Source organism: Streptomyces coerulescens (assembly GCF_042657965.1).
Lineage (GTDB): Bacteria > Actinomycetota > Actinomycetes > Streptomycetales > Streptomycetaceae > Streptomyces > Streptomyces coerulescens.
This window is the reverse complement of record NZ_JBHSKM010000002.1, coordinates 57,672-171,720: the sequence shown is the minus strand read 5'-3', so window position 1 is coordinate 171,720 and position 114,049 is coordinate 57,672. Positions and strand designations below refer to the sequence as shown.

General features: G+C 71.1%; 98 protein-coding genes, 2 pseudogenes and 1 riboswitch (2 of these 101 only partly in view). Of the genes and pseudogenes, 70 read left to right on the top strand and 30 right to left on the bottom strand.

Going from position 1 to position 114,049, the window contains the following annotated elements; all coding sequences use genetic code 11:
* Positions 1-938, bottom strand: partial view of a glutamine synthetase family protein gene (locus ACFPQ9_RS02280; protein WP_380845617.1) — the 5' portion only. The gene continues 409 nt to the left of window position 1, outside the view; only the first 938 of its 1,347 coding nucleotides appear in the window; its start codon is at positions 936-938; its stop codon lies beyond the left edge, outside the window.
* Between the two features lie 323 nt (positions 939-1,261).
* Between ACFPQ9_RS02280 and ACFPQ9_RS02275 the strand changes: the two genes are divergently transcribed.
* From ACFPQ9_RS02275 to ACFPQ9_RS02230, 10 genes are all read left to right on the top strand, one after another.
* Positions 1,262-1,450, top strand: coding sequence for a ferredoxin (locus ACFPQ9_RS02275; RefSeq protein WP_190075639.1), 189 nt, complete (start codon positions 1,262-1,264; stop codon positions 1,448-1,450).
* Positions 1,451-1,455: 5 nt separating this feature from the next.
* A complete protein-coding gene (locus ACFPQ9_RS02270) occupies positions 1,456-2,664 on the top strand; it encodes an NAD(P)/FAD-dependent oxidoreductase (RefSeq protein ID WP_380845613.1) in 1,209 nt (402 codons plus the stop codon).
* A gap of 11 nt (positions 2,665-2,675) precedes the next feature.
* Complete coding sequence (locus ACFPQ9_RS02265; RefSeq protein WP_380845610.1) at positions 2,676-3,488, top strand: acetoacetate decarboxylase family protein; 813 nt, start codon at positions 2,676-2,678, stop codon at positions 3,486-3,488.
* A gap of 96 nt (positions 3,489-3,584) precedes the next feature.
* On the top strand, positions 3,585-5,048 hold the full coding sequence (locus tag ACFPQ9_RS02260; RefSeq protein ID WP_380845607.1) for an aldehyde dehydrogenase: 1,464 nt from the start codon (positions 3,585-3,587) through the stop codon (positions 5,046-5,048).
* Positions 5,041-5,949 carry a 3,4-dihydroxyphenylacetate 2,3-dioxygenase gene (locus ACFPQ9_RS02255; protein ID WP_380845604.1) on the top strand — a complete coding sequence of 303 codons (909 nt, stop codon included), beginning with the start codon at positions 5,041-5,043 and terminating at the stop codon, positions 5,947-5,949. The genes ACFPQ9_RS02260 and ACFPQ9_RS02255 overlap by 8 nt, the downstream gene beginning before the upstream one ends.
* 11 nt (positions 5,950-5,960) lie before the next feature.
* Positions 5,961-6,806 (top strand): fumarylacetoacetate hydrolase family protein, encoded by an 846-nt coding sequence (locus ACFPQ9_RS02250; RefSeq protein ID WP_380845601.1) that lies wholly within the window; start codon positions 5,961-5,963, stop codon positions 6,804-6,806.
* 44 nt (positions 6,807-6,850) lie between these two features.
* Positions 6,851-7,495, top strand: coding sequence for a TetR/AcrR family transcriptional regulator (locus tag ACFPQ9_RS02245; protein WP_380845598.1), 645 nt, complete (start codon positions 6,851-6,853; stop codon positions 7,493-7,495).
* Between the two features lie 161 nt (positions 7,496-7,656).
* The gene (locus ACFPQ9_RS02240) at positions 7,657-9,105 is read left to right on the top strand and encodes an APC family permease (protein ID WP_380845595.1); all 1,449 of its coding nucleotides are present in this window, start codon (positions 7,657-7,659) and stop codon (positions 9,103-9,105) included.
* 119 nt (positions 9,106-9,224) lie between these two features.
* Positions 9,225-10,715 carry an aldehyde dehydrogenase gene (locus ACFPQ9_RS02235; RefSeq protein WP_380845592.1) on the top strand — a complete coding sequence of 497 codons (1,491 nt, stop codon included), beginning with the start codon at positions 9,225-9,227 and terminating at the stop codon, positions 10,713-10,715.
* Positions 10,712-11,413 (top strand): gamma-glutamyl-gamma-aminobutyrate hydrolase family protein, encoded by a 702-nt coding sequence (locus ACFPQ9_RS02230; protein WP_380845589.1) that lies wholly within the window; start codon positions 10,712-10,714, stop codon positions 11,411-11,413. Before ACFPQ9_RS02235 ends, ACFPQ9_RS02230 begins: the two co-directional genes overlap by 4 nt.
* Before the next feature lie 69 nt (positions 11,414-11,482).
* Here the strand turns inward: ACFPQ9_RS02230 and ACFPQ9_RS02225 are convergent, their stop codons facing one another.
* Positions 11,483-12,061: a MarR family winged helix-turn-helix transcriptional regulator gene (locus ACFPQ9_RS02225; RefSeq protein WP_380845586.1), complete on the bottom strand. Its 579-nt coding sequence runs from the start codon at positions 12,059-12,061 to the stop codon at positions 11,483-11,485.
* A gap of 179 nt (positions 12,062-12,240) precedes the next feature.
* Here ACFPQ9_RS02225 and ACFPQ9_RS02220 point away from each other — a divergent pair, with 179 nt between their 5' ends.
* From ACFPQ9_RS02220 to ACFPQ9_RS02190, 7 genes and pseudogenes are all read left to right on the top strand, one after another.
* Positions 12,241-12,351, top strand: a complete 111-nt coding sequence (locus ACFPQ9_RS02220) for a putative leader peptide (protein ID WP_380845583.1) — start codon at positions 12,241-12,243, stop codon at positions 12,349-12,351.
* Positions 12,352-12,407: 56 nt separating this feature from the next.
* Complete coding sequence (locus tag ACFPQ9_RS02215; protein ID WP_380845580.1) at positions 12,408-13,304, top strand: glutathione S-transferase C-terminal domain-containing protein; 897 nt, start codon at positions 12,408-12,410, stop codon at positions 13,302-13,304.
* Between the two features lie 67 nt (positions 13,305-13,371).
* Positions 13,372-13,479, top strand: a riboswitch (SAM riboswitch).
* A gap of 29 nt (positions 13,480-13,508) precedes the next feature.
* Positions 13,509-13,658, top strand: a complete 150-nt coding sequence (locus ACFPQ9_RS02210; RefSeq protein ID WP_380845577.1) for a hypothetical protein — start codon at positions 13,509-13,511, stop codon at positions 13,656-13,658.
* 169 nt (positions 13,659-13,827) lie between these two features.
* Positions 13,828-14,226, top strand: a pseudogene (locus ACFPQ9_RS02205) (ABC transporter permease subunit); the annotation flags it as partial.
* A gap of 150 nt (positions 14,227-14,376) precedes the next feature.
* Positions 14,377-15,430: pseudogene (locus tag ACFPQ9_RS02200) on the top strand (NtaA/DmoA family FMN-dependent monooxygenase); the annotation flags it as partial.
* Positions 15,427-16,497, top strand: a complete 1,071-nt coding sequence (locus tag ACFPQ9_RS02195) for an LLM class flavin-dependent oxidoreductase (RefSeq protein WP_380845574.1) — start codon at positions 15,427-15,429, stop codon at positions 16,495-16,497. The pseudogene ACFPQ9_RS02200 and the gene ACFPQ9_RS02195, both read left to right, overlap by 4 nt.
* Entirely contained in the window at positions 16,490-17,614 is a 1,125-nt protein-coding gene (locus ACFPQ9_RS02190; protein WP_380845571.1) for an LLM class flavin-dependent oxidoreductase, read from the top strand. Before ACFPQ9_RS02195 ends, ACFPQ9_RS02190 begins: the two co-directional genes overlap by 8 nt.
* A gap of 132 nt (positions 17,615-17,746) precedes the next feature.
* Here the strand turns inward: ACFPQ9_RS02190 and absR1 are convergent, their stop codons facing one another.
* The gene (gene absR1 / locus ACFPQ9_RS02185) at positions 17,747-18,832 is read right to left on the bottom strand and encodes a beta-glucuronidase AbsR1 (RefSeq protein WP_380845568.1); all 1,086 of its coding nucleotides are present in this window, start codon (positions 18,830-18,832) and stop codon (positions 17,747-17,749) included.
* Between the two features lie 95 nt (positions 18,833-18,927).
* Here absR1 and ACFPQ9_RS02180 point away from each other — a divergent pair, with 95 nt between their 5' ends.
* Positions 18,928-20,853 (top strand): LuxR family transcriptional regulator AbsR2, encoded by a 1,926-nt coding sequence (locus tag ACFPQ9_RS02180; RefSeq protein WP_380845565.1) that lies wholly within the window; start codon positions 18,928-18,930, stop codon positions 20,851-20,853.
* Between the two features lie 32 nt (positions 20,854-20,885).
* Here the strand turns inward: ACFPQ9_RS02180 and ACFPQ9_RS02175 are convergent, their stop codons facing one another.
* The gene (locus tag ACFPQ9_RS02175) at positions 20,886-23,453 is read right to left on the bottom strand and encodes a CHAT domain-containing protein (protein ID WP_380848343.1); all 2,568 of its coding nucleotides are present in this window, start codon (positions 23,451-23,453) and stop codon (positions 20,886-20,888) included.
* A 148-nt stretch (positions 23,454-23,601) separates the two neighbouring features.
* Here ACFPQ9_RS02175 and ACFPQ9_RS02170 point away from each other — a divergent pair, with 148 nt between their 5' ends.
* The 3 genes from ACFPQ9_RS02170 to ACFPQ9_RS02160 are packed head-to-tail and all read left to right on the top strand — an operon-like array spanning position 23,602 to position 26,152.
* Complete coding sequence (locus ACFPQ9_RS02170) at positions 23,602-25,032, top strand: S8/S53 family peptidase (RefSeq protein WP_380845562.1); 1,431 nt, start codon at positions 23,602-23,604, stop codon at positions 25,030-25,032.
* Positions 25,033-25,091: 59 nt separating this feature from the next.
* A complete protein-coding gene (locus ACFPQ9_RS02165) occupies positions 25,092-25,667 on the top strand; it encodes an RNA polymerase sigma factor (protein ID WP_380845559.1) in 576 nt (191 codons plus the stop codon).
* Between the two features lie 20 nt (positions 25,668-25,687).
* The gene (locus ACFPQ9_RS02160) at positions 25,688-26,152 is read left to right on the top strand and encodes a hypothetical protein (RefSeq protein ID WP_380848340.1); all 465 of its coding nucleotides are present in this window, start codon (positions 25,688-25,690) and stop codon (positions 26,150-26,152) included.
* Between the two features lie 9 nt (positions 26,153-26,161).
* Here the strand turns inward: ACFPQ9_RS02160 and ACFPQ9_RS02155 are convergent, their stop codons facing one another.
* Entirely contained in the window at positions 26,162-26,959 is a 798-nt protein-coding gene (locus tag ACFPQ9_RS02155) for an N-formylglutamate amidohydrolase (protein ID WP_380845556.1), read from the bottom strand.
* 59 nt (positions 26,960-27,018) lie between these two features.
* Between ACFPQ9_RS02155 and ACFPQ9_RS02150 the strand changes: the two genes are divergently transcribed.
* Both ACFPQ9_RS02150 and ACFPQ9_RS02145 read left to right on the top strand, forming a co-directional pair.
* Positions 27,019-27,360, top strand: coding sequence for a DUF5713 family protein (locus tag ACFPQ9_RS02150; protein WP_380848337.1), 342 nt, complete (start codon positions 27,019-27,021; stop codon positions 27,358-27,360).
* Positions 27,361-27,365: 5 nt separating this feature from the next.
* On the top strand, positions 27,366-28,472 hold the full coding sequence (locus tag ACFPQ9_RS02145; RefSeq protein WP_380845553.1) for a DNA glycosylase AlkZ-like family protein: 1,107 nt from the start codon (positions 27,366-27,368) through the stop codon (positions 28,470-28,472).
* Positions 28,473-28,643: 171 nt separating this feature from the next.
* On the opposite strand, the gene ACFPQ9_RS02140 is transcribed toward ACFPQ9_RS02145, so the two are convergent.
* Positions 28,644-30,863, bottom strand: coding sequence for an NADP-dependent isocitrate dehydrogenase (locus ACFPQ9_RS02140; protein WP_380845550.1), 2,220 nt, complete (start codon positions 30,861-30,863; stop codon positions 28,644-28,646).
* A 249-nt stretch (positions 30,864-31,112) separates the two neighbouring features.
* Here ACFPQ9_RS02140 and ACFPQ9_RS02135 point away from each other — a divergent pair, with 249 nt between their 5' ends.
* Positions 31,113-32,681, top strand: coding sequence for a M1 family metallopeptidase (locus ACFPQ9_RS02135; RefSeq protein WP_380845547.1), 1,569 nt, complete (start codon positions 31,113-31,115; stop codon positions 32,679-32,681).
* A gap of 15 nt (positions 32,682-32,696) precedes the next feature.
* Here ACFPQ9_RS02135 and ACFPQ9_RS02130 read toward each other — a convergent pair whose 3' ends face one another.
* From ACFPQ9_RS02130 to ACFPQ9_RS02120, 3 genes are all read right to left on the bottom strand, one after another.
* Positions 32,697-33,791 carry a mechanosensitive ion channel family protein gene (locus ACFPQ9_RS02130; RefSeq protein WP_380845544.1) on the bottom strand — a complete coding sequence of 365 codons (1,095 nt, stop codon included), beginning with the start codon at positions 33,789-33,791 and terminating at the stop codon, positions 32,697-32,699.
* A gap of 380 nt (positions 33,792-34,171) precedes the next feature.
* Positions 34,172-34,936, bottom strand: coding sequence for a crotonase/enoyl-CoA hydratase family protein (locus ACFPQ9_RS02125; protein WP_380845541.1), 765 nt, complete (start codon positions 34,934-34,936; stop codon positions 34,172-34,174).
* A gap of 87 nt (positions 34,937-35,023) precedes the next feature.
* Positions 35,024-35,989: a lysylphosphatidylglycerol synthase transmembrane domain-containing protein gene (locus ACFPQ9_RS02120; RefSeq protein ID WP_380845538.1), complete on the bottom strand. Its 966-nt coding sequence runs from the start codon at positions 35,987-35,989 to the stop codon at positions 35,024-35,026.
* A gap of 174 nt (positions 35,990-36,163) precedes the next feature.
* Between ACFPQ9_RS02120 and ACFPQ9_RS02115 the strand changes: the two genes are divergently transcribed.
* Entirely contained in the window at positions 36,164-38,053 is a 1,890-nt protein-coding gene (locus ACFPQ9_RS02115; protein WP_380848334.1) for an ABC transporter ATP-binding protein, read from the top strand.
* A gap of 216 nt (positions 38,054-38,269) precedes the next feature.
* Positions 38,270-42,193, top strand: coding sequence for a glycoside hydrolase family 2 TIM barrel-domain containing protein (locus ACFPQ9_RS02110; RefSeq protein WP_380845535.1), 3,924 nt, complete (start codon positions 38,270-38,272; stop codon positions 42,191-42,193).
* 148 nt (positions 42,194-42,341) lie between these two features.
* On the opposite strand, the gene ACFPQ9_RS02105 is transcribed toward ACFPQ9_RS02110, so the two are convergent.
* On the bottom strand, positions 42,342-43,031 hold the full coding sequence (locus tag ACFPQ9_RS02105) for a GntR family transcriptional regulator (RefSeq protein WP_380845532.1): 690 nt from the start codon (positions 43,029-43,031) through the stop codon (positions 42,342-42,344).
* A 159-nt stretch (positions 43,032-43,190) separates the two neighbouring features.
* Between ACFPQ9_RS02105 and ACFPQ9_RS02100 the strand changes: the two genes are divergently transcribed.
* Positions 43,191-43,724, top strand: a complete 534-nt coding sequence (locus ACFPQ9_RS02100) for a YbhB/YbcL family Raf kinase inhibitor-like protein (RefSeq protein WP_380848331.1) — start codon at positions 43,191-43,193, stop codon at positions 43,722-43,724.
* Between the two features lie 156 nt (positions 43,725-43,880).
* Here ACFPQ9_RS02100 and ACFPQ9_RS02095 read toward each other — a convergent pair whose 3' ends face one another.
* The gene (locus tag ACFPQ9_RS02095) at positions 43,881-44,759 is read right to left on the bottom strand and encodes an NmrA family NAD(P)-binding protein (protein WP_380845529.1); all 879 of its coding nucleotides are present in this window, start codon (positions 44,757-44,759) and stop codon (positions 43,881-43,883) included.
* A 196-nt stretch (positions 44,760-44,955) separates the two neighbouring features.
* On the opposite strand from ACFPQ9_RS02095, the gene ACFPQ9_RS02090 reads away from it, so the two are divergent.
* The 5 genes from ACFPQ9_RS02090 (at position 44,956) to ACFPQ9_RS02070 (ending at position 50,228) form a co-directional block, all read left to right on the top strand.
* The gene (locus ACFPQ9_RS02090; RefSeq protein WP_380845526.1) at positions 44,956-45,639 is read left to right on the top strand and encodes a TetR/AcrR family transcriptional regulator; all 684 of its coding nucleotides are present in this window, start codon (positions 44,956-44,958) and stop codon (positions 45,637-45,639) included.
* Positions 45,640-45,955: 316 nt separating this feature from the next.
* Positions 45,956-46,858, top strand: a complete 903-nt coding sequence (locus ACFPQ9_RS02085) for an NmrA family NAD(P)-binding protein (RefSeq protein ID WP_380845523.1) — start codon at positions 45,956-45,958, stop codon at positions 46,856-46,858.
* 244 nt (positions 46,859-47,102) lie between these two features.
* Complete coding sequence (locus tag ACFPQ9_RS02080) at positions 47,103-48,020, top strand: NADP-dependent oxidoreductase (protein WP_380845520.1); 918 nt, start codon at positions 47,103-47,105, stop codon at positions 48,018-48,020.
* Positions 48,021-48,212: 192 nt separating this feature from the next.
* Positions 48,213-48,686 (top strand): VOC family protein, encoded by a 474-nt coding sequence (locus ACFPQ9_RS02075; RefSeq protein ID WP_380845517.1) that lies wholly within the window; start codon positions 48,213-48,215, stop codon positions 48,684-48,686.
* Positions 48,687-48,758: 72 nt separating this feature from the next.
* On the top strand, positions 48,759-50,228 hold the full coding sequence (locus ACFPQ9_RS02070; protein WP_380845514.1) for a dihydrolipoyl dehydrogenase family protein: 1,470 nt from the start codon (positions 48,759-48,761) through the stop codon (positions 50,226-50,228).
* A gap of 32 nt (positions 50,229-50,260) precedes the next feature.
* Here the strand turns inward: ACFPQ9_RS02070 and ACFPQ9_RS02065 are convergent, their stop codons facing one another.
* The 5 genes from ACFPQ9_RS02065 to ACFPQ9_RS02045 form a co-directional block, all read right to left on the bottom strand.
* Complete coding sequence (locus tag ACFPQ9_RS02065) at positions 50,261-50,920, bottom strand: RraA family protein (RefSeq protein ID WP_380845511.1); 660 nt, start codon at positions 50,918-50,920, stop codon at positions 50,261-50,263.
* Between the two features lie 84 nt (positions 50,921-51,004).
* Positions 51,005-51,277, bottom strand: a complete 273-nt coding sequence (locus tag ACFPQ9_RS02060; RefSeq protein WP_380845508.1) for a DUF6510 family protein — start codon at positions 51,275-51,277, stop codon at positions 51,005-51,007.
* 53 nt (positions 51,278-51,330) lie between these two features.
* Positions 51,331-52,083 (bottom strand): ferredoxin reductase, encoded by a 753-nt coding sequence (locus ACFPQ9_RS02055; RefSeq protein ID WP_380845505.1) that lies wholly within the window; start codon positions 52,081-52,083, stop codon positions 51,331-51,333.
* Complete coding sequence (locus ACFPQ9_RS02050; protein WP_380845502.1) at positions 52,053-52,652, bottom strand: sulfite oxidase-like oxidoreductase; 600 nt, start codon at positions 52,650-52,652, stop codon at positions 52,053-52,055. The genes ACFPQ9_RS02055 and ACFPQ9_RS02050 overlap by 31 nt, the downstream gene beginning before the upstream one ends.
* Positions 52,653-52,754: 102 nt before the next feature.
* Positions 52,755-53,963 (bottom strand): cation:proton antiporter, encoded by a 1,209-nt coding sequence (locus ACFPQ9_RS02045; protein ID WP_380845499.1) that lies wholly within the window; start codon positions 53,961-53,963, stop codon positions 52,755-52,757.
* A gap of 118 nt (positions 53,964-54,081) precedes the next feature.
* Between ACFPQ9_RS02045 and ACFPQ9_RS02040 the strand changes: the two genes are divergently transcribed.
* The 3 genes from ACFPQ9_RS02040 to ACFPQ9_RS02030 all read left to right on the top strand — a co-directional run bounded on the left by ACFPQ9_RS02040 (position 54,082) and on the right by ACFPQ9_RS02030 (position 56,002).
* Positions 54,082-54,522 (top strand): OsmC family protein, encoded by a 441-nt coding sequence (locus ACFPQ9_RS02040; RefSeq protein WP_380845496.1) that lies wholly within the window; start codon positions 54,082-54,084, stop codon positions 54,520-54,522.
* A 661-nt stretch (positions 54,523-55,183) separates the two neighbouring features.
* Complete coding sequence (panD, locus tag ACFPQ9_RS02035) at positions 55,184-55,612, top strand: aspartate 1-decarboxylase (RefSeq protein ID WP_380845493.1); 429 nt, start codon at positions 55,184-55,186, stop codon at positions 55,610-55,612.
* Between the two features lie 45 nt (positions 55,613-55,657).
* On the top strand, positions 55,658-56,002 hold the full coding sequence (locus tag ACFPQ9_RS02030) for a GNAT family N-acetyltransferase (RefSeq protein WP_380845490.1): 345 nt from the start codon (positions 55,658-55,660) through the stop codon (positions 56,000-56,002).
* A gap of 887 nt (positions 56,003-56,889) precedes the next feature.
* Here ACFPQ9_RS02030 and gndA read toward each other — a convergent pair.
* Entirely contained in the window at positions 56,890-58,329 is a 1,440-nt protein-coding gene (gndA, locus tag ACFPQ9_RS02025; protein WP_380845487.1) for an NADP-dependent phosphogluconate dehydrogenase, read from the bottom strand.
* 291 nt (positions 58,330-58,620) lie between these two features.
* On the opposite strand from gndA, the gene ACFPQ9_RS02020 reads away from it, so the two are divergent.
* Positions 58,621-59,805 (top strand): transglycosylase family protein, encoded by a 1,185-nt coding sequence (locus ACFPQ9_RS02020; protein WP_380845484.1) that lies wholly within the window; start codon positions 58,621-58,623, stop codon positions 59,803-59,805.
* Here the strand turns inward: ACFPQ9_RS02020 and ACFPQ9_RS02015 are convergent.
* A complete protein-coding gene (locus tag ACFPQ9_RS02015; protein WP_380845481.1) occupies positions 59,795-60,910 on the bottom strand; it encodes a DMT family transporter in 1,116 nt (371 codons plus the stop codon). The genes ACFPQ9_RS02020 and ACFPQ9_RS02015 overlap by 11 nt on opposite strands.
* 228 nt (positions 60,911-61,138) lie before the next feature.
* Here ACFPQ9_RS02015 and ACFPQ9_RS02010 point away from each other — a divergent pair, with 228 nt between their 5' ends.
* Genes ACFPQ9_RS02010 through glgC form a run of 3 tightly spaced genes read left to right on the top strand, consistent with a single transcriptional unit; the run spans position 61,139 to position 64,341 of the window.
* Positions 61,139-61,876, top strand: coding sequence for a (2Fe-2S)-binding protein (locus tag ACFPQ9_RS02010; protein WP_380845478.1), 738 nt, complete (start codon positions 61,139-61,141; stop codon positions 61,874-61,876).
* A 41-nt stretch (positions 61,877-61,917) separates the two neighbouring features.
* Positions 61,918-63,069, top strand: a complete 1,152-nt coding sequence (gene glgA, locus ACFPQ9_RS02005; protein WP_380845475.1) for a glycogen synthase — start codon at positions 61,918-61,920, stop codon at positions 63,067-63,069.
* Positions 63,070-63,120: 51 nt separating this feature from the next.
* Positions 63,121-64,341 carry a glucose-1-phosphate adenylyltransferase gene (glgC, locus tag ACFPQ9_RS02000; protein ID WP_380845472.1) on the top strand — a complete coding sequence of 407 codons (1,221 nt, stop codon included), beginning with the start codon at positions 63,121-63,123 and terminating at the stop codon, positions 64,339-64,341.
* A gap of 31 nt (positions 64,342-64,372) precedes the next feature.
* On the opposite strand, the gene ACFPQ9_RS01995 is transcribed toward glgC, so the two are convergent.
* Positions 64,373-65,038 (bottom strand): hypothetical protein, encoded by a 666-nt coding sequence (locus ACFPQ9_RS01995; RefSeq protein WP_380845469.1) that lies wholly within the window; start codon positions 65,036-65,038, stop codon positions 64,373-64,375.
* A 475-nt stretch (positions 65,039-65,513) separates the two neighbouring features.
* Between ACFPQ9_RS01995 and ACFPQ9_RS01990 the strand changes: the two genes are divergently transcribed.
* A complete protein-coding gene (locus tag ACFPQ9_RS01990; protein ID WP_380845466.1) occupies positions 65,514-66,851 on the top strand; it encodes a wax ester/triacylglycerol synthase family O-acyltransferase in 1,338 nt (445 codons plus the stop codon).
* 121 nt (positions 66,852-66,972) lie between these two features.
* Positions 66,973-68,493, top strand: a complete 1,521-nt coding sequence (locus ACFPQ9_RS01985) for an SDR family NAD(P)-dependent oxidoreductase (protein WP_380845463.1) — start codon at positions 66,973-66,975, stop codon at positions 68,491-68,493.
* Here the strand turns inward: ACFPQ9_RS01985 and ACFPQ9_RS01980 are convergent.
* Complete coding sequence (locus ACFPQ9_RS01980; protein ID WP_380845460.1) at positions 68,472-69,353, bottom strand: SDR family oxidoreductase; 882 nt, start codon at positions 69,351-69,353, stop codon at positions 68,472-68,474. The two genes, ACFPQ9_RS01985 and ACFPQ9_RS01980, sit on opposite strands and share 22 nt — an antisense overlap.
* Positions 69,354-69,378: 25 nt before the next feature.
* Positions 69,379-69,828, bottom strand: a complete 450-nt coding sequence (locus ACFPQ9_RS01975; RefSeq protein ID WP_380845457.1) for a hypothetical protein — start codon at positions 69,826-69,828, stop codon at positions 69,379-69,381.
* Positions 69,829-70,301: 473 nt separating this feature from the next.
* Here ACFPQ9_RS01975 and ACFPQ9_RS01970 point away from each other — a divergent pair, with 473 nt between their 5' ends.
* The 4 genes from ACFPQ9_RS01970 (at position 70,302) to ACFPQ9_RS01955 (ending at position 72,889) form a co-directional block, all read left to right on the top strand.
* Entirely contained in the window at positions 70,302-70,475 is a 174-nt protein-coding gene (locus ACFPQ9_RS01970) for a hypothetical protein (protein WP_107086874.1), read from the top strand.
* 57 nt (positions 70,476-70,532) lie between these two features.
* Complete coding sequence (locus tag ACFPQ9_RS01965; protein WP_380845453.1) at positions 70,533-71,015, top strand: GNAT family N-acetyltransferase; 483 nt, start codon at positions 70,533-70,535, stop codon at positions 71,013-71,015.
* A gap of 81 nt (positions 71,016-71,096) precedes the next feature.
* Positions 71,097-71,675: a TetR/AcrR family transcriptional regulator gene (locus ACFPQ9_RS01960; protein ID WP_380845450.1), complete on the top strand. Its 579-nt coding sequence runs from the start codon at positions 71,097-71,099 to the stop codon at positions 71,673-71,675.
* A gap of 17 nt (positions 71,676-71,692) precedes the next feature.
* Entirely contained in the window at positions 71,693-72,889 is a 1,197-nt protein-coding gene (locus ACFPQ9_RS01955) for a GDSL-type esterase/lipase family protein (protein ID WP_380845447.1), read from the top strand.
* A gap of 46 nt (positions 72,890-72,935) precedes the next feature.
* Here the strand turns inward: ACFPQ9_RS01955 and ACFPQ9_RS01950 are convergent, their stop codons facing one another.
* Positions 72,936-74,282, bottom strand: coding sequence for an amidase (locus ACFPQ9_RS01950; RefSeq protein WP_380845444.1), 1,347 nt, complete (start codon positions 74,280-74,282; stop codon positions 72,936-72,938).
* Between the two features lie 250 nt (positions 74,283-74,532).
* Between ACFPQ9_RS01950 and ACFPQ9_RS01945 the strand changes: the two genes are divergently transcribed.
* Genes ACFPQ9_RS01945 through ACFPQ9_RS01930 form a run of 4 tightly spaced genes read left to right on the top strand, consistent with a single transcriptional unit; the run spans position 74,533 to position 79,668 of the window.
* On the top strand, positions 74,533-76,380 hold the full coding sequence (locus ACFPQ9_RS01945; protein WP_380845441.1) for a family 20 glycosylhydrolase: 1,848 nt from the start codon (positions 74,533-74,535) through the stop codon (positions 76,378-76,380).
* Positions 76,381-76,418: 38 nt separating this feature from the next.
* Positions 76,419-77,960, top strand: a complete 1,542-nt coding sequence (locus tag ACFPQ9_RS01940) for an alpha-L-fucosidase (protein ID WP_380845438.1) — start codon at positions 76,419-76,421, stop codon at positions 77,958-77,960.
* 44 nt (positions 77,961-78,004) lie between these two features.
* Entirely contained in the window at positions 78,005-79,111 is a 1,107-nt protein-coding gene (locus ACFPQ9_RS01935; RefSeq protein ID WP_380845435.1) for a serine hydrolase domain-containing protein, read from the top strand.
* Positions 79,108-79,668 carry a hypothetical protein gene (locus ACFPQ9_RS01930; RefSeq protein WP_380845432.1) on the top strand — a complete coding sequence of 187 codons (561 nt, stop codon included), beginning with the start codon at positions 79,108-79,110 and terminating at the stop codon, positions 79,666-79,668. The genes ACFPQ9_RS01935 and ACFPQ9_RS01930 overlap by 4 nt, the downstream gene beginning before the upstream one ends.
* 13 nt (positions 79,669-79,681) lie before the next feature.
* Here the strand turns inward: ACFPQ9_RS01930 and ACFPQ9_RS01925 are convergent, their stop codons facing one another.
* A complete protein-coding gene (locus ACFPQ9_RS01925; RefSeq protein WP_380845429.1) occupies positions 79,682-80,728 on the bottom strand; it encodes a LacI family DNA-binding transcriptional regulator in 1,047 nt (348 codons plus the stop codon).
* Positions 80,729-80,949: 221 nt separating this feature from the next.
* On the opposite strand from ACFPQ9_RS01925, the gene ACFPQ9_RS01920 reads away from it, so the two are divergent.
* The 7 genes from ACFPQ9_RS01920 (at position 80,950) to ACFPQ9_RS01890 (ending at position 91,283) form a co-directional block, all read left to right on the top strand.
* The gene (locus ACFPQ9_RS01920) at positions 80,950-82,242 is read left to right on the top strand and encodes an ABC transporter substrate-binding protein (protein ID WP_380845426.1); all 1,293 of its coding nucleotides are present in this window, start codon (positions 80,950-80,952) and stop codon (positions 82,240-82,242) included.
* 6 nt (positions 82,243-82,248) lie between these two features.
* A complete protein-coding gene (locus tag ACFPQ9_RS01915; protein ID WP_380845423.1) occupies positions 82,249-83,142 on the top strand; it encodes a carbohydrate ABC transporter permease in 894 nt (297 codons plus the stop codon).
* Positions 83,139-84,041, top strand: a complete 903-nt coding sequence (locus ACFPQ9_RS01910; protein WP_380845420.1) for a carbohydrate ABC transporter permease — start codon at positions 83,139-83,141, stop codon at positions 84,039-84,041. The genes ACFPQ9_RS01915 and ACFPQ9_RS01910 overlap by 4 nt, the downstream gene beginning before the upstream one ends.
* A 30-nt stretch (positions 84,042-84,071) precedes the next feature.
* A complete protein-coding gene (locus ACFPQ9_RS01905; protein ID WP_380845417.1) occupies positions 84,072-85,328 on the top strand; it encodes a glycoside hydrolase 5 family protein in 1,257 nt (418 codons plus the stop codon).
* Positions 85,325-87,325 carry an endo-beta-N-acetylglucosaminidase gene (locus tag ACFPQ9_RS01900; RefSeq protein WP_380845414.1) on the top strand — a complete coding sequence of 667 codons (2,001 nt, stop codon included), beginning with the start codon at positions 85,325-85,327 and terminating at the stop codon, positions 87,323-87,325. Before ACFPQ9_RS01905 ends, ACFPQ9_RS01900 begins: the two co-directional genes overlap by 4 nt.
* Before the next feature lie 33 nt (positions 87,326-87,358).
* Entirely contained in the window at positions 87,359-90,370 is a 3,012-nt protein-coding gene (locus tag ACFPQ9_RS01895) for an alpha-mannosidase (protein WP_380845411.1), read from the top strand.
* Positions 90,371-90,467: 97 nt separating this feature from the next.
* Positions 90,468-91,283, top strand: a complete 816-nt coding sequence (locus tag ACFPQ9_RS01890; RefSeq protein WP_380845408.1) for an N-acetylmuramoyl-L-alanine amidase — start codon at positions 90,468-90,470, stop codon at positions 91,281-91,283.
* A gap of 24 nt (positions 91,284-91,307) precedes the next feature.
* Here the strand turns inward: ACFPQ9_RS01890 and ACFPQ9_RS01885 are convergent, their stop codons facing one another.
* A complete protein-coding gene (locus ACFPQ9_RS01885; RefSeq protein WP_380848328.1) occupies positions 91,308-92,009 on the bottom strand; it encodes a FadR/GntR family transcriptional regulator in 702 nt (233 codons plus the stop codon).
* A 181-nt stretch (positions 92,010-92,190) separates the two neighbouring features.
* On the opposite strand from ACFPQ9_RS01885, the gene ACFPQ9_RS01880 reads away from it, so the two are divergent.
* Genes ACFPQ9_RS01880 through ACFPQ9_RS01845 form a run of 8 tightly spaced genes read left to right on the top strand, consistent with a single transcriptional unit; the run spans position 92,191 to position 100,042 of the window.
* Positions 92,191-93,261, top strand: a complete 1,071-nt coding sequence (locus tag ACFPQ9_RS01880) for a sugar ABC transporter substrate-binding protein (RefSeq protein WP_380845405.1) — start codon at positions 92,191-92,193, stop codon at positions 93,259-93,261.
* Positions 93,258-94,772 (top strand): sugar ABC transporter ATP-binding protein, encoded by a 1,515-nt coding sequence (locus ACFPQ9_RS01875; protein ID WP_380845402.1) that lies wholly within the window; start codon positions 93,258-93,260, stop codon positions 94,770-94,772. The genes ACFPQ9_RS01880 and ACFPQ9_RS01875 overlap by 4 nt, the downstream gene beginning before the upstream one ends.
* Complete coding sequence (locus tag ACFPQ9_RS01870; protein WP_380845399.1) at positions 94,765-95,790, top strand: ABC transporter permease; 1,026 nt, start codon at positions 94,765-94,767, stop codon at positions 95,788-95,790. Before ACFPQ9_RS01875 ends, ACFPQ9_RS01870 begins: the two co-directional genes overlap by 8 nt.
* A gap of 38 nt (positions 95,791-95,828) precedes the next feature.
* Complete coding sequence (locus ACFPQ9_RS01865; protein ID WP_380845396.1) at positions 95,829-97,178, top strand: L-fuconate dehydratase; 1,350 nt, start codon at positions 95,829-95,831, stop codon at positions 97,176-97,178.
* Positions 97,175-97,930: an SDR family NAD(P)-dependent oxidoreductase gene (locus ACFPQ9_RS01860; RefSeq protein WP_380845393.1), complete on the top strand. Its 756-nt coding sequence runs from the start codon at positions 97,175-97,177 to the stop codon at positions 97,928-97,930. Before ACFPQ9_RS01865 ends, ACFPQ9_RS01860 begins: the two co-directional genes overlap by 4 nt.
* Positions 97,927-98,901 (top strand): aldo/keto reductase, encoded by a 975-nt coding sequence (locus tag ACFPQ9_RS01855; protein ID WP_380845390.1) that lies wholly within the window; start codon positions 97,927-97,929, stop codon positions 98,899-98,901. Before ACFPQ9_RS01860 ends, ACFPQ9_RS01855 begins: the two co-directional genes overlap by 4 nt.
* Positions 98,898-99,212 (top strand): L-rhamnose mutarotase, encoded by a 315-nt coding sequence (locus tag ACFPQ9_RS01850; RefSeq protein ID WP_380845387.1) that lies wholly within the window; start codon positions 98,898-98,900, stop codon positions 99,210-99,212. The genes ACFPQ9_RS01855 and ACFPQ9_RS01850 overlap by 4 nt, the downstream gene beginning before the upstream one ends.
* Entirely contained in the window at positions 99,197-100,042 is an 846-nt protein-coding gene (locus ACFPQ9_RS01845; RefSeq protein ID WP_380845384.1) for an amidohydrolase family protein, read from the top strand. Before ACFPQ9_RS01850 ends, ACFPQ9_RS01845 begins: the two co-directional genes overlap by 16 nt.
* On the opposite strand, the gene ACFPQ9_RS01840 is transcribed toward ACFPQ9_RS01845, so the two are convergent.
* Complete coding sequence (locus tag ACFPQ9_RS01840) at positions 100,030-101,451, bottom strand: lipase maturation factor family protein (RefSeq protein ID WP_380845381.1); 1,422 nt, start codon at positions 101,449-101,451, stop codon at positions 100,030-100,032. The genes ACFPQ9_RS01845 and ACFPQ9_RS01840 overlap by 13 nt on opposite strands.
* Positions 101,452-101,612: 161 nt before the next feature.
* On the opposite strand from ACFPQ9_RS01840, the gene ACFPQ9_RS01835 reads away from it, so the two are divergent.
* On the top strand, positions 101,613-103,688 hold the full coding sequence (locus ACFPQ9_RS01835; RefSeq protein WP_380845378.1) for a SpoIIE family protein phosphatase: 2,076 nt from the start codon (positions 101,613-101,615) through the stop codon (positions 103,686-103,688).
* 54 nt (positions 103,689-103,742) lie between these two features.
* Complete coding sequence (locus tag ACFPQ9_RS01830) at positions 103,743-104,606, top strand: Fpg/Nei family DNA glycosylase (RefSeq protein WP_380845375.1); 864 nt, start codon at positions 103,743-103,745, stop codon at positions 104,604-104,606.
* A gap of 163 nt (positions 104,607-104,769) precedes the next feature.
* On the opposite strand, the gene ACFPQ9_RS01825 is transcribed toward ACFPQ9_RS01830, so the two are convergent.
* The 3 genes from ACFPQ9_RS01825 to ACFPQ9_RS01815 form a co-directional block, all read right to left on the bottom strand.
* On the bottom strand, positions 104,770-105,423 hold the full coding sequence (locus tag ACFPQ9_RS01825; RefSeq protein ID WP_380845372.1) for a zf-HC2 domain-containing protein: 654 nt from the start codon (positions 105,421-105,423) through the stop codon (positions 104,770-104,772).
* Positions 105,424-105,574: 151 nt separating this feature from the next.
* A complete protein-coding gene (locus ACFPQ9_RS01820) occupies positions 105,575-106,090 on the bottom strand; it encodes a hypothetical protein (RefSeq protein ID WP_030952313.1) in 516 nt (171 codons plus the stop codon).
* 146 nt (positions 106,091-106,236) lie between these two features.
* Positions 106,237-106,782, bottom strand: coding sequence for a sigma-70 family RNA polymerase sigma factor (locus tag ACFPQ9_RS01815; protein ID WP_380845369.1), 546 nt, complete (start codon positions 106,780-106,782; stop codon positions 106,237-106,239).
* 213 nt (positions 106,783-106,995) lie between these two features.
* On the opposite strand from ACFPQ9_RS01815, the gene ACFPQ9_RS01810 reads away from it, so the two are divergent.
* Positions 106,996-108,138 carry a CapA family protein gene (locus tag ACFPQ9_RS01810; protein ID WP_380845366.1) on the top strand — a complete coding sequence of 381 codons (1,143 nt, stop codon included), beginning with the start codon at positions 106,996-106,998 and terminating at the stop codon, positions 108,136-108,138.
* 1 nt (position 108,139) lies between these two features.
* Here the strand turns inward: ACFPQ9_RS01810 and ACFPQ9_RS01805 are convergent, their stop codons facing one another.
* The gene (locus ACFPQ9_RS01805) at positions 108,140-108,613 is read right to left on the bottom strand and encodes a MarR family winged helix-turn-helix transcriptional regulator (RefSeq protein WP_380845363.1); all 474 of its coding nucleotides are present in this window, start codon (positions 108,611-108,613) and stop codon (positions 108,140-108,142) included.
* A 57-nt stretch (positions 108,614-108,670) separates the two neighbouring features.
* Between ACFPQ9_RS01805 and ACFPQ9_RS01800 the strand changes: the two genes are divergently transcribed.
* Complete coding sequence (locus tag ACFPQ9_RS01800; protein WP_380845360.1) at positions 108,671-109,498, top strand: alpha/beta fold hydrolase; 828 nt, start codon at positions 108,671-108,673, stop codon at positions 109,496-109,498.
* Between the two features lie 9 nt (positions 109,499-109,507).
* Here the strand turns inward: ACFPQ9_RS01800 and ACFPQ9_RS01795 are convergent, their stop codons facing one another.
* Positions 109,508-109,969, bottom strand: coding sequence for a universal stress protein (locus ACFPQ9_RS01795; RefSeq protein WP_380845357.1), 462 nt, complete (start codon positions 109,967-109,969; stop codon positions 109,508-109,510).
* Between the two features lie 88 nt (positions 109,970-110,057).
* Between ACFPQ9_RS01795 and lysX the strand changes: the two genes are divergently transcribed.
* Together lysX and ACFPQ9_RS01785 are read left to right on the top strand one after the other, a co-directional pair.
* Positions 110,058-113,336, top strand: coding sequence for a bifunctional lysylphosphatidylglycerol synthetase/lysine--tRNA ligase LysX (gene lysX / locus ACFPQ9_RS01790; protein WP_380845355.1), 3,279 nt, complete (start codon positions 110,058-110,060; stop codon positions 113,334-113,336).
* A 105-nt stretch (positions 113,337-113,441) separates the two neighbouring features.
* Positions 113,442-114,049, top strand: partial view of a polysaccharide deacetylase family protein gene (locus tag ACFPQ9_RS01785; protein WP_380845352.1) — the 5' portion only. 262 nt of this gene lie beyond the right edge of the window; 608 of the gene's 870 nt are visible here — the first part of the coding sequence; the start codon lies at positions 113,442-113,444; its stop codon lies beyond the right edge, outside the window.

Genomic DNA, 114,049 nt, shown 5'->3' with positions numbered 1-114,049 from the left:
TCCGGGCCGAACCGCTTGTAGGAGTTCACGGTCGGGTTGAGCAGCGCGGCGAGCGCGGGCGCGTGGGCGACGATGCCGGCGATCGCGTGCCGGGCGACGGCCGACAGACCGTGCGCGCCCGCGGGGTCGTCGAAGGCGTTGCGGCCCTCGGCGTCCTCGCAGGACAGATGCAGATGGAAGCCCGAGCCGCCGGCGTCGCCGAACGGCTTGGCCATGAAGGTGGCCAGCAGGCCGTCCCGGCGCGCCAGTTCCTTGACCGCGGCCTTGAAGCGGAAGGAGCGGTCGGCCGCGTCCAGCGCGTCGGAGTGGGTGAGGTTGATCTCGTACTGGCCGCCGTCGAACTCGTGGTTGCCGGTGATCACACCGATGCCCAGGTCACGCAGGTGCCGCAGGGTGCGCAGCAGATGGTTCGAGGGGTCGGCGCGCAGGCCCGCCGTGTAGACGGCGCCGGTCGTCTCGGGGTGCCGTCGCCAGCCGGCGGCGGTCTGCTCCAGCAGGAAGTACTCCAGTTCCGGGCCGACGATCGGACGCAGGCCCTGCTCGGCGCAGCGGGACAGGACCGTGCGCAGCAGGTCGCGCGGTGACTCCGGGGCGGGGGCGCCGGTCGCCGGGTCGGTGACCTCGCCGAGACAGGTGGCGACGCCCGGCTCCCAGGGGAGCGCGATCAGGGTGGACAGGTCGGGGCGCACGGTCACGTCCGGCAGGCCGGCGTCCAGACCGCCCGCGACCGGGACCACGTCGCCCTGCGGGGTGGTGTGGTAGACGGCCCGGCAGAACGCCAGACCGTGCTCGCAGGCCGCCGGCAGATGGTCCACCAGCACATCACGGGCGCGGTCGGTGCCGATGAGGTCGGGATACGTCACCCGGACCACGTCCACACCTTCGGCGGTGAGCCGCTCCATGTGCCGGCGGATGTCTGGTTTGTCGTGAGCGCTCACCGATGTCTCCTCGGGCGGATGGGGAAGGGTGGCGTTGCGGACGACCTGAACGGAGGGTGCGGGAGGGGGAGAGGCGACCCCGGGTCGTCGTTTGAACCCGAACGGTATGGACAGGGTTCGTCGTCCCGCAAGGGGGTGGCCTCAAAAATTTATCCACCTGGACAGGTATTGACCAGGGGGGAGCGGCTTCCTATGTTGTTTGAAGCCAAACGAGTCAGGGGTGCGGCTCTCGCACCCCTTTGGCAAGGGCCCGGCCGCACAGCCGGCCGGGCCCGCATCCCCTTCACTCCGCTCCGACGCCCTCACCTCCAGGAGGACCGGCCATGAAGGTCGTAGTCGACATGAACAAGTGCCAGGACCACGGCCAGTGCGTCTTCGCGGCCCCCGACGTCTTCTCCATGGACGACGACGGACGCCTGGTGTACGTCTCCGACCCCGACGACGCGCTGCGCGACGAGGTCGAGGAAGCCGCCGACGTCTGCCCGCTCCAGGCCATCCGGATCGAGGGCTGAGCTCCATGACCGGACGCGTAGTCGTCGCCGGCGCCTCCATGGGCGGCCTGCGCGCGGCCGAGCAGCTGCGCGCGGCCGGCTGGACCGGCGCGATCACGGTGGTGGGCGACGAGCCACACATGCCCTACAACCGGCCTCCGCTGTCCAAGGAGGTCCTCGCGGGCAAGGCGCCCTTCGAGTCGCTGGCCTTCACTCCGAAGGCGGCCGCCGCCGACGTGGACTGGCGCCTGGGCACCCGGGTCACCGCCGCCCGCCTGGCCGAGCGCACCGTCGCACTCGACGACGGCTCCGAGATCCCGTACGACGGACTGGTCGTCGCCACCGGTATGCGCCCCCGCCGCCTGCGCTGCCCCGGCCCGCTCGCCGGCCGCCACACCGTCCGCACCCTCGGCGACGCCCAAGGACTGCGGGAGGCGTTGAATCGCCCCGATGCCCGCGTGGTCGTGGTCGGCGCCGGGTTCATCGGCTGCGAAGTCGCCGCCACCGCCGTAGGGCTGGGTGTGCGTGACGTGACCGTCGTCGATCCGCTGCCCCTGCCCATGGTCGGGCCGCTCGGCGAGTTGCTCGCGCGGGCTCTGCTGAAGCGGCACGAGGAGCGCGGGGTGAGCTTCGCCCTCGGCACCGGGGTCGCCGGGTTCGCGGGCGAGGAACGTGTCACGGGCGTCGTCCTCTCCGACGGCAGGGTCCTGCCCGCGGACGTGGTCGTCGAGTCGGTGGGCTCGCTCGCCAACACCGAATGGCTGGACGGCAACGGACTCGACCTCACCGACGGTGTCCTCACCGACGAGCAGCTGCGGGTCGGCGGCCGGCCGGAGGTCGTCGCCGTCGGCGACGTGGCCCGCTTCCCCAACGCCCGCTACGACGGCGCCTCCCGGCGCGTCGAGCACTGGTCCATCCCGGCCGACACCGCCAAGCACGCGGCACGAACGCTGGCCGCTCATCTCGCGGGCGGCCGGGCCGACCTGGCTCCCTTCGCCCCCCTGCCCACCTTCTGGAGCGACCAGCACGACTTCCGCCTCCAGTCCTTCGGCGCGCCCGTCCTCGGCCTCGGCGACGTGCGCGTCCTGGACGGCGACCCCGAAGGCGACGTCCTGGTGGGCTACCACGCCGACGACCGGCTGGTCGGCGTCGTCGCGCTCGGCGGCCACAGCGCCGCCATGGGTGCCGCCCGCTACCGCGCCCAGCTGCTGCAACAGCCCGCCCTCACCGCGTAAGGAACCCCGTCATGTCCTCAGTTCGTGGTTACTTCCACCCCAAGACGGCCACCGGCGCCTCCTCGCTGATCCCGTCGCCGCCGTGGCGCTACTCCGGTGATCTGCTGACCGTCGAGTACCGCACGGATCCGGCTCGGGTGCGGGAACTGCTGCCCGAGCCGCTGGAGTTGGCCGACGAGGATCCCGGGGCCGTCGCCCTGATCTGGGCCGACTGGCAGTCGTGCTCGGAATCGGGGGCGGAGCTGCTCGACCCCGTGCTGTCCCAGTACAAGGAGGCCTTCGCGGTCGTCCGGTGCAAGTACCGGGGGACGACCTACTCGCGGTGCGTCCACATCTGGGTCGACAAGGACTTCGCCATCGCGCGCGGGCTGCACCAGGGGTATCCGAAGAAGCTCGGGTCCATCCACCAGACGAGGCCGCATCCGTACGGGCCCGCTCCGCGGATCGAGGCGGGGGCCCGGTTCGGGGCGACGCTGGCCGCCGCGGACCGCCGGCTGGCGCAGGCCGTGGTGACTCTGCGGGAGCCGGCCGAGTCGAACGGGTTCGTGAACGCGCATCCGATGGCTCATCATCGGTGGCTTCCCTCGATCGAGAACGGGAAGGGGCTGGCTCTTGATGAGTTGATCGAGTCGGGGGCGGCGTCCTTCGAAGGAGGCCAACCGTGGGTCGGTGACGCTGAGTTGGAGATTCTTGAAGCGCCTACCGAGGAGCTTGCTCGGCTGGAGGTTCGTGAGCCGATCGCCGCGTATTACCGGCAGGTCGGGGTGGTTTGGGATGGAGGGCGGCTGCTGGAGGCCGGTACGTCCGGAGCGTCTGCCGGGTGAGGTTCGTGCGTGGCCGCGGGTTCGTCGTGGCTTGTCGCGCAGTTCCCCACGCCCCTGAGCGGGTCGAATCCCCTTCGTCTGAATGGAGCCCTTCTCATGCCTGAGAAAATCACTGTCGCCGGCGTCTCCGTCGACACCCGGCACTGGATCGGCGGCAAGCGTGTCGCCTCCGGCGCCACCTTTACCGACAGTTCCCCCATCGACGGCAGTGCCCTCGGTGAGATCGCCCGCGGTGGCCCCGCCGAAGCCGATGCCGCCATCGCCGCCGCCCGCGAGGCGTTCCCCGGTTGGGCCGGCACCCCCCGTGCCGAGCGCGCCCGGATCCTGCACGCCATCGCCGACGGGGTCGAGAAGCGGATCGAAGATCTCGCCGTCGTCGAGACCACCGACAACGGCGCCCTGCTGCGCTCGCACCGCCGCGGCGTGATGCCCCGTGTCGCGCACAACTTCCGCTTCTTCGCCGACTGGTTGCTCACCCTCGACCACGAGGACTTCGAGACGCGCGGGCACACCAACCACGTCTCGTGGGACCCCGCCGGGCCCTGTGTGCTGATCACCCCGTGGAACGCCCCGCTCATGCTGGCCACCTGGAAGGTCGCCCCGGCGCTCGCGGCCGGCGACACCGTCGTGCTCAAGCCCGCCGAGTGGTCCCCGCTCACCGCCTCCCTCCTCGCCGACATCGCCGCCGAAGCGGGCCTTCCCGCAGGCGTCCTCAACGTCGTCCAGGGCTACGGCGCCGAGATCGGCGACGCCCTGACCTCCCACCCGGACGTGCGCCGGATCAGCTTCACCGGCTCGGTCCCCACCGCCAAGCGGATCGCCGCGTCCGCCGCCGCGAACCTCACCCCGCTCAGCCTCGAACTCGGCGGCAAGTCACCGCTGTTGGTGTTCGCCGACGCCGACCTCGACCTTGCCGTCGACCTGGCCGTGGAGCAGTACGACAACGCCGGCCAGGTGTGTCTGGCGGGGACGCGGCTGCTGGTCGAGGAGACGGTCGCCGAGGAGTTCACCCGCCGGTTCGTGGCGAAGGCCGGGCAGCTGACGCAGGGCGACCCGCGCGACGAGACCACCGACATCGGGCCCAACATCCACCCCCGCCAGCTGGAGAAGATCGACGGGTTCGTGCGGCGGGCCGTCGAGGCCGGGGCCCGCGCCGTCATCGGCGGACATCGCAAGGACGGGCAGTACTACGCGCCGACCCTGCTCACCGACGTCGCTCAGGACAGCGAGATCGTCCAGGAAGAGGTCTTCGGCCCCGTCCTGACCCTCCAGACCTTCACCACCGAAGAGGAGGCCGTACGTCTCGCCAACGACACCCGCTTCGGGCTGGCCGCCACCGTCGCCACCGGGGACAAGGGGCGCGCCGGGCGCGTCACCGAGCAGCTCGTCGCGGGCACGGTCTGGGTCAACTGCTTCTTCGTCCGCGACCTCCAGGCGCCCTTCGGCGGCTCCCGCCACTCCGGCGTCGGACGCGAGGGCGGCACCTGGAGCTTCGACTTCTACTGCGACCTGAAGAACACCGTGACCGCCCCGAAGGGATGGAGCCAGAGCCATGGGTGAGATCGTCGGGGCCGGGCTGCTCGCCCACGTCCCCACCATCGTGCTGCCGGAGGCCGACCGGCTGGAGCTCAACGAGGGCAAGGAGATCACGCTCGTCACCGGGCTCCAGCAGCTCCGCGAGGAGGTCTTCGAGCGGGACGACTACGACACCGTCGTCGTTCTCGACTCCCACTGGGCGACGACGGTCGAGTTCGTCGTCACCGCGCAGCAGCGCCGGGCGGGCCTGTTCACGTCCGAGGAGCTGCCGCGCGGCATGTGCCGGATGCCGTACGACTTCCCGGGCGATCCCGAACTCGCCCGGAACATCGAGCGGTTCGCGGACAAGCACGGCACCTGGATCACCGCGATCGAGGACGAGTACCTGCCGATCTACTACGCCACGATCAACCTCTGGAAGTTCCTGGGGGAGGGGCTGCCGGACAAGCGGTGGGTCACCATCGGGGTGTGCCAGACCGGGGACATGGAGGACCATCTGCGGCTCGGGCGTGCCCTCGCCGACGGTATCGCCGCCACGCCGGGGCGGCGGGTGCTGCTCATCGCCTCCGGTGCCCTGTCGCACACCTTCTGGCCGCTGCGTGAGCTGCGCGACCACGAGTCCAGCGACACCGCGCACATCTTCACTCCCGAGGCCCGGGCGGCCGACCACGAGCGGATCGCCTGGTTCAAGGAGGGCCGTCACGACAAGGTCCTCGACACCATGGACGAGTTCTGGACGTACAAGCCCGAGGCGAAGTTCTTCCACTACCTGATGATGGCCGGTGCCCTCGGTGAGCAGTCCTGTGTCGCCAGGGCCCGCCAGTACGGGGAGTACGAGAACTCCATCGGCACCGGTCAGGTCCATTTGTGGTTCGACCGCCCGGCCGACGGCTGGACCGGCACCACCCCGCACCGACTCCCCTAGGAAGGCCCGCCATGCCCGAATACCGCCGTATCCTGCTCGACGGCGCCGCCGTCCAGGTCACCGTCGACGGGGACGAACTCGTCGCCGGGGACGGCCGCCGCGTCAAGATCGAGGACGCACAGCACCTTCCGCCGGTCGTCCCGTCCAAGGTGATCGCCGTTCATCTCAACCACCGCAGCCGAGTGGACGAGTTCGGGATCGAGCTGCCGGAGACCCCGACCTACTTCCACAAGCCGACGTCCTCCCTCAACTCCCACCGGGGCGCGATCGTCCGTCCCGAGGGCTGCAAGTGGCTCAACTACGAGGGCGAGGTCGCCATCGTGATCGGGCGGACCGCGCGGAACATCTCCCCGGAGGAGGCGGGGGAGTACATCGCCGGATACACCGTGGCCAACGACTACGGGCTGCACGACTTCCGTGACACCGACGCCGGGTCGATGCTGCGGGTGAAGGGCTCGGACACGCTCTGCCCGCTCGGACCGGGCCTGGTCACGGACTGGGACTTCCACGGCAAGCGGCTGCGGACGTACGTCAACGGCGAGGTCGTGCAGGACGGTTCGACCGACGAGATGAAGTGGGACATGCACTACCTCGTCGCCGACATCGCCCGCACGATCACCCTCCACCCGGGGGACGTGCTCCTGTCCGGCACACCCGCCAACTCCCGTCCCGTCCGGCCGGGCGACGTCGTCGAGGTCGAGGTCGAGGGCCTCGGCCGGCTCACCAACCACATCGTCACCGGCCCGACCCCGGTCCGCACCGACGTGGGCGCCCAGCCGACCGAGTCCGAGGAGGTGCTCTCCACCGCGCTCGGCGGGGACTGGGAGTTCCGCGGCATCAGGCCGCCCAGGCGTTGACCGTGCGTACGGTGGTGCCGGACCCGGCGGGTAAGGTCGCGAGCATGACCGCATCCGACGAGGGAGCCGAGGACGGCAAGGGGCCCGAGGGCGGCAAGCCGCGCAAGCGCATGAACTACGGCGAGGGCCGTGAGGCCCTGCTCAACGCCGCGGTGCGGGTCGTGGCGCGCGGCGGGCTGCGCAAGCTCACCTACCGGGCGGTCGCCCAGGAGGCCGGCACCACGCACGGCCTGGTCGTCCACCACTTCGGCTCGCGCGACGCGCTGATCGAGGAGGCCCTCGCCCACGCGATCCGCAGCTCGCTCAACGTCAGCGCGCTCGAACCGGGCACCGGCAAGGTCGCCGACTTCTCGGTGGGCGTGTCCGACATGGTCATCGCCGACCCGGACATCCAGGCCTTCCAGTACGAGCTGCTGCTGGAGGCCCGGCGCCGCCCGGAGCTGCTGCCGCAGATCCGTGCCCTGTACGACGACTACTTCGACGCGACCCGGCGCGAGCTGTCCCGGATGCTCCCCGAGGACGCCGGGCGCCCGCTGACCCGGCTGATCTTCGCCGCCCTGGACGGGCTCGTGCTGCACCAGCTCGTCTTCGGTGAGCCCGGGACCACCGACGCCGCGATCGAGGAGCTGCGCGGGCTGCTCCGACTGCTTGCGGCCGACGGCGCCGAGGCACCGGAGAACGACGGCTGACCTGCGTCTTCAGGGACCCCGGGCACCCGTGGCCCGGGGTCCTTTCACGTTCACGCACCCATTCTCGGCGACACCCCTTGCCAAACGGATAGTTCCAGCCCACCATAAGGCAACTCGTTTGGCCTGAAACGAAATCCCCTTTCCCCTGGCAGGTGATCCGAGTGGACAGTCAGACGGCGGTCCCGAACCAGACCGCGCCCGACGCCTCCACCGCAGGCAAGCTCAAGCCCAACTCCCTCGGCGTGCTGGGCATCCTCTTCTTCGTCCTCTCCGCCCAGGCGCCGCTGACCGGCGTCGCGGGCGCCGTCCCCATCGCCGTGGCCATCGGAAACGGCGCCGGGGCCCCGGCCGCCTATCTCGCGGCCGGTCTGATCACCCTGCTGTTCTCGGTCGGCTTCGTCGCCATGGGCCGGCACGTGGTGGACGCCGGGGCCTTCTACCGCTACATCGGCAAAGGGCTCGGCCGGGACCTCGGCCACGGCAGCGCGGGCATCGCTCTCTTCGCGTACTGCGCGATCCAGGCCGCCATGTACGGCCTGTACGGCGCCACCGTGAACGGGCTGCTGGCGCACTACGCCGGCATCGACGTGCCCTGGTGGGTGTGCGCCCTGGTCACGATGGCGATCGTGCAGGTCCTCGGCACCCTGGGCATCGAGATGGGTGCGAAGGTGCTGGCCGTGTTCGTGCTGGCCGAGTTCAGCATCCTCAGCGCCTTCGCCGTCGTCACCTTCGCCAAGGGCGGCGGGCCCGAGGGCCTCGGCTTCGCCGACACCTTCTCGCCGGGCGCGGCCCTGGACGGCGCGCCGGGCGTGGCGCTGATGTTCGCCGTGGCGTCGATGATCGGCTTCGAGGCCACCGCGATCTACGGCGAGGAGGCCCGCGAGCCCCGTAGGACGGTGCCCCGGGCGACATACACGGCCGTCGCCCTCGTCACCGGCTTCTTCGCCTTCGCCTCCTGGATGCTGATCTCGTCCTACGGTGCCTCGAAGGCGGCCGGCGCCGCCGGTCAGGCGCTGGAGGGCGGTGACTCGACGGCGTTCGTCTTCGCGCCGATCGCCGCGCAGTTCGGCACCTGGGTCAACGACGTGCTGCCGATCCTGCTGGCCACCTCGCTCTTCGCCGGCATCCTGGCCTTCCACAACTCGGCCAACCGCTATCTGTTCTCGCTCAGCCGTGAGGGGCTTCTGCCGCGCGGGATCTCGGCGGTCAACCGCCGGCACTCACCCGGCGTCGCGGGCTTCGTGCAGACGTCGATCGCCGTCCTGCTGGTGATCCCGTTCGCGCTGGCCGGCAAGGACCCGGTGCTCACCCTGTTCTCGTGGGGCAGCGGCATCGCCGTACTGGCGATCATGCTCCTGTACTTCCTGACCTCGGTCTCGGTCGTCGCCTTCTTCCGGCGCGAGCGCCTCGACACCCGGCCGTGGAACACGCTGGTCGCCCCGCTGCTGGGGGCCGTGGGAATCGCCGGGGCCATCTGGCTGATCGTCGAGAACTTCACGACCCTCATCGGCGGCGACCGGACCACCGCCCTGTGGCTGCAGGCCGCGGTCCCGGCCGTCCTGGTGCTGGGCGTCGTCACCGGCCGCGCCCGGCGCTCGGCCCACCCGTAGATCACGCCCGCCGTCCGGCCGAGCCGCTCTCGGCCGGACGGCGGGCGATTGCCCGGTCGGCGCTCGGACCGACCCTTTCGTACGAGATACGAGATCAGACGTCATCTGGAGGTCCTCGCATGTCCGCCGTCACCCACGAAGAGTGGCTGCGTCGCGCCAAGTCCCTGCATCCGTCCGGCGCCCATCACATCGACGGCGCCGACGAACCGGGCGCCGGAGGGACCTTCGCGGCCGTCTCGCCCCGGGACGGACAGACGCTGGCGCAGGTCGCCGACGGAGGCGCCGCCGAGGTGGACGCGGCCGTCGCCGCCGCACGGCGCGCCTTCGACACCGGACCCTGGCCGCGCCTGGCACCCGTCGAGCGCGGCCGGGTGCTGCTGCGGATCGCCGACCTGCTGGAGGAACGGCGCGCGGAACTGGCACTCACCGTCAGCCTGGAGATGGGCAAACCCATCACCGACGCCCACGACATCGAGCTGCGCGCCGCCATCACCACCTTCCGCTGGTACGGCCAGCTCGCCGACAAGCTCACCGACGAGTCCCCGCACACCGCCCCCGACGCCCTCGCCCTGGTCACCCGGGAACCGGCCGGTGTCGTCGGCGCGGTCGTGCCCTGGAACTTCCCCCTGACCCTCGCCGGCTGGAAGATCGCCCCGGCGCTCGCCGCCGGCTGCACGGTCGTACTGAAGCCGTCCGAGAACTCCCCGCTGTCCGCCCTGCTCCTCGGCCGGCTGGCCACCGAGGCCGGGCTGCCGCCGGGCGTGCTCAACGTCGTGAACGGCGAGGGCCCCGTCGCCGGGCGGGCCCTCGGACTCCACCCCGACGTCGACGTCCTGGCCTTCACCGGCTCCACCGCCGTCGGCCGGCACTTCCTGCACTACGCGGCCGACTCCAACCTCAAGCGCGTCTGGCTCGAACTCGGCGGCAAGTCACCGAACATCGTCCTGCCCGACGCCCCCGACCTGGACCGGGCCGCCGCCACCGCGGCCTGGGGCATCTTCTTCAACCAGGGTGAGATGTGCACCGCGCCCTCCCGGCTCCTCGTGCACTCCTCCGTCGCCGAACGCGTCACCGAGGCCGTCGTACGCCGGGCCCGTGAGCTGCGAGTCGGCGACCCCCTGGACCCGGCCACCGAGATGGGCGCGCTGGTCGGCGAGGCCCACCTCGGCCGCGTCCTCGGGCACATCGGGACCGGCCGGGAGGAGGGCGCCCGGTTGCGCACCGGCGGTGAGCGCGTCCTCGCCGAGACCGGCGGCACCTACCTGGAGCCGACCGTCTTCGACGGGGTCGAGCCGACGATGCGACTGGCCCGCGAGGAGATCTTCGGCCCCGTCCTGTCCGTCCTCGCCTTCGACGACCTGGACGAGGCGGTACGGCTGGCCAACGCCACCGAGTACGGCCTCGCCGCCGGCCTGTGGACCTCCGACCTGTCCACCGCCCACATGGTCTCCCGCGCCCTGAAGGCCGGCACGGTCTGGGTCAACTGCTACGAGGAGGGCGACCTGACCGTCCCCTTCGGCGGCATGAAGCAGTCCGGGAACGGCCGCGACAAGTCCGCGCACGCCCTGGAGAAGTACACCGAGCTCAAGACGACCTGGATCCAGCTGTGACCCGTCCGCTGATCGCCGTCCCTGCCCGCTTCTCCGCCACCACCTCCGCTCTGCGCTACGCCGCCGAGGCCAACGCCCGCGCCCTGATCGAGGCGGTCTGGCGGGCCGGCGGTGAACCGGCGAGCATCCATCCCGCGGCCGGTGACGTCGCCGGACGTCTCGCCCGCTTCGACGGCGTCCTGCTCCCCGGCGGCGGCGACCTCGCCCCGCACCGCTACGGCGCCGCCGACACTCACGCGAGCGTCTACGACGTGGACGACCTCCAGGACACCTTCGACCTCGAAGCCGCGCGGCGCGCACTGGACCTCGGCATCCCCCTGCTGGCGATCTGCCGCGGTCTGCAGACCGTGAACGTCGCCCTCGGCGGCACGCTGGAGCAGGACATGGGCGGCCCCGAACACGAACACCGGCATCTCGTGCACCCGGTGGCGATCGACCGTGGCACCTTGCTGGAACGTGCCCTCGGGGCGGAGAAGGCGGAGGCCTCCTGCTACCACCACCAACGGGTGGACCGCCTCGGCACCGGCCTCACGGTGACGGCCCGCGCCGCCGACGGAACGGTGGAGGGACTCGAACTCCCCGGCGCGCAGGGGTGGTTCACGGCGGTGCAGTGGCACCCCGAGGACACGGCTCACCGGGACGGTGCTCAGCAGGCGCTCTTCGACGCCCTGGTGAGCGCGGCACACGAGCGGCGCTGAGCGAGGGCCGCGCCCTCAGCCGTCGTTCCTGGCCCGCCGCCCTCAGCCGTCGCTCCTGGCCCGCCGCCTTCAGCCGTCGTTCCTGGCCCGCCGGCCGCTGCGGCGAGGGGCGGGCTCGGCTCCGTCGAGCAGGGCGAGCCGGCGGTCCTCGCCCTGCTCCTCCACCTGGAGCACGACCCGGCGCAGCCCCTCCGCCACGCTCCGGCACTCCTCGTCGCTGAGCTGCCCGGCGACGAAGGCCTCCTCCTCGTTGAACGCGGGGAACAGCCGGCGCATCAGCTCCTCGCCCTCCTCGGTGAGGCTGAGCAGCACGAGCCTGCCGTCACTGGGGTGCCCGGCCCGCTTCACCAGCCCCCGCCCCTCCAGCGTCCGCGCCACACCCGTGAGCGTGCCCTTGGAGATCCCGGCCTCCTCCGCGACATGCCGGGTCTCCGACTCGCCCCACACCCAGACCACCCAGAGCACCACGAACGCCGTCCAGGTCAGATCGGCGCCGCGCAGCACGGAGTTCTCCAGGTGCTGCCGGACCGTGGAGGCCGCGCGGTAGATGTTGGCGACCACGGCCATCTGCTCCCGGTGCAGCGGGATACCGCCGAGCTTGGCCTCGGCCAGCTTCTCGGCGGCGGTGATCGATCGTTGGCCGGGCATGGCACTCTCCTTTGGCCGCGGCGTCGGACAGGCGGTGTCGGACGGGGAGCGGACGATTTTCGTTCGGGTTCAAATTGTACGGAAGGGCCCGCCGATTCCCGGACCCTGGACGCCCTCTTGACGCCGGCCGCGGGCGGACCGACACTCGAGCAGGATTCCTAGTGAATTGGTAGGGAAACATGGGGCGTCTCGAGTCGGCCACCGGCCGAGTGATCCGTACGCCCCTTCTCACGTCCCGCCGCCACATCGACCTGCTCCGCGTATGCAGCGCGATCAGCCCCCGGGGCTGACCTCCACGTCGCTTCCGCCGACCGCGCACGTCCACACGCCTGCCCCGGGGAGAGTCATGTCCGTCACACCGTTGGCCGCACACCCGTCCACCCAGTCCGCCCCCGCCTTCCGGGGCCGTATCGGCAGGGACGCGCGCAGCGGCCACTACGCCGTGCCGCGCCGCTACCGCCTCCATCTGTCGACGGCCTGCCCGGACGGCCTGCGCATCGCCGTCGCCCACGCCCTGCTGGGCCTCGACGACATCTGTCCCGCGACCTTCCTGCCCCCGATCCCCGACGGCTCCGACGGCGGACACGCCGTCCTGCGTCCCCTCTACGACGCAAGCGCCCACCGGTACGCCGGGCCGGCCCTCGCCCCGGTCCTCAGCGACGACTGGTCCGGTCGCATCGTGAGCACGCACGCTCCCGACATCGTCAGGGACCTCGCCCGGCGCTTCGGCCACGGGTGTGCGGAGCTCTACCCGTGCGGCGCGGAGTCGGAGATCGAGGCCGTCGAGCAGATGTGCGCGCAGGGCATCGAGGAGGCCGCGCAGCGTGCGGGGGCAGCGGGTGCCGAGCCGGGGGAGCGCGACGAGGCGCTCGGGACGCTGCTGCGCTCCCTGGGCGCGCTGGACCGCTGGCTCGACGGACGTACCCATATGATCCGTCATCAGATCACCGCCGCCGACATCGAGTTGTGGGTCACCCTGGTCCAGCTCGACACCGTCCACCGCCACCACCTGGACGCGACGGCCGTGCAGCGCATCGCCGACCACCCCGCCCTGTGGGACTACGCGCGCCGGCTCACCGCCGACTCGGCGTTCGGCGCGCATCTCGACCTCGACGCCATCGCCCGCCGCCACCACGCGCGTTGTCAGGGCCTTGAGGCCGCCGGCGCCGCTGTCCAGATCCTGGACTGGACGGCCCACGCGGCAGCCGGATCGGATGCCCGACCGCAGGTCGACGGGCCCTGAGCCGGTCCAGACCGTGGACCGGCGTTGACATTCGTTCGGGCAACTGTCGTAACTTACGGCCCAGAACGGTCATGAGCGTCAGTGACAAGCCCTGGCTCGCTGACCGGCAACCCTCGCGTCGCGGTGGGGTGCCCAGGTGACGACCGGACCGGATGACATTCGGTAAGCGCGAGGCCCCCAGGGGCCGGGAAAGCGAGTGACGACATGGACGCAGCTCCCAGGACGGCCGAACGCCGCTCCCAGAGCTGCTTCCTGCCGTTCGCGAACCTGCTCGTCGCCGACCGCACCGTGGATCTGCTCCGAGTCAACAGCGCACTGTGTACCGCACCGGGCCGTGCCCGCTGTCGAGGCTGACACCTTCTCCCAGCCCGGCACTCCCTGACGAACACCGCCTTTGCGGTGTGCTGTCGCCCGCCCAGCCCCCGGTACCCGCGCCTCCCGTGAGCCGACGCGCCGCCCAGCGGACGTCGTTGCCACACCCTGCGCCGGGCCTGGGGAATTCCGACTCCTGTCGGAGCCCTCCATGAGTGGACCCCCAGGCGCCGCCGTGTCCCTCGCCGAGGCACCGACGACCGCCGACACCCCTTCAAAGCCGCTGAGGGCACAGCGAGTTCTGCCGCTGCGCCGGCCCGGTCGCCGGCTCGCCACCGCGGTGGTCCTCGTCCTGGCGGCCCAGTTCGTCCACGGACTGGTGACCAACCCCTTCTACCAGTGGGACCGCTTCGGCTACTGGTTCCTGCGGCCGACCATCCTCGACGGGCTCCTCGTCACCCTCGAAGTCACCGCCTACAGCGCGGTGCTGGGCCTCCTCGGCGGAATCCTGCTGGCGCTGGCACGGCTCTCGCGGAGCCCGGTCCTACGGGCGGTCAGCTGGATCTACGTCTGGGCGTTCCGCTCCGTCCCGCTGATCGTGGTGCTGCTGTTCCTCTACAACTTCAGCGCCCTGTACAAGACGCTGAGCGTGGGCGTGCCCTTCGGCCCCGCCTTCTTCTCCTTCGACGAGTCCAAGCTCGCCACCGACCTCGTGCTCGCGGTCGTCGGCATCAGCCTCCACGAGTCCGCGTACGCCGCCGAGGTCGTCCGTCAGTTCGCCAGCCTCGACCACCTCTCCGGCGGCCGCTCCGCCTGGAACGTGGTCACGTCCTGGGACGCGTTCACCGGCGAGAACTTCCGCCGCGGCGGCTTCCTGCCGCAGGAGGAGCGCTACTCCCGCGCCAAGGAGTTCCTCGCCACCGCGGGCGAACTCTTCGACTCCTGGCACGTCGACGAGATCCTCGCCGACCAGGAGAGCGGAACCTTCCTGCGGGACGCCGAAGCCGGAGCCTTCGTCCACACCGGGCAGCACTTCGACATCCACGGACAGTTCAACGTCCCGCGCTCCCCGCAGGGCCGCCCGGTCATCCTCCAGGCCGGCGACTCCGACGAAGGCCGCGAGTTCGCCGCCGCGGAAGCGGACGCCGTCTTCAGCCGGCACGGCACTCTGGAGGCGGGCCGGGCCTTCTACAGCGACGTCAAGTCCCGCCTGGCCACATACGGCCGGCGCTCCGACCAACTGCTCATCCTGCCCGCCGCGACCGTCGCACTCGCCGACACCGACGCCGAGGCCGGGGAACTCGCCCGTGAGGTGCGCCGTCAGCAGGTCAGCGGAACCACCGCCCTCAAGCACCTGGAGTTCGTCTGGAACCGGGACCTGTCGGCGTACGACCCGGAAGGCCCCCTCCCCGACATCGACCCGGACATCGGAGACGACCACATCTCCAAGGGCCGCGCCCAAGTCCGCATGTACCGGGACCCGATCGCCACCGCGCGCGAGTGGCGCGAACTGGCCGAGGCCAACAAGTGGTCCATCCGCGACCTGGTCATCAACACCGGAAACCGGCAGAACTTCGTGGGCTCCCCCGCCACCCTCGCCAGGACCCTCAACGACCCCGTGCAGGCCGACGCGAGCGACGGCTTCACTCGTCCCGCACGTCACACCGACGGGTCTCGACGAGTTCGCCGACAAGGTCGTCCCACTGCTCCAGGAACAGGGCGTGTTCCGCACCGAGTACGAGGGCACGACCCTGCGCGACCACCTCGGCCTGGCGCACCCGGACCAGGCACGCGCCGAGCGGGTCGCATCGTGAAGTTCATCGCGATCACCCTGATCGTGCACCGTCCGGATCCGGTCACCGGGGTGCTCAAGCCGACACACGACCGCTTCCGCGAGGTCCTAGACAACGCCCTGCTCGCCGAGGAACTGGGCTTCGACGGCTTCGGCGTGGGGGAGCGGCACGAGCGCCCGTTCATCTCGTCGTCCCCGGCCGTCGTGCTGAGCCACGTCGCCGCGCCGACGAAGCGCATCCGGCTGTTCACGGCCGTGACGACCCTCAGCCTGCTGGACCCGGTGCGGGCCTATGAGGACTACGCGACCCTGGACCACCTGTCCGACGGCCGTCTGGACCTGATCATCGGCAAGGGCAACGGCGCCGCACAGCGCGACCTGTTCCACGTCACGCCGGAGGACCAGTGGGACCGCAACGCCGAGAGCTACGAGGTCTTCCGGCGCATCTGGCGCCAGGACAAGGTCACCGCGGACACCCGGTTCCGCCCGCCGCTCACGGACGCCGAGGTGTGGCCACGGCCGTACCAGCGGCCCGTCCGGGTCTGGCACGGCAGCGCCACCAGCGAGGAGTCCGTCGACCTGGCCGCCCGCTACGGTGACCCGCTGTTCTCGGCCAACGTCACCCACCCCATCGAGCCCTACGCCGAGTTGATCCGGCACTACCGCGAGCGCTGGGAGCACTACGGCCACGACCCGGCCGACATCGCGATCGGCGCCGGCACGGCGGGCATCTGCGTCGCTCCCACCTCCCAGGAGGCACTGGCCGCCTACCGACCGGTCTTCGAGGCCAACCTCGCCTTCTTCACACAGGCGGGCCTGCCCGTCGTCTTCGAAACCCTGGAGGACTTCGTCGAGCGCAGCTCCGCCCTGATCGGCAGTCCGCAGCAGGTCATCGACAAGGTGCACCGCTACCACGAGCAGTTCGGCCACACGGCGATCCACGTCCACGCGGACGCGAGCGGCCTCAGCGACACCCGGCACCGTGACTCGCTGGAGCTGTTCCAGTCGGCGGTGGCGCCGGTGCTGCGCAAGGACCTTCCCGACCCGCCCTTCACCTGGGGCCCCGCACAGCAGCCGACCCATGTCTGACATCCCTCTCGGCGTCCTCGACCTGGTCCCGATCCCCTCCGGATCGACGGCCGCCGACGCCCTGCGCAACTCGATCGACCTGGCGCAGCGGGCGGAACGCCTCGGCTACGCCCGCTACTGGTTCGCCGAACACCACCTCAACCCGGGCGTCGCGGGCACGTCACCGGCGGTCGTCCTGGCCCTCACCGCCGCGGCCACCTCCACCATCCGCCTGGGCTCCGGCGCCGTACAACTCGGCCATCGCACCGCGCTCTCCACGGTCGAGGAGTTCGGCCTGCTCGACGCCCTGCACCCCGGCCGCCTCGACCTGGGCCTGGGCCGCTCGGGCGGCCGCCCGCCCGGAGAGAGGGCGACCGTGCCCACGGCCACCCCGGTCGTCGACGGCCGCGCCCCGAACGGTCTGCCCATCCCGCCCCGCTTCTCCTTCGAGCGTCTCCTGGGCTCACCCCGAGTCGCCCTCCAGCGCCGACTGCTGCTCCTGCCCCACGCCGAACCGCAGGACTACGCCGAGCAGATCGACGACGTCCTCGCCCTGCTCGCCGGCACCTACCGCTCCCCGGAGGGCGTCGAGGCGCACGTCGTGCCCGGTGAGGGTGCCGAGGTCGAGGTGTGGATCCTCGGCAGCAGCGGCGGTCAGAGCGCCGAGGCCGCGGGCGGCCGGGGCCTGCGCTTCGCCGCGAACTACTACGTCAGCCCCGCCACGGTCCTGGAAGCGGTGGAGGCCTACCGCGCCCTCTTCCAACCGTCCGAGGTCCTCGACAAGCCGTACGTCACCGTCTCGGCCGACGTCGTCGTGGCCGAGGACGACGCGAGGGCACGCGAACTCGCCACCGGCTACGGCCTGTGGGTGCGCGGCATCCGCACCGCCGAGGGTGCCATCCCTTTCCCCACACCCGAGGAGGCGCGCGCCCACACCTGGAGCGACGACGACAGGGAACTCGTGCGGGACCGAATCGACACGCAGTTCGTCGGAACGCCGGGCCGGGTCGCCGACCGGCTGGAACAGCTCCGGGAGGCCACGGGCGCAGACGAGTTGCTGATCACCACGATCACCCACGACCACGCGGACCGGGTGCGGTCCTACGAGCTGCTGGCGCGGGAGTGGCGACGCAGGTGACGGACGTGTGCCGCGAGGTGGGAGACGCCGGCGTGGGCGGACGTCACCCTCCCCCGAAGGTGGCGTCCGCCCACTCTCCCCGGCGCCGGACTGTGGACTGTCCCGTCCGCGCGCGTCAGCGGCTCCGTGCCGTCACCAGCACATGACCGCCGTCTCCCCCGAACCCCAGCCGGCATAGAGGCGCACCCGGACGAAATAGCGGCGGCCCTTGACGAGGCGCGCCTTGAGCGTGGCGTTGTGCGGGGTGCCGCCGTCGTCCTGGCCGGAGAGGTAGCGCGGTTCGCCGTCGCGTTCCTCGAAGACCACCACGACCGTGTCGCTGTCGCCGAACGTGCCCACCGTGTACTCGCGTGTCTCCGGCGGCTCGATCACGAAGTCGGCCTGCTCCGCCGGGCCGAGTCGCAGCGGAACCGAGCGGAAGGGCACCAGCTCGCGCGGGCCGGGCGGCTCGGTCGGCGGGTACCAGCGGCGGACGAACTCCTTGTCGGCCCGGGACAGCACACCCGGCGGGTTGAGGCCGCCGCGGAACTGCTCCGGCTCCAGGATCAGCCCACCCGAGAAGGGGTACTCCATGATCGACTGCGGGTCCCAGACGGAGCCGTTGACCTCGTTCGCGTCCAGCTTGCGCAGAATGTTGAAGAACGTCTTGTCCCGGCTCCAGAAGTTCGGCGGGCCGGCCAGATCGGCGTACACGGCCTCGTCGTCCCAGTGAATGCCGGCGAACGGGCTCTGGTGCTCGTGCAGCATGCCGAGCGCGTGCCCGATCTCGTGCAGGGCCGTCCCGCGCTCCCCGGGCACCGTCAGGTCCCAGCCGAAGTTCATGGTGCGCTCGTTCAGACCGACCTGGAGCGCGTCCTTGCCGACGGTCGACCAGGAGCCGTCGCCCACCTGGAACCCGATGCGCAGCTCGGCCTCCGACCGGTCGCCGACCTCCACGAACGACAGCCCGACGCCCAGGCCCTGCCACTCCTGGAAGCACTCGCGCACCACTTCGCGCTGCTCCTTCCCGCCGACCCACGAGACATGCCTGCTCTCGCCGGTCTCCGGATCCGGGATCGAGGATCCGTCGGAGTCCCGGTCGAAGAAGTGGTAGTGCAGCACGGTGCCGTTGACCCACATACGGCGACCGCAGATGAGCGCACTGAGCCGCTCGGCGGCCAGCCCCGGCGCGAAGGCGGGGGCCGACTGCTGCGCGAGGGAGCAGTAGCGAGCGGTCATGCGGACAGGCTGCCGGTGAGCCCGCCGTCCGCGCTTGAGTCGGGGGCTACTCAAGTACCCGTGTATCAGAAGTGAGTCACCGTGCTCCTATTGCCGTGACGACCTACGTACGCGATCCGAAGACCCTGGAACTGCCCTGGCCGTTCACCGGCCGGGAGGACGAACTGGAGCTGGTCCGAGGGGCCCTGGCCGCGGGCCGCAACGGCATCGTGATCACGGGCCCGGCCGGCAGCGGCAAGACCCGGCTGGTGGCCGAGGCCGTCCGTGGCACCGACTGCGCCCGGGTGGCCGGCACCCCCGAGACCCGCCGTATCCGCTTCGCCGCGTTCGCGCACCTCGTCCCCGAGTCGGCCTCCCTGCACGGCGCGCTCCAGCATCTGTCCGGCGTACGGCTGCTGCTGGTCGACGACGCCCATCTGCTCGACGACGCCTCGGCCGCCCTGGTCCACCAACTGGCCGTGCACGGCCGCACCCGGCTCCTGGTCGTCACCACCGACGGAGCCTCCGCTCCCGGCGCGATCTCCCGACTGTGGACCGGCGAACTCCTGCCCCGCCTCACCCTGGAGCCGCTGCCCCGGGAGGACACCGCCCGGCTGCTGGCCGCCGAGGCGGCGGGCGCCGGCCTCGACCCGCTCACCGTCAACCGGCTGCACCGTCTGTGCCGCGGCGACCTGCGCCTCATGCGCGACCTGACGGGCGCGGTACGCGAACACGCCCTGCTCACCCGCGTCGAGGAGACACAGGAGTGGGCGTGGCGTGGCCCGGTGCCGATGACGCCGACGGTCCGTGAGCGCACCGCGCATGTCCTGGAGCGCACCTGCGCCGAACAGCGCGGGATCCTCGAACGCCTCGCCTTCGCCGAGCCGTTGCCCCTGGATCTGGAGACGGACCGGCTAGACCTGCGTGCCCTGGAACCCCTGGAGGCCGACACGCTGGTCCACGTCGACGACCGCGGTGCCGTCCGCCTCGCCCACCCCTTGCACGGCCCGGTGCTGCGGGCCGCGGCCGGCCGGCTGCGCGCGAGGCGGCTCTCCCGCACGCCCGAGCAGTGCGGCCCCGCCCTGGACGCCGAACGGGACGAGCTGAGCCGCCGCATCGAGCGGGCGGACGTACGGCAGGCGCCGGCGCCGGTGGGGGAGTGGCTGGTCGCGGAGGGCGCGCCGGTGCCGGCCGGATACGCGGCCGTACGGGCCCGGTTCGCGCGGCTGCGCGGTGAGCTGCGGGAGGCGGCGGCCTGGGCGCGTCAGGGGCTGCTGGACGGCGCCGAGGACCCGTCCTGCCGCCGCGAACTCGCCCTCGCCACCGCGCAGTCGGGCGATGCCACGACCGCGCACGAGATCCTGGGTGGCCGCCCCCACGGGGGTGGGGCGGTCACCCGGCCGAGGGCGGCCCGCGACGACGCCGGCGGGTCGACCGGGGTGACCGGCGCAGACGCGTACGACGCAGCGGGGTCGACCGGCGTGACCGGCGCCGACCCGTACGACGCAGCCGGGTCGATCGGGGCGATCGGGGCGATCGGGGCGATCGGCGGAGACGCTTACGACGCCGTCCGCCTCGGCGATCCCGAGCGCGCCGCGGGCCGCCTGACGGGTGTCTTCGCCGAGCACGCCGACGCGCTCGCCCGCGCCGACGGTCCCGCGCTGGACCAGGTGGCCCGACAGCTCCAGGAGCGCGGCTTCCTGCTCTTCGCGGCCGAGGCGCACGCCCAGGCCGTACGGGCGCACCGCGACCCGCGCGCCGCCCGCACCTCACGCATGCGTGCCGTCGCGCTGGCCCGCCGCTGCCAGGGCGCCCGTACCCCCGCCCTGTCCGGGTTGGTCCTCGGCGAACTGACCGCCCGGCAACGGCAGATCGTGACGCTGGCGGCCACCGGGCTGAGCAACCGGCAGATCGCCGAGAAGCTCACCCTGTCCGTACGCACCGTCGGCAACCACCTCTACAGCGCCTACGCCCGCCTCGGCGCAGGCGACCGCGGCGCACTGCCGTGGCTGGTGCAACTGCCGGACGCCCAGCCGGCGTGAGCCGGTCGACCGAGGCCGGGTCGATGAACGGCTCAGGCCGCTCCGAACGCGGAGAACGCCCAGCCTGTCGCCCGATGCAGCGCATCACCCGGCAGAGCCGCCCGCGCGTCGCGCAGCGCCTCGGCGAGGGACAGCCCCTGGCTGAGTCCCTTGTGCAGCGCGAGCATCAGCGGCACCACCGCGGCGTCGTTGACGGGCGCCGTGCACGCCACCACACCCGCCGTGCCGAGCGGCAGCAGCGCCGTGACCAGGCCGAGCAGCTCGTCGGCGCCGACGGAGGCGAACCGGGCGGTGTCGCAGCAGGACAGGATGATGCGGTACGGGCTGCGGGCCAGGCGTTCGAAGTCGTGCACGATCAGCGGCCCGTCGGCCATCCGCAGCGACGAGAACAACGGGCCGTCCGCGCGGAACGTGCCATGGGCGGCGATATGGGCCAGCGCCGCGCCGTCGAGCTCCTCCAGCACCTGCGGGACGCGGGCGTCGGCGTGTTCCAGGACGACGGCACCGCCGTACCGGCCCGCCAGATGGGGCACTTCCGCGCCGCCGGTCGCCAGACCGGGCCCACGCACCAGTACCTGGCGGCCGCCCGGCGGTGGCTCGGTGTCCCGGGCGCGCAGCCAGCCGCTCGCCGACGGCGACACGCTGAGCACCCGCTCCCGCAGCGACGGCAGCAGGGCCCACGGCACCCGGTGCAGCCGGGCGGGCGGAACGACCACCACAGGGCCGTCCCCGAGCTGGGCCGCCGCCGGGCCGAGCAGCAGTTCCTCCAGGCGCCGCCCCGCCGCCTCCACCACCGGCATCCGAGCCTCCGCGCCCGGGTGGGCCAACCGGCGCAGCCCCGCCTGCACGTGCTCGGCCTCGGTCTCCGCCTCGGCCAGCAGCCCGGCCTCGTACCGGCGCACCCGGCCCTGACCGCACAGCAGCACCTGCACCCGCCCGTCCAGCACGGCGAGTTCGACCAGCCGTATGTCGTCGCCCAGCCGCTGAAGCAGCCGGCCCGGTTCGAAGCGGTGGCCGTCGCCGGGCGTGTCGCCCCGCAGATGCAGGGTCCGGGACCGGATCTCCCGCTCCAGGCGCCGCTGTTCACGCTCCAGGGCCGGCACCGGACGTGCGTCGCGGCGGGCCTCCTCGGCACGCGCCGCGATCTCCCGGAAGGCGGTCAGGTCGCTCAGCAGCTCCGGGTCGGCCGGCGGCCGGGTCGGCGGTGTCGACAGCGCGGTGGCCCGCCAGCGCTCGCTCCACACCAGCAGCCTGCGCGGGCTGCCGGAGTCGCGGCTGGCCTGCTGGGCCAGGGCGGCCAGTTCGGCGCCCTGCGCGGTGGCGCGGGCCCGGAGCTCCGTGGCGCCCAGCGTCATCCGATGGGCGTCGAGCACGTCGAGGCCGCGCCGGCACGCCTCCAGGACACCGCGCCCGGACCCGGCCGCCTGCGCTCGCAGCGCCTGCGCCGCCCAGCCCGTCATCCGCGCCAGCGGCGGCCCGCTGCGCCTGCTGCGGGCGGCGACGACCAGATGCCGCTCGGCGTCCGCCCGCCAGCCCAGGGTGAGCGCGATCCGGCCGGCGAGCAGCGAGGCCTCCGGCGCGGCCGGCGCGCCGAAGGAGGCCAGCCGGTCGGCGACCGCGGCCGTGTCGGCCACCAGCCGCCCCGAACTGCGCCCGGCGGCCACCCGCGCCTCGATCAGCACCAGCCGGGCGTGCGTCTCCCACCAGGTGCGCCGCTGCCCGGCGAACAGCCGCACCGCCATGTCGGCCCGGGCTATCGCGGTGTGCGCGTCGCCGGCCAGCCGGGCGGCGGACGCCGCCGCCAGGAGCAGCTCCGCCTTGCGGGTGGACTGGCCGCCGATGCGGTCGAGGACGGCGATCGCCGCGTCGGCCTCGGCCAGCGCCTCCGGGGCCAGGCCGGCCGCCATCAGCACCTCGCAGCGGCGGATGTTCAGCATGAACGTCGGGGTGCCGAGCTTGGCGTAGCGCTCCTCCGCCTCGTCCAGCAGCCGCAGCGCCACCGGGATGTCGCCCGACCGGAACGCCGCGAGACCCCGGCTCTCCACCGCGTCGGCCTTGTCGTGCTCCTGGCCCGTGGTGTCCCACAGGGCCTCGGCCGCCGTGAAGTCGGCGTCCGCCCGGTCCACCGCGCCGAGCGCCAGATGCACGGTCGCGCGCAGCGTCAGCGCCCGCGCCGTCCAGATGACGTCGTCCACCTGCCGCAGCACCGGAATCGCCCGGCGCACGTCCTCCAGCGCCTCCCGGTGGTGGCCGAGGACCCAGCGCGCGTAGGCACGGCGGAACAGCACCCGGGCGCGTGTGTGTCCGCTGCCGCGTTCGATCCCGCGCTCCAGCGCGGCCAGCCCCTGCTGTGTGCGCCCCGCATGCACCAACGCGACCCCGAGCGCCGCCAGGACGTCTGCCTCCCGGTCGGCGGAATCCGCGCGTGCCGCGAGATCCCGGGCGCGCCGCAGATGGTGCAGGGCGATGCGCATGTCGCCCCAGTCGCGCTGCCAGATGCCGATCACCTGGTGGGCGACGGAGGCGTGCAGGGGCGAGGGATCGGCGTCGAGCAGCCCCTCCGCCCGCGCCAGCGCGTCGTTCGGGGCGGCGAACACCATCGGCAGCAGTTCGAGAACCGATTCGCTTCCCGCTGTCACTCCACGGATGGTAGTTGCCCCGGAACCGTGCCACACGGGTTTGGCGCTGTATCAATCAGCGACCTCGTGGCTCAATTTGACGACCGTCGCCTCAGCGGGAGGACACGCCATGGCACCACAGCGATTCCACGAGCAGTTCGAGCAGATCCAGCGCTCCATGCCCGACGTCCCCCTCGCGATGGGACCGGACGACTCCGCCGAGTTCATCTACGAGAAGGGTTATGTGCTCGTCCGTGACGGCGAGGACGCCCGTGTCGTCGAGGACACCGTGCGCGCGCACTTCACCGCCGAGCCCGACCTGGTGCAGGACCATGTGCGCCGGGCGAGCCCGCAGACCAACCGCTCGGGCATCACCCGTATCCAGGTCGGCGACCCCGGCGAGGGCGACCGCGCCGGCGACCGCCCCGTGGCGCACGCCCTGCGCGCCCTGCGGGAGTCGGAGGGCCGGGCCGGACGCCGGCTGGTCAGCCGCAACCACCTGGTGTCGATCGCCGTCAACTCCTGTCCCGGCGACGAGCCCGCGCCCGTCGCCCGGACCGAAGGACTCAACCCGTCGCCGGCCGAGGGCAGTTACGACGAGGACAGCGCGATCGGCGTCCTGGTCGTCGACACCGGGCTCATGCGCGACTTCCGGTCCTCCCCGCTGCTGGCCCACACCGACGGCGACGCACAGATCAAGGAGTGCGACGACGACGGTGTCCTCCAGCAGTACGTCGGCCACGGCACGTTCATCGCCGGGCTGGTCGCGGCCGTGGCGCCCAACACGGGCATCACCGTCCGCAACTCGCTGAACGACGCGGGCGCCATCCTGGAGTCCGAGTTCGGCGAGAAGCTCTTCGAGGCCGTCGACGCGGGCGGCTGGCCCGACATCCTCAGCCTCTCCGCGGGCACGTCCAACGGCCGCACCGACGGCCTGCTCGGCATCGACGCCTTCATGCGGGAGCTGCGCGACCAGCGCACCCTGCTCGTCGCGGCGGCCGGCAACAACGGCAGCGCCACGCCCTTCTGGCCCGCCGCCTACGCCGACCAGCCCGACTACCAGGACGTCGTGCTGTCGGTCGGCGCGCTGCGCGGCGACGGCGAGTTCGGCGCCTGCTTCAGCAACCACGGCCCCTGGGTGAAGGTGTACGCGCCCGGCGAGCGCCTCACCAGCGTCCTCACCGGCTTCGACACGCCCGTGCCGTACATCTACCAGCACTCCACCTACGACACCTGCCGGTACGGCTTCGGCTACGCCTGCACCTGTGTCTCCCCGCGCCACACCGGCGTGCTGAGCGAGCAGGGCGGCTCCACCAAGCCCGACCAGGTGATGTTCGAAGGGCTCGCGCACTGGAGCGGCACCTCGTTCGCCACCCCGCTGGTCGCCGGTCTGATCGCGGCCCACATGAGCGCACAGCAGGAGAGCGACCCGAGGGTCGCCCGCTACAAGATGCTCGCCGCGAACTCCGGTTACGCGGAGGTGCGGGGGGCGCACGTACCGGCGCTTCGCCCCGGGACCTGGCGTCCTGTGCCCGTCCTGCCCCCGGCTCCTCGGTCATGAGGGTCGGAACCATCCCCTCCGCGGCGTACGATGACTTGCCGTACACGAGGGGTGGGGCTGTGGACCGTGCAGATGTCGGCGCGTTGGTCCAGTCCGCCGTCGACGGCGACGCGGCGGCCTGGAAGGCGCTCGTTGAAGGGCTGAGCCCGCTGGTGTGGTCGGTCGTGCGCGCACACCGGCTGAGTGACGCCGACGCCCATGAGGTCTACCAGACCGTCTGGTTCCGCTTCGCCCAGCACCTGGGGCGCATCCGGGAACCCGAGAAGGCCGGGTCCTGGCTCGCGAGCACCGCGCGGCACGAGTGTCTGAAGGTGCTCAAGAGCTTAAGGCGACTGACCGTGACGAACGATCCCCAGCTGCTCGACCGGGTCAGCGAGGACCGTACGCCCGAACAGTCGGTGCTGGACTCGGAGGAGGCCGCCGCCGAGTCCGAACGCATCCGCTGGATGTGGCAGGAGTTCGAGGAACTCGGCGAACGCTGCCGCCAGTTGCTGCGTGTGCTGATGGCCTCGCCGCCGCCCAGCTACCAGGAGGTGTCCGCCGCACTGGGCATCGCCGTGGGCAGCATCGGGCCGCTGCGGCAGCGCTGTCTGCGCCGGCTGCGGGCCCGACTCAACGCGCGGGGGGCGCTGTGAACGACGACATGCACGACGACATGACGGGCGAGGAACCCCCCGCCGACGACGGTTTCGACATCGAGCTGCTGGAGGAGGAACTCCGCCAGGCCGCCACCATCCTGGACCCGGTACCGGCCCAGTTGCGCCGGCTCGCCGTCGAGGCGTTCGCGCTGCACGACCTCGACGCCCGGATCGCCGAGCTGACCTTCGACTCGGTCGAGGACGCCATTCCGGTCAGAGGCGCGACGGACGTGCCGCGGATGCTGACCTTCCGCGCGGGCGAGGTGACCGTCGACGTGGAGGTCTCCGCGCAGGGGCTGATGGGGCAGGTGCTGCCGCCGCAGCAGGCGCGTATCGAGGTGCTCGGCGGCCCGCAGACGGCCACCCCGGTCGTCGCCGACGACATGGGCCGCTTCACCAGCGACGCCCCGCCCAGCGGCCCGTTCGCCCTGCGGCTGCGCACCGGCGGGGAGGTCGTCGTCACGGAGTGGCTGCGGGCCTGATCCACGGGGTCAGCGAGCGGCGGCGTCCACCAGAGCCGCCAACGCCCGCGTGAGCCGGGCGAGTCCGGGACCCGCCGGACCGCCCGGCTCCGCCATGTACGTGTCCCGGCGGATCTCGATCATCAGGGCGGAGACCCGGGGCTCGGTGCCGTAGAACCCCAACGGCACGTAGGTGCCGCTGAACGGGCTGTCCAGCCCGGTCTCCCCGCACTCGGCGAACGCCTCGCGCGCCGCGTCGAGCAGCTTCGCGGGCGTGTGGAAGGGATCGCTGCCCAGGCAGACCGGGGGCCGCGGGCCCTCGCCGTGCAGCTCGTAGGGGAGCGGGGCGGTCGGATAGGAGTGCAGGTCGATGATCACCGCCCGCCCTGTGGCGGCGAGCCGGTCGGCCACGGCGTCCGTCATGGCCCGCGCGTACGGCCGGAAGTACCGCTGGATGAGGGGCTCCGGGTCCGAGTCGGCGGGCCGTAGCTCGGCGAGATGCGTGGTCCGGGTGTATACGGCGCCCATGCCCACGGCGAGCATCTCCTCCCGCTCGTCGGGGAACCGCTCCGGGTCGACGACCAGCCGAGCCAGCCGATTCACGAACCGCCACGGCCGACTCTGCGCCACCCCGGCCGCCGCCTCGGCCAGTTCCTCGGTGTGCGCGTCGACGATGTGATCCAGCTCCCGCTCCAACGCCTCGTCGTCCAGCAGAATGCCGGCACGGACCGCCGGAGGGATCTCCCGCGCGGAGTGCGGTACATGCAGGATCACAGGGGAGTCGTCGGCGCCCGGGCGCCACTCGAAGGACGGCGCGGCGAAGGTCATGACGGCTGCTCCCGGGGGTTGTCAGTGGCGTGGTGCACCATCACAGCATGAGCATGAGCATGAGCATCAGCAACGAGCAGGTGATCGCGCACCCGTTCCTCAAGGCGCTGTACAGGGACGACTACTACCCCGACGCGGTGGTGGACCGGGGCAAGGGCATCCTGCTGCGGTTGTGCGAGCGCATCGAGGCGGAGCGGCCCGCAGGGCTGCCCGAGCTGTACGCCCTCACTCATGCCGCCACCGACGAGTTCAACGCCCTCCAGGACGAGTTCTGGGCCGCCGGCAGCGAGATCGAGACCGTGGCCCGCGAGGAGATAGGCGAGGACTTCTGGTTCGTGGCCGGCGCCTACGGGTTCACGGACGCCGACCACGAGGAACTGATCGCCACCCGGGACTGGTGACACCGATGACCGTCCACGAGCTGTCGCGGACCGACGCCCGCCGGATCGCCGTGCGCGCTCAACTGCTGGACGCCATCCGGCCGGACGGGCTGCTGGACGTCGTACGGCGGCTGACGCTGCTCCAGATCGACCCCACCGCCGCCGTCGCGCCCAGCGCCGACCTCGTCGCGTGGAGCCGGCTCGGCGCTTCGGGCTGCACACCGGCCGACCTGACGGCCGCGCTGGCGGACCGGACCCTGCTGGAACTGCGGGCGATGATCCGGCCCGCCGAGGACCTCGCGCTGTACCGCGCCGAGATGGCCGAGTGGCCGGAACGCGGCACGCCCACCTCCTGGCGCGAGTACCACGGCACATGGGTCGCCGCCAACGACGCCTGTCGTCGGGACATCCTCGACCGGCTCGGCGCGGCGGGGCCGCTGCCCTCGCGCGAACTGCCGGACACGTGCGCGCTGCCGTGGCGCTCCAGCGGGTGGAGCAACAACCGCAACGTCACCAAGCTGCTGGAGCTCATGGTGCAGCGCGGCGAGGTCGCCGTGGCGGGACGCGGCGGCGGTGACCGGCTCTGGGACCTCGCCGAGCGGGTCTACCCCGACACGCCCGCGGTCCCCGTGGCGCAGGCGCTGCGCGTCCGGGACGAGCGTCGGCTGCGTGCGCTGGGCATCGCGAGGGCCCGGGGCCCCGAGTGCCAGGTCGAGCCGGTGGACGTGGGGGAGGCGGGGGAGCCTGCCGTCGTCGAGGGCGTGCGCGGCAGGTGGCGGGTCGACCCGGCCCAGCTGGGACAGCCGTTCACCGGGCGGGCCGCCCTGCTCTCGCCGTTCGACCGGCTGATCCACGACCGCAGACGGACCACCGAGCTGTTCGGCTTCGACTACCAACTGGAGATGTACAAGCCGGCCGCCAAACGCCGCTGGGGGTACTTCGCGCTGCCGATCCTGTACGGCGACCGTCTGGTGGGCAAGCTCGACGCCACGGCGGATCGCAAGGCCGGGGTGCTGCGGGTCGACGCGATCCACGAGGACGAGCCGTTCGATGCGGGGGTGACCGCGGAGGTCGGGCATGAGGTTGCGGATCTGGCGGGGTGGCTGGGGCTGGAGCTGGTTCTTCCTCGGTAGGGGGGTTGAGAAGCGCCTTCCGGGGTGCCGCTGTGTGGTGTCTGGCGGGTGCGGCGCCGTTGGGGCCGGTCGCGCAGTTCCTCGCGCCCCTTTTCGGGGCTTCGCCCCGATATGACTCCGCCCCGGCCGGTGTGTAATCGGTCGGGGCGGAGCCGGGGCAGGGCTTGTGCGTCAGCTCAGGGACGCCAAGGCCTCGTTCCACGTGGCCGACGGGCGCATCACCGCTGCCGCCTTGGCCGGGTCGGGCTGGTAGTAGCCGCCGATCTCGGCCGGCTGGCCCTGGACGGCGTTCAGCTCGTCGACGATCTTCTGCTCGTTCGACGTGAGCGTCTCGGCCAGCGGCGCGAAGGCCTTCGCCAGCTCGGCGTCGTCGGTCTGCTTGGCCAGCTCCTGCGCCCAGTACAGGGACAGGTAGAAGTGGCTGCCGCGGTTGTCGATGCCGCCGACGCGACGGGTCGGGGACTTGTCCTCGTTGAGGAAGGTCGCCGTGGCGCGGTCCAGGGTGTCGGCGAGGACCTTGGCGCGGGTGTTGCCGGTCGCGGTCGCGTACTGCTCCAGGGACGGCACCAGCGCGAAGAACTCACCGAGGGAGTCCCAGCGCAGGTAGTTCTCCTTGACCAGCTGCTGGACGTGCTTCGGGGCGGAGCCGCCGGCGCCCGTCTCGAACAGGCCGCCGCCCGCCATCAGCGGGACGACCGACAGCATCTTGGCGCTGGTGCCCAGCTCCAGGATCGGGAAGAGGTCGGTGAGGTAGTCGCGCAGGACGTTGCCCGTGACCGAGATGGTGTTCTCGCCACGGCGGATGCGCTCCACCGACAGCTTGGTGGCGTCGACCGGGGCGAGAATCCGGATGTCCAGGCCCTCGGTGTCGTGCTCCGGCAGGTAGGCGTTGACCTTGGCGATCAGGTTGGCGTCGTGCGCGCGGGTCTCGTCCAGCCAGAACACGGCCGGGTCGCCGGTGGCGCGGGCGCGGGTGACGGCCAGCTTCACCCAGTCCTTGATCGGTGCGTCCTTGGTCTGGCAGGAACGGAAGATGTCGCCCTCGGCTACCGGCTGCTCGAGGACCACGTTGCCCGCCCGGTCGACCAGACGGACCGTGCCGGCTGCCTTGATCTCGAAGGTCTTGTCGTGGGAGCCGTACTCCTCGGCCTTCTGCGCCATGAGGCCGACGTTCGGGACGGAGCCCATGGTCGACGGGTCGTAGGCGCCGTTGGCACGGCAGTCGTCGATCGCGACCTGGTAGACGCCCGCGTAGGAGGAGTCCGGCAGCACCGCGAGGGTGTCGGCCTCCTGGCCGTCGGGGCCCCACATGTGGCCGGAGGTGCGGATCATGGCGGGCATCGAGGCGTCGACGATCACGTCGGACGGCACGTGCAGGTTGGTGATGCCCTTGTCGGAGTCGACCATGGCCAGCTCCGGGCCCTCGGCGATCTCCGCCTCGAAGGACGCCTTGATGTCCGCGCCGTTCGCCAGCGCGTCCAGGCCCTTGAGGATGCCGCCCAGACCGTCGTTCGGGGACAGACCGGCGGCGGCGAGGTCGGCGCCGTACCGCTCGAAGGTCTTCGGGAAGAACGCGCGCACCACGTGACCGAAGATGATCGGGTCGGAGACCTTCATCATCGTGGCCTTCAGGTGCACGGAGAACAGCACGCCCTGGGCCTTGGCCTCGGCGATCTGCGCGGTGAGGAACTCGCGCAGCGCGGCGACGCGCATCACGGAGGCGTCGACGACCTCACCGGCGAGGACCGGTACGGACTCGCGCAGGACGGTGGTGGTGCCGTCCGCGGCGACGTGCTCGATCTTCAGCGCGCCGGCCTCGGAGATCACGGTGGACTTCTCGGTGGAGCGGAAGTCGTTCTCGCCCATGGTCGCCACGTTCGTCTTGGACTCGGAGGTCCAGGCGCCCATGCGGTGCGGGTGGGACTTGGCGTAGTTCTTGACCGAGGCGGGGGCGCGGCGGTCGGAGTTGCCCTCACGCAGGACCGGGTTCACGGCGGAGCCCTTGACCTTGTCGTAGCGGGCCTGGATGTCCCGCTCCTCGTCGGTCTTCGGGTCGTCCGGGTAGTTCGGCAGCGCGTAGCCCTGGCCCTGGAGCTCGGCGATGGCCGCCTTGAGCTGCGGGATCGACGCCGAGATGTTCGGCAGCTTGATGATGTTGGCGGCCGGGGTCTTCGCCAGCTCGCCCAGCTCGGTCAGCGCGTCCGGGATGCGCTGGTCCTCGGTCAGGTACTCCGGGAACACCGCGATGATGCGGCCGGCCAGCGAGATGTCACGCGTCTCCACGGCGACACCCGCCTGCGAGGCGTACGCCTGGACCACCGGCAGGAAGGAATACGTCGCCAGGGCCGGGGCCTCGTCAGTGTGCGTATAGATGATGGTCGAGTCAGTCACCGGGTGCTCCGCTCCACGTCTGCAACATTGCTCGACATCAAGATATCTCGTGATCGACCTCAGCTCGACAGGGGTCCGCACACAGGTGCGGGATGTCTGCCGCTGTCTGCGATCCACGCAAACGGATGGACCTCCTCCATGCAACCGGATCACGTGATCCACGGTCATGTAGAGAGATCACCAGTCACAGGGAGATCACCGATCCGGCGACCGGCGCTGACCACCCGGCCGCCCGAGCGAAAGCGGACCATGAGATATCGCAGCAGAGTGACGGCCCCCGCGGCCGCCCTGATCGGCACGGCGGCGGCCCTCGCCGCCGCCCCTTCCGCCCACGCGGCACCGACGCGCACGGGGACATCGGCCGCCAAGACCTCCGGCACGCCGGGTTCCGAGACCCTCGGCGACACCGTCTACCCGGCCCTCGGCAATGACGGCTACCGCGTCTCGGCCTACCACCTCGACTTCTCCTACGACGCCACGACGCGGCTGGTCGACGCCACCGCGACCCTGAAGATCCGCACCACCCAGGCCCTGTCCCGCTTCTCCCTCGACTCCCTCGGCCTCGACATCCGCTCCGTCCGCGTCGGCGGCCGTACGGCGACGTTCGAGCAGGTGGACGAGAAGCTGCGCATCACGCCCGCACGGACGCTGCCGAACAAGTCCAGGGTGACCGTGTGTGTCGAGTACTCGGCGGACCCGCGCCGTTTTCCGCAGCCGAACACCGGCTGGGTCGACACGCTGGACGGGTTCGCGGTCTGCTGCCAGCCGAACTGGGCCCACACCGTCTTCCCGTGCAACGACCACCCCTCCGACAAGGCCGATTTCACGTTCCGCATAACCGTCCCCGACGGCCTGCGCGGCGTGGCCACCGGCCTGCTCATACGCACCGAGAACCTCACCGGCGGCCGTACGGCATACACCTACCGCTCCCGCGAGCCCATGGCCACCGAACTGGTGCAGATCACCGTCGGCGACTATGTGATCAAGGACCGGCAGGGCCCGCACGGCCTCCCGCTGCGCGACGTCGTCCCGGTCGCGCGCGCCGAGGCACTGGAACCGGCGCTCGCGCTGACGCCGAACCTGGTCGAGTGGCTGGAGGCGCGGCTCGGCGCCTACCCCTTCGAGACGTACGGTCTGCTGCCCTGCAACTCCGACGCCCCGAACGCCTTCGACTTCACCGGCCTGGAGACCCAGACCCTGACAATCTACAAGCCGAACTATCTGCTCCAGCCGGAGCCGAAGATCGGCTCGCACATGATGCACGAGCTGGTCCACTCCTACTTCGGCAACAGCGTCAGCCCCGCCTCCTGGGCCGACCTGTGGATCAACGAGGGCCACGCGGACTTCTACGGGCTGCTCTACCGCTACGAGCGCGGCTGGCCGGACTCCCTGGGCCTGACCACCATGGAAGCCCGGATGAAGAACACCTACGCCCAGGGCGACCAGTGGCGGCGCGACTCAGGGCCGGTCGCCGCACCCAACGCGGCCAACCTGTTCGACGGCCAGCGCTACCTGGGCGGCGTGCTGGTCCTGTACGCGCTGCGCAACCTCGTCGGCGAGAGCGCCTTCAGCGCGCTGGAGCGCGCCTTCCTCGACCGGTACCGCAACGCCTCGGCGTCGACGGCCGACTACATCGCCGTCGCCTCGGAGGTCTCGGGCCAGGATCTGTCCGGATTCCTCCGGGACTGGCTGTACGGCACGAAGACGCCGCGGATGCCGGGGCACCCGGACTGGACGGTCACGCCGGTGAACCCGGCGCTCGCCGCGCCGCACCGCCGTGAGCAAAGCCGCTCCCACGACAACTCGGCCACCCTGTAGGGGCGTTCGGGCAGATCAGTCGAGGCGGGCGGGGGTCACCTCGTCCGCCTCCGAGGGGATGCGCTGCTGCGGGATGGACAGCGTGCCCTGCTGGATCGCGACCGTGCGGGTGGGCGCCGGGATGCTGATGCCCTCCTTGCGGTAGCGCCGGTGCAGGCGCTTGATGAACTCGTGCTTGATCCGGTACTGGTCGCTGAACTCGCCGACGCCCAGGATGACGGTGAACCCGATGCGGGAGTCGCCGAAGGTGTGGAAGCGGATGATCGGCTCGTGGTCCGGGAGGGCGCCCTCGACCTCGGCCATCACCTCGCCGATGACCTCGTTGGTCACGCGCTCGACATGGTCGAGATCGCTGTCGTAGGCGACACCGACCTGGACGAGGATCGTCAACTCCTGCTCGGGACGCATGAAGTTGGTCATGTTCGACTTCGCGAGCTCCCCGTTGGGGATGACGATCAGGTTGTTGGAGAGCGCGCGCACGGTCGTCTGGCGCCAGTTGATGTCCTCGACGTAGCCCTCCTCGCCGCTGCTCAGCCGGATGTAGTCACCGGGCTGGACGGTCTTGGAGGCGAGGATGTGGATGCCCGCGAAGAGGTTGGCGAGCGTGTCCTGAAGGGCGAGCGCGACCGCCAGACCGCCGACGCCCAGGGCGGTGAGCAGCGGCGCTATGGAGATGCCCAGCGTCTGGAGCACCACCAGGAAGCCGATGGCCAGGACCAGGATCCGGGTGATGTTCACGAAGATCGTGGCCGAACCGGCGACGCCGGGACGGGACTGCGTGACCGAACGCATCACCCCGGCGATCCCACGGGCCGCCGCCAGCGTGACGACGAAGATGAGCAGCACGGTCAGCACCTGATTGACGTTGTGCTGGACCGTCCTCGTCAGCGGCAGCGCCGCGCCCGCGGACGCCGCGCCGCCGAGGAAGGCCGCCCACGGCACCACGGTCCGCAGTACGTCCACGATGAGGTCGTCGCCGCTCCAGCGGGTGCGGTCGGCGTGCTTGCCCAGCCAGCGCAGCAGCATCCGCAGCAGGAACGCCGCGAGCAGGCCCGCGGCCAGCGCGATACCGGCGATGACCAGATCGTCCACGGTGAGCGCCCGGTTCACCGGTCACCTCCGGGAAGAAGAGCTGCGGCGAATCCCTTCGCCGACGGCCGGATGTGAAGTCTCGTCACGTTGTCACCTGCTCGATTCCGCGATGTGCCGTCGTGCCGGTCACCCCATCCCCCGAGACCGGCACGAGGGCTCATCCTGCCGTATCGGGTACACATGTTCGTGCCGGGATCGTCGGCCGGACGGTCGCATCGACCGCTTTCGGGCATTCTCCCGCGGACTGTCGCCTCCTCGGAGGGCCGAACGGCCGCACGCCGGGGCTCGCTTGGTGCGTGAGCGCGGCACACGGGTCGCACGCCCAGGTGCGTGCTCGGAGAGCGTGCTCGACGATCACTTGGCGAGACGCGTGGCGAGAAGCGCTCTCTGCGCCCTCGTCACATGTCCGTGAAAGAACCGTGCCGCCCGGCGCCGGAGGCGAAGCGGGCCGCGCCCTCCATGCTCTCGGCCAGCACGCCCATGCCGTGCGCGAGTTCGCCGCGGAGCGCGGCCGGCTCGTCCAGTCCGTCCTGTTCGAGCACGGAGGCGCGGTCGGCGCGCAGGCACGCCTGCGGGAACCTCGCGATCACGGCGGCCAGCTCCTCCGCCTCGGCGCGGGCGCGTCCGCTCGGCACGACCCGGTTGGCGAGCCCCATGGCGTGGGCCTCGCGGGCGGTGACCGGCCGCCCGGTGAGGATCATGTCCAGCGCGCGGCTCGCGCCGATCAGCCGGGGCAGCCGTACCGTGCCGCCGTCGATCAGCGGCACGCCCCAGCGGCGGCAGAACACCCCGAAGACGGCGTCCTCCTCGGCCACCCGCAGATCGCACCACAGGGCGAGTTCCAGGCCGCCCGCCACCGCGTGCCCGGCGACCGCCGCGATGACCGGTTTCGACAGCCGCAGCCGGGTCGGCCCCATCGGGCCGTCGCCCTCCTCGGCCACCCGGTTGCCCCGCTCGCTGCCGAGCGCCTTGAGGTCGGCGCCCGCGCAGAAGGTGCCGCCCTCACCCCACAGCACCGCCACCCGCGCCTCGTCGTCCGCGTCGAACTCCCGGAAGGCGTCCGCGAGCTCGACGGCCGTGGGACCGTCGACCGCGTTGCGGACCTCGGGGCGGGAGAGGACGACGGTGGTGATGTGTCCCTGGCGCTCGATACGGACCGGCATGGCAGGGCCCTTTCGCTGGCTCGGACCCCGTACGTTACTGGCCGGTCACTTGACCTTCCAGTGGAAGCGGGCCGTCGGATGCGGCGCTCAGATGACCTTGAAGCGCACCAGCGCCCCCAGCGTCAGCGCCCCCGGCAGCAGCGGCAGCCACACCGTGATGATCCGGTACGCCAGGACCACCGCGGTCGCCACCGCGACCGGGCCGCCGGCCGCCACCAGCGCCACGATCAGGGCCGCCTCGACCGAGCCGAGGCCGCCGGGCGTCGGTACGAGGGCAACGGCCACGGTCGCCGCGAGATACGCGAGGGCCATGTGCGCCGGCGGCACGTCCAGGCCCAGCGCCAGCCCGACCAGGACCAGTCCGGCCGCCTGAAGCGCGGGGAAGGCGATCGAGCCGCCCCACAGCGCCAGCGCGCGGGACGGACGGGTGTGCACCGAGCGCGCCTCGCCCAGCGCGGTGCGCAGGAACGACAGCACGGCGGTGCGCAGCTTCCGGACGAGGGCGAACAGGGCGACGACCACGACCACCACCGCGCCGATGACCAGCAGCAGTGGGCCCCACGCCCCGTCGGGCAGCAGCGGCCCCAGCTGGAGCGCGTGCGGGAAGGCGATGAACAGCGCGGCCAGCAGGCCGACCCGGGCCACGCTCTCCGCCAGCAGATACAGCGCCAGCGCGGCCGAGGAGCGGGCGAGCGGCAGCCCGCACACCGTCATGAAGCGCAGATTGACCGCGCTCGCGCCCAGCCCGGTGGGCAGCAGATGGTTGGCCGAGCCCGCCGCGAACTGCGTGACGAGCAGCCGCAGCCTGGGCAGCCGGTCGACGACGGCCCCCTGCCGCGTCACCGCCGCCGCCACCCACGTCAGGCAGGTGGCGCCGGCCGCGGCGAGGAGCCACGGCCACTTGGCCGTCGCCAGATGCCCGATGCCCTCGGCGAGCACGGTCCGGTGCCGCACCGCTACCAGGATGACGAGGGCGAGCGGAAGCAGCACCAGTATCTGGCGGATCGGGATGCGCCGGAGCAGGCGTCCCGCGTGGAGTCGTACGGCGGTCACACCGGGAGAGGTTTTCCATGCCCCGACAACGGCGGGTTGCGGAAGCGGAGACGGCGTCTTACGGACCGGCTGCGGACGGACACCGATCTTCGCGAAGCCGACGAAATCGACCTCGGCATCGACCTCGGCATTGACCTCAACATTGCTTGAGGTCCTACGTTCCCTCCCATGAGCATGGAGACCACAGCCTGGACCCAGCTGCACAGCGTCATGAACGCGGAGCGGGAGCGCCGCCCGTTCGCCCGCGCCACGCTGCGCCGCATCGGCGCCTTCGCCCGCCCGCACCGCCGCAGGATCGCGCTCTTCGTCGTGCTGGGGATGGTGACGGCACTGCTCGCCGTCGCGACCCCCGTCCTGGCCGGACACATCGTCGACGCGATCGTGACGCGGGGCGACGAGGGCACCGTCGTCCGCCTCGCCCTGCTGATCGCCCTGATCGCGGTCGCCGAGGCGGCCCTCGGGATCCTCGCGCGGCGCCTGTCGGCGGCCCTCGGCGAGAACCTCATCCTCGATCTGCGGACGGCTGTGTTCGATCATGTGCAGCGCATGCCGGTCGCGTTCTTCACACGTACTCGTACGGGAGCGCTGGTCTCCCGTCTCAACAATGACGTGATCGGCGCCCAACGCGCCTTCAGCAACACCCTCTCCGGTGTGGTCAGCAACCTCGTCACGCTGGTGCTCACGCTCGCCGTGATGCTCACCCTGTCCTGGCAGATCACCCTGCTCGCCCTCGTCCTGCTCCCGGTGTTCGTGATCCCGGCCCGGCGCATGGGGCACCGCATGGCCGGGATGCAGCGGGAGGCGGCCACGCTCAACGCGGCGATGGGCACCCGCATGACCGAACGCTTCTCGGCCCCCGGCGCCACGCTGGTCAAACTCTTCGGGCGCCCGCAGGAGGAGTCGGCGGAGTTCGCCGACCGGGCCAGGCGCGTCGCGGACATCGGCGTGCGGACGGCCACCGCCCAGTCGGTGTTCATCACCGCGCTCACCCTGGTGTCCGCCCTGGCCCTCGCCCTGGTCTACGGCCTCGGCGGCTGGTTCGCCCTGCGCGGCACCCTGGAGCCGGGCGCCGTCGTCGCGCTGGCCCTGCTGCTGACCCGTATGTACGCGCCGCTCACCGCACTCGCCGGCGCCCGCGTCGAAGTCATGAGCGCCCTCGTCAGCTTCGAGCGCGTCTTCGAAGTGCTCGACCTCAAGCCGCTCATCGAGGACAAGCCGGACGCGAGGCAGGTCCCCGAGGGTCCGGTGCCGGTGGAGTTCGAGAACGTCCGCTTCGGTTACCCGTCCGCCGACAGGGTCTCCCTCGCCTCCCTGGAGGAGGTGGCCGCGCTCGACACCCGCGGCGGCGCCGAGGTGCTGCACGGCATCTCCTTCCGCGCCGAACCCGGACAGACCGTCGCCCTGGTCGGCTCGTCCGGCGCCGGCAAGTCGACCGTCGCTCAACTCCTGCCGCGGCTCTACGACGTCGACGCGGGCGCCGTACGCGTCGGCGGCGTCGACGTCCGCGATCTGAGCGCCGAGTCCCTGCGCGGCACGCTCGGCATGGTCACCCAGGACGGCCACCTGTTCCACGACACCGTCCGCGCCAACCTGCTGCTGGCCCGGCCCTCGGCGAGCGACGCCGAACTCTGGGACGCCCTGCGCCGCGCCCGCCTCGACGCACTCGTACGGTCCCTGCCCGACGGCCTCGACACCGTGGTCGGCGAGCGTGGTTACCGGCTCTCCGGCGGCGAGCGCCAGCGGATGACCATCGCCCGGCTGCTGCTGGCCGGGCAGCGTGTCGTCATCCTCGACGAGGCCACCGCCCACCTCGACAACACCTCCGAGGCCGCCGTGCAGGAGGCGCTCGCCGAGGCGTTGGAGGGCAGGACGGCGGTCGTGATCGCGCACCGGCTGTCGACCGTGCGGGCTGCGGACCTGATCCTGGTGGTCGAGGCCGGCCGGATCGTCGAACGCGGCACGCACGAGGAACTGCTGGCGGCGGCGGGACGCTACGCCGAGCTGTACCGCACGCAGTTCGAGGAGAGGACCGCGGACAGGACCGAGGTGGAGGCGGTGGCGTAGCGGGCGGCGCGGTCGGCGCGGTCGGCGACCGAGGGGCCGGAATCGGCCAAGGTCGTCGGCCGTACCCATCAGGAACACACAAACCTCGACAGCCTCATTGCTTCCCCTGGGTTCTCAACCTAATGTGCGTTGGGTTTCCGAACAGCACCGCACATGATCTGACGCTCCCTCAAGCCGTGCAGCGCCGCACTGTCGTCCCGAGGAAGGCCACCGTCGATGCCGCTCTCTCCCGCCTCTCCCACCGGCCCGTCCCGCTCGCCGGGCATGCCGGTCAGCCGCCGCCGTCTGCTGGAGGGAGGAGCCGCCCTGCTCGGCGCGCTGGCCGTCTCCGGGTCGACCGCCACGGTGCACGCGGCCGACGGGACCGCGGCGGCCGGCACTCCCGAGTGGAACGGCCACATCGACGTCTTCCGGATCGGCACACAGCCGCCGCACACCACGCTCATGCCGTACGCCGACGTCGCACAGGCGCTGGAGGCCGACCGCACCCGCTCGCCGTACCGCCTGAGCCTCGACGGCACATGGAAGTTCGCCCACGCCGACCGTCCCGACGACCGGGACGCCGACTTCCACCGCACCGACGTCGACGACAGCGGCTGGGACACCATCCCGGTCCCCTCGGTGTGGCAGATGCACGGCTACGACCGTCCGATCTTCGTCAACATCACCTACCCCTGGTGGGGACCCAACGGCCTCGGTGAGGAGGCCCAGCCTCCGGCCGCGCCCACCCGCTTCAACCCCGTGGGGCAGTACCGGCGCACCTTCACCGTGCCGCGCGCCTGGGCGGGACGCCGGACCTTCCTGCACTTCGAGGGCGTCAAGTCCGCGCACTACGTATGGATCAACGGGGAGTTGGTCGGGTACGCCGAGGACTCCTTCACCCCCGCCGAGTACGACATCACCGAGCACCTGCGGCCCGGCACCAACCAGATCGCCGTCGAGGTGTACCGCTTCTCCGACGGGGACTGGCTGGAGGACCAGGACATGATCCGGCTGAGCGGCATCTTCCGCTCGGTCCACCTCTACTCCACGCCGTCCGTGCATCTGCGCGACTTCAAGCTGGACACCCCGCTCAGCGACGACTGCACGGCGGCCGAACTGGCCGTGACCGCGAGCGTGCGCGCCTACGGCGGACGGGGCGAGGACGGCTACGCCGTCGAGACCCAGTTGTACGACGCCGGCGGCCACGCCGTCTGGCCCAGACCGCTGCGGCAGCCCGTCGACCTCGCCTCCACGCCCGCCGGTGAGGACGTGACCGTCCGGGCGAGCAGGGCCGTGCCCGCGCCCCGGCTGTGGTCCGCCGAGCACCCGAACCTCTACACCGCCGTACTGCGGCTGCGCGACCCGGCGGGCAAGGTGATCGAGACCCTCTCGCACCGCGTCGGGCTGCGCGAGTTCGCGCTCAAGGACGGCCTGATGCGGATCAACGGCAAGCCCGTCTCGTTCCGCGGCGCCAACCGGCACGAGATGCACCCCGACAGCGGCATGGCGCTCACCCGCGACCACATGGTCAAGGACATCGAGATCATCAAGCGGATGAACATGAACTCCGTCCGCACCTCGCACTACCCCAACAACCCGCTGTGGTACGAACTCGCCGACGAGTACGGCCTCTACCTCGTCGACGAGACCAACCTCGAAACCCACGGCATCCGCGGCGAGTTCCCCGGCAACCACGCCGACTGGACCAAAGCCTGCGTCGCCCGCGCCCAGGCCATGGTCCACCGCGACAAGAACCACGCCTCGGTCGTCATCTGGTCGCTGGGCAACGAGGCGGGTGGCGGCAGCACCTTCGTCGCCATGCACGACTGGATCAAGTCCTACGACACGACGCGTGTCGTGCAGTACGAAGGCGACGACCGGCCGACGATCAGCGACATCCGCTCGGAGATGTACGACAGCCCGTCCCGCGTCGAACAGCGCGCCAAGGACACCGCCGACACCCGGCCGTACGTGATGATCGAGTACGCGCACGCCATGGGGAACTCGAACGGCAACTTCAAGGAGTACTGGGACATCGTCCGCCGCTACGACGTCCTCCAGGGCGGCTGGATCTGGGACTTCGTCGACCAGTCGCTGAACTGGCCCGTGCCGGCGCGCACGTTCCTCACCGAGTCCGGGCCCGGCCGCCTGCGCGGCGAGATCCTCACCGCCAGCGGCACGTTCGACCGCGCCAAGGGCGTGTCGGGCGCCACCGTCTTCCCCCGCGACGCACGCCTCGACCTCACCGGCTCACTCACCCTGGAAGCCTGGATCACCCCGCACCACACCGGCTACCACCAGCCGATCCTGGCCAAGGGCGACACCCAGTACGCGCTCAAGCAGACGGACCGGAACCTGGAGTTCTTCATCTACGGCGGCGGCCAGTGGATCACCGCGAGCTGGGCGCTCCCGGACGACTGGACCGGCACCGAGCACCACATCGCCGGAGTCTTCGACGCGAACACCGGCACACTGACCCTCCATGTCGACGGCGCGGAGAAGGCCACCCGGACCACCACACGCAGGCCCGCCCCCACCACCGCGCCCCTCGCGCTCGCCACCGATGTCGACAACCCCACCCGCGAGTTCAGCGGCACGATCCGCCGGGCACGCGTGTACGCGCGTGCGCTGAGCGCCGCCGAACTCGGCTCCGAGCGCCGCGGACCCGGCGACGACGGCGTCCGCTTCTGGTTCGACGCGGCCACCGTCGGCCTCACCGAGAAGCGGCCCCGCCAGAGGACCTTCTTCCCCTACGGCGGCGACTGGGGCGACAACCCCAACGACGGCACCTCCAACGCCGACGGCATCGTCACCGCCGACCGCCGCCACACCGGCAAGGCGGCCGAGATCAAGCGGATCTACCAGGCCGTCCACGCGGCACCCGCCTCGGGCGGGGACACCCTGGCGCCGGGGGCTGCGATCACTCTCACCAACGAGTACCTGTTCACCAACCTCCGCGAGTTCGACGGCTGTTGGGAGCTGGTCGCCGACGGTGAGGTGGTCCGGCGCGGGATGTTGAGCCGCGCCCAATTGGACGTCGCGCCGCTGAGCGGCAAGGACATCACGGTGCCGGTCCTGCTGCCCGCCGACCCGGCCCCGGGCACCGAGTACTTCCTCCACCTGTCCTTCACCACCAAGGAATCCACCCCGTGGGCGAAGGCCGGCTTCGAGGTGGCCAAGCAGCAACTGCCCCTCGACGCCGACGTCCCGGCGGTGACGCCCGCGCCACTGGCGAGCGTGCCGGCGCTGAAGCACGACGACGGGGACAAGGCCGTCACGGTCAAGGGCAAGGACTTCTCGGTCACCGTCGACAAGAGCACGGGGATCATCACCTCGTACGAGTCCCGGGGCACCCGGCTCCTCGTCTCCGGGCCGGTGCCGAACTTCTGGCGGGCCCCCACCGAGAACGACCGCGGCAACGGCCAGCACACCCGCAACCAGACCTGGCGCGACGCGGGCACCGACCGCACGGTGACGCAGGTCCGGACGCGTCCCCTGGGCGACAAGGCCGTCGAGATCAAGGTCACCGGCACCCTGCCGACCAGCGTCGCATCGACGTACACCACCACCTACACCGTGTTCGGCAACGGCGAGATCAAGGTCGACAACACCCTGCACCCGGGCGCCGCGTCCCTGCCCTACATCCCGGAGGTCGGCACGCTGCTGCTCCTGCCCGGGCGTCTCGACCGGCTGCGCTACTACGGCCGCGGGCCCGAGGAGAACTACATCGACCGCCGCGACGGCACCGACGTGGGCGTGTACTCCGGCACGGTCGCCGAGCAGTGGACCCCGTACATCCGGCCCCAGGAGAACGGCAACAAGACCGACGTCCGCTGGATCGCCCTGACCGACGCCTCGGGCAACGGACTCCTCGTCTCCGGGGAGCCCCTGCTGGAGGTCAACGCCTCCCGCTTCACGCCGGAGGACCTGTCGTCCGGCGTACGCCACGAGTACCAGCTGACCCCGCGCGACGAGGTCGTCCTGCGTGTGAACCACCGGCAGATGGGCCTGGGCGGTGACAACAGCTGGGGTGCCCACACCCACGACCAGTACAAGCTGTTCGCGAGCCGCGACTACTCGTACACCTACCGGCTGCGGCCGCTGACCGACGTGAAAGAGGCGATGGCGGCGTCGCGGAGGCCCACCGCGGCGACGTGACCGCCCGGGCCACGGCGGTCACTTGCATCTGTCCCCGGCGCCGGGCTGTCGGGACATGTCGGCGGAAACACCTGCATGTCCTTGCACGCCGGCCCCATGATCCCTGCGACGGTCGCGTTGGAGGGGCGGTACGAGCACCACATGGTCCTCACGGGCTCGAAGCGGTGGGGTCGGCCAGTACGTCCGCGGTCTGGGTGAGGTGTCGGATGAGGACCTCGGCCGCAGTGTCGGGGTCGCGGGCGAGCGCTGCTTCCTCCAGTCGCCGATGCTCTTGGACCCCGTCCCGGCCGGGGTTGCGGTGCGCCGACCAGCGGCGTGTCAGCTCGCTCGCGGTCCACATCCGGTCGAAGGTCTCCAGCAGGACCGGGTTGCCGCACCCCTCCAACAGGGTCCGGTGGAAGACCCTGTGGGCCTCTGACCACGCACTGGTGTAGTACTCGCCTTCCTCCGGCAGGTACGCCGGGGTGCGGGCCAGGCGGTGGTGAGCGGCGCGTACGCGGGCTTCCCAGTCGACGTCCCCGCGCTCGATGGACATCCGCAGTACGACGGGCTCGACGGTCCGGCGGGCCTCCGCGATCTCCTGCCACCGGCGGTCGGAGACGGCCGGGACGGCGAAGCCGCGGTTGGGCAGCCGGTCGGCGAGGCCCTCACCGACCACCCGGACGAGCGCCTCACGCACGACGGCCAGACTCACGCCCTGTTCCTTGGCGAGGTCCTGCGGCTTCAGCGGGTCACCAGGGGCGTAGTCACCGCGCAGGATCGCGTCGCGCAGGTATGCGTGGACCTGCTCGGAGAGCATCTGCTTCCCGCCGAGGGCCGAAGTGTGAGCCGTAGTCATGTACGCAGCATAGACGATCGGGCAGATAATCGATTATCCGTGTTACTGTCGATTCGATGGTGGTCGGCAGGGCACTGACGTCGCTGTCGGGTCCCTTCTGAGATCCGATGGCCGGCCGCGCCACCGCCCCCGCGCACAGCAGTGAGAGGAAACGACGTGATACACGGCAACGACCCCTTCGCCCGCCTCCCCCGGGCGGCCTCCTTCACCGTCACCAGCACCACCGTCGCCGACGGTGCCGCCTGGCCTGCGGAGCAGCTCGCCTCCGGCATGCCCGGCGGGAAGGACGTCTCCCCGCAGCTGTCCTGGAGCGGCGCTCCGGACGGCACCGAGAGCTACGCCGTCACCGTCTACGACCCCGACGCTCCCACCGGGTCCGGGTTCTGGCACTGGGCGGTCGCCGACATCCCCGCCACGGTCACCGAACTGACCGAGGGCGCCGGCGACGACACCGGCGCCGGTCTGCCCGAAGGTGCCTTCCAGCTGCCCAACGACGCCCGCCTGGCCCGCTACATCGGCGCCGCCCCGCCGGCCGGGCACGGCCCGCACCGCTACTTCGTCGTGGTGCACGCCCTCGACGTCGCCGCCATCGGTGTCCCCGCCGACGCCACGCCCGCCGTCCTCGGCTTCACCATGGCCGGCCACACCCTCGGCCGTGCGGTCCTGACCGTCACTGCCGAAACCCCCGCCTGACATCGACGCGTCGGGTGCGGCTGCGTTGTGGCTGGTCGCGCCCACGCGGCGGAGCCGCATCCTGAGGGTGTCCACGCCTTTGCCGACCGCAGTTGCTGTACCGGCGGGTCGCGCGCCACCGAGGTGCCGACCCGCCGGCATTCCGGGCTGGTCGGTCTAGCGGGAGCGTACGACGGCCTCCAATTCCTGGTGGACGGTCTTCGTGGGGTGCCCGATGGTGGCTCCAAGCGTGGGGTCGGTGGTGTTGAACTCGCCGTTGCGCGATGCGGCGAACATCGTCAAGGAGAACTCCGCAACCGGTCGCGGCATCCCGCCGGCAACTGCCGCGGATATCCACTCCTCGTCGTCCATGACGACTCGGGTGATGGTCCGGCCGGCGATGCGGCTGAGGATCTCGGCAACGTCGGCGAAGTCCAGCGTGTGGGTGGCTGTCAGCGGCGGTGTGATCCCCTCGAGTGCTCCGCCGACCGGCACGGCGGCTTCGGTCAGAGCGACGGCGGCGGCTTCCGCCAGGTCCTCGTGGGCCGTCCAGGACACCGGGCCGTCCTGCGGCACAGCGAGCGTGCCCGTCTCCAGCGCCGCGCCGACATAGAAGCGCAAGGTGGAGGCGTAGAACCCGTTGCGCAGGGCGGTATAAGGGAGTCCTTGCCGCTTGAGGTGCTCCTCGGTGGCCGCGTGGACCTGCTGCGGGGGGAAGAGTGAGGTGGGGGAGGCGGCCTGGTGGCTCGTGTACAGAATGCGTTGGGCGCCCGCTTCCCGTGCCGCGTCGATGGCGGCGCTGTTGGCGGCCAACGCGCCGGCACCCCGGATGGCCGCGGAGACGACCAGGACACGCTCGGCACCTTCGAAGGCGTGCTTCAGACTGTCGGGTTCGGTGAAGTCTCCCGCCCGGACGCGGACACCGCGCTCGGCGAGCTCGGCTGCCTTTCGCACATCGCGGACGCTGACGCCGATCCCGTCGGCCGGTACTCGCTCCAGCAGGCGGTCGACGATCAGCGTCCCGAGACGGCCGGTGGCTCCCGTGACGATCAGCACTGGTGACTCCCATCTGATGGCGTTTCCAATGGCATGGAAAGGTTGGTACCAATGATACTACCGATGGTTCCAGCTTTTCGTGCCCATCCGAACGCCCACCGGCCGCCCATAGCGAAAACAAGCAGGTCGGACAGTGAAGGGACGTCGATATCGCCGATAACATCGCGTGTGCCGCCTGAGCGATACCATCGAGTCCATGGCATCGAACGCGCAGCGGCGAGACACCCGGGACCGCATTGTGAGAGCTGCGGCCGACCTGCTGCGCGAACAAGGGCCCGCCGCGGTGACCACGCGCCGCGTGGCTCAGGAGGCCGGGCTGCAGCCTCCCGCCCTTTACCGGATCTTCCAGGACAAGGACGACCTGCTCGATGCCGCCGCGGAGCATGTCTTCGCCGAGCATGTGGCGGGCAAGCAGACCACCGGGCCCTCCGGCGACCCCGTGGAAGACCTCCGCGCCGGATGGAACACTCAGATCAGCTTCGGGCTGGCCAATCCGTACGTCTACGGTCTGTTGCTCGACCCGGCCCGCGCACGCGACACCCCGGCACAGACCAAGGGGGTACAGGTCCTTGCCGAGCGAGTACACCGCATCGCCGCCGCCGGACGGCTTCGGGTGAGCGAGGAACGCGCCGTCAACCTCATCCGCTCGGCGGGGGTCGGAACGGTCCACACCCTGCTGACCCTGCCACCGGACCAGAGCGACCCGCACCTGGCCGACGCCGCCTTCGACGCGATCACTCGCGCCATCCTCGTGGACGAGCCCGCTGTCGCCACGCATGATCCGGCGGCCGTCGTCGCGGCCTTCCGCACCCTCGTGCCCGAACTGCCCCATCTCAGCAAAGCCGAAGCCGCGCTGCTCGACGAGTGGCTGCAACGCTGACCGATCACCGCGGGTCTCGTTCGCTGATCGCGCCGGTCAGCAAACGGTCAGCATTGGGCGCGGAGGCGTCCCGGCGTACTGACCGGGTGATCGCCACGGTGGGGACCTGGGCAGAGGTGCCTGGCAGTGATGACGCACGGCACCAACATCTTCTGGATCCCCAAGGCGATCCTGGCCTCCTCTGCCGGGGCGCGGCGGGCGCGGCATGATGGTGGGGACGGAATTCGCCGTGGTGCCATCCGTCTGCCCGGCGCAGTCCGCCGCGTGCGGTCCGTGGCAGCCGCGCTCCAGTACGTTCCGGAAGGGGACCGCCCTGGTGTCCAGCGACCCTGTCCTCATTGCCGGCGCCGGCGGCGTGGGCCGCGCGGTCATGGAGTATTTGCGTGCGGACGACGTGCCGATGCGTGTCATGGTCCGTCGCGACGACGAACGCGCCGCGGAGTTCCGGCGGCTCGGCGTCCAAGTGGCCGTAGGTGATCTCACCCGCTCCGAAACCGTCGCCGACGCGATCAAGGGCGTCAGGCGGATGTACTTCGCGATGCCGGTGTCGCCGGATCACCTGCTGGCCGCGACCGTGGTGGCGAGCGTGGCGCGGGAGTCCGGAGGGTTGGAAGCTCTCGTCGGCATGTCCCAGATGACCGTGTCGCAGATGACGGCGACCAGCACCGAGGAGTCTCACCAGCAGCGGTTGCACTGGCTGGCCGAACAGGTGCTGAACTGGTCGGGGGTGCCGGTGATCCATGTCCGGCCGACGTCCTTCCTGGACAATCCGCTGTTCACCACGATTGCGGCGCGGTCGATCCAGAGGAGTGGCACGCTCGCCCTGCCGTTCGGGACCGGACGAACCTCTCCCATCGCCGTGATCGACGTTGCCCGGGTGGTCGCCACCGTGCTCAGCGACCCACGAGGGCACGTCGGGAACGTCTACGAGCTGACCGGGCCGCGCACGGTCGACATGACGGAGATGGCCGAGGAGTTCTCAAGGGCGTTGGGCCGCACCGTCACCTACGAGGATGTGCCGCTGGACCCGTGGCGCACCGAGGTGCTCGCGCAGGCAGGGCTGCCGCCGCACATTGAGGAGCACATCGTCACCATGTGCCGGCTGCACCAGGCCAACCGTTACGACCGAGCGACCAACGACGTCGAACGTCTGACTGGGGTGCGCGCTCAGACCATCGAGCACTTCGTGACTGCCCGTCAGGACTTCTACCTGGGCTGATACTTCTGCTCTTCGGGGGGCTCGTTCCGGGGAGCGAATGAATGAGCTCTTGCATGCCCCGGAAGCGGCCACCCGCCGGAAATGCCTTCTGCTGGGCATCACTCATGGCCCGTCTTGCTTCTTCCACCCCGGAACTGCGTTTCGCCTCGTTGAAGGGCCGTGCTCCGTCCCGGATCGCCCCAAGGGCGTCGGGCCGTCATCCTGGAACGGCAGGGGACTCGCCTCGCTGTCCGAAGGAGGGGTGATGAAGGCCGTACGAGCCTACGATCGTGACGCGTCGGCGGACAGCCTGGTCGTGGAGGACGCGCCCTATCCGTACGCGGGCGAGGGTGACGTCGTCGTGAAGGTGCGCGCGGCCTGCTTCACCCCGGACGAGCTGACCTGGCCGGCCACCTGGGTCGACCGGGGCGGCCGGGACCGAGCCCCCGTCGTTCCCGGACACGAGGTGTCGGGCGAGGTCGCCGAGGTGGCCGTCGGCACGACCGGGCTGTCCGTCGGTCAGCGTGTCGTGGGGCTGACGGACTGGAACCGGGACGGGACTCTCGCGGAGTACGTGGCGGTGGAGGCGCGCAATCTGGCACCTCTGCCCGCCGGGATCGACCATGTGCAGGCCGCCGCACTGCCGATGCCGGGCCTGACCGCCTGGCAGGGTCTGTTCGTCCACGGAAGGCTCGAGCCCGGTCAGACCGTGCTGGTACACGGCGCGGGAGGGGGCGTGGGCACGGCCGCGACCCAGCTTGCCCGCGATGCCGGGGCGCGCGTGATCGGGACGGGGCGCGCAAGGAGCCGGGACCTGGTGCTCGAACTCGGCGCAGAGGTGTTCCTCGACCTGGGACAGCCCGCCTGGGAGGAGGCCGTAGGCAGGGTCGACCTTGTCTTCGACGCCATCGGCGGGGAAGTACTCGATCGCTCGGCCGCCGTGCTGAGGCCCGGCGGCACCCTGGTGACCATCGCCCAACCCCCGACCGTGCGGCCCGAGGACGGTCGCGCGCTGTATTTCATCGTCGAACCGGACCGTGGTCACGTCCTGGAGATCATCGGCAGGCACCGGGAGGGCAAGCTGCGCCCGTTGGTGGGCGCCGTCCACCCCCTGGACCGGGCATCCGAGGCGTTCCGCGCGAAGAAGGGAACCGTGGGCAAGACCGTCATCCAGGTCGCGTGAACGCCACGCGACCGGATCGGCGGCGGCGACCTGGCCATCACCATGTCTCCTCCGCCGGGACGGGCCCGCCGCTCGGCCGGAGCACACCGGCTGCTGTACCTCCGGCCACCTGTCGCCCGTTGACGTACAGGGCGCGAGAACGACGTACAGGGCGCGAGAACACCGACAACGCGGAGAAGGAAGTTGGCCCCCATGGATCTCAAGCTCGAACTCATCGTGTTGCCCGTTTCCGACGTCGACCGGACCAAAGCCTTCTACGAGGCCGCGGGATTCCGCCTGGACCTGGATGCCGACGTCGACGAGGACTTTCGCGCGGTGCACTTCACGCCGCCCGGATCGGAGTGCTCGATCATCTTCGGCAGGGGCCTCACCTCGGCCGCGCCGGGCTCGCTCCAGGGCCTGTACCTCATCGTCTCCGACATCGAGGAGGCCCACGCGGAGCTCGTCGGCCGTGGCATCGAGGTGAGCGAGGTGTTCCACGATGCCAAGGGCATCTTCTACCACGGTCACCACGCCGGAGCGATCGTCCATGACGGCAAGGGGCAGGAGCGGCTGGCCGGTCCGCACCCCGACCGTGCCTCCTACGGCTCCTACGCCACCTTCAGCGACCCGGACGGCAACGGCTGGGTGCTGCAGGAGATCAGGCAGCGGGCTCCCGGTCGCTGACATGACGTCAGGTATCAGGCGAGCCCACTCCCGCCGAAGTCCGGGACGGGCCACCGAGTCACAGGAACAGTGATGAACCGATCAACGACGAACAAGGACCGGCGCCTCTACGACGTGATCGTCCTCGGCGCGGGCCCGACCGGTGAGAACGTGGCCGAACGCACCCGCGCCGCCGGGCTCAGTACCGTCATCGTGGAGAACGAACTGCTGGGCGGCGAGTGCTCGTACTGGGCCTGCGAGCCCAGCAAGGCGCTGCTGCGGCCAGTGCTGGCCCGTGCCGACGCGCGCCGCGTGCCCGGCCTGCGCCGGGCGGTGGCAGGGCCACTGGACGTCGCCGCGGTCCTTGACCACCGCGACGAGATCGTCTTCCACTGGCAGGACGACAACCAGGTCGGCTGGCTCGATTCGGTGTCCGTCGATCTGATCCGCGGCCACGGACGGCTCGACGGCCCCCGGCAGGTTGCGGTGCGGACCCCGGACGGCGACACGGTGTTGCTGACCGCGCGACACGTGGTCGCCCTCTGCACCGGGACCGGCGCGGCCGTACCCGACATACCCGGGCTCGACGCCGTACGCCCCTGGACCAGCCGCGAGGCCACCAGCGCCGACCGGGTGCCGGGCCGCCTGGCCGTGGTCGGCGGCGGAGTGGTGGCCGTCGAGATGGCCACCGCCTGGCAGGCGCTCGGCTCCCAGGTGACCATGCTGGTCCGTGGCGACGCCGGACTACTCCCCAGAATGGAGCCTTTCGCCGGTCGGCTGGTCGCGGACGCGCTGCGCGAAGCGGGCGTCGACATCCGCTTCGGGGCCTCCGTGGCGTCCGTCGCACGCGAGGACGGCGACGTGCGGGCCACGCTGGCGGACGGCGGCGAACTGGCCGTGGACGAGGTCCTCTTCGCGACCGGTCGTGCCCCGCGGACCGCCGATCTCGGCCTGGAGACCATCGGTCTCACGCCGGGCACCTGGCTGGCCGTGGACGACACATGCCGCGTGACCGCCGTCGCCGACGGCTGGCTCTACGCGGTGGGCGACGTCAACCACCGCGCGTTGCTGACCCACCAGGGCAAGTACCAGGCACGCATGGCCGGCGACGCCATAGGGGCCAGGGCGAAGGGAGAGCAGGCCGACGAGACGACGTGGGGCGCGCATGTCGCGACCGCCGACGTCGCGGCCGTACCGCAGGTCGTCTTCACCGACCCGGAAGTCGCAGCCGTCGGTCTGACCACGCGTGAGGCGGAGCGCGCTGGGCGCCGGGTCGAGGTGGTGGACTACGACCTCGCCCATGTCGCGGGCGCTCACCAGTACGCCGACGGCTACCGCGGCCAGGCCCGCATGCTGGTCGACACGGACCGCGGCACCGTCGTGGGCGTCACCTTCGTAGGACCCGGCGTCGGCGAACTGCTGTACTCGGCCACCGTCGCGGTGGTGAGCGAGGCGCCGCTGCAACGGCTCTGGCACGCCGTGCCGGCCTTCCCGACGATCAGCGAGGTATGGCTGAGGCTACTGGAGACCTACCGGGACCGGCATCCGCCCGGCCGGTCGTAGAGCGCCGCGGCCGCCGATGGCGGCCGTAGGTGCTACCGCACCGAAGTGTGGTCGGCATTGCCTTCGTGACGGACCTTCTCGGCGAAGGCCGCCTCTGTCCGCGCGACGCCGTCGGCTTCTTCCAACACGGCGAGGACCTGCGCGGCGGGGATGACGGCAGCGCCGTCCGCGTCCGCGAACACGTAGTCCCCCGGGCGGACGGTCACGCCGGACACGACGACCGGCCGGTTGGCCTCGAACGGTGTCACGACATCGCCTCCCCACCTGGCCGTCGGGCCCAAGCAGTACGCGGCGAAGTCGTACGTGGCGAGCTCGGTGAAGTCCCTGAGGCGCCCGTCGGCCAGAACCCCCGCGAGACCTCGTGCCGCCACCACCGAGAGCTTCCACCCGCCTCCGAACGACACGTCGGTGTGCCCGGGGGCGGCCAGGACCAGCACCCGCCCCCGTGCGCCGTCTGCGGTGGCGTCGTCGAACAGCCGGAAGAAGTTGTATCGCTCGGCCGGGAACGCTTCCTCGCACGCGGGCAGGAACGAGATGGTCACCGCGGGGCCCAGAAGGAGACGGCCGGGAGTCGGGCTCACCAGGTCGTCGATATGGCACCGGTGGCAGTGCGTCCGTCCCATGGCATCGACTACGTCGGGGGTACGTACGCGCGCGGCGATGTCGCGCAGGCGGTCGTCATTCTCTGCCATGGGGGCTCCTGAGCCGGAGGACGGCCTTGTCGCGGTCGCATCGCGCGCCGCTCGATCCGCTGATGATCCCAGCCCCGTCGTACGTCATGCCGGTGCGGGGATCGCGATGTAGTCCAGTCCGCCCGCGTCGAGCCACATCCGGGTGGGAGAACGGACGAGGCGGAGCAGAACGCTGTCGCAGTCCGGACAGCGCAGCACCATCCCGGGACCACCGAGATATGCGTGCGTCTGGGCGAGCACCATCTGGGCGCCGCAGCCGTGGCATCGTCCGGAGGCCATTGTCATGTCGGTTCCGAACAGCGCCTCGAGGTCCCCGGCGGCAGCGCTGCCGTCGAGGAAGTCAGGCGGCACGGTCATGGAGATTCACCTCCCGTGGAGGGCCAAGTGCGGCCGCGTCGGGTCGCGGACCGCTATCCGGCGGGGCCGAAACGCTCGGTTCTGATACGGCCGGGATGGTGGCCGATGGCCACCAGCAGCCCGGCGGCCGTTTCGACGAAGCCGGTGGATCCGCAGACGTAGCAGGTGGGTTCGAAGTCCGGTGGCCATCCGGCGCTCGACAGGTCGGAAGCGGTGAACCGCCCGGGGGGCCGCGGCCATTGTGGTGGGGTCGAGCGGCTGTAGAGGTACGTCTTGTCGAGGCCCGGCTCGTCCCGCCTCAACTCGGGGACGAAGAGCTGGTACTCGGGGCTGCGGACGGAGTAGATCAACCGGAACGGCGTACGACTGCCGACCGCGCGCCGCGTGCGGATCATCGCCATCAGTGGCGCCATGCCGGAGCCACCGGCCAGGAGCAGAATCGGCTCCTTCTGCTCGGGACGCCACACGAACCAGCCGCCGACCGGTCCGCGCAGTTCGACGACACCCCCTACGGCGAGTACGTCCGTCAGGTACGGGGAGACCTCACCGTCGTCGACACGCTGAACGGTCAGCTCGACGCTGTCGCCGTCGGCTGCCGAGGACAGTGAGTAACTGCGCTGTGTGCTGTAGCCGTCCTCCGCGGTGAGCCGCACATCGACATGCTGCCCCGCCACGTGCCCCGGCCAGCCGGGCACCTCCAGGACGAGGGTGTGCGCGACTTCCGACTCGGCGCGCCGATCGGTCAGACGTGCGGGGCGCCACCGCAGCCGGTCGCCTAGTCGCCTTGGTACCGCTGCTCGCGCCATGGGTCCCCGTAGTCGTGGTAGCCGATGTCCTCCCAGAAACCCCGCTCCTCCTCGTGCAGCAACTGGATGCCGCGCACCCACTTGGCGGACTTCCAGAAGTACAGGTGCGGGATCAGCAGTCTGGCGGGGCCGCCGTGCTCCGGCGGGAGTTCCTCACCGTCGTAGCGGTACGCGATCCACGCCTGCCCGTCGAGGAGGTCCTCCAGAGGCACGTTCGTGGAGTAGTCGCCGTAGGAGTGAACGAGCGTGTACTCGGCACTTGTCCCCACGTCCTCCAAGAGGACGTCCAACGACACTCCCTGCCACTCCGTGTCGAACTTCGACCACTTGGTGACACAGTGCAGGTCGACGGTCGGCGTCTGGCTGGGCAACGCCATGAACTCTTCCCAGTTCCAGCTGTGCCGAGCGCCCGTCTCGGTGCGGATGGTGAACTCCCACTCGGCGAGGTCCACCCTGGGGGTGGGTCCCGCCGACAGAACGGGGAAGTCGGCGGTCTCGTACTGCCCAGGAGGCAGTTTGTGCCGGGTTTCCCGCGCTCGGCCGTGGAATCCAGGTGAAACGATGGGCATGGCGTTACCCCATTCTCCGGACCGGCCTTGCCCATTCTTCAGGACATCTCACGCCACAGCATCTCGGCGGCGCCTGCCGACGGGCGGAGCGCGGGAGACGCCTCAATTCTGTTTTCCCGCCGGCCACGGCCCGGGGGATACCCGCGAACGGTTCAGCAAGGGCAGCGCGATCAGGGGAAACACGACCACGGACAACAGGCCCGATGCCACCAGTGCCGCCGCGTTGGCCGGTCGGATCGCGTCCAGCTCCAGCCCGATCGTCGTCGCCGCCACGATCACGGGCAGGGACGTGGCCTGCAGCAGTCCACTGGCCATGACCTCCGGCCAGGAGAGGCCCGCCCTGCGGTAGACCACAGCGGGCAGTCCCCGAACGAGAAGAAGCGCGGCGAGGAACATCGGCACCCGCAGCACCGCCCCGGTGTCCGCGAACAGCGCCCCGAGGTCGAACTGGACACCGCTGGTCACGAAGAAGACCGGGACGAGGAATCCATAGCCGAGGCCCTCCAGTTTGACGCGGAACTGCGGATGCGCCCGTTCCGCGGCGGGGTCGACCAGCCGCAGCACGGCCCCGGCCATGAAGGCACCCAAAATCGCTTCGAACCCGAAGTGCAGGGCGATCGCGGACAGGCCGACAACCAGAACCATGGTCAAACGGACCCGCACTTGAGCGCTGGTGTCCGCCAGATCCTTCACCGCCTCGGACAGCCACATCGTGCGCCCCGCACGTATCGACGTTGCCACGATGAGAGCCGTCAGGCAGGCGAGGCCGAGCAGCAGAAGCACTCTGGATGCCGTGCCAGAGGCTTGCTCGGAGAAGAGCAACGACAGCAGCAGCACAGCGCCGACCTCACCTGCGGAGGCTCCCCCGATGGTCAGTTGGCCCACCGGCCGGTCGATCGCGTCGGCGTCCTTCAAGATCGGGATGAGCAGCCCCAGGGACGTGGCCACCAACGCGGTGCCGATCAGCAGCGGACTCTCGACCAGCCCGGCGAGATTCAGCACCCAGCCGACGGCCCCGGCCAGTGCGAACGTACCCGCCAGGCCGACAACGACCAGCCGTCCCCGTGGCCCGCGCAGTTGCTGGACATCGATTTCCAGCCCGGCAAGGAACAGCAGGAAGCTCAGTCCAATGATCGACAGCGCCTGAACCATGGCGTCCGGCCGCACCACATCCAGCACCGCCGGACCGAGGACCACACCGGCCAGGATCTCGAGGACCGGGCCGGGAAGACGTACTCGGGGCACCAGAGCGAGGAGGAACGGGACGCAGGCGGCCACCGCGAGAACGATGACCAGGTTGTCGTAGGACATCGCGGCTCCGGTGGCACGGTGTGCGGTGCACTGGCTACGACCCACGTTGCCCTATTTCGCCGCGCAGTGGCCTGTCGTCCGTTCCCTGCTGATCGGTCTGGGCATTACGGTCGACGGTATGAGCGACAACTCCGAGCGTTCCGTGGCCGTCGAGCGCACCAGCAGTGGCCACTTCGTCGCGACCAACGCCCGTGGGGGAACGATCAGTTTCGGTACTGCCTCCGGTGCCGGCGGCGACACCGAGTTCACCCCGGTCGAGTTGCTCCTCGCCGCGATCGGGGGCTGCACGGCAGCGGACGTCGATAGCGCCACCAGCCGCCACGCGGAGCCGAGCGAGTTCTCCGTCGCGGTGACCGGCGACAAGATCAGCGACGAACTCGGCAACCGCATGATCAACCTGGCGGTCACCTTCACCGTCGCCTTCCCGGACGGCGAGGGCGCCGAGCGCGCCCGCGCGATTCTTCCCCGGGCGGTCAAGTCGTCCCATGACCGTATGTGCACGGTCAGCCGCACGGTCGAGACAGGCACGCCGGTGATCGCGATGGTCAAGGACGCCTGAAGTCGGTTCATCCGTGCAGCCGCTGTCGCACGGGTGGCAGCGCCTGCCGACGGGATGCGCGCAGATCTCCGCCGGCGCACGGTGGACTCGACTGTCGCTGGGAATGTGCCTGAGGCCGGGACCAGGCCCGCCTCGAAGCGGTGGCCGTGGCGAGGCTCGCGCACTGAGTCGAGGCCCTTTTCCGTGCTGTGCCGTCGGTGCACGTGACGCCGCGCTCGGTGGGTTGAAGCGCCTTGGCGGTGGGCCAACTCCTGGAGTGACCGGGCAATTGCGGTACGTGACCGCGTACGGGCGGGTAGTCGGCGCGCGGCTTCTTTGGGCGCCGTGTACCTGTTCGATGCAGGGCCGGCACTGCCGCTGGCGCAGAGGATGCCGTCGGCACAGCGGACGCATCGTCTGGCGTTGCTTGCCTTGCGGCCACGCAGTCGTGCCTTGTCCCCCCGTGACGTGACCAGGATCTCGATGCGGGCTTCCCAGCCCCGGTTCATACTCTGGCCGTGGGTCTTCGACTTGACCGGTGGCCTGTCAGAAAACTCGGCGAGCGGTCAGCGTAAGTGCACCGTCAACGGCGGCCATTAGGTGGAGAGCGGGCCGTTGTAAGCTGAGAGAACAGCCCTTGACCTGCAGAAAGCAGGCAGGGAGCGAATTCCGGGAGTGCTGAATGCTTCGTACCCTGTTCAAGTCCAAGATCCATCGCGCCACGGTCACCCAGGCCGACCTGCACTATGTGGGATCGGTGACCATCGACGCGGACCTGCTCGACGCCGCCGACCTGCTGCCCGGCGAGCTCGTCCACATCGTCGACATCACGAACGGCGCCCGTCTGGAGACCTATGTGATCGAGGGCGAGCGCGGGTCGGGAGTCGTCGGGATCAACGGCGCCGCCGCCCATCTCGTGCACCCCGGCGACCTCGTGATCATCATCAGCTACGCTCAGATGACCGACGCCGAGGCGCGGGAGTTCGAACCGCGCGTCGTGCATGTGGACGGCGCCAACCGGATCGTGGCCCTGGGGGCGGACCCGTCCGAGCCGGTGCCGGGCTCCGACCAGGAGCGCAGCCCGCAGTCCGTGCCGGCGCCGGTGGCCTGACGGCCGTACTCGGCGGCAGACGGAAGACGGACCAGGGAGCGTGTCATGAGCGACATCGAGATCCGCGACGACCGTGCGGCGGGCCGCCTGGAGGCCCTCCGGGGCGACGAAGTCACCGGCCACATCGAGTACTTCGTCCTCGAATCCCCGGCACGGGCCCTCGTCCCCGTCCACACCATCGTGGAACCGGCCCACGAGGGGAAGGGCATCGCGGGTTCCCTGGCACGTGAGCTGTACGGCATGGCGGCGCGCGAGGACATCGTCGTGGCGCCGCTGTGCCCGTACGTCGTGAAGTGGGCCGAACGCCACCCGGACGAGGCCCCGGCCGCAGACCCGGCGCTGCTGGACGCCGCGAAGGACTGGCTGCGGGCACACCCCGAGCGGTTCTGACGCGGGCCGATTCCGCGAGGGGCCCGTCAAGGACGACACTGGCCCTGCCTGCCCTGCCTGCCCTGCCTGCCCTGCCTGCCCTGCCTGCCCTGCCTGCCCTGCCGGCCCTCACAGGCGTGACGGGCCCACTCGGGCGCCGTCATTGACGCGGGTGAGTGACTGGTGGCGCGGCCGTCGGGTACGCGGGGGAGTAGTCCAGAGCCGATGTCACGGACTGGCTGGAGGACGCCATGACCAACCCGTATCCGGACCCGGTCCATCCGGGACCGACTCCGGGCCCGGAGCCGCACCCCGAGCCGCACCCGGTTCCACCACCGGAGCCCGCACCGGCTCCCGAACCGCCCCCACCCGAGCCGCCCCCACCCGGGCCGCCGCCGACCCCGGGACCGCCGCCGACGCCGGGTCCCCCGCCCACCCCGGGACCGCCTCAGCCGACACCCCCGAGCCCGCCTCCGCCGCAGCCCCCGGAACCTTCCCCGTCGCCGATCCCGCCGGGACCGGAGCCGGTGCCGAACCCCGAGCCCGGGCCGCCGCTCACCTGAGCCCTTGACGCACGGAGGACGCGAAGGGCGAGAGGGGGCATGATGCCGCCGCTGCGATCGGCCCGCTGGAGCGGCCGCAGCGAACCCGCGCGACGGGCGACCGGCGACGAGATATCGCCACCCACCGCACGCGCCCAGCAGCGCTGGGAGCACCACGATCAGCTCCCGCGCACCCCCGCGCCCCCGGCCGCACACGACCCCGGCGCGAGAACCCGTTCCGCGATCCGGCCGGCGGCCTACGGTGCGACCTCGAACCGCAGCGGCTTGAGCCCCGCCACGCAGAACGCCCTCTGCCCGGGTCAGTAACCCGGGCAGAGGGCGTTCACCTGACGGAACGGGCAGGGACTACGAGGACACCTCGGAGCGGTCGCCGCCCCACAGTGTGTGGAACGAGCCGTCCCGGTCGGTGCGCCGGTAGGTGTGCGCACCGAAGAAGTCCCGCTGCCCCTGCGTGAGCGCCGCCGGCAGCCGCTCGGCGCGCAGCGCGTCGTAGTACGCGAGGGCCGCGGCGAAGCCCGGCGTGGGCACGCCCTGCCGGGTCGCGGCGACCAGGACCTCACGCCAGTCGTCCTGCGCGGCCGCGATCTCCTGCGCGAACGTGTCGTCCGACAGCAGGCTCGGCAGGTCGGCGCGGGCGTCGTAGGCGGCGCGGATGCGGTCCAGGAAGGCCGCGCGGATGATGCAGCCGCCCCGCCAGATCGCCGAGACCGCGCCCAGGTCGATGTCCCAGTCGTACTCGGCGCGCGCCGCGTCGATCTCGTGGAAGCCCTGCGTGTACGACACGATCTTCGACGCGTACAGCGCCTGCTCGACCCGGTCGGCGAACGCAGCCGCCTCCGCCTCGCCCAGCGGCGACGCCTTCGGGCCCGCCAGCCCACGCGAAGCGGCCCGCAGCGCCGCGTGCCCGGACAGGGAACGGGCGAAGACCGCCTCCGCGATGCCGGAGACCGGGACACCGAGGTCGAGCGCGATCTGCACGGTCCAGCGGCCCGTGCCCTTCTGCTCGGCCTGGTCGACGACGACGTCCACGAACGGCTTGCCGGTCGCCTCGTCCACGTGGGACAGCACCTCGGCGGTGATCTCGATCAGGTAGGAGTCCAGCCGGCCCTGGTTCCAGGTCCGGAAGATCTCCGCGATCTGCGCGGGGGAGTATCCGGCCACATCGCGCAGCAGCTGGTACGCCTCGCCGATCAGCTGCATGTCGGCGTACTCGATGCCGTTGTGCACCATCTTCACGAAGTGCCCGGCGCCGTCCGGACCGACGTGCGTCACGCAGGGCGAGCCGTCCTTCGCCTTCGCGGAGATCTTCTCCAGCATGGGACCGAGAGAGTCGTACGACTCCTTCGGGCCACCCGGCATGATGCTGGGCCCGTGCAGCGCGCCCTCCTCGCCGCCGGAGACGCCCATGCCCACGAAGTGGATGCCCTGCTCACGCAGGTCCCGCTCGCGGCGGCGGGTGTCGGCGAAGTGCGCGTTACCACCGTCGATGATCATGTCGCCGGGCTCCAGGAGCGGCGCGAACTCCTGGATCACCGCGTCGGTCGGCTCACCGGCCTTCACCATGATCACCAGCCGCCGCGGCCGCTCCAGCGCCGCCACGAACTCCTTGGCGGTCTCGGCCGCGATGAACTCGCCCTCGCCGCCGAACTCGTCCACCAGCGCACGCGTGCGCGCGGGCGTCCGGTTGTGCACCGCGACCGTGTAGCCGTTGCGGGCGAAGTTCCGGGCGAGGTTGCGGCCCATGACCGCGAGGCCCGTGACGCCGATCTGCGCCGAAGTGCTCATGCCGTTGGCTCCTAGTGATCTCGATATAGCAGCGGTGCCGGTCACGCCCGCCAGTATTGCCCCTCGTCCATCCTGACGTGCCGGTACTCCGAGCGCACATCCGGGTGGCGCGATGTCGCAGGCACATACGCACGAAACGCCCCCGCGCACTCAGCCGCCCCGCGTGTCCGTCAACGTGCGCCCCTTCCGCGCCACTTGGCGTGAACAGGCGGCTGATTTGCCGTCTTGTCATGGCCTGTTCGCGGCGCTTACTTTTGCCCCTCCTGACGCATGTCCTTGGGGGGCTCCTTCATGGCCGTACGCGGCCGGCACCGCCGGTACCAGCCGAACAGGATCAACCGCGCCTCACTCACCGTCACCGCGGGCGGCGCCGGGATGGCGCTCCCGTTCATCGGCACCGGTGCCGCGCAGGCGGCCGACGTGAGCACCTGGAACAAGGTCGCCGCGTGCGAGTCCACCAGCCGGTGGGACGTCAACACCGGCAACGGCTACTACGGCGGCCTGCAGTTCGCCCAGTCGACCTGGGAGGCCTACGGCGGCACGCGGTACGCGGCGCGCGCGGATCTGGCCACCAAGGACCAGCAGATAGCCGTCGCGGAGAAGGTGCTGGACGGGCAGGGGCCCGGCGCCTGGCCGCTCTGCTCGGTGCGGGCCGGACTGACCCGGGGCGGAGACACCCCCGACATCCAGCCCTCCGGCACCGCGAAGAAGACCCGGAAGGAGACCCGGCACAGCCCGAAGAGGACCCAGAAGCAGCGCCCGAAGACCTCCGTCCAGGACGTCCAGCCCCAGACCACGCCCCAGTCACGGGCCGGCAAGGCCGAGATGTACACCGTCGTCCGCGGCGACACCCTCTCCGAGATCGCCGAGTCTCAGGAGGTCAAGGGCGGTTGGCGGGGCCTGTACGCCGCGAACCGCAAGGCCATCGGGGCCGACCCCGACCTGATCCTGCCCGGGCAGCGGCTCGCCGTGCGCGGCAAGGCCGCCACCGTCACGGAGCCGGCGCCCACCACCAGGACCACCCCGAAGAAGACCTCCACCGAGCCGGAGGAGCAGGCCGCCACGAGCACCCGCTCGATGGTCGCCCCGGTGAGCGCGGCCACCGGCACGCCGTACCGCAAGGCCGGTGCCCTGTGGTCGAAGGGCTATCACACCGGCGTCGACTTCGCCGTGCCGACCGGCACCTCCGTGAAGTCCGTCGGGTCCGGGCAGGTCGTGAGCGCCGGATGGGAGGGCTCCTTCGGCTACCAGGTGGTGATCCGGCACGCCGACGGCCGCTACACCCAGTACGCCCATCTCTCGGCGATCTCCGTGCGGGACGGGCAGTCGGTGGGTGCGGGCCAGCGCATCGGCCGGTCCGGCTCCACGGGCAACAGCACGGGCCCGCATCTGCACTTCGAGGTGCGGACGGGGCCCGGTTTCGGCGCCGACATCGACCCGGTGGCCTACCTCCGGGCGGGCGGCGTCAGGATTTGACGCGCATCCGGTGCCGGTCGAGCACCGGATGCGGGATGTACGGGCCGCCATAGAACGGGCCGTAGAGGTTCGGGGAGTCGTGGCTGTCGGGATGCGGCGGTTCCGGCTCCTCGTACGGCTCCTGCGCGACCTGCGCCGGGATGAGGATGCCCTCGATGCCGTCCGGGACGACGATCTCCTCGTGGAGCTCGCCGCGCGGCGCGGCCACGGCCCGCTCCGCAGGCGTGTCGAGCAGCTCGGCCGCGGGGACCGGTACCGACTCGGCCTCCGCCTCGCTGCGGGCGATGCGCTCCGTCGTGAGCAGGATCAGGCCGCCCGCGGCCACCACACCGCAGCCCAGCGCGAGCAGGGTGCCGGTGGTGCCGTACCGGAAGGTCTCGCCGAACATCGTGATGCCGACCGCTGCCGCCACCACCGGGTTCACGACCGTCAGCGTGGCCAGCGGGGCCGCCAGCCCCGCGCCCCGGTAGGCCGCCTGCGACAACAGCAGTCCGGCCGTGGCGAAGACACCGATCGTGGCCAGGGCGGGCACGTCGGCCGCCGAGACCCCGCCGTTCCAGTCCACGGCGACGATCTTCGTGAACACCGAGGACATACCGAAAGCTATGCCGGACGCGGTCGCGAGCAGCATGCTGCGCACCGCCGGGTGCCGGTGGGCCGCACGGCCGGCGACCATCAGCGTCACCACGATGCCGCCGGTCACCAGGGCCACGGCCACCCGCTCCGCGGTGCCCAGCGACTGCGACTCCGAGGCACCGACCAGGGACAGCAGCCCGGCGAGCCCGACGGTCGCCATGATGGCGCCGCGCCAGGCCGTCGACCCGGCCTTGCGGCCCACGAAGAGGGCCGCCATCGGCAGCGCGAACACGATCGTCAGGGCACCGAGCGGCTGCACCAGACTCAGCGGACCGAACGCCAGCGCGACCACGTGCAGCAGCCCACCGAGGCCGTTCAGCGCGACCGCCGCCCACCAGCCCGGCCGGCGCATCGGCGCGAACTGCTGCCCCGGCGAGGACACCGCGACACGCTCCTGCACGATCGCCCCGCCCGCGTACGCGACGGCGGAGACGAGCGACAGCAGCACGGACAACGCGAGGGCGCTCATGAGCTGCTCCTCTGCGTGAAGCGGGGGCGCGAACCCCGGCGCGGCGAACGGTCGGCTCTCATAATGAACACGATGCCTCGCGAAGCTCTTCCCGTCGTCGTACCAGAGCACGCACTGTGTCGTACTGCCGATGGAGTACTACGGCGCCGGACTCATCCCCAAGGGGGGTGACCCGGGGTGGAGACCCCCAGGTGAAGACCCCGACACCCCCTGGTACTACTGCTCTTCGTGGATCTCGCCCCCGATCTCGCAACGCTCCGGCCGCTCGGCGGCTTCTTCGTCCTGCGCGCGGTCGCCGAACCTCTTCGGCCACCCGCGACGCTGGCGCAGGCCTACGCGCGGCCGGCCTTCCCCGAAGACCAGGATCCTCTGACTTTCCGGGTCCGGAAAGTCGGGAACGCCCTGCGCGCCCCCGAGCCGCGCATCGCCGCCTCAGCGGCTCAGCAGGGCCTCGCCGCCCGGCTGTGGTCGGTCACGCTCGGCTGCGCTGCCCTGTACGGAGCCGTCCCCGACCTCGACCCGCGACTGCTGCGCTGGGACCCCGACGCCGGCGCTCCCGACGACCTCTGGCTCACCGAGGTACGCCCACGCCCCGCCGACGCCGCGACCGTCGCCGGCATCGTCCTGCACGGCCATCTCGAGCCGCTGGGCGCCGCGCTGCGCTCCCGGTACCGCGTCGCCGACGGACTGCTGTGGGGCAACGCGGGATCCGCGCTCGCGGGCGCCGCCCGGCAACTGGACCAGTGGGCACGCACCCACGGCCGTACGGACGTCGCCGCATGCTCCCGCGCCCTGACCGCCGAACTCCTCGCCCACCCCCTCCTCGCCGGTACCGGCACGCTCACCGCGGCCGGGTTCCGGCGCCGCAGCTGCTGCCTCTACTACCGGGTGCCGGGCGGCGGCGTCTGCGGTGACTGTTGCTTCACACGAGCCCCGCGCTCTTCCCCACGCGCCCCATCTGGGTGACCATGAAAGGGCAACCAGCCGCTGAGAACAGGGGGTTCCGGGTGCGAGTGGGACTGCTGACCCGGGAGTACCCGCCGGACGTGTACGGCGGCGCGGGTGTCCATGTCGAGTTCCTCGCCCGGGAGTTGCGGGATCTCGTCGACCTGGAGGTGCACTGCTGGGGCGAGGGCCGTGCGGTCGGGGTGCTGCGCCACCGCCCCTGGTCCGCCCTCGACACCAGCAACGACGCGCTGCGCACCTTCTCGGTGGACCTCGCCATGGCCGCCGGCCTCGAAGGCCGCGAACTGGTCCACTCCCACACCTGGTACGCCAACCTCGGCGGCCACCTCGCCAAGCTGCTGCACGGCATCCCGCATGTGATGACCGCCCACTCGCTGGAGCCGCTGCGCCCCTGGAAGGCCGAGCAACTCGGCGGCGGATACGCCCTGTCCAGCTGGGCCGAGCGCACCGCGATCGAGGCCGCCGACGCGGTGATCGCGGTGTCCGGGGCCATGCGTGAGGACATCCTCGGCTGCTATCCGGCGCTCGATCCGGAGCGGGTCCACGTCGTGCACAACGGCATCGACACCACCCTGTACCGGCCCGACCACCGCACGGACGTCCTCACTCGCTTCGGCCTCGACGCCGGGCGCCCGTACGTGCTGTTCGTCGGTCGCATCACCCGCCAGAAGGGCGTGCCCCACCTGCTGCGCGCCATACGGCACATCGACCCGGCCGCGCAGGTCGTGCTCTGCGCCGGCGCGCCGGACACCCCCGAGATCGACCGGGAGTTCCGCGACCTCTACCAGGAGCTGAGCCGGGTCCGCGAGGGCGTGCACTGGATACCGCAGATGCTGCCCCGCCCGGAGGTGATCCAACTCCTCACGCACGCCGCCGTGTTCGTCTGCCCTTCGGTGTACGAGCCGCTCGGCATCGTCAACCTGGAGGCGATGGCCTGCGGGACCCCCGTGGTGGCCTCGCAGGTCGGCGGCATCCCTGAGGTCGTCGACGACGGCAAGACCGGTCTGCTGGTCCCGCTGGACGACGACTTCGAGGCGGGTCTCGCGCACGCGCTGGACTCCGTCATCGGCGACCCGGAGGCGGCCCGCCGGATGGGGGAGGCCGGACGGGAGCGGGCGGTCGGGGAGTTCGGCTGGGACGCGGTGGCGCGGCGGACGGCCGGGCTCTACCGGGAGATCCTCAAACAGGCTTAGCGCGCGCTGCGCAGGGGCAGGCTGGCATCAACCACGGTGAGGGGAGCGGCCATGCGTCGTGGCGGACCTTCGGTGCTCGGAATCGTCCTCGCGGGCGGAGAAGGCAAACGCCTGATGCCCCTGACCGCGGACCGCGCGAAACCCGCGGTCACCTTCGGAGGAACGTATCGCCTGGTCGACTTCGTCCTCTCCAACCTCGTCAACGCCGACATCCTGCGCATCTGTGTCCTCACCCAGTACAAGTCGCACTCCCTGGACCGCCACATCACCACGACCTGGCGGATGTCCAGCCTGCTCGGCAACTACGTCACCCCGGTCCCCGCCCAGCAGCGCCTCGGCCCGCGCTGGTACCTCGGCAGCGCGGACGCCATCCTCCAGTCCCTGAACCTGATCCACGACGAACGGCCCGAGTACGTCGCGGTGTTCGGCGCCGACCACGTGTACCGCATGGACCCGCGCCAGATGCTCGCCCAGCACATCGAGGGCGGCGCCGGCGTCACGGTGGCCGGAATACGTGTGCCGCGTGTCGAGTCGTCGTCGTTCGGCGTGATCAGCCCCGGCTCGGACGGACAGACGGTGGACCGCTTCCTGGAGAAGCCCGCCGACCCGCCCGGTCTCCCGCACGACCCGGAGTGCGTCTACGCCTCGATGGGCAACTACATCTTCACCACCAAGGCCCTCGTCGAGGCGCTCCAGCGCGACGCCGAGGACGAGAACTCCGTGCACGACATGGGCGGTTCGATCCTGCCCCAGCTCACCGACCGGGGCGAGGCCCAGCTGTACGACTTCAGCGCCAACCACGTGCCCGGCGAGACCAACCGGGACCGCGGCTACTGGCGGGACGTGGGCACCCTGGACGCGTACTACGACGCCCATATGGACCTGATCGCCGAGCGCCCCGCCTTCAACCTGTTCAACCGCAGCTGGCCCATCTACACCCACTCGGGCCAGCTCTCCCCGGCGCGCTTCAACGCGGGCGGCATGGCCAGCGAGTCCATCATCAGCGCCGGGTGCCTGATCCGTGGGCAGGTCACACGGTCCGTGCTGTCGCCGGGGGTGGTGGTCGACCCGGGGGCGGTGGTGCAGGGGGCGGTGCTGCACGACAACGTGCGCATCGGGCGGGGCGCGGTGGTGCGGGGCGCCGTGCTCGACAAGAACGTCGAGGTCCCGCCGGGCGCGACGATCGGGGTGAACCCGGAGCGGGACGCGGAGCTGTACACCGTTTCCAAGGGCGGTGTGATCGCCCTGGGAAAGGGTCAGCAGGTGCCCTAGCGCTCCGGGTGTGCTCGCCGCTGCCGCGGGCTCAGCGGGTGAAGACCTCGCCCCGGGTGGCGCCGGTGGCGCAGAGCTTCTTCTCGTCCGCCGTCATCTTGCGGGACTTCACCACGACCGCGCTGTGCTTGCCGTCCGTGCCGTTCGGGGCCGGGCCGGTGATCACGTCCGGTACGAACCAGTAGTAGTGGCCCCACTTGGGGTCGTCGTAGTGCGTCTGCCATGTGCCGGATATCTGCTGCATCAGCTGGGAGCGGGAGATCCAGCCGACCTCTCCCGGCTGGACGCTCACGGTGAAGGAACTCGTCTCCGTGTGCGAGCTCTGCCAGGTGTAGTTGTACGTCGCGGTGACACTGGCGGTGATGATCCCTTCGATGCCCCCGCCGACGGTGACCGAGCCTCCCACGGAGTGGGAGGAGCCCACGGTGTCGGCCCACGACATCGACTGGGAGGCGGGCGAGGTCGTGCAGTTGTAGAGCAGTTCCGAGACCTGACGGGGCTCACCGAGGTAGGCCTGGCCGATCTCCGGGGAGTTGAAGCTGCACTTGCCCTCTCCGGAGGCGCAGTCGGCCACGATCTGCTCGGCCGTGGGCTGCTCCTCGGCCTGCGCGGGCCCGGCCGTCGCGATCATCCCGAACGCCGTCGCCATCAGCGTCAGGGTGCGGCCGCCGTACCGCAAGGCGCGGTTCCTCGTCATGGTTGTTGCCTCTCACCGTACGTGGGGGGACGGTGCCGGGGCCCGTGTTCCCAGTGGGCCTGCGGTCACCGTGTGATGCCCATGAGGCTCACGTAGTCGACGGCCGAGCTACACCAAGAATTTGCAAAGTTTTAGTTGATTTTGCAATTGATGCTCCCTCAATTGTGTTAGATGCGCGGCCATTTGAGCGACGGTCCTTCGTGCGTTCCTGTCATGTCCATCTAGAACAAGTGATCGACGAGGGTCTCTGTGTGCAGTGGGTGCCGGTCCGTGACGTTCTCCCGGGTGACGCACTCGGGATGCTCGGTGCCGCTACCCGTGGTGAAGTGACCTCATATGCACCATGAGTCCCGCCCCTGTCATGAGAGGCGGGACTTAATCTGCTGTTAACTGAGCGTAGCTTGATCGTACTTGACTGTAATCGCCCGCGGGCGATTGACTTCTGGTCCACCCGTCGCCGACGCGAGGCAAGCCATTGACTTCTGACCTGCTCGCACCTCTCGACCTGGCGTTCTGGAACATCGAGTCCGCCGCACACCCCATGCACCTGGCTGCGCTCGGGGTCTTCGCGGCACACTCGCCCACCGCCGGGGCGCACGCGGCCGACCTGCTCGCCGCCCGGGCCGCCGCCGTGCCCGGGCTACGGATGCGCATCCGGGACGCCTGGCAGCCGCGCGGTCTGCTCCAGCCGTTCTCCTTCGGGGGCGCCGCCCGCGAGCCCGCGCCGGACTTCGACCCGCTCGACCACGTCCGGCTGCACGCCCCGACCGCCGACTTCCAGGCGGTGGCGGGCCGGCTCATGGAGCGCCCGCTGGAGCGCGGCCGGCCGCCGTGGGAGGCCCATGTGCTGCCCGGCGAGGACGGCGTGTCCTTCGCGGTCCTGTTCAAGTTCCACCACGCCCTCGCCGACGGACTGCGGGCGCTGACGCTGGCCGCCGCCGTCCTGGACCCGATGGACCTGCCCGCGCGCAAGGCGCGCCCGGAGGAGCCCGCGCGTCGGCGGCTGCCCGATGTGCGCAGGCTGCCGGGCCTGGTGCGCGGCGCCCTGTCGGACGTCGGCCGCGCCCTGGACATCGGCGCCTCCGTCGCCGTGTCGACGCTGGCCGTGCGCTCGTCGTCCGCGCTGACCGCCGAGCCGAGCGGCACCCGCCGTACCGCGGGGGTCGTCGTCGACATCGACGACGTGCACCTGATCCGCAAGGCCGTCGGCGGCACCGTCAACGACGTCACCATCGCGGTCGTCGCCGGGGCCCTGCGCCGCTGGCTCGACGAGCGCGGCGACGGCAGCGAAGGCGTCGCACCGCGCGCCCTGATCCCCGTCTCCAAACGCCGCCCGCGCACCGCGCACCCACAGGGCAACCGGCTCTCCGGCTACTTGATACGGCTCCCGGTCGACGACCCCGAACCCCTGCGCCGCCTGGCCGCGGTGCGCACCGCCATGGACCGCAACAAGGACGCCGGCCCCAACCGGGGCGCGGGCGCCGTCGCCCTGCTCGCCGACCACGTGCCGGCTATCGGCCACCGGCTCGGCGGACCCCTGGTCGGCGGGGCCGCCCGGCTGTGGTTCGACATCCTCGTCACCAGCGTGCCGCTGCCCGGCATCGCCCTGAAGCTCGGCGGCCACCCCGTCACCGAGGTCTACCCCTTCGCCCCGCTGGCCCGCGGCCAGTCCCTGGCGATCGCGATCTCCACGTACCGGGGACGCGTCCACTACGGGCTCGTCGCCGACGCCGAGGCCGTCCCCGACCTCGATGTGCTCGCGCGCGCCCTGTCCGAGGAGGTGGCCGCGCTGATCACCGCCTGCGCCCCCTGAGCCCCTGTTCCCCGGGCTGATTCGCCGGATTTTGGAGGAGAGGCCCGGTGCTCCGTAGAATTCCGCGTTCGAAAGCGAGCGCGACCGGAGCGCCGCGGGTGATCAGGGAACGGCAGCGGCGATGACGGTGACAGAGGACGGCGCGACGGCGACCACGGCGGACGCCGTGCACGAGCCCGGTGACGAGATCGTGTACGGCCCCGGCATCGACCCCGAGCGGCTCGCCCTGTGCCTGAGCGTGCTGGAGGAGCTCGACAAGCTGGAGGTCGACCACCCCGACGCCATCGCCGTGCGCCGGGCCACCGCCGGCATCTACCGCACCGTCAAGCAGCGCCGCCGCCAGGAGCGCCGCGCCGCCAAGACCGCGCACGACAAGCAGGTCACGGAGGCCACGGCGACCGGCTCCGCCCAGCGCATCGACGACGAGACCGAGGGCCTGCTGCCCTCCTCGAACACCGAGGAGGGCAGGATCGCGGGGATACTCCAGCGCCCGCGCTCCTGCTACACCTGCAAGTCCCGGTACGTCGAGGTCGACTACTTCTACCACCAGCTCTGCCAGGACTGCGCCCGCCTCAACCGGAGCAAGCGCGACGCCCGCGCCGACCTCACCGGCAAGCGCGCCCTGCTCACCGGCGGTCGCGCCAAGATCGGCATGTACATCGCGCTCCGGCTGCTGCGCGACGGTGCCCACACCACGATCACCACGCGCTTCCCCAAGGACGCCATCCGCCGCTTCAAGGCCATGGACGACTCCGGCGACTGGATCCACCGCCTGGAGGTCGTCGGTATCGACCTGCGCGACCCCGCCCAGGCCGTGGCCCTCGCCGAGCAGCTCACCGAGGCCGGCCCGCTCGACATCCTGGTGAACAACGCGACCCAGACCGTACGACGGCTGCCCTCCGCCTACGCCGCCCTGGTCGAGGGCGAGAGCGCCCCGCTGCCCGCCGGTGTGCTGCCCGCCCACCACGTCATCGGCGCGTTCAACTCCGGCGCGGTCGACGGCCTTGCCGCGCTGCCGCTGGGCACCAGCGGACTCGACGCCCAGAAGGTCGCCGACCTCGCGCTCGTCGCGGGCAACGCCAGCGTCGCCCGGCACCTCGACGGCACCGCCATCGACGCGGGCGGCCTCGTCCCCGACGTCGTCGAGTCCAACACATGGGTGCAGACCATCGACCAGATCTCCCCGGTGGAGCTCCTGGAGACCCAGCTCTGCAACTACACCTCGCCGTTCATCCTGATCAGCGCGCTGCGCCCGGCGATGGCCGACGCAGCGAAGAAGGCGGCGAGCGGGCGCGCCTACGTCGTGAACGTCTCCGCGATGGAGGGCGTCTTCGGCCGCGGCTACAAGGGGGCGGGGCATCCGAACACCAACGCAGCGAAGGCCGCGATGAACATGGTCACGCGGACCAGTGCGCAGGAGATGTTCGAGACCGATGGCATCCTCATGACCTCCGTCGACACCGGTTGGATCACGGACGAGCGACCGCACTACGACAAGCTGCGGCTGGCCGAGGCCGGCTTCCACGCCCCGCTCGACCTGGTGGACGGGGCGGCCCGGGTGTACGACCCGATCGTGCGGGGCGAGGCGGGGGAGGATGTGTACGGGGTTTTCTTGAAGGATTACGCGCCCGGTAAGTGGTAGCCGAGGTCGGTGCGGCGTCTGTCGGCCGGTGGTGGCTGGTCGCGCAGTTCCCCGCGCCCCTGGGTCGGCTCGTGTGCCCGGAGCCGTTCATGGACCGTATATGCGGTGGTTGTCCCGGCGGAGCGCACCCGCGTCCCGCCATCCACCAGCAGATCCGCCCCGGTGATCCACTCCGCCGCGTCCGACGCCAGCCACACCACCGCTCGGGCCACGTCCTCCGGCTCGCCGATCCGGCCGAGGGGCAACCCGGCGGCGACCTCCTCCTCGCCCGGCTCCCAGACGAACCGTGCCATCTCGGTGCGGACCAGGCCGGGTGAGACGGAGTTGACCCGGACCCGGGGGCCCAGTTCGCCCGCGAGCTGCCCGGTCAGGTGGAGCAGGGCCGCCTTGCTGGTGCCGTAGGCGCCGATGCGGGGGCCGACGTGGGTGGCGCCCTCCGTGCAGACGTTGACCACGGCGCCGCCGTGTTCGCCCATCCAGGCGTGCCAGGCGCACTGCACGAGCCGCAGCGGTGCCTCGACGTTCACCGTGAACGCCTCGCGCCAGGCGAGTGGATCGACGTCCATGAGGGACCCGTACGGCAGGTTGGTCGCCGCGTTGTTCACGACCACGTCGATCCGGCCGAACTCGCGCAGGGCGAGGTCCACCACCGCCCGGAGGTGATCCGGGTCGGCCACGCTCCCGGCCACCCCGACGCCGCCCAGCTCGGCGGCCGTTCGCCGGACCACCTCCGCGTCCCGCGCGGTCACGCAGACCAGCGCCCCGGCCGCGGCCAGTTCCCGGGCGACGGCATGGCCGATGCCGCGCGTGGCGCCGGTGACGATGGCGGCCCTGCCCTGGAGACGGTACGGCGGCGTCATCGCCGTACCGTCTCATGACGGGCCGTCAGTTGGCAGCCCCGAGCGGCGAGTTCCTGGACGCCACCAGCTCCAGTACCGCCCGCCAGTCCTCCAGCACCCCGGCGTCGAACTCCGCGCTGCGGCCCTCCTCGTCGGCCTGGTGCAGGCGCAGCAGGTCGTCGTCCGCCTGGTCGCGGGCCCGGCAGTGCTCGCGGACCAGGCGGGAGACCCGTTCGCCGAGGAGGGGCCGCACCGCGTCCGCCGCGCAGTCGGAGTGGCGGGTGACATCGCCCGGGCGCAGCAGCGGGCCGATGGCATGAACGAGCCCCGCGACCTGGAGTTCCTTGTCGGCGGGGCGGACGCGGCGCAACAGGGCGGCCGTCTGGAGTGCGTGTTGATGGAGATCGACTCGGGTGTTCCCGAGGCCCGGGGCATCCCGGCTGCCCCGGCAGGCGTACAGCAGATCCATCAGCTCTTCGACACTGCGCAGCTCCATGCGCCAGTCCTCCCGCCGGACAAGCCGTTGCCGTCCGTCAGCAGATCATGGCCGCCTTGCGAATCGGCCAACGGGACTTGAACTGCGCGACGTCCATCGCTCCCGGGCCGGACGGCGACGCGCCGCTGAGCCGAACGGGTGACTTGTAAACGGCGCATTACGTAAGAAAACAACAGATAGCGGGCAGGTGAAAACCGGTCGACTCCGGATAGTTACAGGTTGTTTGCAGCCCCATCGAGCGGGCACCCGCTCATTTGGTTAATCTGTAGCGGACGGACAGCACTACAGGGTCCCAACCCACACCCATGGTCCGTCCCGGGACAAGCCGGTGCACAACGGCCTGCTCTCACACCAGTTATCCGGCGCCACCGCGTCCGAGCCGACGTTGAGTAAGACCCGAGCGGGCGTCAGGTGCCGGACCGCAGACTGGACCGGCCCGCCCCGAGGGTGATCCGACACAGAAGGAGTGCGCGGTGACACCTGAGAAGACGAATCGCGAGCAGCGCCCCAAGGAACGCACGGAGCGCGCGGGCCGCCGGTCCAAGGAGATCGGCAGTCTCGATGTGTGGGCCAGGTCCGCCCCCATCCGTCTGGCGGGGTACGAGGACGACCTCGCCGAGCCCCACATCCTGCCCAGCGTCGACTGACCTGGCGGAACCCTTCGCGATCGCCGACCGCATGGGCGTGCTGCGAGACTCACGCCCATGCTGATCAGAGAAGCCGCGGCCGACGACTGGCCGCGGATTTGGCCTTTCTGGCACCGTATCGTCGCCGCCGGCGAGACCTACGCATGGGATCCGGACACCTCCGAGGAGGCCGCCCGCGCCCTGTGGATGAACCCGGCCAAGGACGTCTACGTCGTCGAGGACGACACCGGCGCCCTCGTCGCCTCCGCCTACGTCACCCCCAACTACGGCGGCCCCGCCGCCGGTATCGCCAACGCCGGCTTCATGGTCGACCCCGAGCACGCCGGCCGCGGCGTGGGCCGCGCCCTCGCCGAGCACGTCCTGACCGTGGCCAGGGCCGGCGGCTATCGGGGCATGGTCTTCAACGCCGTCGTCGAGACCAACCCGGCCGTGGCCCTGTGGACCTCCCTCGGCTTCACGATCCTCGGCACCGTGCCGGACGCCTACGACCATCCCCGGCACGGCCGGGTGGGGCTGCACATCATGCACAGGGCACTTTAGCGGCCTGCCTTCACATCCTCCTCACTTGCCTAAAAGCTTTAGGCATATGCATACTCGCTTTCGGCAAGCGGGAGGATGGTTATGGCACGCGTAGGACTGACCACGGAACGTCTGGTCCGGGCCGGGGCGGAGCTCGCCGACGAGATCGGATTCGAACAGGTGACCGCGTCGGAACTCGCCCGGCGCTTCGACGTCAAGGTCGCGAGTCTGTACTCGCACGTGAAGAACTCCCAGGACCTCAAGACGCGGATCGCCCTGTTCGCACTGGAGGAACTCGCGGACCGGGCCGCCGACGCCGTGGCGGGCCGGGCGGGCAAGGACGCCCTGGTCGCCTTCGCGAACGTCTACCGCGACTACGGGCTCGAACACCCTGGCCGCGCCGCCGCCGCGCGCATGACCCTCGACCCCGAGACGGCCGCGGCGAGCGCGGGCGTCCGGCACGCCCAGATGACCCGCGCCATCCTGCGCGGCTACGACCTGACCGAGCCGGACGCGACCCACGCCGTACGGCTGCTGGGCAGCGTCTTCCACGGGTACGCCAGCCTCGAGCTGGCGGGCGGCTTCAGCCACAGCGCGCCGGACTCCGAGGAGACCTGGCACCGGATCCTCGACGCCCTGGACGCCCTGCTGCGCAACTGGCCCACCGAGCCCACCTCTTGATCGACAGGCTGAAGGACATGGACACCGAGCACGACTGGATCACCACGACCGGCATCGCCGATCTGCTGCGCGGCGCCCTCGACGTCGAGCGGACCGAGCACGGCGTGCTGCCGCACCGGCTGCCCGCCCGGGCGCGCGCCCAGAACACCGACGGCCAGCTGGCCATGGCCGAGTCGCAGCCCTCCGGCGTACGGCTGGCCTTCCGCACCCGCGCCACCGCCGTCGAACTGGACACCCTGCCCACCAAGCGCGCCTACGTCGGCGCCCCGCCCCGCCCGGACGGCGTGTACGACCTGATCGTCGACGGCCGTCCCGCCGGGCAGGGCAGCGTCTCCGACGGCCACGTCCTGATCATCGACATGATGGCCGGGACCACCGAGCGGCGCCCCGGCCGGCCCGGCACCGTCCGGTTCGCCGGGCTGCCCGCCCGCGACAAGGACGTCGAGATCTGGCTGCCGCACAACGAGACCACGGAACTGATCGCCCTGCGCACCGACGCGCCCGTCGAGCCGGCGCGCGACACGGGCCGCAAGGTGTGGCTGCACCACGGCAGTTCGATCAGCCACGGCTCCGACGCCGCGAGCCCCACCGGCATCTGGCCCGCGCTGGCCGCCTCGCTCGGAGGCGTGGAGCTGATCAATCTGGGTCTGGCCGGAAGCGCCCTGCTCGATCCGTTCACCGCCCGCGCCCTGCGCGACACCCCCGCCGACTTCATCAGCGTCAAGATCGGCATCAACCTGGTCAACGCCGACCTGATGCGGCTGCGTGCCTTCGGCCCCGCGGTGCACGGGTTCCTCGACACCGTCCGGGACGGCCACCCGACGACCCCGCTGCTCGTCGTGTCGCCCATCCTGTGCCCCATCCACGAGGACACGCCCGGCCCCTGCGCCCCGGACTTCAGCGGCATGAGTAACGGTCGGCTGCGGTTCGTCGCGATGGGCGACCCGGCGGAACGCGCGAGCGGGAAGCTGACGCTGGGCGTCATCCGGGACGAGCTGGCCCGCATCGTCGAGCGGCGGGTGGCCGACGACCCGAACCTGCACTACCTCGACGGCCGCGAACTGTACGGCGAGACCGACTCCGCCGAACTGCCGCTGCCCGACGACCTGCACCCCGACGCCGCGACCCACCGCCGCATGGGCGAACGCTTCGCACGGCTCGCGTTCACCGCCGAAGGACCGTTCGCGGGGCCGGTCCAGGGCGGGGCCGACTAGAGCCGGCTGTTCCGAAGGCGGCGCCCGGCACGCGACGCCGCACCAGTCACTCGCCCAGCGGCGCCGTCCGCCGCCACGGCCGCAGCTCCTCGATGCGCTCCGCCAGGGCCAGCAGGTCCGCCTCAGAACCGGGCCGCCCGACCAGCTGTACGGCGGTGGGGGCACCGGACGGCAGCGTGCCCAGCGGGATCGCCATCGCGGGCCAGCCGGTGAGGTTCCACGGCGGGGTCAGCGGTGAGTAGTTCGTGTTGGCCATGACGTTGCGCAGCCAGCCCCGCTCGTGCCAGGGCTCCGACCGCGGCGAGCGGCGCGCGAGAGCCGGGGTGAGCAGCACGTCGTACTCGTCGAAGAACGGCTCCAGCCTCCGGCGCAACTGCTCCCGGCTCTCCCCGGCCCGCGCCCGGTCGACGAACCGCTTCCCCACCGCGGCGTGCACCCGCGTCCGCCGGGTGAGCCGCCGCGCGTCGAGGCCCCGCGCGTCCACGGACGTACCCGCGGTCCAGTGGGTCAGCGAGGTCACGCCCAGCGACATCGGGTACGGCGGGTCGGCCCGCCGTACCTGGTGACCGGCCTTGATGAGCAGCCCCGCGGCCTCGCGGGCGGCGCTCGCGTACGGCTTGCTGATGGCGACCCCCGCGATCGGGCTGCGCAGCGACACCGCTATCCGGTACGTGCCGGGCGTGTCCCGGCGTACGACCTCGGTGTCGGCGAGGACCGACAGCATCAGACGGGCGTCCTCGACCGTGGTGGCCAGCGGGCCGTTCTCGGACATGCCGAACCAGTCGCCGTCGCTGACGCCGGCCGGGACCACACCGGTGCCGGGCTTGATGGTGACCAGGCCGCAGTTGGCCGCGGGTATGCGCAGCGAGCCCATGCCGTCGTTGCCCAGGGCGATCGGCACCATGCCCGCGGCGACGGCCGCCGCGCTGCCGCCGGACGAACCGCCCGCCGTGCGCGAGGTGTCCCACGGATTGCGGGCCGTGCCGTGCACGCCCTCGGTGGTGCCGAAGACACACAGCTCCGGCACGTTCGTCAGCCCCACGACGACCGCGCCGGCGGCCCGCAGCCGGGCCACGGTGACATGGTCGGCCTCGGCCGGCGTGTCCGGCGTGGCGGCGGAGCCGATGCGCTTGGACTCGCCGCGCACCGCGAGGTTGTCCTTGACGGCCACCGGCACGCCGGCCAGTGGCAGTTCGGCGAGGTCGCCGCGCGAGGCCACCTCGTCCGCCTCGGTGAGCGCCGCCTCGGCCCGCACCACCCGGAACGCGCCGACTCCGCCGTCGAGGCGCTCGATCCGGGCCAGATGCTCGGCCACCACCTCCCGGGGAGTGGCCCGCTTCTCGCGTACGGCGGCGGCGATCTCTGCGGCGGTCCGGCCGACCCAGCTGGTCACGGGCGCTCCTCGGGGCTTACTCGCGAGTATGTAGAAGGAACTCTGCCGCTCGACGGGCCCGGCGTCGAGAGGCCGCCGGCCTTGGATATTCGCGTGGCTCTTGTTGGACTTTTCGCGCAGCCTGTCCTTCGCCCCGCCCCGTTGACCTGCGCGTCATCCGACGAATGCATCAACTCGGCTGCTTTCAGCTCCCATTGACAGCCCCTGAGGCCCGCTCAATGATCAGACATCCGATGAATGGGGGTGTCTTATGAGGAGACGCTGGAGAGCAGCCGGAGTCCTCGCGACGCTGACGCTTCTGCTCACGGCGCCGCTGCCGGTGATCGCCGGGGAGGAGCCGGCGACGCGGGTGCAGACTCCGGTCACGGTGCCCGCCATGGCCGACTGGACCCCGGCGGCAGGCAGCTACCGCTACGAGCGCGGCGCCCGGCTGGTGGCCGACGGGGCGAGCGAGCGACGGGTCGCCGGCACGCTCGCCGACGATCTGCGCGCCGCCGGACACGGCACGGTTCCCGTGGTGCCCGGCGGCGCGCGGACCGGCGACATCGTCATCGACATCCGCCCCGACCGGACCTCCCTGGGTGCCGAGGGCTACGAACTCGGCGCCGGCAAGCGGCTGTCGGTCACCGCGGCGACCGAGACCGGTGCCTTCTACGGCACCCGCACCCTCCTCCAGCTCCTCGCCCAGAGCGACCGCGTCCCCGCCGGCCGCACCATCGACATCCCGCGCTACAAGGAGCGGGGCGTCGGAGTCTGCGCCTGCTACATCCATGTCTCGATGCCGTGGCTGGAGAACCTGGTCCGCGAGATGGCGTACCACAAGCTCAACCAGCTGCTCCTCGAACTGAAGGTGAAGAGCGACACCCACCCCGAGGCCAACACCTGGGGCTACTACACCAAGGACGAGATCCGCGCCCTGGTCGCGCTGGGCAAGCGGTACCACGTCGAGATCATCCCGGAGATCAACTCCCCGGGCCACATGGACCCATGGATCGAGAACCGCCCCGACCTGCAACTGACCGACTCGGACGGCACCAAGCAGCCGTCCCGGCTCGACATCACCAGGCCCGAGGCCTTCGCGTACTACACCAGCCTGATCGACGAATACGCAGAGGCCTTCACCTCGGCGTCCTGGCACATGGGAGCCGACGAGTACATGCTCGGCTCCGACTTCGCCAAGTACCCGCAGATCCTGAAGTACGCCCAGGACGAGTACGGCCCCGACGCCACACCCCAGGACGCCTTCATCGACTTCGTCAACCGGGTCCACGCCTACGCGGCCGGCAAGGGCAAGCGGCTGCGCATCTGGAACGACGGGCTCACCGGCGCCAACACCGTCCCGGTGACCGCCGGCACGACCGTCGAGCACTGGCTGAACGTGGCGACCAAGCCGAGTCGACTCCGCGCCCAGGGCTATCCGTTGATGAACGCGGCCTACGCCCTCTACCTCGTCCGCGGCGGCTTCCACAGCGACACCAAGGGGCTGTACGACCAGAGCTGGGACCCGCGCAGCTTCGAGGGCGAGAAACTGGCCTCCGCCGAGGGCGTCACCGGCGCGAAGATCAGCCTCTGGCCCGACAACGGCCGGGGCGAGACCGAGAACGAGGTCGCCGTCGCCCTGTGGCCCGCGCTGCGGCACATCGCCCAGGCCACCTGGGGTGATCCGCACCCCGACACCACCTACGCCGGGTTCACCGCGCGCGGCGCGGCCGTCGGGCACGCGCCCGGGTGGCGGGATCCGACCCGGGTGCCGGTGGCGGACGGTTCGTACACGTTCCGGGCGGGCTCAAGGACCTTCGTCGCCGAGGTCGGGCGCACGGCCGACGGCTATGTGACCGTGCGGACGGCCGACGGCTGCCTGGAGATCCGCGGCGGGAAGCTCACGCTCAACGTGCTGCTCCAGCCCGGTGCGGAGGCGGCCCCACAGGCGTGCGACCCGGGCAACACCCTCCAGCGCTGGCAGTTGGCGCCCGCCGCCGGTGGCTACCGGCTCGTCAATGCCATCACCCGCATGCCGGTGGGCGTCACGGACGACGGGCGGCTCGTCCAGTACCCGCCGGACCAGCGCACATCCGCCGTCTGGCACTTGAGCCCCTGAGCTTGAGCCCACGAGCACCTGACCCGAGGAGCCTTCCCATGGCCGTTTCCCGACGCGTCTTCCTCGCGACGGCCGCCGTCCTCGCCGCGACCGGAGTGAGCGGACCCGCCCTGGCGGCGTCCGCCGACGCGGCGGAGGACCGCTACCGCATCCCCGTCACCCCCGACGACACCGAAGCCGACCTGGTCCGCAAGGCCTCCCAGGTCCGCCCCACCGCACGGCAGGTCACCTGGCAGCGCCTGGAGCGCACCGCCTTCCTGCACTTCGGTGTGAACACCTTCACCGGCCTGGAATGGGGCACCGGCGACGAGGACCCCGACGTCTTCCAGCCGGCCGGCCTCGACACCGACCAGTGGGCCCGCGCCCTGCGCGACGGCGGCTTCAAGCTCGCCATCCTCACCGTCAAGCACCACGACGGCTTCGTGCTCCACCAGACCCGCTACACCGCCCACTCGGTGGCGTCGAGCAGCTGGCAGGGCGGCCGGGGCGACGTCCTGCGCTCCTTCGCCGACTCCATGCGCCGGCACGGCATCAAGGTCGGCGTCTACATCTCGCCCGCCGACGAGAACCAGTACCTCCACGGCGTCTACGCCAACGGCAGCGCGCGCACCGACCGCACCATCCCCACCCTCGTCGAGGGCGACGACCGCACACCGCCCCGCTCCTACACCCTCCCGGCCACCGACTACGGCGCCCATATGCTCAACCAGCTCTACGAGGTCCTCACCGAGTACGGCCCGGTCGACGAGGTGTGGTTCGACGGGGCGCAGGGCCGTATCCCGCCTGACAAGGTGGAGAAGTACGACTGGGACAGCTGGTACACCCTCGTCCGCTCCCTCGCGCCCGACGCCGTGATCGCCGTGTCCGGACCCGATGTGCGCTGGGTCGGCAACGAGGGCGGGCTGGCCCGGGAGGACGAGTGGAGCGTCGTACCGGTCCAGGAGAAGGACCACGGCCGGACGGACTACGCCCTGGCGTACGACGCCCCGGACATGGGCAGCCGGGCGGCCCTGGTGAAGGCACGGCCGATGGCCGACCACCTGCAATGGTGGCCCGCCGAATGCGACGTCTCCATCCGGGACGGCTGGTTCTTCCACGCCGATCAACAGCCCAAGAGCGTCGAGCAGTTGACGGACATCTACTTCCGGTCCGTGGGCCGCAACTCGGTGCTGCTGCTGAACATCCCGCCGGACACGGACGGCCTGCTGCCGGCGGCCGATGTGGCGCGGCTGCGGGAGTTCCGCGAGCGGGTGGACCGCGAACTGCCCGAGGACATGGCCCGTGACGGGCGTACGACCGTCTCACCGGGCCGGGTCACCGTCGACCTCGGCCGGCAGCGGGAGGTGGACCGTATCCGGCTGGCGGAGGACATCCGGCACGGGCAGCAGGTGGAGAGCTTCGTCGTGGAGGCACAGCGCGACGGTGCGTGGACGGAGGTGACCCGGGCCGGGGCGATCGGTGCGAGCAGGATTCTGCTGCTGGCGGCTCCGGTGCGGGCGCGTCGGTGGCGGGTGCGGGTGACCGGTTCGCGGGCGGTGGCGCGGGTGGTGGAGTTCGGGCTGTACCGGTCACAGGTCTGAAATTCGGTTGACCGGGGCGGGGCCGGGCGGGCTGGATGGGGCACATGGCCGACATTCAGGGCTCGTACGACAACCTCTTCCTCGCCGTTCCGAACGCGCTGGCCGCCATGCTGGACGCCGGTGACGCGGGCGGCTCCGTCGCCGTCTTCGTCGACGGCGAGCCGGTCGTGGACGTCTGGGGCGGGTACGCGGACGCCGCCCGCACCGTCCCCTGGGAGCGCGACACCCTCGTCAACGTCTGGTCCGTGACCAAGACGATGACGGCACTGTGCGCCCTCGTGCTGATCGACCGCGGCGCACTCGACCCGGACGCACCGGTCGCCCGGTACTGGCCGGAGTTCGCGGCGGCGGGCAAGGAGAAGGTGCTCGTACGGCACCTGCTCTCGCACACCGCGGGACTGCCCGACTGGGACGGGTCGGTCGAGGACCTCTACGACTGGCCCGGCGCCACCGCCCGGCTCGCGGCGCGGACACCCCGGTGGGAGCCGGGCACCGCGGCCGGATACCACTCGCTCACCCAGGGCTTCCTCGTCGGCGAGGTCGTGCGCCGGGTCACCGGCCGCAGCGTCGGTCAGTTCCTCGCCGAGGAGGTGACCGGGCCGCTGGGCGCCGACTTCCACATCGGCCTGCCGGCCGAGCACGACCACCGGGTCGCCCCGGCGATTCCCCCGACGGGGCAGGACGAGGACTACGCGTCGAGCGCGCCCGGCAACCCGGCGGGCTCCGAGGCGGGGAACGGCATGCGCGTCCGCGACGGCAACAGCCTGGCCTGGCGCCGCGCGCAGATCCCCGCGGCGAGCGGCTACGGCAACGCCCGCTCGGTCGCGCTGGTGCAGTCCGTCCTGGCCTGCGGGGGAGAGGTGAACGGGGTACGGCTGCTGTCCCGGGCCGGCTGCGAACGTGCCCGGGAGGAGCAGTTCGACGGCGACGACCGGGTGCTGGGGATGCCGACGCGGTGGGGGCTGGGGTACGGCCTGTTCGGCAGCGCGTGCGGCTGGGGCGGCTGGGGCGGGTCGCTGGTGATGATCGAGCCCGACCGGCGGCTGGTGGTGGCCTATGTGACCCACCAGATGCGCGAGCCCGCCGAGGACACCCGGGGGATGGAGATCGTGACGGCCGCCTACGAAGGGCTGCAAGGGCTGCCGTCATGACGTCCCTCGAACTCGACGACCTGGACCATCTTCGGGAGATCGAACGCCTCGCGGCCCGGGTCCGCGAGGCGGCGTTCGGCGAGGGCTGGCTCTCGTATCTGGAGGACCCCGAGGACGCGACCCCGCTCCAGCGCAGCGTGAACGCGCTGGCCCGAGTGCTGCGGCACTACCACTTCGAGGGCGACGGCTGCCTGGAGGAGGGCGACCGGCCCACCGTCCGCCTCGTCGGGGCCTGTGTACTGCGACCCGCGGTCATGCCGGCCGGGGTGGAGGAGACGTACGACGAGGTGTGCGCGCGGATCGGCGTGGAGCCCAGGCCCGAGGGCTGGGCGCTGTGGCACACCTGGAGCGACGGGGAGTTGAAGGTGACCATGGTGGTGACCGCCGTCGAGACCACCGAGGGGCTGCTGCGGAACTGGTCGCGCGGCAGAGCCGTCGATCCACTGACCCCGCTGCCGTCCCAGATCGCCGTCGTCCGCCACGGCTGGATCGGACCGATCACCTTCTCGCCCCGCGGCGTCAGCCGGACGGGCCTCGGAGGTCGGCCGCTGTCCTAGGCCGACGCCGGGGTCACACCCCCCGCGCCACCCCCGTACTGCCCCGCTCCACCAACCGGGGCACCGGCACCCGCACCGCCCGCGCCGACCCCCCGTCCAGCAGCGCGGTCAGCTCCCGCGCCGCCGTCCGCCCGAACTCCACACTGTCCCGGGACAGCGCCGACAGCCACGGCTTGACCATCCGGCACAGCGCCGAGTCCTCCCAGGAGACCACCGAGACGTCCGCCGGGACCGCGAAGCCGAGTTCGGTCGCGGCGGCGGCGCCGGCCACGGCCATCACGTCGTTGTCGTAGATCAGCGCGGTCGGGGGAGCGGTGCCCTCCAGGACCCGGCGGGTGACCGCGGCGCCCTCGACGTCGGAGTAGTCGGTGGTCACCGACCTCACCTCGGACAGGCCACGACGTCCGGCCTCGGCACGCAGGGTGCGGATACGGCGCTCGGTGTGGGCGAGCCCCGGCAGACCCGCGATGTGCACGATCCGCCGGTGGCCGAGCGCATACAGGCCGTCCACGACGGAGGCCATCGCGCCCGCGTCGTCCGCCCAGACGGTCGACAGACCGGGGTGCCGGTCGTCGGGCGCGCCGCCGATCACCACGGCGGGCAGGCCGAGTTCGTCGAGGAGGTCCGGGCGGGGGTCGTCGGTGCGCGGGTCGACGACCAGGACACCGTCCACGCGGTGCTCGGCCCACCAGCGCCGGTACACCGCGCACTCGTCGGCGATGTCCTCCACCACCTGGAACAGCAGACCGAGATGGCGCTCCGCCAGCACCTCCTGGATGCCTGAGACGAGCTGGAGGAAGAAGGAGTCCACACCGAGGGTGTCCGCGGGCCTGGCCAGCACGAAGCCGACCGTCGCCGCGCCCTCCCCGGACAGCGCCCGCGCCGCCGTACTGGGCCGCCAGCCCAGCTCCTCGGCGACCTGCCGCACCCGGTCCCGGGTGTCCTCCGACACGCCCGGCCGACCGTTCAGCGCGAACGAGACCGCGCTCTGGGAGACCCCGGCGTGCCGCGCTATGTCCTTCATCGTCGGACGACGGGCCGGTGACCGCTTGCCTGACATCGTGATCCCCCCATTCCGGCGGCACATTCCCCGAGCAGTATGCACTAATGCGGTTCAGCTGGAAGAGGGGCCGGATGATCCTAATGCGGTTCAGCTCGCTGATCCTAATGCGCATTAGTCACTAAAGAAATTAGCTGCGCGAGAGCCATTGACGGGCCCCTGGAACGGCGTGCAGGGTCTGCCACGTCGACCAACCCGCCCGCAAAGGAGGCCGGTTCACGGTGCCCCTATCCCGTAGAGCCCTCGCTGCCGCATTCGCCGTCTGTGTCGCGCTGCCGCTCAGCGCCTGCGGTTCGTCAGGCGGTGACAGCGCCGCCGCCGACGCCTCCGGCAAGGTCGAGGGCGACATCACCTTCCAGACCTGGAACCTGCGCGCCAATTTCAAGGACTACTTCGAGGGACTGATCGCCGACTTCGAGAAGAAGTACCCCGGCACGAACGTCAAGTGGATCGACCAGCCCGCCGAGGGCTACGCCGACAAGATCAGCGCCGACGCCGCCGGCGGCACCCTTCCCGACGTCGTCAACGTCTCACCCGACCTGGTCGCCCCGCTCGCCAAGGCGGGCCTCGCGCTCGACCTCGACAAGGCCGCCGGGAAGTACAAGAAGGAGTACCTGGACGGGGCCTGGGCCAGCCACCAGGTGCCCGGCATGCAGGGCACGTACGCCTTCCCCTGGTACCTCAACACCGGCCCGCTCTTCTACAACAAGACCCTCTTCAAGGAGGCCGGCCTCGACGCGGAGCGGCCGCCGAAGACGTACGACGAGGTCTTCGCCGCGGCCCTGAAGATGGCGAAGGAGACCGACGGCAAGGTCGCCACCCTCGCCAACGTCCCCACCGTCGAGGACTTCGGCCGCTACGGCGTGGAGCTGATGAACAAGGAGGGCACCGCCTTCACCTTCAACGACGCGAAGGGGGTCGAGCTCCTCACCAAGTACAAGGAGCTGTACGACGCCAAGGCCCTGGACCCGCAGGCGCTGACCGCCACCCCCGAGTCGTCCGGCAAGAAGTTCCTCACCGGTGCCGTCGCCATGAACCCCGGCAGTGCGCTCGACCTCGGCAACTTCAAGAAGCAGGCGCCGAACCTGTACAAGAACATCGGCATCACCGACCAGATCACCAGCACCGGGCACGTCAACATGTACGTCATGGGCGTGATGGTCAACGCGCAGACCAAGCGGACGCCCGCCGCGGTCGCCTTCGCGCACTACGTCACCGACGCCGAGCACCAGATGTCGTTCGCCAAGCAGGTCGCCATCTTCCCCAGCACCGCCGGCTCGCTCGACGACCCGTACTTCACCAAGGAGGACGGCACCGACGAGACACGGGTGCGGATCGCGGCCGCCAAGTCGCTGAAGACAGCGGTCAACTACACGCCGGTGCTGTTCAGCGAGCAGATGAAGACCGAGCTGCGCAACGAGGTCGCCAAGGCGCTGCAGGGCAAGGAGAGCCCCAAGGAAGCTCTCGACAACGCTGTCAAGGCGTGCAACACACTGCTCCAGCAGCAGGGGTAGTACGCGATGGCCCTCTCCACCGTCTCCCGGGTGCGGCGCCAGCTGCCCACCAGTCCCTGGCTGTTCGCCGCCCCGGGCCTGCTGATCACCGGCGCCTTCATCCTGTACCCGTTCCTCTCCACGCTGGTCAACGCCTTCACCGACCGCCGCACCCTGATCCCCGGCGAGTTCGTGGGCCTGGCCAACTTCCGCGAGCTGCTGAACGACGACATGTTCTGGATCGGTCTGCGCAACAGCACGCTGTACGTCCTCGGCGTCGTCCCCGCCCTCGTCGTGCTGCCCCTGCTGCTCGCGCTCCTGGTGCAGAAGAACATCCCCGGCATCACCTTCTTCCGGTCCGCCTTCTACACCCCGGTCGTCGCCTCGATCGTGGTGGTCGGGCTGATCTGGGTGTGGCTGCTCGACGAGCGCGGCCTGGTGAACTCCCTGCTGGAGACCATCGGCGTCGGCCGGGTCGGCTTCCTCAGCGACCAGTGGCTGCTCCTGCTGAGCGCCATGGCCGTGACGGTCTGGAAGGGCCTCGGCTACTACATGATCATTTATCTGGCCGCGCTCGCCAACGTGCCCCGTGAACTGCACGAGGCGGCGGCCGTCGACGGCGCGGGCGCGATCCGCCGCTTCCTCACGGTCACCGTGCCCGCCGTCCGCTCCACCATGGTCCTGGTCGGCGCGCTCTCCTCGGTCGCCGCCTTCAAGGTGTTCTCCGAGGTGTACCTGATGGCGGGCCCGAGCGGCGGCCCGGCGGGCGAGGACACCACCCTCGTGATGCTCGTCCAGCGCACCGGCACCGGCCTGACCGGCCGCGTCGGCTACGCCTCCGCCATCTCCGTCGTCGTCTTCGTCGTCACCGTCGCCCTGATGCTGCTCGTGCTGCGCGCCGACCGGAGGGACGAGTCATGAGCGTCATGGAGAAGGTACGGCCGAAGGCACCGGACCCACCGAGGGAGCCCCGCGTCACCGACGAGCACGGCCGTCGCGTGCGCGTCTGGGAACTCGCCCTGCGCTACCTGCTCCTGCTCGCCGTCCTCGCCCTCACCGTCGGCCCGTTCATCTGGCAGCTGTCGACCTCGCTCAAGGGGCCCACCGAGGACATCTTCAGCTCCCCGCCGAAGTTCCTGCCGGGCGACCCGACGCTGCACAACTACGAGCGGGTCTCCGAGACCATCCCGGTCTGGGACTACGCCCTGAACTCGCTGAAGGTCGCCACCGCCAACGTCGTCACCAACTGCGTCGGCGCGGCACTCGCGGGCTACGCCCTCGCCCGGCTGCGCTACCGGGGCCGCAAGGTCGCCACGCTCGTCTTCATCCTGGCGATGCTCGTGCCCGTGGAGGGCATCATCATCGCCCAGTTCACGACCATGCGGGAGCTGGGCCTCAACAACACCCTCATCGGTGTCGTCCTGCCCGGCTGCATCAGCGCCCTGAACGTCCTGCTGATGCGCAACGCCTTCCTCAACCTGCCGTACGAGATCGAGGAGGCGGCCTACGTCGACGGAGCCAACGTCTGGCAGCGTTTCCTGCGGATCGCGCTGCCGTCGGTGAAGGGGACGCTCGCCGTCGTCGCGATCTTCGCCTTCATGGGCGCCTGGGACGACTTCCTGTGGCCGCTGATCGTGCTGAGCGACCCGTCCAAGTTCACGCTGACCATCGGCCTCAACTATCTGCACGGCACCTTCGCCAACGACGAGCGACTGGTCGCCGCCGGCACGATCATCGCCGTCGCCCCGCTGATCGCCCTCTTCGCCTGCCTCCAGCGGTACTTCTTCCGCGGCGTGGGCGAGGGCGCGGTGAAGGGCTGAACCCCCCAACTCGCCCAGCAAGGACACTGCATGCCTCCTGCCGTGCGCTTCGGCGTCAACTACACCCCCAGCGAAGGGTGGTTCCACCACTGGCTCGACTTCGACCTCGACTCCGTACGCGCCGACCTCGACTCCATCGCGGCGCTGGGCCTCGACCACATCCGGGTCTTCCCGCTGTGGCCGTACTTCCAGCCGAACCGCACCCTGATCCGTGAGCGAGCCGTCTCGGATCTGGTACGGCTCACCGACGCCGCCGCCGAACGCGGCCTCGACGTCAACGTGGACGGTCTGCAGGGCCACTTGAGCAGCTTCGACTTCCTGCCGGCCTGGACCCGGACCTGGCATCGCCGCAACCTCTTCACCGACCCTGACGTCCTCGACGGCCAGGCCGCCTACCTGCGCACCCTCGCCGCCGCGCTCGCCGACCGGCCGAACTTCCTCGGCATGACCCTCGGCAACGAGGTCAACCAGTTCTCGGCGGACCCGCATCCCGACCCCGACCGGGCGACCCGGGACGAGATCGACCGCTGGCTCGCCCGCATGCTCGCCGCCTGCGAGGAGGGCGCCCCGGGGCGGCTGCATCTGCACGCGGAGTACGACGCCACCTGGTACCAGGACGACCAGCCGTTCACACCGGCCCAGGCGGCCCGGCACGGCACCCTCACGGCCGTGCACTCGTGGGTCTTCAACGGCACCGCCCAGCGTCACGGCCGTGCCTCGGTCCCGGCCGAGCACCATGCCGCCTACCTCGTCGAGCTGAGCAAGGCGTGGGCCGAAGACCCGCACCGCCCGGTCTGGCTCCAGGAGGTCGGTGCGCCCGCCCCGCTGGTGCCGCCCGAGCACGCCGCCGCCTTCACCGCGGCGACCGTCGCGAACGCGCTGGACTGCCCCGACCTGTGGGGCATCACCTGGTGGTGCTCCCACGACGTCTCCCGTGAGCTGGCCGACTTCCCCGAACTCGAATACGGGCTGGGCCTGCTGACCAACGACCGCAAGCCGAAGGACTCGGCCCGGGTGCTGGAGCGGGCGGCCCAGGAGCCACCACGGACGCCTCAGCCGCGTACCACGGCGCTGATCGTCCCCGCCGATCCGGCCGCCCGCTCGCTCTGCGCGCCCGGCGGCGCCGTCTTCGACGCCTATTTCCGGCTGGTCGCCGACGGCGTCCGCCCCACCACCGTCCTCGACACCCGCGCCACCGACCACGACCACCTCACCGCACGCGGCATCACCGAAGTCGTCACTCCCGATCAGGTACTCCCGACCCCACAAGGAGACACCCGCTCGTGAACCCCACCAGACGCACCGTCCTCATCGCCGCGGCCACGGCCGCACTCATGCCCTCACTGCCGGCCGAAGCCGCTCCCAAGGCCGCCGCCCTCCAGCCGTACGCCTCCTACTGGTACCCCGACTCGCTGCCCTCCGGCACCCCGGGCCCCGGCATCACCTGGCGCAGCCTGAAGTCCTGGCGCCCGGCCGACGACGCGGACCTCGCCTTCAACGCCTCGACCGTGCCGCTCGCCCCGCGCTTCACCCCGGCCCCGGTCAACGCCACCGCCCGCGCCGGCCAGGCCCGTATCCAGTCCCTGGTGTCCTTCGGCCCCACCGCGAGCAACCCCTCCCAGGGCTCGGCCACCGCCGACTACTACGCCCTCACGCACTGGGCGTACATCGACGAGCTGGTGTTCTGGGGCGGCTCCTCCGGCGAGGGCCTGATCCTGGCGCCGAACGCGCCGATCGTGGACGCCGCCCACCGCCACGGTGTGCCCGTCCTCGGCAACATCTTCCTGCCGCCCGTCGCCTACGGCGGGCAGTTGCAGTGGACCCGTGACCTGGTGCAGAAGGACGCGGCCGGACGGTATCCGCTGGCCGAGCGGCTGGTCGCGGTCGCGGCGGCGTACGGCTTCGACGGATGGTTCGTCAACGCCGAGACCAGCGGCGGGAACGCCGCGCTGGGCGCCGACATGCTCGGCTTCCTGCGCGAGCTGAAGACGCTCGCCAGGGCCAAGGGACAGCGGGTCACCTGGTACGACTCGATGACCGTGAACGGCAGCGTGAGCTGGCAGGGCGCGCTCAACTCGCAGAACGAGGCGTTCTTCCAGGCCGCCGACGACATGTTCGTCGACTTCCGCTGGACGGCCGCGAAACTGGCCTCGTCGGGGCAGCGGGCCGGGCAACTGGGCCGTGATCGATATGAGCTGTGGGCGGGCGTCGACGTCGAGTCGAACGGCTGGAACTCGTCCGTGGACTGGGACGCCATGGTGCCGCGCGACAAGGCGCACGTCGTGTCGGTCGGCTTCTACCGGCCCGAGTGGACCCGCAACCACCTGCCGGCCGACGGCCGGACGCCGGGCGACTTCCACGCCGCCGACGACCGCTTCTGGACCGGCCGGTCCCTGGACCCCGCCCGGCCGGACGGCACGGACAGCTGGCGGGCGCCGGCCGTCTCGGTCGCCGACCGCTCGACGGTCACCTCGTTGCCGTTCGCGAGCGTGTTCAACACCGGGCACGGGCTGCGCTGGTACGAGAACGGGCAGGTGACGTCGGACGTGCCCTGGAACCATCTGGGCCTCCAGGACCGGCTGCCGTCCCGCCGCTGGGTCGTCCACACCGAGGGGCAGCGACCCGCGGTGACCTTCGACTTCTCGGCCGCGTGGCGCGGCGGGAGCAGTGTGCTCGTCGACGGGGCACTGGACCGGCCGACGGTACTGGACGTGTACGCGACCCGGCTGCCGGTCACCGCGGACACCGTCGTCGAGCTGACCCACCGGGCCGACGCGGGCGCGGTGAAGGTCGAGCTGGCCGTCGCCACCGCCGAACCCACCACACCCGGGGCCACACCGCCGTACACCTACTTCCCCGTGGCCTCGGGGAGCGGCTGGCAGACCGCGACCGTACGGCTCACCGGCCTGACCGGAACCGTGCGGGCGATCGGCGTCCGGCTCACCGCGGCCGGCGGTGGCCAGGTGCGGTGGCGGCTGGGCGGCATCGCCGTGCGGAACGCCCCGCAGACACCGGCGGCGCCCTCCGGCCTCCGTGTCACCGCGGCCTCGGGCGGTGACCTGCGGCTCGCCTGGAATCCGGCCTCGGGCGACGTACGCCACCACACCCTTCACCGCCTGCTGCCCGACGGCACCCGGCGCTTCCTCGGCGGCACCTGCCAGAGCGCGTACTTCTTCGGTGGCCTGAAGCCCGAACAGGGCGAGCAGGAGGCACGGTTCGAACTGCGTGCGGTAGGGGAGCTGTACACCACGTCGGCCCCCGTGACCGTCACCCACCGCTGGTAACCACCCGCCCGGACGACCTACGGAGCACCCCGCATGCATGACGACCGCAACCTGGTCGAAGCCCGCCTGAGGCGCGTCCTCGACGAGCGCGTCCGCCCCGCCGTGTACCCCGAGTCCGTACCGCTGGACGTGGCGGTGTGGCACGCGCCCGGTGAGCCGGTGCCCGTCGCCGAGGGACTCGCGGCCGCACCCGAGCCGATCGAGGTGGGCGCCCGCTGGGGTGCTCCGTGGGGCACCAGCTGGTTCCGGGTCACCGGGACCGTGCCCGAGGCGTGGGCCGGGAAGACCGTCGAGGCGCTGCTGGACCTCGGGTTCGACGAGAACATGCCCGGCTTCCAGTGCGAGGGGCTGGTCTACCGGCCCGACGGAACGCCGGTGAAGGGACTCAATCCGCGCAACCAGTGGGTGCGCGTCGGCGCCCCCGTGGAGGGCGGCGAGGAGGTGCGGCTGCACATCGAGGCGGCCTCGAACCCCGTCATCCTCGACTATCACCCCTTCCTGCCCACGCAGTTGGGCGACAAGGAGACCGCCGGCAGCGAACCCCAGTACAAGCTGGCCCGGATGGATCTCGCCGTCCTCGACGAGAACGTCTGGCAGCTCGTCATCGATCTGGAGGTGCTCGGCGAGCTGATGGCCGAGCTGCCGGTGGAGTCGGCGCGGCGCTGGGACCTCCTGCGGGCGGTGGAGCGGGCGCTCGACGCGATCGACCTCCAGGACGTGAACGGCAGCGCGGCCCGGGCCCGGGACCAGCTCGCCGAGGTGCTCGCCGTGCCCGCCGTGCCGTCCGCCCACCGCATCAGCGCAGTCGGACACGCGCACATCGACTCGGCCTGGCTGTGGCCACTGCGCGAGACGGTGCGCAAGGTGGCCCGTACGACGTCCAACATGACCGCGCTCATCGAGGACGAGCCCGACTTCGTCTTCGCCATGTCCCAGGCCCAGCAGTGGGCGTGGGTGAAGGAGCACCGGCCCGAGGTGTGGGCGCGCGTGAAGAAGGCCGTGGCGGACGGACGGTTCGTGCCGGCCGGCGGCATGTGGGTGGAGTCCGACACCAACATGCCGGGCTCGGAGGCGATGGCCCGGCAGTTCGTGCACGGCAAGCGGTTCTTCCTGGACGAGTTCGGCATCGAGAACGACGAGGCCTGGCTGCCCGACACCTTCGGGTTCGCCGCCGGACTCCCGCAGATCATCAAGGCCGCCGGGTCCAAGTGGCTGCTGACCCAGAAGATCTCCTGGAGCCAGACCAACAAGTTCCCGCACCACACCTTCCAGTGGGAGGGCATCGACGGCACCCGGATCTTCACGCACTTCCCGCCCGTCGACACCTACAACTGCTCCATGAAGGGCAGCGAGATCGCCCACGCGGCCCGCAACTTCAAGGACAAGGGCAGGGCCCGGCACTCCCTGGCGCCCACCGGCTGGGGCGACGGAGGCGGCGGCACGACCCGCGAGATGATCGCCAAGTCGGCACGGCTGCGCGACCTGGAGGGCTCGGCGACCGTCGTCTGGGAGACCCCGGACGCCTTCTTCCGCAAGGCCGAGGCCGAGTACCCCGACGCGCCGGTCTGGGTCGGCGAGCTCTACCTCGAACTGCACCGCGCCACCCTCACCAGCCAGGCCAGGACCAAGCAGGGCAACCGCCGCAGCGAACACCTCCTGCGCGAGGCCGAACTGTGGGCGGCCACGGCCGCCGTACGGACCGGATTCCCTTACCCGTACGAGGAGTTGGACCGGATCTGGAAGACGGTGCTGCTGCACCAGTTCCACGACATCCTGCCCGGCTCGTCCATCGCATGGGTGCACCGGGAGGCCCGTGCCACCTACGAACGCCTCGCCGGCGAGCTCGAAGCCGTCATCGGCTCGGCCCAGCGCGCCCTGGCGGGCGAGGGCACGACCGAGCTCGTCTTCAACTCCGCCCCGCATCCGCGCGAAGGTGTGCCCGCGGGCGGGGCACGGCCCCCGGCGGGCGAGGGCCGGACCTCGCTCACACCGCGCCCCGCCGGCGGCTTCGTCCTCGACAACGGCCTGCTGCGCGTCGAGATCGACGCCCGGGGCCTGGTCGTGTCCGCGTACGACATCGAGGGCGACCGGGAGACGATCGCACCGGGCGGCGCCGCCGGTCTCCTCCAACTGCACCCCGACTTCCCGAACATGTGGGACGCCTGGGACGTCGACGCGTTCTACCGTCACACGGTCACCGACCTGACCGACGTGGACGAGATCGCCGCCGCCGACGGCGAGGTGCGGATCGTGCGGTCCTTCGGCGAGTCCCGCGTCACCCAGCGACTCTCGCTCGCGCCGGGGGAGCGGCGGCTGGTGTTCGACACGGAGGTCGACTGGCACGAGACGGAGAAGTTCCTGAAGCTGGCCTTCCCGCTCGACGTGCACGCGGAACGGTACGCCTCGGAGACCCAGTTCGGGCACTTCCACCGGCCCACCCACACCAACACCAGCTGGGAGGCCGCCAAGTTCGAGGCCTGCAACCACCGCTTCGTCCACGTCGAGGAGCCCGGCTGGGGCGCCGCCGTCGTCAACGACTCGACGTACGGCCACGACGTGACCCGCACGGTCCGCACCGACGGCGACCAGGGCACCACCACCACGGTCCGGGTCTCGCTGCTGCGCGCCCCGCGCTTCCCGGACCCCGAGACCGACCAGGGCGTCCACCGCTTCCGGCACGCCCTGGTACCCGGCGCGGGCATCGAGGACGCGGTGCGCGAGGGCTGGCGGATCAATCTGCCGGAGCGCCGGATCACCGGCGGGCGGGAGGTGTCCCCGCTGGTGACGGTGGACCGGGACGCCGTCGTGATCACGGCGGTGAAGCTCGCCGACGATGGCAGCGGGGACGTGGTGGTACGCCTGCACGAGGCCCACGGCGGCCGGGCACGGGCCACGCTGACGGCGGACTTCGAGGTCCTGGACGTCGCGGCGACGGATCTGCTGGAACGGCCGCTGCCCGAGACACCGTCGTACGAGGACCGTCGGATCGCGCTGCGGCTGCGGCCCTTCGAACTGGTGACGCTGCGGTTGCGGCGGGCCTTGTAGCACGGACGGGTCAGGGCGGCGCGTTTTCATGAAGCGGGAAGCCAACCTCCTTCACACTCAAGGAGGTTGGCGTCCCGTCCAGGCCCTGGAGGCACTCATGAAGCTCGTCACACGAACCCAGCTCGGCTGGCCCGCGTCCGCCGCACCCGCGCAGTCCTCGACCAAGGGCGTGAAGGTCCACTACGAAGGCGCACCGGTCAGCTTGAAACTCCTCGACGACCACGACCTCTGTATCGCCAAATGGAAGGCGATCAGGAAAGACCATCTGGCGAACGAGGAGGAGAACTACTCGGACATCGCCTACAACTACGGCGCCTGTCCGCACGGTCACCTCCTGGAGGGCCGTGGCCTGGACAAGCGCACCGGGGCCAACGGCAACCAGGCCCTCAACCGCGCCCACTACGCGATCTGCGGCCTGGTCGGCTCGGAGGGACTCACCAAGCCGACGGACGCGATGCTCGGCGCCATCCACGACGGAATCGAGTTGCTGCGCCGCCACGGTGCCGGCAAGGAGATCAAGGGCCACAGGGACGGCTTCGCCACCCAGTGCCCGGGCACGCACCTGTACGCATGGGTGCAGAAGGGTGCCCCGCGCCCCGGCGGTTCGACGCCCGTGCCCGGCCCGCGGCCGGTGATCGACCTGTCGAAGGTGATCGCCGCGGCCCTGCACGACCCGGACAAGGCCGGCACACCGGTCTCCTACGGCGGCGTGCGAACCGTGGAGAAGGCGCTCGTCGCCGAGGGCCTCCTCGAATCCCGGTACGCCGACGGCCACTTCGGCGGGGCGACCGTCAAGGCGTACTCCGCCTGGCAGCACCGGTGCGGCTTCACCGGCTCGGACGCCAACGGCATCCCGGGCCAGGTGTCCCTGGACCGACTCGGCGACGCCCACGGCTTCGACGTACAGCCGTAGGACCCCGGCGCCGGTGGGGGAGGGTCACTCGCCGAGCTGCGCTCGCAGCCACTCCTCCACCTCGCCCACATGCGCGGCCGCCGCCGCACGGGCCGCCTCCGGATCGCGGGCCACCAGGGCCCGGTGGATCGCGGCGTGCTCGCGGCGGGTGCGCTCGAAGGCGCCCTCCTCCTGATAGCCGCGCCAGACGCGGGCGCGGAAGGTGCGGGAGGACAGGCCCTCCAGGATCGCGGCCATGGTGTCGTTGCCGGCCGCGGCCGCGATCTCGCGGTGGAACGCCAGGTCGTGAGCCAGGATCTCCTCCGGGTCGTCCGTGGCGTTCATCGCGGTGAGATGCTTCTCGACCTCCGCCAGCTGGTCCGGCGTGATCCGTGCCGCCGCCAGGGCTGTCGCCGTCGACTCCAGGATGCGGCGCACCTCAAGGAGTTCCACCAGCCGCGGGCCCCGGGACAGATCGGCGACCACGCCGAACGTCTCCAGCAGATCGCCGGCCTCCAGCTGGGTGACGTAGATGCCGGAGCCGTGCCGGGCCTCCAGCACGCCCAGCACCGTCAGCGCGCGGATCGCCTCGCGCATCGAGCTGCGGGAGATACCGAGTTGCGCCGCCAGATCCCGCTCGGTCGGCAGCCGCTGGCCGGGCTCAAGGCGCCCCTCCGCGATCATCGCCTTGATCCGCTCGATGGCGCGTTGCGTCACGGTGCCCTTCTGCGGGGCTGTCTCGTCCACGTTCACGCCGTTCCTCCTGTCACCGGTGCGCGCAGTCTAACCAGCGAGGTGGTCCGACCAATACAGGTGCGATGCCGGAAAATCTGCCGCTGGAGGGTGTTGTTCCCCGGAAGTGGTCTGATAAATATGCGGGCATCTGCTCGAACCATGTGCTCGAACACGCTCACCGAGGAGCCGCCAGATGCCCGGCACTACAGCGCGGAAGCAGAACAGGTCACGGAAGGTCAGGGCGGTGTGCGCGGTCGCCGGCGCCTCGCTCGCGCTCGCCGCCTGCGGCAGCACCAAGGACACCGGCGCGGCGAGCGCCGAAGGCGGCGGCAGCGGCAAGGTCGGGGTCATCCTGCCCCTGCTGACCTCGCCGTTCTGGCAGTCGTACAACGACTATGTGCCGAAGATGGCCGACTCCGAGGGTGTCGACGCGCTCAAGACGGTCAACTCCAACAGCGACCCCTCCCAGCAGATCACCGACATCAACAACCAGCTCAACCAGAGCGTCAAGGGTCTGGTGGTGGCCCCGCTGGACAGTGCGGCCATCGAGGCCGGTCTCGACCAGGCCGAGCGCAAGGGCGTGCCGGTCGTCGCCGTCGACGTGGCGCCCGACAAGGGCAAGGTCGCGATGGTGGTGCGCGCCGACAACGTGGCGTACGGCGAGAAGGCCTGCCAGTACCTCGGCGAGCAGATCCCCTCCGGCAAGGTCGTGCAGATCATGGGCGATCTGGCGTCCGTCAACGGCCGCGACCGCTCGGAGGCGTTCAGGGCCTGCGTGAAGAAGAACTTCCCCAAGCTGAAGGTCCTGGAGATACCGGCGAAATGGGAGTCCGACACCGCGGCCTCCAAGCTGGACACCCTCCTGAACGCCAACCCCGACATCAAGGGCATCTACATGCAGGCCGGCGGCGTCTACCTCGCCCCGACCCTGCAGACCCTGAAGTCCAAGGGCATGCTGAAGAAGGCCGGGCAGGACGGGCACATCACGATCGTCTCCAACGACGGCATCCCGCAGGAGTACGACGCCATCCGCAAGGGCGAGATCGACGCGACCGTCTCCCAGCCCGCCGACCTGTACGCCAAGTACGGCATGTACTACATCAAGGCGGCAATGGAGGGGAAGACCTTCGAGCCCGGCCCGACGGACCACGACTCCACCATCGTGAAGCTGCCCAGCGGCATCCTGGAGGACCAGCTGCCCGCCCCGCTGGTCACCAAGGACAATGTCGACGACCCCAAGCTCTGGGGCAACACGGTCAAATGAGTGCGTCCGTGATCACGCCACTCGTCGAGGCGCGGGACATCGTCAAGCGCTACGGCCCCACCACCGCCCTCGCCGACGGACGGCTCACCGTCCTGCCCGGCGAGTCGCACGCCCTCGTCGGCCGCAACGGCGCCGGCAAGTCGACCCTGGTCCAGATCCTCACCGGACTGCAGGCCGCCGACGAGGGCGAGGTCCGCTTCGACGGCGAGCCCGCGCCCCCGCTCGCCGACCGTGACGCCTGGCGCCGCAAGGTGGCCTGCGTCTACCAGAAGCCCACCGTCGTCCCCGAGCTGACGGTCGCCGAGAACCTGTACATCAACCGGCAGCCCCTCAACCGCGGCTTCATCAGCTGGCGCAAGCTGCGCTCCGAGGCCGCCGACCTCCTCGCCACCTGGGACGTGCACGTCGACCCCGAGGCCCGCACCGCCGACCTCAAGGTCGAGGACCGTCAAATGGTGGAGATCGCCAGGGCGTTGAGCTTCGGCGCCCGCTTCATCATCCTCGACGAGCCCACCGCCCAGCTCGACAACCGGGAGATCGAGCGGCTGTTCACACGGATGCGGACGCTCCAGGACTCCGGCGTCACCTTCCTGTTCATCTCGCACCACCTCCAGGAGGTGTACGAGGTCTGCCAGACCGTCACGGTCCTGCGCGACGCCCGCTGGATCACCACCGCACCGGTCGCCGAACTCCCGCGCCGGGCCCTGGTGGAGGCCATGGCGGGGGAGTCCCTGGAGGCCATCGCCGAACAGGCCGTGGACCCGAGGGACGTCGACCACGACGCCCCCGTCCTGCTGGAAGCGCGCGGGCTCACCTCACCGGCGTACGAGGACATCGACCTCACCGTCCGCCGCGGCGAGGTCGTCGGGCTCGCCGGGATCAGCGGCAGCGGCAAGGTGGAACTCGCCGAGTCCTTCGCGGGGCTGCACACCCCGACCGGTGGGGCCGCTCAACTGGGCGGTGCGCGGTTGCCGTTCGGGGATGTCGGGGCGGCGCTGAAGGCGGGTGTCGCCTGTGTGCCCCGCGACCGGCACGACCAGGGCCTCGTCGCCGGCATGACCATCGGCGACAACACCACCATGAGCGTCCTGGAGCGGCTCGGCCGCTTCGGGTTCGTCGGCACCGAACGCAAGCGTGGCTTCGCGACGGCCCTGATCGAACGTCTCGACATCCACACCGAGGGCCCCGACCAGCCCGTCTCCGACCTGTCCGGCGGCAACGCGCAGAAGGTCGTCATGGCCCGCGCCCTCGCCTCCGACCCGCGGCTCCTGGTGCTGATCAACCCCACCGCGGGTGTCGACGTGAAGTCCAAGGAGTCCCTGCTGGCCCGGGTCGACAGCGCCCGTGAGGACGGTATCGCCGTGCTCGTCGTCTCCGACGAACTCGACGACCTGCGCCGCTGCGACCGCGTCCTCGTCCTGTTCCACGGCCGTGTCGTCGCCGAGCACCCGGCCGGCTGGCGCGACCACGAGCTGATCGCCTCCATCGAAGGAGTGGACCACCATGGCTGACACCAAGGCCCCGCCGGCCCTGCCCGTGAAGGTGCCGGACGCCCGTGCCGCCAGGACCGTCCTGCTCCGCCGCGCCCGGGAACTCGCCCTTGTCCCGGCCCTGTTGCTGCTCCTGGTGCTCGGCGCGGTGGTCAACGACTCGTTCCTCACCGAGCGGAACCTGATCTCGATCCTCGGCGCGTCCGCCGCGCTCGCGATGGTAGTGCTGGCCGAGTCGCTGGTCCTGATCACCGGCAAGTTCGACCTGTCGCTGGAATCGGTCGTCGGCATCGCACCCGCCGTCGGCGCCCTGCTCGTGCTGCCCGCCGCGCAGTCCGGCTGGGGCACCGAACTTCCCGCCGCCCTCTCCCTGCTGGCGATCCTCCTGGTGGGCGCTGCCGTCGGAGCCTTCAACGGCATCCTGGTCGTGAAGTTCAAGCTCAACGCGTTCATCGTGACGCTCGCGATGCTGATCGTCCTGCGCGGACTGCTGGTCGGCGCCACCAAGGGAAAGACCCTGTTCGGGATGCCCGAGAGTTTCTACTCCCTGGCCACCACGACCTTCATCGGCATCCCGATGTCGGTGTGGCTCGCCGCCGCGGCCTTCGCGGTCGCCGGGCTCGTGCTCAAGTACCACCGCATCGGACGCGCGCTGTACGCCATCGGCGGCAACGCGGACGCCGCCCGCGCGGCCGGTATCCGGGTCGAGCGGGTGATGCTCGGCGTGTTCGTCGTCGCCGGCGCCCTCGCGGCGGTCGGCGGGATCATCCAGACCGGCTACGTCGGCGCGATCAGCGCCAACCAGGGCAACAACATGATCTTCACCGTGTTCGCGGCCGCGGTGATCGGCGGCATCAGCCTGGACGGCGGCAAGGGCACCATGTTCGGCGCCCTGACCGGCGTACTCCTGCTGGGCGTGGTGCAGAACCTGCTCACCCTCGCCCAGGTCCCGTCGTTCTGGATCCAGGCCATCTACGGCGGAATCATCCTGATCGCCCTCATGATCGCCCGTGTCACCACGGGCCGGGCCCAGGACTGACCACGGCCGCCAACCGCCCCTTGACGGAAAGGACTTCAGTGTCCCAGGCCCCCGGCACCCCCGCCCGCGTCACCGCGGTCGACACCTACGACATCCGCTTCCCCACCTCGCGCGAGCTCGACGGCTCCGACGCGATGAACCCGGACCCCGACTACTCCGCCGCGTACGTCGTGCTGCGCACCGACGCGGCGGACGGGCACGAGGGGCACGGATTCACCTTCACCATCGGGCGGGGCAACGAGATCCAGGTCGCCGCGATCGAGGCGCTGCGCACCCATGTCGTGGGGCGGCCCGTCGACGAGCTGTGCGCCGACCCGGGGACCCTCAACCGCGACCTGATCGGCGACAGCCAGCTCCGCTGGCTCGGCCCCGAGAAGGGCGTGATGCACATGGCGATCGGCGCGGTCATGAACGCCGTGTGGGACCTGGCCGCCAAGCGGGCGGACAAGCCCTTGTGGCGGCTCCTCGCCGACGCCGACCCGGAGTGGATCGTCCGTCAGATCGACTTCCGGTACCTCACCGACGCCCTCACGCCCGAGGAGGCGCTGGCCATCCTGCGCCGGGGCCGCGAAGGCTCGCGGGAGCGCGTCGCGCGGCTGCTGGAGCGCGGCTATCCGGCCTACACCACCTCCGCCGGCTGGCTCGGCTACGACGACGACAAGCTCCGCCGCCTCGCCGCCGAGGCCGTCGCCGACGGCTTCCGCCAGATCAAGCTGAAGGTCGGTGCCGACCTGGAGGACGACGTACGGCGCTGCCGCGTCGCCCGCGAGGCCGTCGGGCCCGGCATCCGCATGGCCATCGACGCCAACCAGCGCTGGGACGTGGCCGAGGCGATCCGCTGGACCAAGGCCCTCGCGGAGTTCGACCCGTACTGGATCGAGGAGCCCACCAGCCCCGACGACGTCCTCGGCCACGCGGCCATCCATGAGGCCGTCGCCCCGGTGAAGGTGGCCACCGGCGAGCATGTGCAGAACCGGGTCGTCTTCAAGCAGCTCCTCCAGGCCGGCGCCCTCGACGTCCTCCAGATCGACGCGGCCCGCGTCGGCGGCGTCAACGAGAACCTCGCCATCCTGCTGCTCGCCGCCAAGTTCGGCGTGCCCGTGTGCCCCCACGCGGGCGGCGTCGGGCTGTGCGAACTCGTCCAGCACCTGTCGATGTTCGACTACGTGGCCGTGACCGGCACCACCGAGGACCGGGTCATCGAGTACGTCGACCATCTGCACGACCACTTCCTCGATCCGGTGATGATCAGGGAAGGTCACTACACGGCACCCACCGCGCCGGGCTTCTCGGCCGCCATGCGGCCCGAGTCGATCGCGCGGTACACGTTCCCGGACGGCGCCTTCTGGGCCGCCGACCGCGATGAGAAGAAGGGGCACGCGGCATGAGCGACTTCGACGGTCTCAAGGCGCTGGTGACAGGAGGCGCCTCCGGCATCGGCCGGGCCACGGCCGAACTCCTCGCCGCGCGCGGCGCCCAGGTCGCCGTCCTGGACCTGGACCCGTCCTCCGTCGACAAGCCCCTGCTCGCCTTCCGCGCCGACGTCACCGACGACACCTCGGTGCGCGAGGCGGTGGCCGCCGCGGTCGCCGAGCTCGGCGGACTGGACGTGGTGGTCAACAACGCCGGGATCGGCGCCCAGGGCACGGTCGAGGACAACGACGACGCCGAGTGGCAGCGGGTCATGGACGTGAATGTCTTCGGCATGGTGCGGGTGGCCCGCGCCGCGCTGCCGCAGCTACGGGAGTCGTCGCACGCGGCCATCGTCAACACCTGCTCCATCGCTGCCACGGCGGGGCTGCCGCAGCGGGCGCTGTACAGCGCGACCAAGGGCGCCGTGTACTCGCTCACCCTCGCCATGGCCGCCGACCACGTCCGCGAGGGCATCCGCGTCAACTGCGTCAACCCCGGCACGGTGGACACCCCCTGGATCGGCCGACTGCTGTCGAAGGCCCCCGATCCGGCCGCCGAACGCGCCGCCCTCGAGGCCCGCCAGCCCACCGGCCGACTCGTGTCCGCCGCCGAGGTCGCCGGTGCCGTCGCCTACCTCGCGAGCCCGCTCTCCGGCGCCACCACCGGCACCGCCCTCGCCGTCGACGGCGGCATGCAGGGCCTGCGCCTCAGGCCGGCCGGCCGGTGAACCGGCTCGGCCGCACCGACGTCGAGGTCAGCCCGCTGGCCTTCGGCGGGGCCGCCATCGGCAACCTCTACAGCGAGGTCGGCGAGCAGCAGGCGTACGAGGCGGTGGACGCTGCCTGGCAGCGCGGCATCCGCTATTTCGACACGGCCCCGCACTACGGCCTCGGCCTCGCCGAACGGCGCCTCGGCGCCGCACTGCGGGAGCACCCGCGCGGCGAGTACACCCTCTCCACGAAGGTCGGCCGCCGGCTGGAGCCGGTGGCGGACGTCACGGGCGACGACCTGGCCAACGGCTTCGCCGTCCCCGCAGACCGGCGCCGCGTCTGGGACTTCAGCGCGGACGGTGTACGACGCGGCCTGGAGGAGAGCCTGGAGCGCCTCGGTCTCGACCGCGTCGACGTCGTCTACCTCCACGACCCCGACGACCACGCCGAACAGGCCTTCCGCGAGGGCTACCCGGCACTGGAGAAGCTGCGTTCCCAAGGGGTGGTGGGTGCGATCGGCGTCGGGATGAACGAGGTGGAGATGCTCACCCGCTTCGTCACCGACACCGACGTCGATGTGGTGCTGTGCGCCGGCCGCTACACGCTGCTGGACCAGAGCGCGCTCGACGATCTGCTGCCCGTCGCGGTCGAGTGCGGCACGTCCGTCGTCGTCGGCGGTGCCTTCAACTCCGGTCTTCTGGCCGATCCGGGACCGGACGCGACGTACAACTACGCGCAGACGCCGCAGAAGGTGCTGGACCGTGCACTGGGCATGAAGTCCCTCGCCGACCGGCACGGCATCACCCTGCGGGCCGCCGCCCTCGCCTTCTGCGCCGCGCACCCGGCCGTCGCGAGCGTCCTCGTGGGCCTCCGGTCGGCCGACGAAGTCCGGGACTGCGCCGAGCAGTTCGCGACCGAGGTGCCGATGGCGTTCTGGCAGGACCTGCTGGAGTCCGGCCTGCTGTCCGACAAGGAAGAAGCGTCATGAGAGTCGCCCTGCACACCAAGGTACGCGCCGACCGGATCGCCGCATACGAGGCCGCCCATCGTGAGGTGCCGGTCGAGCTCACCGACGCCATCCGCGCCGCCGGGGCGACCTCCTGGACGATCTGGCGCAGCGGCACCGACCTGTTCCACGTCCTGGACTGCGAGGACTACGGCCGCCTCCTCGCCGAACTGGAGAAGCTGCCGGTCAACGTGGCCTGGCAGGCCCGCATGGTCGAGCTCCTCGACGTGGTGCACGACTACTCCCACGAGGGCGCGGACGCCGGCCTGCCCGTCGTATGGGAGCTGCCGTGACGATCGTCGACGCCCACCACCATGTGTGGGACCTGTCGGTGCGGGACCAGGACTGGATCACGGGCCCCGAACTCCAGCCGCTCAGAAGGGACTTCACCGTCGGTGACCTCGCCTCCGAGGCGCTGGCCGCCGGAGTCGGCCGTACCGTACTCGTCCAGACGATCACCGTGCCCGAGGAGACCCCGGAGTTCCTGGCGCTCGCCGCCGAGCACGAGCTGATCGCGGGCGTCGTCGGCTGGACCGACCTCACGCGCCCCGACGTCGCCGAAGAGCTGGCCCGGCTGCGGGAACTGCCCGGCGGGCGGTACCTCAAGGGGATCCGCCACCAGGTCCAGGGCGAAGCCGACCCGGAGTGGCTGCTGCGCGCGGACGTCCGGCGCGGACTGGCCGCCGTGGCGCAGGCGGGCCTGGTCCACGACCTCGTGGTGCTGCCGCATCAGCTCCCCGCCTGCGTCAAGGCCGCTGCGGCGCTCCCCGAACTCACCTTCGTCCTGGACCACTTGGGCAAGCCGCCGATCGCCTCCGGCGCCCGCGAACCCTGGACCCGTGACGTCCGCGCCCTCGCCGCGCTCCCCAACACCGTCTGCAAACTCTCCGGCATGGTCACCGAGGCCGACCACGCCGCCTGGAGCATCGCCGACCTGCGCCCGTACGCCGACGCGGTGCTGGACGCCTTCGGCCCGGGGCGCCTGATGTTCGGCTCGGACTGGCCGGTGTGCACGCTCGCGGCGACGTACGGCCAAGTCCTCGCCACGGCACAGGAACTGACCGCGGAGGCCGACCGCCGGCAGATCTTCGAGACGACCGCCACCCGCGTCTACGACCTCTGAGCCACCCCGGCCAGCCTGGTCGGCGGCAGATACTCGCGCACGAACGTCCGCTCCCAGCACGCGCCCGTCTCCCGCAGTTCCCGCCAGGTCGTGTACCGGTAGCGGAAGAGGCGGGCGCGGATATGGCGTGGTGGGTCGTCGGGCGGGAACGGGGAGCGGCGCAGGAGTCTGAGAGTGTCGCGGTCGTTCTCCAGGAGCCGCTCCACCAGGGCACCGAACCACGGGCCCGCGTAGGCGGGGGACAGCGCGGCGAACCACATCAGCCAGTCCAGCCGCAGGTGGTACGGCGCGAACTGGCGCGGCCAGCGGTGGGGGTCGCCCGGCTTGCCCTTGAACTCGTACTCCCGCCAGTCCGAGTCCGCGCTCGGCACCTCGTCGGCCGTCCCCTCGACGACCACCTCGTAGCGGATCCGGCTGACGCTGCCGAACGCGCCGTAGGTGTTGACCAGGTGGAGCGGGTCGAAGGAGCGGTTCATGACCTGGCGGCGGGAGATCATGTTGGCGACCGGGTGGTAACTGAGGTACAGCAGCAGGGCGGCGACCGCCAGGACAACCACCTCGTACCACAGCGGCGCGTCCGGCACGGTCGGCGGATCGCTGGGGAACGCCAGTGCCGACAGGGCCAGCACGATGGTGATCCAGTTCAGCCAGGAGAAGTTGCCCGACAGGACCAGCCAGAGCTGGGTGACGATCATCAGGGCGGCGGCGGCCGTCGCGATGGGCTGTGGGGTGAAGAGGAAAAGGGGCACGACGAGTTGGGTGAAGTGGTTGGCGGCCACCTCGACGCGGTGCAGCGGCTTCGGCAGATGGTGGAAGAACCAGCTCAGCGGGCCCGGCATCGGCTGGGTCTCGTGATGGTGGTCCAGGCAGGTCAGCTTCCGCCAGCACTCGTCGCCGCGCATCTTGATCAGCCCCGCCCCGAACTCGACGCGGAACAGGATCCAGCGCAGCAGGAACAGCACCACGACCGGCGGCGCCACCTCGTCGTTGCCCAGCAGCACGGCCAGGAAGCCGACCTCCAGCAGCAGGGACTCCCAGCCGAAGGAATACCAGGTCTGGCCTACGTTGACGATCGACAGATACAGCGCCCACGGGACCAGCCACAGCAGCATCGCGGCCCACAGCGGTACCACCGAGTCCAGGCCGGCCAGCAGCGCCGCCGACACCGCGCAGCCCGCCCAGGCGCAGCCGGCGAAGAACCGGTCCGAGTAGTGGAGTTGGAACAGGCTCGGCGCCGCCCTGAAGCGCACCTGCGCGACGAAGCGCGGCACGGGCAGCATCCCCCGCTCGCCCATCAGCGCCCGGAACTGAAGGGCCGCCGTCAGGAACGCGACGAGGTACACGCCGGCCAGAGCCCGCTGGAAGACCAGCCGGCTCGTCCAGTAGTCCGGTGCGACGAACCAGTCCACGGCCGTACGCCTCCTTCCCTCATTGTCGCGCCATCCGCCCCAGGTGACTCTCCGTATACCACGTCTCCGCTTGCGTAACCCATGCGAGTGGCCGGGCGGCAAGCGAGGCCGATCCTGTCGCCCCAGTCGAAGAATCGGGCAAACCCTGGCAAGGTGGCCCCATGGTTGATCGGGGAGCGAGCGCCCCGTCACTCCCGGACGACTGGCCCGCCCACCCGGACCCGATCCTGGCGCTCAACCGCATGGGCACCTTCGACTGGGACCTGGACAACGGTGTCTTCCACATGGACGCCCAGGCCCACGAGGTCTTCGACCTGCGCCCCGACGAATACGACGGCAACCCGGCCACCCTCGCGGTCCGGGTGCCGCCGCCGGAGGGCTACCGGCTGGACCGTCTGGTCTCTCAGGCCTTGAAGGACGGCAGCGAGAACTACGGCGCCTACTTCCGCATCCGCTGCCGCGACGGCACCATGCGCTGGACCCACACCCAGGGCTACATCCGCCGTGACGAGACGGGCCGGCCGCGCCGCATCGTCGGCATCGTCCGCGTCGCCACCGACGAACTCGCCGAGATCGAGCAGCGGCGCGAGGAGGCGGCCGAGGACGAGGCCCGGCGCCAGCAGACCAGCGTCGTCCAGCTCACCACGGCCGCCCTCGCCCACGCGAGCACCATCCAGGACGTCATCGACGTCCTCAAGGACACCCACGGCCTCACCCACCTCGGCGCCACCAGCCTCGTCATGGGCCTGGTCGAGGCCGGCCGTATCCGGCTGGTCGCCGAGGGCCCCTCCGGCAGCTTCGTGCCCGGCACCCTGATCACCCGAATAGACGAGCAGTACCCGATGAGCGAGGTCGTACGGACGCTCAGCCCGCGGTTCATCGAGTCGCCGGAGGAGTTCGCGGACAGCTACCCGATCCTCTGGCCGCACATCACCGACCTGCACATCACATCCGCCGCCTACCTGCCGCTGATCGCCCAGGCCAGGCCCATCGGCGCCATCGGCCTGCTCTACAACGACCGGCGCGGCTTCTCCACCGAGGACCGCAACGTGCTCGTCGCCCTCGGCAGCAGCATCGCGCAGAGCCTGCAGCGGGCCATGTTCTACGAGCAGGAGAAGGACCTCGCCACCGGCCTCCAGCAGGCCATGCTGCCGCGCACCATCCCCAGCGTGCCCGGCGCCGACGTCGCCGTGCGCTACCGCTCCGCCTCCCTCGGCCGGGACATCGGCGGCGACTGGTACGACCTGATCCCGCTCCCGGGCGGCCGCGTCGGTGCCGTCATCGGCGACGTCCAGGGCCACGACACCCACGCCGCCGCCGTGATGGGCCAGCTGCGCATCGTCCTGCGCGCCTACGCCGCCGAGGGGCACACACCGGCCACGGTGATGGCGCGCGCCTCGGTGTTCCTGCACGAGCTGGACACCGACCGCTTCGCGACCTGCCTGTACGCCGAGGCCGACCTGTCCACCGGTGTCGTGCAGGTGGTGCGGGCCGGCCATATCGACCCGCTGGTCCGTGAGCCCGGCGGCGCCTGCCGTCGGGTCTCCGTCGAGGGCGGGCTGCCGCTCGGCCTGTCCGCGGAGTTCGGGCAGCTCGAATACCCGGTCGGCACGATCGAGCTGGACTCCGACCACACCCTGCTGCTGTGCACCGACGGCCTGGTCGAACAGCCCGGCACCGACCTGGACGACGGCATGCAGACCCTCACCGCGCTCATCGCCACCGGTCCGAAGGACGTCCGTGATCTCGCCGACCGCCTCATCGACATCGCCGAGGAGCGCGGCGGCGACGACGACGTGGCCCTGCTCCTGCTGCGCCGCCGCGTGCTGGACGCCCCTCAGGCCGGCGGCCGGCTCCAGCAGCACGTCGCGCCCGGCGACCCCGAGGCCCTCACCGCCGCCCGGCACATGATCCGCGCCGCCGTGCGCGCCTGGGGCGCCGCCGACCGCGCGGACGAGATCGAGCTGGTCGCCGACGAACTGATCACCAACGCCCTGATGCACACCGAGGGCTCGGCCGTGGTGACCCTGCGGGTCCTCGCCGGCTCCGAACGCCGGCTGCGTGTCGAGGTCGAGGACTCCTCCAGTGCCCTGCCACGCCGCCGTGAGGCCGGGGAGTCGGGCGTCTCCGGCCGCGGGCTGCTCCTGGTCGACCTGCTCACGGACGTGTGGGGCGTGGAGGCCCGAGGCGGCGGCAAGGCGGTGTGGTGCGAGTTCGTGGTGCCGGAGAGGCCCTGAGGCACCTGAGGGAAACCAACGGGCACTGTCGGTGCCGGATGGCACCCTGGACGTATGCCGGAACTCCCCGAGGTCGAAGCGCTCAAGGACTTCCTGACCGAGAACCTGGTCGGGCACGAGATCGTGCGGGTGCTGCCCGTCGCGATCAGCGTCCTCAAGACGTACGACCCGCCGGTCACCTCCGTCGAGGGCCATGAGGTGACCGCCGTGCGCCGCCACGGCAAGTTCCTGGACCTCCGGACCGCGGACGGCCCGCATCTGGTGACCCACCTGGCCCGCGCGGGCTGGCTCCAGTGGAAGGACCAACTCCCCAGCGGGATGCCCCGCCCCGGCAAGGGCCCGCTCGCGCTGCGCGTCGCCCTGGAGACCGGGGCCGGCTTCGACCTGACGGAGGCCGGCACACAAAAACGCCTCGCGGTGTACGTCGTGCGGGACCCGCAGGAGGTACCGGGCGTGGCCCGGCTGGGCCCGGACCCGCTCGCCGACGACTTCGACGAGGCCCGTTTCGCGGCCCTGCTGAAGGACGAGCGCCGCCAGATCAAGGGCGCCCTGCGCGACCAGAGCCTCATCGCCGGGGTCGGGAACGCGTACAGCGACGAGATCCTGCACGCGGCCAGGATGTCGCCGTTCAAACTGGCGGCGGCACTGACCCCGCAGGAGACGACTCGGCTGTACGAGGCCCTGCGGACGACCCTCACCGAGGCGGTCGAGCGTTCGCGTGGGCTGGCCGCCGGCCGGCTCAAGGCCGAGAAGAAGAGCGGTCTGCGCGTCCACGGCCGCACCGGCGAGTCCTGTCCGGTCTGCGGCGACACCATCCGCGAGGTCTCCTTCAGCGACTCCTCGCTGCAGTACTGCCCGACCTGCCAGACGGGCGGGAAGCCGCTGGCGGACCGCAGGATGTCGCGGCTGCTCAAGTAGCCGATACGGAGGGCCGAGCGGACCTGGCGCAGTGGAGGGCAGTCGGGCAGCGCCGCGAGGGGCGCGGGGCTGTATCGACCTGCGGCTCCGCCGCGTGGGCGCGACCGGCCACGACGGCGCCGCGGACGAACGACGGCCGATCACGGCTCGTCCGGCGCAGCGCCTAGCGGGGTTCGAGCGTCACCAGGTGCTCGCCGTCGGCGGTGCGCACCTCGTAGCGTGCGATCTCTTCGCTGTGCATCGCCGAAGCGCCCGTCATGGTGTTCTCGCGGGCGTCGTGGTGGGCCGCGGACCAACTGGTCACGGTCTCCTCCGAGCCGTCGCGGCCGATGGCGATCAGATGGCAGGGGCGCGGCCCCGCGCCGTCCTTCACCTTCAGCTCCACCTGGCTGCCGTACATCTCGTTCTCGGTCGTGACCTGCGCCCACACCCCGGACCGCTCGTCGGTCGCCTGGACGACCTGGACCGATCTGTCGTCGCCGCCCGCCATGATCGCGATGCCGGGGGCGGCGAGGGCGATCACCACCGAGGCGGCCACGGCGTACAGGGTGCGCCGGCGTCGTGCGCGATGGCGGACCGCCACCGCTTCGAGCAGGCGGTTCAACATCTGCGGACCCGGCTTGGTCATGGGGCTCACGAACTGGGGCGTGGACCGCCGGTACAGCATCAACTGGCGGGTGACCGGCCCGAACTCGGTCACGTGTGCCGCACAGCGGGGGCACTCCATGAGGTGGTCCTCGAAGCGGAACGCCTCCGCCTCAGTCAGCACGCCGAGCGCGTACGCGGCGACGTCGCGATGCCTCTCCAGGGACCTCATGCCGAATCCTCGTGCCGTTGGGTGTGGGGTGTGTTACTCCTTGCGCCCACTGGTACGCACCAGACAGTCGAATCACTCAAGCCACTTGGAGAATCGCAACCAAGTGATTCGGAGCGGTCGGCGTCGAGGATTGGTCCGAGGAGAAAAGAACTTAGAAAAGGTGGATGGCGAGGTGACCGAGCGGCAGCCCGAGCTGCCACGCCGGCGTCCACACCTTCGGTCCCTCGTCCTCACCGACCGGCGCACCGCCGCCCGGCACGGCGTTCAGATCGGGCGCGAGCAGCTCGGTCTCCTGGAGCCAGCGCCAAGCCGCCTCGGCGAGTTCCAGGTCGGGCGCGGGCCCGCCGGAGTCGGTCGCTTCGGCCGCGAGGCCCGCCATGCGCTCGCCCACCCAGTCCTGCCACGGCTGGTCGTAGGCCGTCAGCGACAGCCAGGTCTCCAGCTGGGTGACCACCCGGATGCCGGACAGCTCGCCGTCGGTGTCGGACAGGAAGATCGTCAGCGCCAGGGCGTCACGCCCCGCGCGGAACTCGAAGGACGTCGGCGGCATCAGATCGCCGGTGCGCAGCAGCTCGTCGGCGATGTACTCGGCGTACAACCACGCCATGGGGACGGTGAGTTCACCGCCACCGGTGCCGTCCGTGCTCTCCTGACCTCTGTGCAGCATCCCTTCCTGCCTTCCTCCGGTGAGTGCGTCGCCCTACCCCGGGGCCCTGGGCCCTTGCCCAATCCGGAACACGGATGAGGACAGCCGATTACTCAACCGGGGTGTTCAGCAAGGCGCTTTACGGAGGTTTGACCAAGCCTTCGGTTTCACCGCAGGTCGGCCGCGTATCCGGGAAGCACCCGACGCAGTGCGCGCAGTGCGTAGTACGCGCGGGACTTCACCGTACCGGGCGGAATACCAAGGGTTTCCGCGGCCTCCGCAACACTCGCCCCTTGGAAGTACACGAGCACCAGGACTTCACGGTGCTCGGGAGTGAGTGTCTTCACAGCCTCGCGGACGTCGAGCATCTCGGCGGCCCGCTCGGCGTGATCGGAGATGACGCGCGCGTTCTCCAGGATCGCGTCGCCGACCTCCGGCGGACGTGCCTGCCGGGCCCGTCGCGCGTCGATCGCCAGGCGTCGCCCGACGGTCAGCAGCCAGGGCCGCACCGAGTCGAAGTCGTCGGCGCGCAGGGCCTCGGGATGCTGCCAGGCGCGCACCAGCGTCTCCTGCACGAGGTCCTCGGCGCGCTGCCGGTCGCCGTCACAGAGCCGGAGCAGGAGCGCGAAAAGGGGCCGGCCGTGCTCCCGCTGCAGTGCGGCGAGCTCGTGCTCGGCGGTCGTCCCGTTCGTGAGGGTGATTCCGGCCGTCATGGCCGTATGGCATCGCAGGCGGCAGTCCGGGGACAGGGAGCACGCACGGATCTGCGGCGGACGGTCGATCGCGTCGGCGAACGGTTCGATGAACGGTCCCTTCCGCAAGCCGGGGCGGACCGTACGGGCTAACGGAAACGGCCGGATTGTTTGCGAGCGTGCTCTAATTCGTACCTATTTTGGTGCGTATATACGACCACAAGGGGTGAGCTGATGATCGCACGCAGTCGGCTTGTGGCCATCGCTGTCGCGGCCGTGCTTGTCGCAGGTGCCGCCTGTCAGGCCCACAACCGCGAGGTCGCGGGACGCGCGGCGCCCGCCGCCGGCACCCGCGGCTTCACCCTCGTCGCCTCCGGCGACATCCTTCCGCACACCGCGATCATCGATCGCGCCCGCTTCGACGCGGGCGGCAAGGGGTACGACTTCCGCCCGATGTTCGACGGTGTGCGATCCGTGGTCTCCCGAGCCGACCTGGCGCTGTGTCATATGGAGACCGTCTACGGCGAGAACGGCGAGTACACCGGCTACCCCCTGTTCAAGTCCCCGCCGGAGGTGGCCCGGGGCGTCGCCTCGGTCGGCTACGACGGGTGCTCGACGGCGTCCAACCACAGTCTCGACGACGGCGCCGCCGGCATCCTGCGCACGCTGAACGCGCTCGATCAGGTGAGGGTGCGGCACGCGGGCACGGCCCGCAGTGTGGGCGAGCAGCGCAGCGTGTCCGTCATGCGTGCGGGCCGCGCCAAGGTCGCGCAGCTCGCGTACACGTACGGTGTCGACTTCCCGCTCCCGCCCGGGCAGCCCTGGGCGGTCAATCTGATCGACCGGAAGAAGATCGTCGAGGACGCCCGCGCCGCCCGCAGGGGTGGAGCCGATGTGGTCGTGGTGTCGATGCACTGGGGTACCGAATGGCAGGACGCGCCCGACGAGGACCAGTTGGACCTGGCCCGTGACCTCACCGCCGCCCGCTCCGGCGACCGACCCGACATCGACCTGATCCTCGGCACCCACGCCCATGTGCCACAGGCGTACGAGAAGGTGAACGGCACCTGGGTGGTCTACGGCATGGGCGACCAGGTCGCCGGCGCGATGTACAACGAACAGGGCGTGCAGGACCCGCGCGGCAACCAGTCCACCCTCGCCCGCTTCCGCTTCGAGCCGCCCGACCGGGCCGGCAAGCGCTGGGAGGTGACCAAGGCCGAGTACCTCCCGCAGCTGTTCGACATTGACGCAGGCCGGGTCATCAACCTCAACCGGGCCATCGCCAAGGGCGCCGAACTGCAGGGCGTGCGGGACCGCATCCGCCAGGTCGTGCTGAGCCGGGGTGCCGCGGACGACGGGCTGGCGATGGGGGAGTAGGTCAGTCCGCGTCGACGTGGTCGAAGGTCCTCAGCATCTCCTTCAGTACGCGCACGCACGCCTGGAGCTCGGCGTCGGTCAGCTCGCCGCCGACCTGCCGGTTCAGGGCGTGCTCGCGCGCGAGGATCGCGGTGATGACGGCCTCGCCCTCGTCCGTGATGCGGATCAGCGAGGACCGCTGGTGCGCGGGATTGGCTGTGGCCTCGACCCAGCCCCTGGTCATCGCGTCGTTGACCATGCGCTGCACGAACTGCCGGGTCAGCGTCATGACCCGGCCCATCTGAGGCACCGTCATGGATCCGTATCTGTGCAGCAGCACCAGCACGGAGCGCACGCCGACGGACACCCCCTCGACCTCTTCGCCCTGTTCGAGCTTGCGCAGGCCACGCCGATAGAGGGCGCCGATCAGATCGAACACCTCGCTGACCCGGTGGCCGAGATCGTCGGGGGAGAGGGGCTTGGCGGAGTCGTTCACGGGCCCATCATGACACCTCAGTTGCCAAATCTCTCCGAAGATGACACCTTGGTTGTCATGACGACAGCGACGCAAGCTTCGGATCTGCGCTTTTTCACCTCGACCGACGGCGACCTCGCCTACCGCGACGCCGGGGCCGGGGATCTCGTGGTCCTCGTGCACCCCGGATGGGTCGACCACCGCTTCTTCGACGACCAGATACCGGCCCTGGTCTCCGCCGGACACCGTGTCATCGCGGCCGACGTGCGGGGCTTCGGCTTCTCCGCCAACGCCGATGGGCCGTTCCGCTGGGCCGACGACCTCGGCGCCCTGCTGCGCCATCTCGATGCCGGACCCGCGGTCCTGGTCGGCGCGTGCATGGGCGCGGCGGTGGCCACCGACACCGCCCTCGAGTACCCCGAGCTGGTGCGCGCGGTGGTCGTCAGCGGCGCCGGGACCAGCGCGTTCGAGTACTCCGACCCCTGGACGGTGGAGCGGGGCGCCGAGTCGGCGCGCCTGCTGGGCGCCGGTGATGTCGCCGGCTGGGTCGAGGCCTTCGCCAAGAACGTGTCCGGCCCGCACCGCACCGTGGATCAGGTGGACGCCGAGGCCGTGCGCAGGATGCGGGAGATGGCGACGCACACGCTCGGCAAGCACACCCTCGGCGAGAAGGACTGGCGCGTGCCCCTCGCCGACCCCTGGAGCCGGGTGCCGGAGATCGACGTACCCGTACTCGCCGTCCATGGCGCGCTCGACGCGGCCGACGGCATCGAGATGGCCGAGCGGCTCGTGCGCGGCGTGCGCAACGGCCGGTCGGTGACCGTCGAGGACACCGGACACTTCCCGAGCCTGGAGAAGCCCGAGGTCTTCAACGAGATCCTGCTCGACTTCCTGCGGTCCCTGTGACGCCCGTGGCTACGGCACGACCGTCACCGGCCAGCGCCCCGCCTTCACCAGCCGGATCGCGACGGAACCCACGATCCGGTGACCGGCCTGCTCCGAGGCGCCCACCACGACGGCGTCCGCCTTGAGGTCGTCCGCGGCCTTCACCAGCCCGTTGTAGGGGTCGCCCTGGAAGGTGTGGAACTCCCAGCGGACGTCGAATATCCCCTTCAGCCGCTCCGTGGCCTCACGGATGTAGGAGATCAGGGACTCGGCGATCTCGTTGGTCGTCTCCGCGACCGGCGCGCCCAGGGCCGCGCCCGCCGTCATCACCGGCTGCACGTACACGACGGCGAGCAGAGCGTTCTGCCGTCGGGCCAGACCACCGGCGTAGGCCGCCGCGCGCAGCGACGAGTCGGAGCCGTCCACGCCGACCACGATGACCTTGGGTCCGTCCGTTCCCCGCTCGAACTGGTGCGAGTGCTGTTCCGTCACGGGCAGGAGGTTATCGGAAGCCCCAGGTCCCGCCGCCGGGCGGGACGCTCGACGGGCGAAGAGGCGTGGGGCTTCCTACAGTCGGAACATGAGTGCCACCGTGGAGGCCGCGCGGGACAGGGACGTCACGGGTCCGGCACGGCCGCCCGGACACGGCCTGATGAGCAGGGTGCCGGAAGGCTTCGCGACCTTCTTCGGCGCTCTCGGACTGCTGTGTGTCCTGCTCGCGATCATCCCGCCACTGCGCACCGCGCTGCGCCCCGTCGTGCGCGCCCTCGACCAGATCATCGTCCCGGTCAGTGCCAACCTGGCCTACGCCGTCTTCCTCTTCCTGCTCGCCGCCGCGACGGCCGCCCGCAAGAAGATCGCCTGGTGGCTGGTCGTCGTCTATCTGGGCCTGCTCGTCCTGACCGACATCCTCGGCACGGTCGTCGGCGACTACTCCGACTCCGTCCCGTCCCTCATCGTGTGCGGCCTCGCCCTGGCCCTGCTGATCGTCGCCCGCAAGGAGTTCTACGCCGCCTCCCGCAGAGCGGCCGTACGAAGAGCCCTCGGCGTCCTGCTCGTCGGGCTGGTCATCGGCATCCTGCTCGGCTGGGGGCTCGTCGAACTGTTCCCCGGCACGCTGCCGCAGAGCCAGCGCCTCGCGTGGGCCGCCGACCGGGTCTGCGGCGGCCTCGTCTCCGGCACCACCTACGACGGACGGCCGCCGCGCCCCCTGTACTTCCTGCTCGGCCTGTTCGGCGCGCTCGCCCTCCTCAACGCCGCCGCGACGCTGTTCCGCTCGCAGCGCATGGAGGCCTCCCTGCACGACGACGAGGAGGCCCGCATCCGCGCCCTCCTCAAGGCCTACGGCGAGGGGGACTCCCTCGGCTACTTCGCCACCCGGCGCGACAAGGCCGTCGTCTTCTCACCCAGCGGCAAGGCGGCCGTCACCTACCGCGTCGAGGCCGGCGTGTGCCTCGCCAGCGGGGACCCGGTCGGCGACCGGGAGGCCTGGCCGCACGCCATCGCCGTCTGGCTGGACCTGGCCCGCCGCTACGCCTGGGTGCCCGCCGCGATGGGCGCCTCCGAGGACGGCGCCACCGCCTACGCCCGCGCCGGACTCGGCGCCCTCCAACTCGGCGACGAGGCGATCCTGCGGCCCCAGGACTTCGACCTCGACGGCCGCGACATGCGGGTCACCCGGCAGGCCGTCCACCGCGTCCGCCGCACCGGCGCCCACTGCCGTATCCGCCGCCACTCCACCCTCACCGACGCCGAGATGGAGGAGGTGATCCGCAAGACCGACGCCTGGCGCGACACCGAGACCGAGCGCGGCTTCTCCATGGCCCTGGACCGCCTCGGCGACCCCGCCGACGGCGACTGCCTCCTCCTGGAGGCCCTCGGTGAGGACGGCGAACTGCTCGCCCTGCTGTCCTTCGTGCCCTGGGGCAGGGAGGGCGTCTCGCTGGACCTGATGCGCCGTGACCGCGGCGCCCCCAACGGCGTCATGGAGTTCATGGTCGCCGAACTGTGCGACGCGGCACCCAAGCTCGGCATCCGCAGGATCTCCCTGAACTTCGCCGTCTTCCGGTCGGTCTTCGAGGAGGGCGCCCGCATCGGCGCCGGGCCCGTACTGCGGCTGTGGCGGCGCCTGCTGCTGTTCTTCTCCAAGTGGTGGCAGCTGGAGGCCCTCTACCGCTCCAACGCCAAGTACAACCCGCAGTGGTTTCCCCGCTTCATCTGCTACGGCGAGGCCGCCTCCCTCGCCCGCATCGGCATGGCGTCCGGCATCGCCGAGGGCTTCGTCTCCGTACCGTCGCTGCACAAACTCCGCAGAAAGGGGCACCCGAGGAACGGTCCCCGCCCCGCGACCACCGAAGGACTCCCCTCGCTGGCGGCGCTCGGCCTCGAAGGAGGGGACGAGGCCGGGGCGGCCGCGCCGGATGCGGGCCTGCCCGAACAGGTCCGCATCCGGCACCGCACCCTGGACCGGCTGCGTGCCGAGGGCGTCGACCCCTACCCGGTCGGCATCCCGTCCCGCACTCACGCCCTCGCCGAGGTCCGTGCGGGCGAACAGGTCACCGTCGCCGGCCGGGTCATGCTGGTCCGCGACTTCGGCGGCCTCGTCTTCGCCGTGCTGCGCGACTGGTCCGGCGACCACCAGATCGCCCTCACCCGCAAGGACTCCGGCGCCGCGCTCGACCGCTTCACCGCCGACACCGACATCGGCGACCTCATCGGCGCCACCGGCCTGGCCGGCGTCAGCGACAAGGGCGAACCCACCGTCTTCGTCACCTCCTGGCAGCTCATCGGCAAGTGCCTGCGCCCGCTGCCCGACAAACGCCGCGGCCTCGCCGACCCCGAGGCCAAGGTCCGCCTGCGCTACCTCGACCTGGTCTCCAGCCCCGCCGCCCGCGACGTGGTCCGCGCCCGCTCCACCGCCGTCCAGGCCCTGCGCCAGGGCCTGCTGGAGCGCGGCTACCTGGAGGTCGAGACACCGGTCCTCCAGCAGATCCACGGCGGCGCCAACGCCCGTCCCTTCACCACCCACATCAACGCCTACGATCTGGACCTTTACTTGCGCATCGCGCCCGAGCTGTACCTCAAACGGCTGTGCGTCGGCGGCGTCGAGAAGGTCTTCGAGATGGGCCGCACCTTCCGCAACGAAGGCGTCGACTACAAGCACAACCCCGAGTTCACGATCCTGGAGGCCTACCAGGCCTACGCCGACTACGACGTGATGCTCGACCTCGTCCGTGAGCTGATCCAGGGCTGCGCGCGGGCCGCCTTCGGAACGCCGGTCGCCCACAAGGACGGCCAGGAGTACGACATCTCGGGCCAGTGGCCGGTGAAGACGGTGTACGGCGCGATCTCCGAGGTGCTCGGCGAGGAGATCGACCCCGACACCGAACTGCTCCGGCTGCACCGCCACTGCGACCGCGTGGGCGTGCCGTACGTCGCCGACGACGGCCACGGCGACGTGGTCCTGGAGATGTACGAGCGGCTCGTCGAGGAGAAGACCCACCTGCCCACCTTCTACAAGGACTTCCCCACCGACGTCTCCCCGCTCACCCGGCAGCACCGGGGGGACCCGCGGCTCGCCGAGCGATGGGACCTCGTCGCCTTCGGCACCGAACTGGGCACCGCCTACTCCGAGCTCACCGACCCCGTCGAACAGCGCCGCCGCCTCACCGCCCAGTCCCTGCTCGCCGCCGGGGGCGACCCCGAGGCCATGGAACTCGACGAGGACTTCCTCGACGCCCTCGAATACGCCATGCCGCCCACCGGCGGACTCGGCATCGGCGTCGACCGGCTGGTCATGTTCCTCACCGGCCTGACGATCCGGGAAACTCTGCCGTTCCCCCTGGTGCGTCGCCGCTGAACGGGACCACGGGCGGCCCAATCAGCAGGTCCGTGCGGGTGTATTCGTACGGCCGTACCGGTGTCGTACTGGTGCGTCGGTCTCGCATCGGGCGACTGATGAGTCATGACGAAGGATCAGCTGCCCCCGCGTCTGCTCACCCGACGCCGCGCGCTGCTCGCCGGCGCCGCCGCCGTCGGAGCGGCCGGCACCGCCGGGCTGTTCACGACGTTCGCGGGCGACGAGCCGGTCCGACGGGCCACCACCCCGTCCCCGTCCCCGGCCCCGGTCGCGGGCCCCCAGGCGCGCACCGCGCACAAGCCCTCCTCGTACCGCCTCGAACCGCTCATGGGATACGGCCCGCCCAGGGCGGCCCCCCGCCGCACGCCGGTACGCCGCGCACCCATGCTCCAGGTATCCGGACGCGGCCGCCGGATGGTGCTCACCTTCGACGACGGCCCCGACGCCCGCTACACCCCGCACATGCTGGACACCCTGCGCGAGTACGACATCCGCGCGATGTTCTTCGTGTGCGGCGAGATGGTCGCCGAGAACCCGGACCTCGTCGCCAGGATGGCCGACGAGGGCCATGTCGTCGGCAACCACACCTGGTCCCACCCGCTGCTCACCCGGCTCCGCCGCCGCGAGATCCGCGAGGAGATGGAGCGCACCAGCGACATCATCGAGGAGTCGTGCGGCGAGCGCCCCGCCTGGTTCCGGGCCCCCTACGGCGC

What these genes read in the sequence shown, in the direction of transcription:
- ACFPQ9_RS02275 (WP_190075639.1), top strand. Translation starts at nt 1,262, where the DNA reads ATGAAGGTCGTAGTCGACATGAACAAGTGCCAGGACCACGGCCAGTGC.
- ACFPQ9_RS02270 (WP_380845613.1), top strand. Translation starts at nt 1,456, where the DNA reads ATGACCGGACGCGTAGTCGTCGCCGGCGCCTCCATGGGCGGCCTGCGC.
- ACFPQ9_RS02265 (WP_380845610.1), top strand. Translation starts at nt 2,676, where the DNA reads ATGTCCTCAGTTCGTGGTTACTTCCACCCCAAGACGGCCACCGGCGCC.
- ACFPQ9_RS02260 (WP_380845607.1), top strand. Translation starts at nt 3,585, where the DNA reads ATGCCTGAGAAAATCACTGTCGCCGGCGTCTCCGTCGACACCCGGCAC.
- ACFPQ9_RS02255 (WP_380845604.1), top strand. Translation starts at nt 5,041, where the DNA reads ATGGGTGAGATCGTCGGGGCCGGGCTGCTCGCCCACGTCCCCACCATC.
- ACFPQ9_RS02250 (WP_380845601.1), top strand. Translation starts at nt 5,961, where the DNA reads ATGCCCGAATACCGCCGTATCCTGCTCGACGGCGCCGCCGTCCAGGTC.
- ACFPQ9_RS02245 (WP_380845598.1), top strand. Translation starts at nt 6,851, where the DNA reads ATGACCGCATCCGACGAGGGAGCCGAGGACGGCAAGGGGCCCGAGGGC.
- ACFPQ9_RS02235 (WP_380845592.1), top strand. Translation starts at nt 9,225, where the DNA reads ATGTCCGCCGTCACCCACGAAGAGTGGCTGCGTCGCGCCAAGTCCCTG.
- ACFPQ9_RS02225 (WP_380845586.1), bottom strand. Translation starts at nt 12,061, where the DNA reads ATGCCCGGCCAACGATCGATCACCGCCGCCGAGAAGCTGGCCGAGGCC.
- ACFPQ9_RS02220 (WP_380845583.1), top strand. Translation starts at nt 12,241, where the DNA reads ATGGGGCGTCTCGAGTCGGCCACCGGCCGAGTGATCCGTACGCCCCTT.
- ACFPQ9_RS02215 (WP_380845580.1), top strand. Translation starts at nt 12,408, where the DNA reads ATGTCCGTCACACCGTTGGCCGCACACCCGTCCACCCAGTCCGCCCCC.
- ACFPQ9_RS02210 (WP_380845577.1), top strand. Translation starts at nt 13,509, where the DNA reads ATGGACGCAGCTCCCAGGACGGCCGAACGCCGCTCCCAGAGCTGCTTC.
- ACFPQ9_RS02190 (WP_380845571.1), top strand. Translation starts at nt 16,490, where the DNA reads ATGTCTGACATCCCTCTCGGCGTCCTCGACCTGGTCCCGATCCCCTCC.
- absR1 (WP_380845568.1), bottom strand. Translation starts at nt 18,832, where the DNA reads ATGACCGCTCGCTACTGCTCCCTCGCGCAGCAGTCGGCCCCCGCCTTC.
- ACFPQ9_RS02175 (WP_380848343.1), bottom strand. Translation starts at nt 23,453, where the DNA reads ATGGTGTTCGCCGCCCCGAACGACGCGCTGGCGCGGGCGGAGGGGCTG.
- ACFPQ9_RS02170 (WP_380845562.1), top strand. Translation starts at nt 23,602, where the DNA reads ATGGCACCACAGCGATTCCACGAGCAGTTCGAGCAGATCCAGCGCTCC.
- ACFPQ9_RS02160 (WP_380848340.1), top strand. Translation starts at nt 25,688, where the DNA reads ATGACGGGCGAGGAACCCCCCGCCGACGACGGTTTCGACATCGAGCTG.
- ACFPQ9_RS02155 (WP_380845556.1), bottom strand. Translation starts at nt 26,959, where the DNA reads ATGACCTTCGCCGCGCCGTCCTTCGAGTGGCGCCCGGGCGCCGACGAC.
- ACFPQ9_RS02150 (WP_380848337.1), top strand. Translation starts at nt 27,019, where the DNA reads ATGAGCATCAGCAACGAGCAGGTGATCGCGCACCCGTTCCTCAAGGCG.
- ACFPQ9_RS02145 (WP_380845553.1), top strand. Translation starts at nt 27,366, where the DNA reads ATGACCGTCCACGAGCTGTCGCGGACCGACGCCCGCCGGATCGCCGTG.
- ACFPQ9_RS02135 (WP_380845547.1), top strand. Translation starts at nt 31,113, where the DNA reads ATGAGATATCGCAGCAGAGTGACGGCCCCCGCGGCCGCCCTGATCGGC.
- ACFPQ9_RS02125 (WP_380845541.1), bottom strand. Translation starts at nt 34,936, where the DNA reads ATGCCGGTCCGTATCGAGCGCCAGGGACACATCACCACCGTCGTCCTC.
- ACFPQ9_RS02115 (WP_380848334.1), top strand. Translation starts at nt 36,164, where the DNA reads ATGGAGACCACAGCCTGGACCCAGCTGCACAGCGTCATGAACGCGGAG.
- ACFPQ9_RS02110 (WP_380845535.1), top strand. Translation starts at nt 38,270, where the DNA reads ATGCCGCTCTCTCCCGCCTCTCCCACCGGCCCGTCCCGCTCGCCGGGC.
- ACFPQ9_RS02105 (WP_380845532.1), bottom strand. Translation starts at nt 43,031, where the DNA reads ATGACTACGGCTCACACTTCGGCCCTCGGCGGGAAGCAGATGCTCTCC.
- ACFPQ9_RS02090 (WP_380845526.1), top strand. Translation starts at nt 44,956, where the DNA reads ATGGCATCGAACGCGCAGCGGCGAGACACCCGGGACCGCATTGTGAGA.
- ACFPQ9_RS02080 (WP_380845520.1), top strand. Translation starts at nt 47,103, where the DNA reads ATGAAGGCCGTACGAGCCTACGATCGTGACGCGTCGGCGGACAGCCTG.
- ACFPQ9_RS02075 (WP_380845517.1), top strand. Translation starts at nt 48,213, where the DNA reads ATGGATCTCAAGCTCGAACTCATCGTGTTGCCCGTTTCCGACGTCGAC.
- ACFPQ9_RS02070 (WP_380845514.1), top strand. Translation starts at nt 48,759, where the DNA reads ATGAACCGATCAACGACGAACAAGGACCGGCGCCTCTACGACGTGATC.
- ACFPQ9_RS02065 (WP_380845511.1), bottom strand. Translation starts at nt 50,920, where the DNA reads ATGGCAGAGAATGACGACCGCCTGCGCGACATCGCCGCGCGCGTACGT.
- ACFPQ9_RS02060 (WP_380845508.1), bottom strand. Translation starts at nt 51,277, where the DNA reads ATGACCGTGCCGCCTGACTTCCTCGACGGCAGCGCTGCCGCCGGGGAC.
- ACFPQ9_RS02055 (WP_380845505.1), bottom strand. Translation starts at nt 52,083, where the DNA reads ATGGCGCGAGCAGCGGTACCAAGGCGACTAGGCGACCGGCTGCGGTGG.
- ACFPQ9_RS02050 (WP_380845502.1), bottom strand. Translation starts at nt 52,652, where the DNA reads ATGCCCATCGTTTCACCTGGATTCCACGGCCGAGCGCGGGAAACCCGG.
- ACFPQ9_RS02045 (WP_380845499.1), bottom strand. Translation starts at nt 53,963, where the DNA reads ATGTCCTACGACAACCTGGTCATCGTTCTCGCGGTGGCCGCCTGCGTC.
- ACFPQ9_RS02040 (WP_380845496.1), top strand. Translation starts at nt 54,082, where the DNA reads ATGAGCGACAACTCCGAGCGTTCCGTGGCCGTCGAGCGCACCAGCAGT.
- panD (WP_380845493.1), top strand. Translation starts at nt 55,184, where the DNA reads ATGCTTCGTACCCTGTTCAAGTCCAAGATCCATCGCGCCACGGTCACC.
- ACFPQ9_RS02030 (WP_380845490.1), top strand. Translation starts at nt 55,658, where the DNA reads ATGAGCGACATCGAGATCCGCGACGACCGTGCGGCGGGCCGCCTGGAG.
- gndA (WP_380845487.1), bottom strand. Translation starts at nt 58,329, where the DNA reads ATGAGCACTTCGGCGCAGATCGGCGTCACGGGCCTCGCGGTCATGGGC.
- ACFPQ9_RS02020 (WP_380845484.1), top strand. Translation starts at nt 58,621, where the DNA reads ATGGCCGTACGCGGCCGGCACCGCCGGTACCAGCCGAACAGGATCAAC.
- ACFPQ9_RS02015 (WP_380845481.1), bottom strand. Translation starts at nt 60,910, where the DNA reads ATGAGCGCCCTCGCGTTGTCCGTGCTGCTGTCGCTCGTCTCCGCCGTC.
- glgC (WP_380845472.1), top strand. Translation starts at nt 63,121, where the DNA reads ATGCGTCGTGGCGGACCTTCGGTGCTCGGAATCGTCCTCGCGGGCGGA.
- ACFPQ9_RS01995 (WP_380845469.1), bottom strand. Translation starts at nt 65,038, where the DNA reads ATGACGAGGAACCGCGCCTTGCGGTACGGCGGCCGCACCCTGACGCTG.
- ACFPQ9_RS01985 (WP_380845463.1), top strand. Translation starts at nt 66,973, where the DNA reads ATGACGGTGACAGAGGACGGCGCGACGGCGACCACGGCGGACGCCGTG.
- ACFPQ9_RS01980 (WP_380845460.1), bottom strand. Translation starts at nt 69,353, where the DNA reads ATGACGCCGCCGTACCGTCTCCAGGGCAGGGCCGCCATCGTCACCGGC.
- ACFPQ9_RS01975 (WP_380845457.1), bottom strand. Translation starts at nt 69,828, where the DNA reads ATGGAGCTGCGCAGTGTCGAAGAGCTGATGGATCTGCTGTACGCCTGC.
- ACFPQ9_RS01965 (WP_380845453.1), top strand. Translation starts at nt 70,533, where the DNA reads ATGCTGATCAGAGAAGCCGCGGCCGACGACTGGCCGCGGATTTGGCCT.
- ACFPQ9_RS01960 (WP_380845450.1), top strand. Translation starts at nt 71,097, where the DNA reads ATGGCACGCGTAGGACTGACCACGGAACGTCTGGTCCGGGCCGGGGCG.
- ACFPQ9_RS01955 (WP_380845447.1), top strand. Translation starts at nt 71,693, where the DNA reads ATGGACACCGAGCACGACTGGATCACCACGACCGGCATCGCCGATCTG.
- ACFPQ9_RS01945 (WP_380845441.1), top strand. Translation starts at nt 74,533, where the DNA reads ATGAGGAGACGCTGGAGAGCAGCCGGAGTCCTCGCGACGCTGACGCTT.
- ACFPQ9_RS01940 (WP_380845438.1), top strand. Translation starts at nt 76,419, where the DNA reads ATGGCCGTTTCCCGACGCGTCTTCCTCGCGACGGCCGCCGTCCTCGCC.
- ACFPQ9_RS01935 (WP_380845435.1), top strand. Translation starts at nt 78,005, where the DNA reads ATGGCCGACATTCAGGGCTCGTACGACAACCTCTTCCTCGCCGTTCCG.
- ACFPQ9_RS01930 (WP_380845432.1), top strand. Translation starts at nt 79,108, where the DNA reads ATGACGTCCCTCGAACTCGACGACCTGGACCATCTTCGGGAGATCGAA.
- ACFPQ9_RS01925 (WP_380845429.1), bottom strand. Translation starts at nt 80,728, where the DNA reads ATGTCAGGCAAGCGGTCACCGGCCCGTCGTCCGACGATGAAGGACATA.
- ACFPQ9_RS01915 (WP_380845423.1), top strand. Translation starts at nt 82,249, where the DNA reads ATGGCCCTCTCCACCGTCTCCCGGGTGCGGCGCCAGCTGCCCACCAGT.
- ACFPQ9_RS01910 (WP_380845420.1), top strand. Translation starts at nt 83,139, where the DNA reads ATGAGCGTCATGGAGAAGGTACGGCCGAAGGCACCGGACCCACCGAGG.
- ACFPQ9_RS01905 (WP_380845417.1), top strand. Translation starts at nt 84,072, where the DNA reads ATGCCTCCTGCCGTGCGCTTCGGCGTCAACTACACCCCCAGCGAAGGG.
- ACFPQ9_RS01895 (WP_380845411.1), top strand. Translation starts at nt 87,359, where the DNA reads ATGCATGACGACCGCAACCTGGTCGAAGCCCGCCTGAGGCGCGTCCTC.
- ACFPQ9_RS01890 (WP_380845408.1), top strand. Translation starts at nt 90,468, where the DNA reads ATGAAGCTCGTCACACGAACCCAGCTCGGCTGGCCCGCGTCCGCCGCA.
- ACFPQ9_RS01880 (WP_380845405.1), top strand. Translation starts at nt 92,191, where the DNA reads ATGCCCGGCACTACAGCGCGGAAGCAGAACAGGTCACGGAAGGTCAGG.
- ACFPQ9_RS01875 (WP_380845402.1), top strand. Translation starts at nt 93,258, where the DNA reads ATGAGTGCGTCCGTGATCACGCCACTCGTCGAGGCGCGGGACATCGTC.
- ACFPQ9_RS01870 (WP_380845399.1), top strand. Translation starts at nt 94,765, where the DNA reads ATGGCTGACACCAAGGCCCCGCCGGCCCTGCCCGTGAAGGTGCCGGAC.
- ACFPQ9_RS01860 (WP_380845393.1), top strand. Translation starts at nt 97,175, where the DNA reads ATGAGCGACTTCGACGGTCTCAAGGCGCTGGTGACAGGAGGCGCCTCC.
- ACFPQ9_RS01850 (WP_380845387.1), top strand. Translation starts at nt 98,898, where the DNA reads ATGAGAGTCGCCCTGCACACCAAGGTACGCGCCGACCGGATCGCCGCA.
- ACFPQ9_RS01845 (WP_380845384.1), top strand. Translation starts at nt 99,197, where the DNA reads ATGGGAGCTGCCGTGACGATCGTCGACGCCCACCACCATGTGTGGGAC.
- ACFPQ9_RS01835 (WP_380845378.1), top strand. Translation starts at nt 101,613, where the DNA reads ATGGTTGATCGGGGAGCGAGCGCCCCGTCACTCCCGGACGACTGGCCC.
- ACFPQ9_RS01830 (WP_380845375.1), top strand. Translation starts at nt 103,743, where the DNA reads ATGCCGGAACTCCCCGAGGTCGAAGCGCTCAAGGACTTCCTGACCGAG.
- ACFPQ9_RS01825 (WP_380845372.1), bottom strand. Translation starts at nt 105,423, where the DNA reads ATGAGGTCCCTGGAGAGGCATCGCGACGTCGCCGCGTACGCGCTCGGC.
- ACFPQ9_RS01820 (WP_030952313.1), bottom strand. Translation starts at nt 106,090, where the DNA reads ATGCTGCACAGAGGTCAGGAGAGCACGGACGGCACCGGTGGCGGTGAA.
- ACFPQ9_RS01815 (WP_380845369.1), bottom strand. Translation starts at nt 106,782, where the DNA reads ATGACGGCCGGAATCACCCTCACGAACGGGACGACCGCCGAGCACGAG.
- ACFPQ9_RS01810 (WP_380845366.1), top strand. Translation starts at nt 106,996, where the DNA reads ATGATCGCACGCAGTCGGCTTGTGGCCATCGCTGTCGCGGCCGTGCTT.
- ACFPQ9_RS01800 (WP_380845360.1), top strand. Translation starts at nt 108,671, where the DNA reads ATGACGACAGCGACGCAAGCTTCGGATCTGCGCTTTTTCACCTCGACC.
- lysX (WP_380845355.1), top strand. Translation starts at nt 110,058, where the DNA reads ATGAGTGCCACCGTGGAGGCCGCGCGGGACAGGGACGTCACGGGTCCG.